Annotated in this window: 112 protein-coding genes, 4 tRNA genes and 2 pseudogenes (2 of these 118 cut by a window edge); 85 read left to right on the top strand and 33 right to left on the bottom strand. The window is 68.7% G+C overall.

Going from position 1 to position 108368, the window contains the following annotated elements:
• The 5 genes from tcuB to ACFPOE_RS02675 form a co-directional block, all read left to right on the top strand.
• A protein-coding gene (tcuB, locus tag ACFPOE_RS02695; RefSeq protein WP_376848448.1) for a tricarballylate utilization 4Fe-4S protein TcuB crosses the window boundary here: on the top strand, nt 1-1006 show its 3' portion. 206 nt of this gene lie to the left of the window's left edge; 1006 of the gene's 1212 nt are visible here — the last part of the coding sequence; the start codon falls outside the window, past its left edge; the stop codon is at nt 1004-1006.
• A gap of 53 nt (nt 1007-1059) precedes the next feature.
• Nucleotides 1060-1848, top strand: coding sequence for a class II aldolase/adducin family protein (locus ACFPOE_RS02690; RefSeq protein WP_376848447.1), 789 nt, complete (start codon nt 1060-1062; stop codon nt 1846-1848).
• Nucleotides 1849-1869: 21 nt separating this feature from the next.
• Complete coding sequence (locus ACFPOE_RS02685) at nt 1870-2859, top strand: Bug family tripartite tricarboxylate transporter substrate binding protein (RefSeq protein ID WP_376848446.1); 990 nt, start codon at nt 1870-1872, stop codon at nt 2857-2859.
• Nucleotides 2856-3848 carry a D-2-hydroxyacid dehydrogenase gene (locus ACFPOE_RS02680; RefSeq protein ID WP_376848793.1) on the top strand — a complete coding sequence of 331 codons (993 nt, stop codon included), beginning with the start codon at nt 2856-2858 and terminating at the stop codon, nt 3846-3848. The genes ACFPOE_RS02685 and ACFPOE_RS02680 overlap by 4 nt, the downstream gene beginning before the upstream one ends.
• 80 nt (nt 3849-3928) lie before the next feature.
• Nucleotides 3929-4924 carry a Bug family tripartite tricarboxylate transporter substrate binding protein gene (locus ACFPOE_RS02675; protein WP_376848445.1) on the top strand — a complete coding sequence of 332 codons (996 nt, stop codon included), beginning with the start codon at nt 3929-3931 and terminating at the stop codon, nt 4922-4924.
• 25 nt (nt 4925-4949) lie between these two features.
• Here the strand turns inward: ACFPOE_RS02675 and ACFPOE_RS02670 are convergent, their stop codons facing one another.
• Entirely contained in the window at nt 4950-5426 is a 477-nt protein-coding gene (locus ACFPOE_RS02670; RefSeq protein ID WP_376848444.1) for an NUDIX hydrolase, read from the bottom strand.
• A 66-nt stretch (nt 5427-5492) separates the two neighbouring features.
• Here ACFPOE_RS02670 and ACFPOE_RS02665 point away from each other — a divergent pair, with 66 nt between their 5' ends.
• From ACFPOE_RS02665 to ACFPOE_RS02650, 4 genes are read left to right on the top strand one after another with little or no spacing between them, the layout of a single operon-like run.
• On the top strand, nt 5493-6374 hold the full coding sequence (locus ACFPOE_RS02665) for a MotA/TolQ/ExbB proton channel family protein (RefSeq protein WP_376848443.1): 882 nt from the start codon (nt 5493-5495) through the stop codon (nt 6372-6374).
• Nucleotides 6374-6793 carry an ExbD/TolR family protein gene (locus tag ACFPOE_RS02660; protein ID WP_376848442.1) on the top strand — a complete coding sequence of 140 codons (420 nt, stop codon included), beginning with the start codon at nt 6374-6376 and terminating at the stop codon, nt 6791-6793. The genes ACFPOE_RS02665 and ACFPOE_RS02660 overlap by 1 nt, the downstream gene beginning before the upstream one ends.
• Before the next feature lie 3 nt (nt 6794-6796).
• Nucleotides 6797-7222 (top strand): ExbD/TolR family protein, encoded by a 426-nt coding sequence (locus tag ACFPOE_RS02655; RefSeq protein WP_376848441.1) that lies wholly within the window; start codon nt 6797-6799, stop codon nt 7220-7222.
• Nucleotides 7223-7229: 7 nt separating this feature from the next.
• The gene (locus ACFPOE_RS02650) at nt 7230-7790 is read left to right on the top strand and encodes a diguanylate cyclase (protein WP_376848440.1); all 561 of its coding nucleotides are present in this window, start codon (nt 7230-7232) and stop codon (nt 7788-7790) included.
• Between the two features lies 1 nt (nt 7791).
• Here ACFPOE_RS02650 and ACFPOE_RS02645 read toward each other — a convergent pair whose 3' ends face one another.
• The gene (locus ACFPOE_RS02645) at nt 7792-8514 is read right to left on the bottom strand and encodes a hypothetical protein (RefSeq protein WP_376848439.1); all 723 of its coding nucleotides are present in this window, start codon (nt 8512-8514) and stop codon (nt 7792-7794) included.
• Nucleotides 8515-8617: 103 nt separating this feature from the next.
• The gene (locus ACFPOE_RS02640) at nt 8618-9727 is read right to left on the bottom strand and encodes a metallophosphoesterase (protein WP_376848438.1); all 1110 of its coding nucleotides are present in this window, start codon (nt 9725-9727) and stop codon (nt 8618-8620) included.
• Between the two features lie 168 nt (nt 9728-9895).
• Here ACFPOE_RS02640 and ACFPOE_RS02635 point away from each other — a divergent pair, with 168 nt between their 5' ends.
• From ACFPOE_RS02635 to ACFPOE_RS02590, 10 genes are all read left to right on the top strand, one after another.
• The gene (locus ACFPOE_RS02635; protein WP_376848437.1) at nt 9896-11011 is read left to right on the top strand and encodes a Re/Si-specific NAD(P)(+) transhydrogenase subunit alpha; all 1116 of its coding nucleotides are present in this window, start codon (nt 9896-9898) and stop codon (nt 11009-11011) included.
• Between the two features lie 113 nt (nt 11012-11124).
• Nucleotides 11125-11451 carry an NAD(P) transhydrogenase subunit alpha part 2 gene (locus tag ACFPOE_RS02630; RefSeq protein ID WP_376848436.1) on the top strand — a complete coding sequence of 109 codons (327 nt, stop codon included), beginning with the start codon at nt 11125-11127 and terminating at the stop codon, nt 11449-11451.
• Nucleotides 11448-12875, top strand: a complete 1428-nt coding sequence (locus ACFPOE_RS02625; protein WP_376848435.1) for an NAD(P)(+) transhydrogenase (Re/Si-specific) subunit beta — start codon at nt 11448-11450, stop codon at nt 12873-12875. The genes ACFPOE_RS02630 and ACFPOE_RS02625 overlap by 4 nt, the downstream gene beginning before the upstream one ends.
• 54 nt (nt 12876-12929) lie before the next feature.
• The gene (locus ACFPOE_RS02620; protein ID WP_376848434.1) at nt 12930-14606 is read left to right on the top strand and encodes a long-chain-fatty-acid--CoA ligase; all 1677 of its coding nucleotides are present in this window, start codon (nt 12930-12932) and stop codon (nt 14604-14606) included.
• A gap of 95 nt (nt 14607-14701) precedes the next feature.
• Nucleotides 14702-15712 carry an ABC transporter permease subunit gene (locus ACFPOE_RS02615; protein ID WP_376848433.1) on the top strand — a complete coding sequence of 337 codons (1011 nt, stop codon included), beginning with the start codon at nt 14702-14704 and terminating at the stop codon, nt 15710-15712.
• A gap of 1 nt (nt 15713) precedes the next feature.
• Nucleotides 15714-16622 carry an ABC transporter permease subunit gene (locus tag ACFPOE_RS02610; RefSeq protein WP_376848432.1) on the top strand — a complete coding sequence of 303 codons (909 nt, stop codon included), beginning with the start codon at nt 15714-15716 and terminating at the stop codon, nt 16620-16622.
• A gap of 156 nt (nt 16623-16778) precedes the next feature.
• Complete coding sequence (locus ACFPOE_RS02605) at nt 16779-17798, top strand: ABC transporter ATP-binding protein (RefSeq protein ID WP_376848431.1); 1020 nt, start codon at nt 16779-16781, stop codon at nt 17796-17798.
• Nucleotides 17795-18811, top strand: coding sequence for a dipeptide ABC transporter ATP-binding protein (locus ACFPOE_RS02600; RefSeq protein WP_376848430.1), 1017 nt, complete (start codon nt 17795-17797; stop codon nt 18809-18811). Before ACFPOE_RS02605 ends, ACFPOE_RS02600 begins: the two co-directional genes overlap by 4 nt.
• A 30-nt stretch (nt 18812-18841) precedes the next feature.
• Nucleotides 18842-20443 (top strand): ABC transporter substrate-binding protein, encoded by a 1602-nt coding sequence (locus ACFPOE_RS02595; RefSeq protein WP_376848429.1) that lies wholly within the window; start codon nt 18842-18844, stop codon nt 20441-20443.
• Nucleotides 20444-20589: 146 nt separating this feature from the next.
• A complete protein-coding gene (locus ACFPOE_RS02590) occupies nt 20590-21306 on the top strand; it encodes a 5'-methylthioadenosine/adenosylhomocysteine nucleosidase (RefSeq protein WP_376848428.1) in 717 nt (238 codons plus the stop codon).
• Here the strand turns inward: ACFPOE_RS02590 and ACFPOE_RS02585 are convergent.
• The 3 genes from ACFPOE_RS02585 to ACFPOE_RS02575 form a co-directional block, all read right to left on the bottom strand.
• Nucleotides 21303-22295 carry a magnesium and cobalt transport protein CorA gene (locus ACFPOE_RS02585; RefSeq protein ID WP_376848427.1) on the bottom strand — a complete coding sequence of 331 codons (993 nt, stop codon included), beginning with the start codon at nt 22293-22295 and terminating at the stop codon, nt 21303-21305. The two genes, ACFPOE_RS02590 and ACFPOE_RS02585, sit on opposite strands and share 4 nt — an antisense overlap.
• Before the next feature lie 23 nt (nt 22296-22318).
• Nucleotides 22319-23530: a patatin-like phospholipase family protein gene (locus tag ACFPOE_RS02580; RefSeq protein WP_376848426.1), complete on the bottom strand. Its 1212-nt coding sequence runs from the start codon at nt 23528-23530 to the stop codon at nt 22319-22321.
• A gap of 64 nt (nt 23531-23594) precedes the next feature.
• Nucleotides 23595-24080 (bottom strand): DUF421 domain-containing protein, encoded by a 486-nt coding sequence (locus ACFPOE_RS02575; protein ID WP_376848425.1) that lies wholly within the window; start codon nt 24078-24080, stop codon nt 23595-23597.
• Nucleotides 24081-24282: 202 nt separating this feature from the next.
• Here ACFPOE_RS02575 and ACFPOE_RS02570 point away from each other — a divergent pair, with 202 nt between their 5' ends.
• From ACFPOE_RS02570 to hprK, 5 genes are all read left to right on the top strand, one after another.
• Nucleotides 24283-24477 carry a hypothetical protein gene (locus ACFPOE_RS02570; protein WP_376848424.1) on the top strand — a complete coding sequence of 65 codons (195 nt, stop codon included), beginning with the start codon at nt 24283-24285 and terminating at the stop codon, nt 24475-24477.
• Between the two features lie 21 nt (nt 24478-24498).
• On the top strand, nt 24499-24678 hold the full coding sequence (locus ACFPOE_RS02565; RefSeq protein WP_376848423.1) for a hypothetical protein: 180 nt from the start codon (nt 24499-24501) through the stop codon (nt 24676-24678).
• Between the two features lie 254 nt (nt 24679-24932).
• The gene (hpf, locus tag ACFPOE_RS02560; RefSeq protein ID WP_376848422.1) at nt 24933-25262 is read left to right on the top strand and encodes a ribosome hibernation-promoting factor, HPF/YfiA family; all 330 of its coding nucleotides are present in this window, start codon (nt 24933-24935) and stop codon (nt 25260-25262) included.
• A 136-nt stretch (nt 25263-25398) separates the two neighbouring features.
• Entirely contained in the window at nt 25399-25866 is a 468-nt protein-coding gene (locus tag ACFPOE_RS02555; protein ID WP_376848421.1) for a PTS sugar transporter subunit IIA, read from the top strand.
• 23 nt (nt 25867-25889) lie between these two features.
• Nucleotides 25890-26840, top strand: coding sequence for an HPr(Ser) kinase/phosphatase (gene hprK / locus ACFPOE_RS02550; RefSeq protein ID WP_376848420.1), 951 nt, complete (start codon nt 25890-25892; stop codon nt 26838-26840).
• A gap of 10 nt (nt 26841-26850) precedes the next feature.
• Here the strand turns inward: hprK and fur are convergent, their stop codons facing one another.
• The gene (gene fur / locus ACFPOE_RS02545) at nt 26851-27312 is read right to left on the bottom strand and encodes a ferric iron uptake transcriptional regulator (RefSeq protein WP_376848419.1); all 462 of its coding nucleotides are present in this window, start codon (nt 27310-27312) and stop codon (nt 26851-26853) included.
• Nucleotides 27313-27396: 84 nt separating this feature from the next.
• Here fur and ACFPOE_RS02540 point away from each other — a divergent pair, with 84 nt between their 5' ends.
• From ACFPOE_RS02540 to gshB, 14 genes are all read left to right on the top strand, one after another.
• Complete coding sequence (locus tag ACFPOE_RS02540) at nt 27397-27942, top strand: outer membrane protein assembly factor BamE (RefSeq protein ID WP_376848418.1); 546 nt, start codon at nt 27397-27399, stop codon at nt 27940-27942.
• Nucleotides 27943-27954: 12 nt separating this feature from the next.
• Nucleotides 27955-28836, top strand: a complete 882-nt coding sequence (gene dapB, locus ACFPOE_RS02535) for a 4-hydroxy-tetrahydrodipicolinate reductase (protein ID WP_376848417.1) — start codon at nt 27955-27957, stop codon at nt 28834-28836.
• Nucleotides 28833-29489 carry a MotA/TolQ/ExbB proton channel family protein gene (locus tag ACFPOE_RS02530; protein WP_376848416.1) on the top strand — a complete coding sequence of 219 codons (657 nt, stop codon included), beginning with the start codon at nt 28833-28835 and terminating at the stop codon, nt 29487-29489. Before dapB ends, ACFPOE_RS02530 begins: the two co-directional genes overlap by 4 nt.
• A gap of 4 nt (nt 29490-29493) precedes the next feature.
• Nucleotides 29494-29913 carry an ExbD/TolR family protein gene (locus tag ACFPOE_RS02525; protein ID WP_376848415.1) on the top strand — a complete coding sequence of 140 codons (420 nt, stop codon included), beginning with the start codon at nt 29494-29496 and terminating at the stop codon, nt 29911-29913.
• A gap of 40 nt (nt 29914-29953) precedes the next feature.
• Nucleotides 29954-32590, top strand: a complete 2637-nt coding sequence (leuS, locus tag ACFPOE_RS02520; protein WP_376848414.1) for a leucine--tRNA ligase — start codon at nt 29954-29956, stop codon at nt 32588-32590.
• A gap of 5 nt (nt 32591-32595) precedes the next feature.
• Nucleotides 32596-33081: an LPS-assembly lipoprotein LptE gene (locus ACFPOE_RS02515; protein ID WP_376848792.1), complete on the top strand. Its 486-nt coding sequence runs from the start codon at nt 32596-32598 to the stop codon at nt 33079-33081.
• An 11-nt stretch (nt 33082-33092) separates the two neighbouring features.
• The gene (locus tag ACFPOE_RS02510; protein WP_376848413.1) at nt 33093-33572 is read left to right on the top strand and encodes an Lrp/AsnC family transcriptional regulator; all 480 of its coding nucleotides are present in this window, start codon (nt 33093-33095) and stop codon (nt 33570-33572) included.
• Nucleotides 33573-33723: 151 nt separating this feature from the next.
• Nucleotides 33724-35004, top strand: a complete 1281-nt coding sequence (gene rocD / locus ACFPOE_RS02505) for an ornithine--oxo-acid transaminase (RefSeq protein WP_376848412.1) — start codon at nt 33724-33726, stop codon at nt 35002-35004.
• A gap of 105 nt (nt 35005-35109) precedes the next feature.
• Entirely contained in the window at nt 35110-36192 is a 1083-nt protein-coding gene (holA, locus tag ACFPOE_RS02500) for a DNA polymerase III subunit delta (RefSeq protein WP_376848411.1), read from the top strand.
• Complete coding sequence (locus ACFPOE_RS02495) at nt 36189-37481, top strand: glutamate-5-semialdehyde dehydrogenase (RefSeq protein ID WP_376848410.1); 1293 nt, start codon at nt 36189-36191, stop codon at nt 37479-37481. Before holA ends, ACFPOE_RS02495 begins: the two co-directional genes overlap by 4 nt.
• Nucleotides 37481-38497: a DUF6352 family protein gene (locus ACFPOE_RS02490; RefSeq protein ID WP_376848409.1), complete on the top strand. Its 1017-nt coding sequence runs from the start codon at nt 37481-37483 to the stop codon at nt 38495-38497. Before ACFPOE_RS02495 ends, ACFPOE_RS02490 begins: the two co-directional genes overlap by 1 nt.
• A gap of 87 nt (nt 38498-38584) precedes the next feature.
• The gene (gene gshA, locus ACFPOE_RS02485) at nt 38585-39886 is read left to right on the top strand and encodes a glutamate--cysteine ligase (RefSeq protein ID WP_376848408.1); all 1302 of its coding nucleotides are present in this window, start codon (nt 38585-38587) and stop codon (nt 39884-39886) included.
• 133 nt (nt 39887-40019) lie between these two features.
• On the top strand, nt 40020-41888 hold the full coding sequence (locus tag ACFPOE_RS02480) for a potassium transporter Kup (RefSeq protein WP_376848407.1): 1869 nt from the start codon (nt 40020-40022) through the stop codon (nt 41886-41888).
• Nucleotides 41889-42076: 188 nt separating this feature from the next.
• Nucleotides 42077-43030, top strand: a complete 954-nt coding sequence (gshB, locus tag ACFPOE_RS02475) for a glutathione synthase (RefSeq protein ID WP_376848791.1) — start codon at nt 42077-42079, stop codon at nt 43028-43030.
• A gap of 32 nt (nt 43031-43062) precedes the next feature.
• Here gshB and ACFPOE_RS02470 read toward each other — a convergent pair whose 3' ends face one another.
• The 6 genes from ACFPOE_RS02470 to ACFPOE_RS02445 all read right to left on the bottom strand — a co-directional run bounded on the left by ACFPOE_RS02470 (nt 43063) and on the right by ACFPOE_RS02445 (nt 50981).
• Complete coding sequence (locus ACFPOE_RS02470; RefSeq protein WP_376848406.1) at nt 43063-43827, bottom strand: class II glutamine amidotransferase; 765 nt, start codon at nt 43825-43827, stop codon at nt 43063-43065.
• Nucleotide 43828: 1 nt separating this feature from the next.
• Nucleotides 43829-45295 carry a DHA2 family efflux MFS transporter permease subunit gene (locus ACFPOE_RS02465; protein WP_376848405.1) on the bottom strand — a complete coding sequence of 489 codons (1467 nt, stop codon included), beginning with the start codon at nt 45293-45295 and terminating at the stop codon, nt 43829-43831.
• The gene (locus tag ACFPOE_RS02460) at nt 45292-45510 is read right to left on the bottom strand and encodes a cysteine-rich CWC family protein (RefSeq protein ID WP_376848404.1); all 219 of its coding nucleotides are present in this window, start codon (nt 45508-45510) and stop codon (nt 45292-45294) included. The genes ACFPOE_RS02465 and ACFPOE_RS02460 overlap by 4 nt, the downstream gene beginning before the upstream one ends.
• A gap of 43 nt (nt 45511-45553) precedes the next feature.
• Nucleotides 45554-47953, bottom strand: coding sequence for a DUF1631 family protein (locus tag ACFPOE_RS02455; protein ID WP_376848403.1), 2400 nt, complete (start codon nt 47951-47953; stop codon nt 45554-45556).
• An 86-nt stretch (nt 47954-48039) separates the two neighbouring features.
• Nucleotides 48040-50271 (bottom strand): malate synthase G, encoded by a 2232-nt coding sequence (locus ACFPOE_RS02450; protein WP_376848402.1) that lies wholly within the window; start codon nt 50269-50271, stop codon nt 48040-48042.
• Between the two features lie 32 nt (nt 50272-50303).
• Nucleotides 50304-50981 (bottom strand): haloacid dehalogenase type II, encoded by a 678-nt coding sequence (locus ACFPOE_RS02445; protein ID WP_376848401.1) that lies wholly within the window; start codon nt 50979-50981, stop codon nt 50304-50306.
• 70 nt (nt 50982-51051) lie between these two features.
• On the opposite strand from ACFPOE_RS02445, the gene hisC reads away from it, so the two are divergent.
• The 7 genes from hisC to ACFPOE_RS02410 are packed head-to-tail and all read left to right on the top strand — an operon-like array spanning nt 51052 to nt 57790.
• A complete protein-coding gene (gene hisC, locus ACFPOE_RS02440) occupies nt 51052-52131 on the top strand; it encodes a histidinol-phosphate transaminase (RefSeq protein WP_376848400.1) in 1080 nt (359 codons plus the stop codon).
• A 12-nt stretch (nt 52132-52143) separates the two neighbouring features.
• The gene (locus ACFPOE_RS02435; protein WP_376848399.1) at nt 52144-53202 is read left to right on the top strand and encodes an amino acid ABC transporter substrate-binding protein; all 1059 of its coding nucleotides are present in this window, start codon (nt 52144-52146) and stop codon (nt 53200-53202) included.
• A gap of 13 nt (nt 53203-53215) precedes the next feature.
• Nucleotides 53216-54208, top strand: coding sequence for an ABC transporter permease subunit (locus ACFPOE_RS02430; protein WP_376848398.1), 993 nt, complete (start codon nt 53216-53218; stop codon nt 54206-54208).
• 1 nt (nt 54209) lies between these two features.
• A complete protein-coding gene (locus ACFPOE_RS02425; protein WP_376848397.1) occupies nt 54210-55304 on the top strand; it encodes an amino acid ABC transporter permease in 1095 nt (364 codons plus the stop codon).
• A 17-nt stretch (nt 55305-55321) separates the two neighbouring features.
• The gene (locus ACFPOE_RS02420) at nt 55322-56092 is read left to right on the top strand and encodes an amino acid ABC transporter ATP-binding protein (RefSeq protein WP_376848396.1); all 771 of its coding nucleotides are present in this window, start codon (nt 55322-55324) and stop codon (nt 56090-56092) included.
• 25 nt (nt 56093-56117) lie between these two features.
• Entirely contained in the window at nt 56118-56600 is a 483-nt protein-coding gene (locus ACFPOE_RS02415) for a CreA family protein (RefSeq protein WP_376848395.1), read from the top strand.
• Nucleotides 56600-57790: a multidrug effflux MFS transporter gene (locus ACFPOE_RS02410; RefSeq protein WP_376848394.1), complete on the top strand. Its 1191-nt coding sequence runs from the start codon at nt 56600-56602 to the stop codon at nt 57788-57790. Before ACFPOE_RS02415 ends, ACFPOE_RS02410 begins: the two co-directional genes overlap by 1 nt.
• Here ACFPOE_RS02410 and ACFPOE_RS02405 read toward each other — a convergent pair.
• Nucleotides 57787-59316, bottom strand: a complete 1530-nt coding sequence (locus tag ACFPOE_RS02405; protein WP_376848393.1) for a DHA2 family efflux MFS transporter permease subunit — start codon at nt 59314-59316, stop codon at nt 57787-57789. The genes ACFPOE_RS02410 and ACFPOE_RS02405 overlap by 4 nt on opposite strands.
• On the bottom strand, nt 59313-59762 hold the full coding sequence (locus ACFPOE_RS02400; protein WP_376848392.1) for a MarR family winged helix-turn-helix transcriptional regulator: 450 nt from the start codon (nt 59760-59762) through the stop codon (nt 59313-59315). Before ACFPOE_RS02400 ends, ACFPOE_RS02405 begins: the two co-directional genes overlap by 4 nt.
• Before the next feature lie 65 nt (nt 59763-59827).
• Here ACFPOE_RS02400 and ACFPOE_RS02395 point away from each other — a divergent pair, with 65 nt between their 5' ends.
• The 3 genes from ACFPOE_RS02395 to ACFPOE_RS02385 all read left to right on the top strand — a co-directional run bounded on the left by ACFPOE_RS02395 (nt 59828) and on the right by ACFPOE_RS02385 (nt 63045).
• A complete protein-coding gene (locus tag ACFPOE_RS02395) occupies nt 59828-60829 on the top strand; it encodes a hydroxymethylglutaryl-CoA lyase (RefSeq protein WP_376848391.1) in 1002 nt (333 codons plus the stop codon).
• On the top strand, nt 60826-62043 hold the full coding sequence (locus tag ACFPOE_RS02390) for a CaiB/BaiF CoA transferase family protein (RefSeq protein WP_376848390.1): 1218 nt from the start codon (nt 60826-60828) through the stop codon (nt 62041-62043). Before ACFPOE_RS02395 ends, ACFPOE_RS02390 begins: the two co-directional genes overlap by 4 nt.
• A 75-nt stretch (nt 62044-62118) precedes the next feature.
• The gene (locus tag ACFPOE_RS02385) at nt 62119-63045 is read left to right on the top strand and encodes a LysR family transcriptional regulator (RefSeq protein ID WP_376848389.1); all 927 of its coding nucleotides are present in this window, start codon (nt 62119-62121) and stop codon (nt 63043-63045) included.
• A gap of 45 nt (nt 63046-63090) precedes the next feature.
• Here ACFPOE_RS02385 and ACFPOE_RS02380 read toward each other — a convergent pair whose 3' ends face one another.
• Nucleotides 63091-63441 (bottom strand): PsiF family protein, encoded by a 351-nt coding sequence (locus tag ACFPOE_RS02380; protein ID WP_376848388.1) that lies wholly within the window; start codon nt 63439-63441, stop codon nt 63091-63093.
• A 104-nt stretch (nt 63442-63545) separates the two neighbouring features.
• On the opposite strand from ACFPOE_RS02380, the gene argS reads away from it, so the two are divergent.
• From argS to ACFPOE_RS02325, 11 genes are all read left to right on the top strand, one after another.
• A complete protein-coding gene (gene argS / locus ACFPOE_RS02375; RefSeq protein ID WP_376848387.1) occupies nt 63546-65219 on the top strand; it encodes an arginine--tRNA ligase in 1674 nt (557 codons plus the stop codon).
• A complete protein-coding gene (locus ACFPOE_RS02370) occupies nt 65216-65929 on the top strand; it encodes an SPOR domain-containing protein (RefSeq protein WP_376848386.1) in 714 nt (237 codons plus the stop codon). The genes argS and ACFPOE_RS02370 overlap by 4 nt, the downstream gene beginning before the upstream one ends.
• Before the next feature lie 69 nt (nt 65930-65998).
• Entirely contained in the window at nt 65999-66652 is a 654-nt protein-coding gene (locus ACFPOE_RS02365) for a thiol:disulfide interchange protein DsbA/DsbL (RefSeq protein WP_376848385.1), read from the top strand.
• A 198-nt stretch (nt 66653-66850) separates the two neighbouring features.
• Nucleotides 66851-68176 (top strand): hypothetical protein, encoded by a 1326-nt coding sequence (locus ACFPOE_RS02360; RefSeq protein WP_376848384.1) that lies wholly within the window; start codon nt 66851-66853, stop codon nt 68174-68176.
• Between the two features lie 8 nt (nt 68177-68184).
• Nucleotides 68185-68589 carry a type 2 periplasmic-binding domain-containing protein gene (locus tag ACFPOE_RS02355; protein ID WP_376848383.1) on the top strand — a complete coding sequence of 135 codons (405 nt, stop codon included), beginning with the start codon at nt 68185-68187 and terminating at the stop codon, nt 68587-68589.
• Nucleotides 68590-68614: 25 nt separating this feature from the next.
• Complete coding sequence (locus tag ACFPOE_RS02350; RefSeq protein WP_376848382.1) at nt 68615-70102, top strand: methyl-accepting chemotaxis protein; 1488 nt, start codon at nt 68615-68617, stop codon at nt 70100-70102.
• A gap of 37 nt (nt 70103-70139) precedes the next feature.
• Entirely contained in the window at nt 70140-70820 is a 681-nt protein-coding gene (gene lptA, locus ACFPOE_RS02345) for a lipopolysaccharide transport periplasmic protein LptA (protein WP_376848381.1), read from the top strand.
• A 5-nt stretch (nt 70821-70825) separates the two neighbouring features.
• Complete coding sequence (gene lptB / locus ACFPOE_RS02340; RefSeq protein ID WP_376848790.1) at nt 70826-71608, top strand: LPS export ABC transporter ATP-binding protein; 783 nt, start codon at nt 70826-70828, stop codon at nt 71606-71608.
• Nucleotides 71609-71723: 115 nt separating this feature from the next.
• On the top strand, nt 71724-73292 hold the full coding sequence (locus ACFPOE_RS02335; RefSeq protein WP_376848380.1) for an RNA polymerase factor sigma-54: 1569 nt from the start codon (nt 71724-71726) through the stop codon (nt 73290-73292).
• 19 nt (nt 73293-73311) lie between these two features.
• Nucleotides 73312-74547 (top strand): THUMP domain-containing class I SAM-dependent RNA methyltransferase, encoded by a 1236-nt coding sequence (locus ACFPOE_RS02330; protein WP_376848379.1) that lies wholly within the window; start codon nt 73312-73314, stop codon nt 74545-74547.
• The gene (locus ACFPOE_RS02325; protein WP_376848378.1) at nt 74522-74935 is read left to right on the top strand and encodes a PIN domain-containing protein; all 414 of its coding nucleotides are present in this window, start codon (nt 74522-74524) and stop codon (nt 74933-74935) included. Before ACFPOE_RS02330 ends, ACFPOE_RS02325 begins: the two co-directional genes overlap by 26 nt.
• A 14-nt stretch (nt 74936-74949) precedes the next feature.
• Here the strand turns inward: ACFPOE_RS02325 and ACFPOE_RS02320 are convergent.
• The 5 genes and pseudogenes from ACFPOE_RS02320 to ACFPOE_RS02300 form a co-directional block, all read right to left on the bottom strand.
• Nucleotides 74950-76553: pseudogene (locus ACFPOE_RS02320) on the bottom strand (FMN-binding glutamate synthase family protein).
• A gap of 29 nt (nt 76554-76582) precedes the next feature.
• Complete coding sequence (locus tag ACFPOE_RS02315; RefSeq protein ID WP_376848377.1) at nt 76583-77476, bottom strand: alpha/beta hydrolase; 894 nt, start codon at nt 77474-77476, stop codon at nt 76583-76585.
• Nucleotides 77477-77579: 103 nt separating this feature from the next.
• Nucleotides 77580-78029: a CinA family protein gene (locus tag ACFPOE_RS02310; protein WP_376848789.1), complete on the bottom strand. Its 450-nt coding sequence runs from the start codon at nt 78027-78029 to the stop codon at nt 77580-77582.
• Nucleotides 78030-78073: 44 nt separating this feature from the next.
• On the bottom strand, nt 78074-78613 hold the full coding sequence (locus ACFPOE_RS02305; protein WP_376848376.1) for a phosphatidylglycerophosphatase A family protein: 540 nt from the start codon (nt 78611-78613) through the stop codon (nt 78074-78076).
• Nucleotides 78610-79539: a LysR family transcriptional regulator gene (locus ACFPOE_RS02300; RefSeq protein ID WP_376848375.1), complete on the bottom strand. Its 930-nt coding sequence runs from the start codon at nt 79537-79539 to the stop codon at nt 78610-78612. The genes ACFPOE_RS02305 and ACFPOE_RS02300 overlap by 4 nt, the downstream gene beginning before the upstream one ends.
• Nucleotides 79540-79660: 121 nt before the next feature.
• Between ACFPOE_RS02300 and ACFPOE_RS02295 the strand changes: the two genes are divergently transcribed.
• Together ACFPOE_RS02295 and ACFPOE_RS02290 are read left to right on the top strand one after the other, a co-directional pair.
• Nucleotides 79661-79852, top strand: coding sequence for a hypothetical protein (locus tag ACFPOE_RS02295; protein WP_376848374.1), 192 nt, complete (start codon nt 79661-79663; stop codon nt 79850-79852).
• Nucleotide 79853: 1 nt separating this feature from the next.
• Nucleotides 79854-80261 carry a tautomerase family protein gene (locus ACFPOE_RS02290; RefSeq protein WP_376848373.1) on the top strand — a complete coding sequence of 136 codons (408 nt, stop codon included), beginning with the start codon at nt 79854-79856 and terminating at the stop codon, nt 80259-80261.
• Between the two features lie 36 nt (nt 80262-80297).
• Here ACFPOE_RS02290 and ACFPOE_RS02285 read toward each other — a convergent pair whose 3' ends face one another.
• Complete coding sequence (locus ACFPOE_RS02285) at nt 80298-81965, bottom strand: FAD-dependent oxidoreductase (RefSeq protein WP_376848372.1); 1668 nt, start codon at nt 81963-81965, stop codon at nt 80298-80300.
• Between the two features lie 2 nt (nt 81966-81967).
• Entirely contained in the window at nt 81968-82948 is a 981-nt protein-coding gene (locus tag ACFPOE_RS02280) for a Bug family tripartite tricarboxylate transporter substrate binding protein (RefSeq protein WP_376848371.1), read from the bottom strand.
• 85 nt (nt 82949-83033) lie between these two features.
• Here ACFPOE_RS02280 and ACFPOE_RS02275 point away from each other — a divergent pair.
• A pseudogene (locus ACFPOE_RS02275) lies at nt 83034-83552 on the top strand (LysR family transcriptional regulator); the annotation flags it as partial.
• Between the two features lie 82 nt (nt 83553-83634).
• On the top strand, nt 83635-83940 hold the full coding sequence (locus ACFPOE_RS02270) for a LysR substrate-binding domain-containing protein (RefSeq protein ID WP_376848370.1): 306 nt from the start codon (nt 83635-83637) through the stop codon (nt 83938-83940).
• Between the two features lie 6 nt (nt 83941-83946).
• Here the strand turns inward: ACFPOE_RS02270 and ACFPOE_RS02265 are convergent, their stop codons facing one another.
• The 3 genes from ACFPOE_RS02265 to ACFPOE_RS02255 are packed head-to-tail and all read right to left on the bottom strand — an operon-like array spanning nt 83947 to nt 85685.
• Nucleotides 83947-84441, bottom strand: coding sequence for a thermonuclease family protein (locus tag ACFPOE_RS02265; protein ID WP_376848369.1), 495 nt, complete (start codon nt 84439-84441; stop codon nt 83947-83949).
• Between the two features lie 39 nt (nt 84442-84480).
• Nucleotides 84481-85431 carry a thiamine-phosphate kinase gene (gene thiL / locus ACFPOE_RS02260; protein WP_376848368.1) on the bottom strand — a complete coding sequence of 317 codons (951 nt, stop codon included), beginning with the start codon at nt 85429-85431 and terminating at the stop codon, nt 84481-84483.
• 41 nt (nt 85432-85472) lie between these two features.
• The gene (locus tag ACFPOE_RS02255; RefSeq protein ID WP_376848367.1) at nt 85473-85685 is read right to left on the bottom strand and encodes a hypothetical protein; all 213 of its coding nucleotides are present in this window, start codon (nt 85683-85685) and stop codon (nt 85473-85475) included.
• 256 nt (nt 85686-85941) lie between these two features.
• Here ACFPOE_RS02255 and ACFPOE_RS02250 point away from each other — a divergent pair, with 256 nt between their 5' ends.
• The gene (locus ACFPOE_RS02250; RefSeq protein ID WP_376848366.1) at nt 85942-86406 is read left to right on the top strand and encodes a MarR family winged helix-turn-helix transcriptional regulator; all 465 of its coding nucleotides are present in this window, start codon (nt 85942-85944) and stop codon (nt 86404-86406) included.
• 6 nt (nt 86407-86412) lie between these two features.
• Here the strand turns inward: ACFPOE_RS02250 and ACFPOE_RS02245 are convergent, their stop codons facing one another.
• The 4 genes from ACFPOE_RS02245 to apaG all read right to left on the bottom strand — a co-directional run bounded on the left by ACFPOE_RS02245 (nt 86413) and on the right by apaG (nt 91255).
• Nucleotides 86413-87582: a YbdK family carboxylate-amine ligase gene (locus ACFPOE_RS02245; protein WP_376848365.1), complete on the bottom strand. Its 1170-nt coding sequence runs from the start codon at nt 87580-87582 to the stop codon at nt 86413-86415.
• Nucleotides 87575-88828: a cation:proton antiporter domain-containing protein gene (locus tag ACFPOE_RS02240; protein ID WP_376848364.1), complete on the bottom strand. Its 1254-nt coding sequence runs from the start codon at nt 88826-88828 to the stop codon at nt 87575-87577. Before ACFPOE_RS02240 ends, ACFPOE_RS02245 begins: the two co-directional genes overlap by 8 nt.
• A gap of 65 nt (nt 88829-88893) precedes the next feature.
• Complete coding sequence (locus tag ACFPOE_RS02235) at nt 88894-90858, bottom strand: site-specific recombinase (protein ID WP_376848363.1); 1965 nt, start codon at nt 90856-90858, stop codon at nt 88894-88896.
• A gap of 16 nt (nt 90859-90874) precedes the next feature.
• Nucleotides 90875-91255: a Co2+/Mg2+ efflux protein ApaG gene (gene apaG / locus ACFPOE_RS02230; RefSeq protein ID WP_376848362.1), complete on the bottom strand. Its 381-nt coding sequence runs from the start codon at nt 91253-91255 to the stop codon at nt 90875-90877.
• Nucleotides 91256-91294: 39 nt separating this feature from the next.
• Here apaG and rpe point away from each other — a divergent pair, with 39 nt between their 5' ends.
• Complete coding sequence (rpe, locus tag ACFPOE_RS02225) at nt 91295-91993, top strand: ribulose-phosphate 3-epimerase (protein WP_376848361.1); 699 nt, start codon at nt 91295-91297, stop codon at nt 91991-91993.
• On the opposite strand, the gene ACFPOE_RS02220 is transcribed toward rpe, so the two are convergent.
• Nucleotides 91974-92270, bottom strand: coding sequence for a hypothetical protein (locus ACFPOE_RS02220; RefSeq protein ID WP_376848360.1), 297 nt, complete (start codon nt 92268-92270; stop codon nt 91974-91976). The genes rpe and ACFPOE_RS02220 overlap by 20 nt on opposite strands.
• Before the next feature lie 215 nt (nt 92271-92485).
• On the opposite strand from ACFPOE_RS02220, the gene ACFPOE_RS02215 reads away from it, so the two are divergent.
• The 3 genes from ACFPOE_RS02215 (at nt 92486) to gph (ending at nt 95719) form a co-directional block, all read left to right on the top strand.
• Nucleotides 92486-92764, top strand: coding sequence for a GlsB/YeaQ/YmgE family stress response membrane protein (locus ACFPOE_RS02215; RefSeq protein ID WP_376848359.1), 279 nt, complete (start codon nt 92486-92488; stop codon nt 92762-92764).
• An 89-nt stretch (nt 92765-92853) separates the two neighbouring features.
• Nucleotides 92854-95016, top strand: a complete 2163-nt coding sequence (gene katE / locus ACFPOE_RS02210) for a catalase HPII (protein ID WP_376848358.1) — start codon at nt 92854-92856, stop codon at nt 95014-95016.
• 31 nt (nt 95017-95047) lie between these two features.
• On the top strand, nt 95048-95719 hold the full coding sequence (gene gph / locus ACFPOE_RS02205; RefSeq protein ID WP_376848357.1) for a phosphoglycolate phosphatase: 672 nt from the start codon (nt 95048-95050) through the stop codon (nt 95717-95719).
• Nucleotides 95720-95758: 39 nt separating this feature from the next.
• Here the strand turns inward: gph and ACFPOE_RS02200 are convergent, their stop codons facing one another.
• A complete protein-coding gene (locus tag ACFPOE_RS02200; protein ID WP_376848356.1) occupies nt 95759-96349 on the bottom strand; it encodes a chalcone isomerase family protein in 591 nt (196 codons plus the stop codon).
• 293 nt (nt 96350-96642) lie between these two features.
• Between ACFPOE_RS02200 and trpE the strand changes: the two genes are divergently transcribed.
• The 8 genes from trpE (at nt 96643) to ACFPOE_RS02160 (ending at nt 103567) form a co-directional block, all read left to right on the top strand.
• On the top strand, nt 96643-98142 hold the full coding sequence (trpE, locus tag ACFPOE_RS02195) for an anthranilate synthase component I (protein WP_376848355.1): 1500 nt from the start codon (nt 96643-96645) through the stop codon (nt 98140-98142).
• A complete protein-coding gene (locus tag ACFPOE_RS02190) occupies nt 98139-98591 on the top strand; it encodes a GxxExxY protein (RefSeq protein ID WP_376848354.1) in 453 nt (150 codons plus the stop codon). Before trpE ends, ACFPOE_RS02190 begins: the two co-directional genes overlap by 4 nt.
• An 85-nt stretch (nt 98592-98676) precedes the next feature.
• Entirely contained in the window at nt 98677-99249 is a 573-nt protein-coding gene (locus ACFPOE_RS02185; RefSeq protein WP_376848353.1) for an aminodeoxychorismate/anthranilate synthase component II, read from the top strand.
• On the top strand, nt 99246-100340 hold the full coding sequence (locus ACFPOE_RS02180; protein ID WP_376848352.1) for a GntG family PLP-dependent aldolase: 1095 nt from the start codon (nt 99246-99248) through the stop codon (nt 100338-100340). Before ACFPOE_RS02185 ends, ACFPOE_RS02180 begins: the two co-directional genes overlap by 4 nt.
• Complete coding sequence (locus ACFPOE_RS02175; protein ID WP_376848788.1) at nt 100337-100996, top strand: LysE family translocator; 660 nt, start codon at nt 100337-100339, stop codon at nt 100994-100996. The genes ACFPOE_RS02180 and ACFPOE_RS02175 overlap by 4 nt, the downstream gene beginning before the upstream one ends.
• Nucleotides 100997-101014: 18 nt before the next feature.
• Nucleotides 101015-102046: an anthranilate phosphoribosyltransferase gene (gene trpD / locus ACFPOE_RS02170; protein WP_376848351.1), complete on the top strand. Its 1032-nt coding sequence runs from the start codon at nt 101015-101017 to the stop codon at nt 102044-102046.
• A 4-nt stretch (nt 102047-102050) separates the two neighbouring features.
• Nucleotides 102051-102854, top strand: a complete 804-nt coding sequence (gene trpC / locus ACFPOE_RS02165) for an indole-3-glycerol phosphate synthase TrpC (RefSeq protein ID WP_376848350.1) — start codon at nt 102051-102053, stop codon at nt 102852-102854.
• Nucleotides 102854-103567, top strand: coding sequence for a uracil-DNA glycosylase (locus ACFPOE_RS02160; RefSeq protein WP_376848349.1), 714 nt, complete (start codon nt 102854-102856; stop codon nt 103565-103567). Before trpC ends, ACFPOE_RS02160 begins: the two co-directional genes overlap by 1 nt.
• Before the next feature lie 3 nt (nt 103568-103570).
• On the opposite strand, the gene ACFPOE_RS02155 is transcribed toward ACFPOE_RS02160, so the two are convergent.
• Complete coding sequence (locus ACFPOE_RS02155; protein ID WP_376848348.1) at nt 103571-104692, bottom strand: patatin-like phospholipase family protein; 1122 nt, start codon at nt 104690-104692, stop codon at nt 103571-103573.
• 158 nt (nt 104693-104850) lie between these two features.
• Here ACFPOE_RS02155 and ACFPOE_RS02150 point away from each other — a divergent pair.
• The 9 genes from ACFPOE_RS02150 to rplA form a co-directional block, all read left to right on the top strand.
• Nucleotides 104851-104936 (top strand) — tRNA-Tyr (locus tag ACFPOE_RS02150).
• 86 nt (nt 104937-105022) lie between these two features.
• A tRNA-Gly gene (locus ACFPOE_RS02145) sits at nt 105023-105096 on the top strand.
• A 52-nt stretch (nt 105097-105148) separates the two neighbouring features.
• Nucleotides 105149-105223 (top strand) — tRNA-Thr (locus ACFPOE_RS02140).
• A 36-nt stretch (nt 105224-105259) separates the two neighbouring features.
• The gene (gene tuf / locus ACFPOE_RS02135; protein ID WP_376848347.1) at nt 105260-106450 is read left to right on the top strand and encodes an elongation factor Tu; all 1191 of its coding nucleotides are present in this window, start codon (nt 105260-105262) and stop codon (nt 106448-106450) included.
• Between the two features lie 51 nt (nt 106451-106501).
• Nucleotides 106502-106577, top strand: a tRNA-Trp gene (locus tag ACFPOE_RS02130).
• An 84-nt stretch (nt 106578-106661) separates the two neighbouring features.
• On the top strand, nt 106662-107045 hold the full coding sequence (gene secE / locus ACFPOE_RS02125; RefSeq protein ID WP_376848346.1) for a preprotein translocase subunit SecE: 384 nt from the start codon (nt 106662-106664) through the stop codon (nt 107043-107045).
• The gene (nusG, locus tag ACFPOE_RS02120) at nt 107045-107641 is read left to right on the top strand and encodes a transcription termination/antitermination protein NusG (protein WP_376848345.1); all 597 of its coding nucleotides are present in this window, start codon (nt 107045-107047) and stop codon (nt 107639-107641) included. Before secE ends, nusG begins: the two co-directional genes overlap by 1 nt.
• A gap of 156 nt (nt 107642-107797) precedes the next feature.
• Nucleotides 107798-108229, top strand: coding sequence for a 50S ribosomal protein L11 (rplK, locus tag ACFPOE_RS02115; protein ID WP_376848344.1), 432 nt, complete (start codon nt 107798-107800; stop codon nt 108227-108229).
• Nucleotides 108230-108368, top strand: the start of a protein-coding gene (gene rplA, locus ACFPOE_RS02110) for a 50S ribosomal protein L1 (RefSeq protein WP_376848343.1). The gene runs 557 nt beyond the window's last position; only the first 139 of its 696 coding nucleotides appear in the window; the start codon lies at nt 108230-108232; the stop codon falls past the right edge of the window.

Below are 108368 nucleotides of genomic sequence, written 5' to 3'. Positions count from 1 at the left end.
CAACTGCAGCGCCTGCCTCTATGCCTGCCAGTACGCGCCGCCGCACGAGTTCGCCGTCAACGTGCCGCAGGCCCTGGCCGTGGTGCGCGGGCAGACCTACTCGGACTACGCCTGGCCGCCGGCCCTGGGGGCGCTCTACAAGCGCAACGGACTGACGGTGGCGCTGGCCACGGCCGGCGCGCTGGCGCTGTTCCTGGTGATGATGCTGGCCTGGGCCAACGGCTCGCTGTTCCATGCGCCGCTGGCCGGCAACTTCTATGCGGTGTTCCCGCACAACACGCTGGTCGCGATGTTCGGAGTGGTGTTCGCGTTTGCGATCGTGGCGCTCTCGGTTGGCGTGGCGACGTTCTGGCGCGCCCAAAACCCCGTTCCGGCTGCGCCTGTCGAAGCCCGCGCGAGCCCTTCGACGGGCTCCGGGCGAACGGGGATGGGAGGTGCGGCAGCGGAGGCGACAAGCGACGCCCTCACCCTCAAATACCTGGACGGCGGCCACGGCCAGGGCTGCAACGAAACCGGCGACGCCTTCACGCTGGCGCGGCGCCGCTTCCACCACCTGACCTTCTACGGCTTCATGCTGTGCTTCGCCGCCACCTGCGTGGCGACGCTGTACCACTACCTGCTGGGCCTGCATGCGCCGTATCCATTCCTGAGCCTGCCGGTGCTGCTCGGCACCGCCGGCGGCATCGGCCTGCTGCTCGGGCCGGCCGGGCTGCTGTGGCTGAACCTACGCCGCAACCCGCAGGAGGTCGATGTGCAACAACGCCCGATGGACCGCGGCTTCATCGCCTTGCTGCTGCTGACCAGCCTCACCGGGCTGGCGCTGCTGGCCTGGCGCGACAGCGGGGCGATGGCGCTGCTGCTGGCCGTGCACCTGGGCTTCGTGATGGGGCTGTTCCTCACGCTGCCCTACGGAAAATTCGCCCACGGCTTCTACCGCAGCGCCGCCCTGCTCAAATACGCCATCGAGAAGCGGCAGCCGAACCGGCTGGCGCTGGGCGCGGACTGATGTCCTGGGGACAGATCTTCAGCGCTGTCCCCAACTGACTGGAAGGAAACGACATGAACGGTCCCGGCGTCCTGAACATCCCTTCCATGAAGGGCCGCTGCTCCGATGCGGAGTGGCAGGCCCGCATCGACCTGGCCGCGTGCTACCGGCTGGTCGACCACTACGGCATGGCCGACATGATGGCCAACCACATCTCCTCGCACGTGCCGGGCGAGCCCGGCGCCTTCCTGATCAACCCGTACGGGATGATGTACGAGGAGATCACGGCCTCCTGCCTGATCAAGGTGGACCTGGCGGGCAACATCCTGTCCAAGCCCGACTTCGGTGGGCTGAACTACGGCATCAACAAGGCCGGCTACGTGATCCACAGCGCCGTGCATGCGGCGCGGCCGGAGGTCGCCTGCGTGATCCACACCCACAGCTGGGCCTCGATGGCGGTCTCGGCGCTGGAGTGCGGGCTGCTGCCGATCACCCAGACGGCGATGCGCTTCCTGAAGATCGGCTACCACGACTACCAGGGCGTGGTGCTGAACACCGCGGAGCAGGAGTCGCTGCTCAAGGACCTGGGCGAGCGCGAGGCGGTGATCTTCCGCAACCACGGGGCCATGGTGGTCGGGCGCACCGTCGGCGAGGCCTTCAACTGGACCCACCGGCTGGAGCTGTCGTGCCGGGCGCAGATCGGCGCCATGTCGTGCAACACGCCGCTGCAAGGCGTGCCGCAGCACGTGCTGGAGGAAACCTGGAGCAACTACCAGCCCGGCACCCGCCGGCCGTATGGCGTGATGGAGTGGCCGGCGCTGCTGCGCAAGCTCGATCGCATGGACCCGAGCTACCGCGATTGACAACCGACAACAGGAGACAAGATGAAGTTGACTCACGAACTGGCGGCGACGCTGGCCGGGCTGCTGGTTGCGGGCGCGGCAGTCGCGCAGGGCGCTGCGCCAGGCGCGGCACCGGCGTCCGACTACCCGAACAAGCCGGTCCGCGTGCTGGTGGCCTTCACCGCCGGCGGCACCACCGACATCCTGGCCCGGGCGGTCGGCCAGAAGCTCACCGAGCGTTTCAAGCAGACCTTCATCATCGACAACAGGCCGGGCGGCGGCGGCAACATCGGCACCGAGCTGGCGGCGCGCGCGGCGCCCGACGGCTACACGCTGATCGTCAACTCGGTCGGCCCGATGGCGGTGAACCCGACGCTGTTCAAGAAGCTCAACATCAATCCGCTGACCGACCTGGTGCCGGTGGTGCAGATCGCCGACGTGCCCAATGTGCTGGTGGTCAACCCCGGCGTGCCGGTCAAGACCATGCAGGAGTTCATCGCCTATGCCAAGGCCAATCCGGGCAAGCTCAATTACGGCTCGACCGGCGTCGGCACCTCGTCCCACCTGTCCGGCTACATGCTGAGCAAACGGATCGGCGCCGAAACCACCCACGTCCCCTACAAGGGCGCCGATGCGCTCAACGACCTGCTGGCCGGCCGGGTGCAGTTCATGTTCGCCACCATCCCCTCGGTGATCCAGCACATCCAGGCCGGCAAGCTGCGCGCCATCGCGGTGAGCAGCGTCAAGCGCTCGCGCTCGATGCCCGAGGTGCCGACCGTCGCCGAGAGCGGCTTCCCAGGCTTCGAGGCCGGCTCCTGGTTCGGCTTCTTCGCGCCGCGGGGCACGCCCGAGGCCGTCATCGCGACGCTGAACAAGGCGGTGAACGACGCGCTGCCGGCGCTGGAGACGCAGATGGTGCGCGAAGGCGCCGACCCGGTGGGCGGAACGCCGGCCCAGTTCGGCCAGTTCGTGCACAAGGAGTACGAGAAGTGGAAGCTGATCGTGCGCGACTCGGGCGCCTCGGCGGAATGACGGCAGGCGGGCCGCTGCGCATCCTGCTGTCGGAGTGGGCGGCGCTGCGGCTGCGCGGGCCGATCGCGGCCAGCCTGGCCGGCCGCCCGTTGGAGCTGGTGATCGCGCAGCACGCGCTCCCCGGCACCGAACTGGACCTCGCCTTCATGACGCGCGACGTCACGGGCAAGTCGACCAAGCACGAGCTCGAGCCGGCGACGCAGCATTTCCACGACCTGCTGCGGCGGGCGCCCGGCCTGCGCTGGGTGCAAACCCATTCGGCGGGCGCCGACCGGCCGGTGTTTCTCGAGCTGCTGGAGCGCGGCGTCGCCGTGACGACGGCGTCGGGCGCCAATGCGGCGGTGGTCGCGCAGACCGCGGTGGCCGGTGTGCTGGCGCTGGCGCGCGGCTTTCCGCGGCTGCTGGCGGCGCAGCGCGAACGGCGCTGGATGCCGCCGGATGCGGGGGCGCCGCGCGACCTGGACGGCCAGACCGCCGTCATCGTCGGCTGGGGGCCGGTCGGGCAGAAGATCGCGGCCATGCTGGCAGCCGCCGGCCTGCGCTGCGTCGCCGCGCGCCGCAACGCGCTGCCGGCCGCCGAGGGCACTGAGACCGTCGGCTACGACGGCCTGGCGTCGGTGCTGCCGCGCGCCGACTGGCTGCTGCTGGCCTGTCCGCTGACGCCGCGCACGCGCGGGCTGGTCGATGCCGCCATGCTGGCGCTGCTGCCGGCCGGCGCCCACCTGGTGAACGTGGCCCGCGGCGAGGTGGCGGTGGAGGCCGACCTGGTGGCGGCCCTGCGCTCCGGCAGGCTGGCCGGCGCCTATCTGGACGTGTTCGAGCACGAGCCGCTGGGCCAGGAATCGCCGCTGTGGACGCTGGAGAACGTGATCGTCACGCCGCATTGCGCCGGCCACTCCGACGGCAACGAGCCGCGGGTGGATGCCATGTTCCTGGCCAACCTGGCGCGCTGGATGCGGGACGAGCCGCTGGCCAACCGCACCGCCTGATCCTGCGCACGCCCGGGTTTGCGCCGGTACCCCGACCGGCCGCGCTGCAATAAGCTCGGGGCCAACAGGAGATCCGCTGCATGAACGACCACAAACCCAATTCGACCCGGCGGCTGCTGCTCGCCGCCGTTTCCGCCGCCGCCGTGGGCCTGCCAGCGATGGCGCAGGCCCAGGCCCCATGGCCGACCAAGGCGATCCGCTTCCTGGTGCCGTTCGCGCCGGGCGGCACCTCGGAGATCGTCGCCCGCTCGGTGGCGGCGGAGCTGAGCAAGCAGCTGGGGCAGACCGTGTACGTGGAGAACAAGCCCGGCGGCGCCGGCACGGTGGCGATGCAGGAGGCGGCGCACGCCGCCCCCGACGGCTACACCATCATCCTGGGCCACGTGGGCACGCTGGCGGTCAATCCGTACATGCTGAAGAACCAGCCCTACGACGTGAACAAGGATTTCATTCCGGTCACGCTGCTGGCCAAGGTGCCCAACGTGTTCGTGATCCATCCCGACGTGCCGGCCAAGAACTTCAAGGAGTTCGTCGCCTACGTGAAGGCCAATCCCGGCAAGCTCAATTACGGCTCGGCCGGCAACGCCAGCGCCGGCCACCTGGCGATGGAGTACCTCAAGCTGGTGACCGGCATGTACATCACCCACATCCCGTACCGCGGCACCGGCCCGCAGCTGACCGACCTGCTGGCCGGCCGCACCCAGGCCTCGTCCGCCGGCCTGCCGGCGCTGGGCGCGTACATCCGCGCCGGCAAGCTGCGGGCGATCGCGGTCGGCACCCAGCATCGCATCCCAGCCATGCCCGACGTGCCGACGGTCGCCGAGATGGGCTACAAGAATTTCGAGACCTCGCAGTGGTACGGCATCCTGGCGCCGGCCGGCACGCCGCCGGAGATCGTCAAGCGGCTGCAGGAAGAATCGCTCAAGGCGCTCAGGTCCACCTCGGTGACCGAGCGCTTCGCCACCGACAACGCAGTGGGCGGCGGCGGCCCGTCCTCCGAATTCGCGGCCTTCATCGCCAGCGAGCAGAACATCTGGAAGGACATCGTCGTCAAGGCGCAGATCAAGGCGGATTGATGCCGGATCAGGTCCGGCATGACGGTCAGGAGCGGTACACGCTCGGGTCCGTATGCACCAGCGACAGCGGATAGCGCCGCCCCGCCAGGTAGTCCTCCATGCAGCGCAGCAGCAGCGGGCTGCGATGGCGATCGGCGCTGGCGCGGATTTCATGCTCCGTCAGCCATAGCGTGCGCACGATGCCGGTGTCCAGCGCCCGCTCCGGGTCCAGCGCGCCGAGCTCGCCGCAAAAGGCCAGCCGCATGTAGGTCACGTCCTCGCCGCCGGCGCGGTCGCGCCGCGACAGGTACACGCCCACCAGCGCGGTCGGCTTGAACAGGTGCGCCGTCTCCTCCAGCGTCTCGCGGGCGCAGCCCTCGGCCGGCGACTCGCCGGGGTCGAGGTGGCCCGCCGGGTTGTTCAGCCGCAGGCCGTCGGAGGTTTCTTCTTCGATCAGCAGGAAGCGGCCGCCGCGCTCGATCACGGCGGCGACGGTCACCCGGGGCTGGAAGCGTTGGCGCATGGCGCATTATTGCCATGGCCGAGCGCGCTGCGACACAATGCGTCCACCCCCGCCACCGATTCCCCAATGCACTTCCACTCCCGCCTGCTTCGCCGCGCCGCGTTCGCCGCCTGTGTATCCCTGACCTTGCTGGCCGCGCTGCCGGTGCTGGCCCAGGCGCCGGAGCCGGCCGCGGCAAGCTCAGCACCGACGCTGGCGGCGTCGCCCGTCTTGCGCACGCTGCCGGCGATCCAGCCGCCGGCCGTCGGCGACGCCAATCCCTACGGCCTGCAGGCGCTGTGGCAGCAGGGGGACTGGGTGGCGCGCACCACGCTCATCATCCTGGTGATCATGTCGCTGGCCAGCTGGTACGTCCTGATCAGCAAGCTGGTGGCGCAGTCGAAGATGGGCGGCCAGGGACGCCACGCCAACCAGAACTTCTGGGCCGCGGACACCGTGCGCCAGGGCGCCGACACGCTGCAGGCGGGCAGTCCGTACCGCTTCATCGCCGAATCCGCGCTGGAGGCCACCCACAAACACCACGGGCTGATCGGCCAGGTGGACCTCAACACCTGGGTGACGCAGAGCATCGAACGGGCGGTGGCCACGGTGCACAGCCGCACGCAGGAAGGGCTGGCCGTGCTGGCCACCGTGGGATCGACCGCGCCCTTCGTCGGGCTGTTCGGGACGGTCTGGGGCATCTACAACGCGCTGGTGAAGATCGGCGCATCCGGCCAGGCCTCGATCGACAAGGTCGCCGGGCCGGTGGGCGAGGCGCTGATCATGACGGCCATCGGCCTGGCCGTTGCCGTGCCGGCGGTGCTGGGCTACAACTGGCTGGTGCGCCGCAACAAGGTGGCGATGGACACGGTGCGCGCCTTCGGCTCGGACCTGCACACCGTGCTGCTGGCCGCCGGTGCCCGGCGCGAGGCCGGGGCCCAGGCCGTGGCGCGTCCCGCGGCGGCCTGATGGCGATCAGCTACAAGCCGGAGCCCGACGACGCGTTGATGTCGCAGATCAACACGACGCCGCTGGTGGACGTGATGCTGGTGCTGCTGATCATCTTCCTGATCACCATTCCGGTGGTCAACAGCTCGGTGGTGGTGAGCCTGCCGCGCCAGGAGGTGCAGGTGCGCGAGACCCGGCCGGAGAACGTGATCGTCTCGGTCGACGCCGAGGGCGCCATCTACTGGTTCGACACCCGGCTGGCCGGCGCCGACCAGCTGGCCCAGCGGCTGGCGCTGGTGGCGGCGCAGAAGCCCCAGCCCGAGGTGCACATCCGCGGCGACGCCCGCGCCGACTACGACTCGATCGGCCGCGTGGTGCTGGCCGCCCAGCAGATGGGCATCGAGCGCATCGGATTCATCACCGAGCCGCCGGCGCGCTAGGCCATGGGCATCCGCATCGACAGCGACGAGAGCGACGCCGAGGTGATGGTGGAGATGAACACCACACCGCTGATCGACGTCATGCTGGTGCTGCTGGTGATGCTGATCATCACCATTCCGATCCAGCTGCATTCGGTCAACCTGGAAATGCCGTCGGCCTCGGCGCCGCCGCCGCCGGTGGAGCCGAAGGTGGTCCGCATCGACGTGCTGCCCGGCGGCCAGCTGCTGTGGAACGGCGAGCCGCTGGCCGGCCGCGACGCGCTGGAGGCCAGGCTGGCGCAGGCCGCGGGCCAGGCCGATGCGCCCGAGATCCATCTGCGGCCGGACCGCAGCGCCAAGTACGACACGGTGGCCGCCGTGCTGGCATCCGCGCAGCGCCATGGCCTGGCCAAGGTCGGCCTGGTCGGGTCGGAACAGTTCCTGCCCTGAGGCGCGCATGGCCGACGCCGCCCGCAGTATCCTGATGGCCCTGGTGTTCCCGCTGTGGGTGGCGGCCGGCCTGGCCGACTGGGCCTGCCACCGGCGCACCGCCATCGAGCGCACCAGCGGCCTGAAGGAGAACCTGCTGCACCTGCTGATGATGGCGGAAGTGGGCGTGGGGATGGCGGCGGTGGCTCTGCTGGAGATCGACGCCGCCGTGCTGCTGATCGTGCTGGTGGTCTTCCTGGTGCACGAGCTCACCGTCTACTGGGACCTGCACTACACCGCGCCGCTGCGCCACATCGGGCCGTTCGAGCAGATGGTGCACAGCTTCCTGGAGCTGCTGCCGCTGCTGTCGCTGGCGCTGCTGGCCGCCGTCCAGTGGGACCAGGCCCGCGCGCTGTTCGGGCTGGGCCCGGCGTCGGCCGATTTCTCGCTGCGGCCCAAGGCCGAGCCGCTGCCGCCGGCCTTCCTGGCCTGGGGCCTGGCCGCCGCGGTGCTGCTCAACGCCGTGCCGCTGCTGGAGGAGACCTGGCGTTGCTGGCGCGCGCGCCGGGCGCCAGGCGGGACTGCCTGATCTAGCGCTCGTATTCCGCCGAGCCCTGCACCCAGATGAAGGACTGGATGTCGATCATGTCGCGGGCGCGGAAGCCCGGCTTGCGGTCCAGGTCGCGCTGCAGGATGGCGGCGAAGGTCTGCAGGTCGCGGTACACCGGCCACGACGGCGTGGCCTCGTAATCGAAGTCGTAGCCGTAGGCGCGGGCGGCCTTGCGCGTGACCATGGGCTTGAGGAACAGGTGGCTGTCGGGCCGGGCGATCTGGCCGAACACCGTCACCAGCGGCCAGGTCAGCACCCGCGACTTGCGCCGCGGCAGCGTGCCCAGCGCGGCGATCCAGGCTTCGAACTTGCGCTGCGGCGAGCCGCGGCCGTACAGGAAGGCATAGAGCGCAGTGGCGAACAGCCGGGTGTCCGCCGGCGCCTTCACCGCGTCGCGCAGCGCCATCTTCTCGAACGAGAACAGCAGGTTGCAGCGGGCTTCCACCCGCATGGCGATGTCGACGATGCGGCCGTACTCGCCGCGGGCGAGCAGCCGCCGGTAGGCCGGCGCGTTGAGCTCGGTGTTCCACTCGAGATTGGCGCGTTCCTTGACGCCCCGTTCGGCGACTTGATAGACCTCGTCGTCGAAGCCGTTGGGGTAGTAGAGCTGGAACTTGTGGCGGCAACGGGGCGCGCCAAGATAGTTGACGTTGCTGGCGCGGGCGCCTGTGACAAAGGGGGAAAGAGAAGCGAGACGAGCCATGTTGGTTTCCTTGAACAGGCAGTTTTTGGCCTCCGGCTAGCTCATCCATGTGGGACAACACCTTGCCTCCATGTAGGAGCCGTCCGATCCCGTCCGGCCGGTATTACTGCAGAGCCGGAACCAACCTCAGCCGTGTGATTTCGGACGGCGCGCCCAGCCGTTTGGGCGGTCCCCAGTAGCCGGTTCCCCGGCTCACGTACACCCAGAGCTTGCCCAGCCGGTGCAATCCGGCGGTGAACGGCTGCTGCAGGCGCACCATGAACACCCAGGGGAAGAACTGGCCGCCATGGGTATGGCCCGACAGCTGCAGGTCGAAGCCGGCCTGTTCGGCAGCCGCTGCGCTGCGCGGCTGGTGGGCCAGCAGGATCCGCACCGAAGCGGCGGCCGGCGCGCCGTGCATCGCGGCCACCGGGTCGCTCCTGTGCGACGGATCGAAATGGTGGGCGTTGAAGTCGGCCACGCCCGCCAGCACCATCGAGGCGCCGTCGCGCTGCAGCACCACGTGCTCGTTCTGCAGCACGTTGACGCCCAGCCGGCGCAGCTCCGCCATCCAGGGGACGGCGCCCGAGTAGTACTCGTGGTTGCCGGTGACGAAGAAGGTGCCGTGGCGCGACACCAGGCCGGCCAGCGGCGCCACGTGGCCGCGCAGGTCGGCGACGCTGCCGTCCACCAGGTCGCCCGTCACCGCCACCAGGTCGGCCTCCAGCCGGTTGACGGCGTCGACGATGCCCTGCAGGTAAGGCGCCTTGATGGTCGGGCCGACGTGGATGTCGCTGATCTGCGCGATGGTGAAGCCCGCCAGCGCCGCCGGCAGCCCGGCGATCGGCACGTCCACCGTGACGACGCCGGCCGTGCGGCGCGCGTTGAACGCGCCGACCAGGGTGGCACCGAGGGCCAGCAGCGGCACGGCGATGGCGCTGGGCTCGTCCCAGCGGGCCGGTGCGAGCAGCAGCACCAGGTCGCGCACGACGGTGGCCACCAGCAGCGACGAGAACCAGCCCATCGCCAGCATGCCGACCCAGGTGAGCCGGTCCGCGGCCGGCGGCCGCAGCAGCCGGCGCGCCACCAGGCCCAGCGGCGTGAGCGCTGCCGATGCCAGCAGCAGCAGGGCCAGCAGGGCGCCGGCCCAGGGGCCGGGCAGGGCCGCAATCAGGCGCAGGCCGATATACAGGTGCAGGAGCGCGGACAGGCCGAACAGCGAAAGAAGGGACATGGAGGGCCTGGGAGCTGGAGTCAGCCGCAGGTGGGGTCGCCGCGCCAGAATGCAACGCGCAGGCGGCGTTTCCCAGCGGGCGGGCCGCCTGAGCGCAGCTTCCTTTCATGTAAGCTATTGGTCAGCTAGAACCAACAAACAAAGCCAACCAGTCGAGGAGAGACGTCCATGCTGATAGGCGTACCCGCCGAAACCACGGCGGGCGAAACCCGTGTCGCCGTCACCCCCGAGACGGCCAAGAAGCTCAAGGCGCAAGGCCACACGCTGCGGATCGAGTCCGGCGCCGGCGTCAGGGCCAGCGCCACCGACGAGGCATACAGCGCCGTCGGCTGCGAGATCACCGACGCGGCCGGCGCATACGGCTGCGACCTGGTGCTCAAGGTGCGCGGCCCGGCGGAAGCGGAAGCCCGCCGCATGAAACCCGGCACCACGGTGGTGGGCATGCTCAATCCCTTCGATGCCGCCGGACTGCAGGTGCTGGCCGCCGCCAACCTCACCGGCTTCGCGCTGGAAGCGGCGCCGCGCACCACGCGGGCCCAGAGCATGGACGTGCTTTCGTCGCAGGCCAACATCGCCGGCTACAAGGCGATCGTCATCGCCGCCGACAAGTACCAGCGCTTCTTCCCGATGCTGATGACTGCGGCCGGCACGGTCAAGGCCGCGCGGGTCGTCATCCTGGGGGTGGGCGTCGCCGGCCTGCAGGCCATCGCCACCGCCAAGCGGCTGGGCGCGGTGATCGAGGCCTCCGACGTCCGGCCCTCGGTCAAGGAGCAGGTCGAATCGCTGGGCGCCAAGTTCATCGACGTGCCCTACGAGACCGCCGAGGAAAAGGAAGCGGCCGAGGGCGTGGGCGGCTATGCCCGTCCGATGCCGCAAAGCTGGCTGGACCGCCAGAAGGTGGAAGTGGCCAAGCGGGTGGCCGCCGCCGACATCGTCGTCACCACCGCCCTCATTCCCGGGCGCGCCGCACCGGTGCTGGTGACCGAGGAGATGGTCCGGGCGATGAAGCCCGGCTCCGTGATCGTCGACCTGGCCGCGCCGCAGGGCGGAAACTGCCCGCTGACGGTGCCGGGCCAGACCGTGGTCAAGCACGGCGTCACCCTGGTGGGCGAGACCAACCTGCCGGCGCTGGTCGCCGCCGATGCCTCGGCCCTGTACGCGCGCAACGTGCTGGACTTCCTGAAGCTGGTGCTGACCAAGGAAGGCACGCTCAACATCGACCTGGCCGACGACATCGTGGCGGCCTGCCTGATGACCCAGAACGGCGAAGTCAAACGCAAATGAAAACACCGTTCGGGCCGAGCCTGTCGAGGCCCTTCGACAAGCTCAGGGCGAACGGATCGATGATTCTTGCGGGACAGACCTTCAGCTCTGTCCCCAACTGATTAGAGGAACCTATGGAAGTCAGTCACACCGTCATCAACCTGATCATCTTCGTGCTGGCGATCTACGTCGGCTACCACGTGGTGTGGACCGTCACGCCGGCCCTGCACACGCCGCTGATGGCGGTGACCAACGCGATCTCGGCGATCGTGATCGTCGGCGCCATGCTGGCCGCGGCGCTGACCGAGACCACGCTGGGCCGCACCATGGGGGTGCTGGCGGTGGCGCTGGCCTCGGTCAACATCTTCGGCGGCTTCCTGGTGACGCGGCGGATGCTGGAGATGTTCAGGAAGAAGGAAAAGAAGGCGCCGGCCGTCGCTGAAAAGGGAAGCCAGCCATGAGCATCAACGTCGCCACGCTGCTGTACCTGCTCGCCTCGGTCTGCTTCATCCAGGCGCTCAAGGGCCTGTCGCACCCGACCACCTCCATCCGCGGCAACATGTTCGGCATGGTCGGCATGGCGATCGCCATGGGCACCACCGCCGCCCTGATCGTGGAGCACTCGGGCGGCAAGGCGCAGGGCATGGTCTGGGTGCTGCTCGGCCTGGTGGTGGGCGGCGCGTACGGCGCCTACCGCGCCCGCACGGTGGAGATGACCAAGATGCCGGAGCTGGTGGCCTTCTTCCACAGCATGATCGGCCTGGCTGCCGTGTTCATCGCGGTGGCGGCGGTGGCCGAGCCCTACGCGCTGCTGCAGGGCCTGGCCAAGGGCGACCCGATCCCCACCGGCAACCGGCTGGAGCTGTTCCTGGGCGCCGCCATCGGCGCCATCACCTTCAGCGGCTCGGTGATCGCCTTCGGCAAGCTCTCGGGCACCTACAAGTTCCGGCTGTTCAAGGGCGCGCCGGTGGTGTTCCCCGGCCAGCACAAGCTCAACCTGGTGCTGGGGCTGGTGACCATCGCGCTGGGCCTGGTGTTCACCTACAACGAGAGCTGGAGTGCCTTCTTCGCCATGCTGGCGCTGGCCTTCGTGATGGGCGTGCTGATCATCATCCCGATCGGCGGCGCCGACATGCCGGTGGTGGTTTCGATGCTCAACTCGTACTCGGGCTGGGCGGCGGCCGGCATCGGCTTCTCGCTGAACAACCCGATGCTGATCATCGCCGGCTCGCTGGTGGGCTCGTCCGGCGCGATCCTGAGCTACATCATGTGCAAGGCGATGAACCGCTCGTTCTTCAACGTGATCCTGGGCGGCTTCGGCGGCGAGGCCGGCGCGGCCCCGGCCGGCGCCGCGGTGCAGCGCCCGGTCAAGAGCGGCAGCGCCGACGACGCGGCCTTCCTGCTGTCCAACGCCGAGACGGTGATCATCGTGCCGGGCTACGGCCTGGCGGTGGCGCGGGCCCAGCATGCGGTCAAGGAGCTGGCGGCCAAGCTGACCGAGCATGGCGTCACCGTCAAGTACGCCATCCACCCGGTGGCCGGCCGGATGCCGGGCCACATGAACGTGCTGCTGGCCGAGGCCGAGGTGCCGTACGACCAGGTGTTCGAGATGGAGGACATCAACACCGAGTTCGCGCAGGCGGACGTGGCCATCGTGCTGGGCGCCAACGACGTGGTGAACCCGGCGGCGCTGGAGAAGGGGTCGGCCATCTACGGTATGCCGATCCTGGAGGCCTACAAGGCCAAGAGCGTGATCGTCAACAAGCGCTCCATGGCCGCCGGCTATGCGGGCCTGGACAACGAACTGTTCTACATGGACAAGACCATGATGGTGTTCGGCGACGCCAAGAAGGTGGTCGAGGACATCACCAAGGCCATCGAGTAGACGGCGTGCGCCCGCTGGCCGGGCGCTTCAGAGCAGACCGAGGAGAACAGAACGATGACGAGCCGTCCCTGGCTGAAGGCCTATTCCCCCGGCGTGCCGGCCGAGATCGACGCCTCGATCTACCCGTCGCTGGTCGCGCTGATGGAGGAAAGCTTCGGCAAGTACGCCGACCGCACGGCCTACAGCTTCATGGGCAAGGATCTGAGCTTCGGCCAGACCGACCGGCTCAGCCTGCAGCTGGCCGCCTACCTGCAGGGCCTGGGGCTGGCGCGCGGCGACCGGGTCGCCATCATGATGCCCAACGTGCCGCAGTACCCGGTGGCGGTGGCCGCCATCCTGCGGGCCGGCTACGTGGTGGTCAACGTCAATCCGCTGTACACGCCGCGCGAGCTGGAGCACCAGCTCAAGGACTCGGGCGCCAAGGCGATCGTCATCATCGAGAACTTCGCCCGCACGCTGGACCAGTGCATCGCGGCCACGCCGGTCAAGTACGTCGTGCTGTGCTCGATGGGCGACCTGCTGGGCGGCGTCAAGGGCGCGCTGGTGAACTACGTGGTGCGCAAGGTCAAGAAGCTGGTGCCGCCGTTCAGCCTGCCCGGCGCGGTGAAGTTCAGGCAGGCGCTGGCGCAGGGCTCGCGCGGCACCGTCAAGAAGCCCGAGATCAAGCCCGACGACGTCGCGGTGCTGCAGTACACCGGCGGCACCACCGGCGTTTCCAAGGGCGCGGTGCTCCTGCACCGCAACATCGTCGCCAATCTGCTGCAGTCGGAGGCCTGGAACGAGCCGGTGATGAAGCGCATCCCCGAGGGCCAGCAGCCCACCGGCGTCTGCGCGCTGCCGCTGTATCACATCTTCGCCTTCACGGTCGGCATGATGCTGTCGATGCGCATGGGCGCCAAGCTGATCCTGATCCCCAATCCGCGCGACCTGCCGGCGGTGCTCAAGGAATTGTCCAAGCACGTCTTCCACACGCTGCCGGCGGTCAACACGCTGTTCAACGGCCTGGCCAACCACCCCGATTTCGGTACCGTCGACTGGAGCAACCTGAAGGTGTCGCTGGGCGGCGGCATGGCGGTGCAGGGCGCGGTGGCCAAGCTGTGGCTGGAGAAGACCGGCTGCCCGATCGTCGAGGGCTACGGCCTGTCCGAGACCAGCCCTTCGGCCAGCTGCAATCCGACCACCAGCACCGAGTTCACCGGCACCATCGGGCTGCCGCTGCCGTCCACCGACATGAAGCTGGTGGATGACGACGGCCATGACTCGCCGCCCGGCCAGCCCGGCGAGATCGCCATCAAGGGCCCGCAGGTGATGGCCGGCTACTGGCAGCGGCCCGACGAGACGGCCAAGGTCATGACCGCCGACGGCTACTTCAAGACCGGCGACATCGGCACGATGGACGAGCGCGGCTACTTCAAGATCGTCGACCGCAAGAAGGACATGGTGCTGGTCAGCGGCTTCAACGTCTACCCCAACGAGATCGAGGACGTGGTCGCCACGCTCGACGGCGTGCTCGAATGCGCCGTGGTCGGCGTGGCCGACGACAAGACCGGCGAGGCGGTCAAGCTGGTGATCGTCAAGAAGGATCCGGCACTGACCGAGGAGAGGGTGCGCGAGTTCTGCCACGCCAACCTCACCGGCTACAAGCGGCCCAGGGTGATCGAGTTCCGCACCGACCTGCCCAAGACGCCGGTCGGCAAGATCCTGCGGCGCGAGCTCAGGGACAAGAAATAGGAGAGACGTCATTGCGGGCGCGACCCGCAATCCAGAGGTTTGCGTGCCAAAGTCTGGATCCCGGATCGAGTCCGGGATGACAATCCCACTTCAACATGCTGCGCTTCCTGCTCACCCGCCTGTCGCTGATCGTCCCGACCTTCATCGGGATGACGCTGCTGGCGTTCTTCCTGATCCGGCTGGTGCCGGGCGACCCGATCGAGACGCTGGCCGGCGAGCGCGGCATCGACGCGGCGCGGCACGCGCAGCTGCTCAAGGAATATGGCCTGGACAAGCCGGTGCTGGTGCAGTACGGCGTCTACATCGGTCGCGTGCTGCACGGCGACCTGGGCAAGTCCCTCATCACCCAGGAGCCGGTGCTGCGCGAGTTCCTCACGCTGTTCCCGGCCACCATCGAGCTGGCCCTGTGCGCCATCCTGTTCGCGCTGGCGATCGGCATCCCGGCCGGCATCGTCGCCGCGGTGCGCCGCAATTCGGTGTTCGACCACGGCGTGATGGCCACCTCGCTGACCGGCTACTCGATGCCGATCTTCTGGTGGGGGCTGCTGCTGATCCTGCTGTTCTCGGTGCAGCTCGGGCTGACGCCGGTGTCGGGCCGGATCTCGGTGCAGTACTACATCGAGCCGACCACCGGCTTCCTCCTGATCGACTCGCTGCTGACCGGCGACAAGGGCGCCTTCTGGTCGACCGCGCAGCACCTGATCCTGCCCACCATCGTGCTGGGCACCAACCCGCTGGCGGTGGTGGCGCGGATGACGCGCTCGGCGATGCTGGAGGTGCTGGGCGAGGACTACATCCGCACCGCCCGCGCCAAGGGGCTGCCGCCGCTGCGGGTGGTGGGCGTGCACGCGCTGCGCAACGCGCTGATCCCGGTGGTGACGGTGATCGGCCTGCAGGTGGGCGTGCTGTTCACCGGCGCCATCCTGACCGAGACGATCTTCTCCTGGCCCGGGGTCGGCAAGTGGCTGATCGAGGCCATCAACCGGCGCGACTATCCGGTGCTGCAGGGCGGCATGCTGCTGCTGGGCGTGATCGTCATGCTGGTCAACCTGCTGGTGGACGTCATGTACGGCGTCATCAACCCGCGCATCCGCCAGGCCCGCTGACATGACCGAAGCCATCCGTCCGCCCGCCGCCGTCGCCGCCATGGGCGAACCGCCCGGGCCGCTGCGCGAGTTCTGGTATTCGTTCTCCGCCAACCGCGGCGCGGTGGTCGGCCTGGGGCTGGTGGTGTTCCTGTTGCTGGTGGCGCTGTTCGCGCCGTGGATCGCGCCGCACGAGCCGTTCCTGACCAACAGCGCCGCCTTCCTGCGGCCGCCGGCCTGGCAGAGCGGCGGCTCGCTGCAGTTCTTCCTGGGCACGGACGCGATCGGCCGCGACATCCTGTCGCGCCTGATCTACGGCGCCCGGCTGTCGCTGTCGATCGGGCTGGGCGTGGTGCTGATCTCGGTGGCCACCGGCATCGTGCTGGGGCTGGTCGCCGGCTTCGCCCGCGGCGTGGTGGAGATCGCGATCATGCGGCTGATGGACATCATCCTGACGCTGCCCAGCCTGCTACTGGCCATCGTGATCGTCGCCATCCTCGGCCCGGGCCTGATGAACGCGATGCTGGCGGTGGCGATCGTGGTGCTGCCGCATTTCGTGCGCATCACCCGCGCATCGGTGATCGCCGAGGTCGGCAAGGATTACGTGACGGCCGCGCGCATCAGCGGCGCCAGCACGCTGCGGCTGATGTTCAGCGAGGTGCTGCCCAACTGCGCCGCGCCGCTGATCGTGCAGGCGACGCTGGGCGTTTCCACCGCCATCCTGGACGCCGCCGCGCTCGGCTTCCTGGGCCTGGGCGCACAGCCGCCGTCGCCCGAGTGGGGCACCATGCTGGCCGACGCCCGCGAGTTCGTGCTGCGCGCCTGGTGGGTCGTCACCTTTCCCGGCCTGGCCATCCTGATCGCCGTGCTCGCCTTCAACGTGATGGGCGACGGGCTGCGCGATGCGCTTGATCCGAAGCTGAAGAGATGAATACGGGGACAGGACGCAGAAAGCGCAGAAGCAACGCAGCAGTCGCGGAAGGAAACCAATCGATGTTGACGACAGCCTTCATTTCCATTGAACCCTCTGCGCTTTCTGCGTTGCTTCTGCGTCTTCTGCGTCCGGCAGTCCGAATCTGATTTGAATATGCCGCTGCTAGAAATCGAAGACCTCCACGTCGAGTTCCCGACCCAGGGCGGGGTGATGCACGCGGTGGAGGGCGTGAGCCTGACGCTGGACGAAGGGGAAGTGCTGGGCATCGTCGGCGAATCGGGCTCGGGCAAGAGCGTGACGATGATGGCGCTGATGGGGCTGATCCCCTTTCCCGGCCGCGTGCGCGCCAGGACGCTGCGCTTTGCCGGCCACGACCTGCTGGGCATCTCCGACCGGGAGCGGCGCCGGCTGGTGGGCAAGGACATGGCGATGATCTTCCAGGAGCCGACCACCAGCCTGAACCCCTGCTTCACCGTCGGCTGGCAGCTGGTGGAAGCGCTGCGCCTGCACTCGCCGCTGGACAAGGCCAGCGCCAAGAAGCGCGCAATCGAGCTGCTGGAGCAGGTCGGCATTCCGGCGGCCCATACGCGCATGAACGACTATCCGCACCAGATGTCGGGCGGCATGAACCAGCGGGTGATGATCGCGATGGCGATCTCGTGCAACCCGCGGCTGCTGATCGCCGACGAGCCGACCACCGCGCTGGACGTCACCATCCAGGCCCAGATCCTCGACCTGCTGCGCGCACTGCAGAAGGAGCGTGGCATGGCCCTGGTGCTGATCACGCACAACATGGGCGTGGTCAGCGAGATGGCGCGGCGCGTCGCCGTCATGTACGCCGGCCAGGTGATGGAGCAGCGGCCGGTGGCGCAGCTGTTCTCGGACCCGCAGCATCCCTACACCGAGGCGCTGCTGTCGGCGCTGCCCGAACGCGGGCCCAGCGGCCACCGGCTGGCGACCATCCCCGGCGTGGTGCCGGGCATCTTCGACCGTCCGGCCGGCTGCCTGTTCGCGCCGCGCTGCGCCTACGCCACGGCCCATTCGCTGGCCGTGCGGCCGGAGCTGAAGGACTGGAAGGACGGCCAGGTGCGCTGCCACTACCCGCTGGGCGACCCGACGCGGCAAGAGCGCATCGAGCAGGACACGCCGGTCAAGATCGAGGCGGTTTCATGACCGTCGTCGTCGAAGCCCAGAACCTGCGCCAGGTCTACAAGATCCGGCGCGGGATGTTCCGCGCGCCGGCCTTGCTGCAGGCGGTGGGCGGCGTCTCGTTCGCGATCGAGGCCGGCAAGACGCTGGCGGTGGTGGGCGAGTCGGGCTGCGGCAAGTCGACGCTGGCGCGCATGGTGGCCTTGATCGAAAAGCCCACCGACGGCACGCTGGTGCTGGACGGCGCCGACGCCGTGGCCACGCCGCACGCGGACCGGGGCCGGCTGCGGCAGGCGGTGCAGCTGGTGTTCCAGAACCCCTACGGGTCGCTCAACCCGCGCAAGAAGATCAGCGCGGTGCTGGAAGACCCGCTGAAGATCAACACCGACATGGGCAAGGCGGAGCGGGCCGAGCGCTCGCGCGCGATGCTGGCGCAGGTGGGTCTGCGGCCGGAGTACCGCAACCGCTATCCCCACATGTTCTCCGGCGGCCAGCGCCAGCGCATCGCCATCGCGCGCGCCCTGATGCTCAACCCCAAGCTGCTGGTGGCCGACGAGCCGGTGTCCGCGCTGGACGTCTCGATCCAGGCCCAGGTGCTCAACCTGCTGTCGGACCTGCAGGACGAATTCAAGCTGGCCTACCTGTTCATCTCGCACGACCTGGCGGTGGTGCGCCACATCGCCCACGAGGTGCTGGTGATGTACCTGGGGCACGTGATGGAGCAGGGCCCGAAGGACAAGCTGTTCGCGCGGCCGCTGCATCCGTACACCCAGGCGCTGCTGGCGTCCACGCCCGGCGTCGGGCCGCGCAACGTGCAACGCATCGTGCTGCGCGGCGAGCTGCCGTCGCCGCTGGCGCCGCCCAGCGGCTGCGTGTTTTCCAGCCGCTGTCCGTACGCCGTGGAGCAGTGCCGCGCCGAGCGGCCGCCGCCCCGTGTGGTGGACGAGCGGATCGTCGCGTGCCACTTCGCCGGGCAGTTCCTGGAATCGGGTTTTCCCGAGGTGCGCGGTACGGATAATGCTTCACTCTCGGCCTAGCCGACCCAACTTTCTTCGAAGGAACCATTCATGAAGCCAAGCAACTTCCGCAAGCACTTTGCGATCGCCGCGCTGGCGCTGGCCGCCGCTGCCGGCGCCGGGGCCAAGACGCTGGTGTTCTGCTCCGAAGGCAGCCCGGAAAACTTCTACCCCGCGGTCAACACCACCGGGACCTCGTTCGACGGCAACGAGCCGATCTACAACCGCATCGTCGAATTCGAGCGCGGCGGCACCAAGGTCGTGCCCGGCCTGGCCGAGCGCTGGGACATTTCGGCTGACGGCAAGACCTACACCTTCTACCTGCGCAAGGGCGTCAAGTGGCACAGCCACCGCGCCTTCAAGCCGACGCGCGACATGAACGCGGACGACATCGTGTTCGGCTTCGAGCGCCAGTGGAAGGAAGCCAACCCGTACTTCAAGGTCACCAGCAGCAACCACTCGTACTTCAACGACATGGGCATGCCCAAGCTGATCAAGGCGGTGGACAAGGTGGACGACTACACCGTGCGTATCACGCTGGAGCATCCGGAGGCGCCGTTCCTGGCCAACCTGGCGATGCCGTACGCGGCCATCCAGTCCAAGGAATACGCCGACGCCATGCTCAAGGCCGGCACGCCCGAGAAGATCGACCAGGAGCCGATCGGCACCGGCCCGTTCTACCTGGTGCAGTACCAGAAGGACGCCGTGATCCGCTACAAGGCCTTCCCGCAGTACTGGGGCGGCAAGGCCAAGATCGACGACCTGGTGTACTCGATCACGCCGGACGCGTCGGTGCGCTGGGCCAAGCTGCAGAAGGGCGAATGCCACGTCATGCCGTACCCCAATCCGGCCGACCTGGACGCGATCCGCAAGGACCCCAAGGTCACCCTGATGGAGCAGCCCGGCCTGAACGTCGGCTACCTGGCCTACAACGTCACCAAGAAGCCCTTCGACGACGTGCGCGTGCGCAAGGCCGTGAGCATGGCGATCAACAAGAAGGCGATCCTGGACGGCGTGTTCCTTGGCACCGGCATCGCCGCCAAGAACCCGCTGCCGCCGTCCATGTCCGCCTACAACAACGACATCAAGGACGACGTCTACGATCCGGAAGGCGCCAAGAAGCTGCTGGCCCAGGCCGGCCACCCGAACGGCTTCGAGACCGACCTGTGGGCCATGCCGGTGCAGCGCCCGTACAACCCGAACGCCAAGCGGATCGCCGAACTGATGCAGGCCGACCTGGCCAAGATCGGCGTCAAGGCGGAGATCAAGAGCTTCGAGTGGGGCGAGTACCGCAAGCGCATGCAGAACGGCGAGCACCAGATGGGCATGCTGGGCTGGACCGGCGACAACGGCGACCCGGACAACTTCCTGGCGGTGCTGCTCGGATGCGAGGCGGCCAAGACCAACGGCTCCAACGTGGCCAAGTTCTGCTACCAGCCCTTCGAGGACCTGATCCAGAAGGCCAAGAGCGAAACCAAGCCGGCCGAGCGCGACAAGCTCTACAAGCAGGCCCAGGTGATCTTCAAGCAGCAGGAGCCGTGGTTCACCATCGCCCACGCCGTGCAGCTCAAGCCGGTGCGCAAGGAAGTGGTCGACTTCAAGCTCAGCCCGTTCGGTCGCCACACCTTCTACGGCGTCGACATCAAGGAGTGATGCTGTCATCCCGGGCCTGACCCGGGATCCGGAGGCTTCGTCCGGAACCACCGTCGCTCAGGGAAGGCCAGTCCTTCCTTGTCGACGGTATTTTTTTGCGCGCAGAGGTCTGGGTCCCGGGTCGAACCCGGGACGACAATGTCGGCATGACCACCGCCATCGTCTCCGCCATGCACGAGGAACTGGCCGCGGTGCTCGCGCTGATGCCGGACGAGCGCATGCAGGTGGTGGGCGGGCGCGAGTTCTGGCTCGGGCACCTGCGCGGCCAGCCGGTGGTCGCGGTGCTGTCGCGGATCGGCAAGGTGGCGGCGGCGACCACGGCGACGGCGCTGATCGAACGCTTCGGGGTGCGCCGCATCGTCTTCACCGGCGTCGCCGGCGGGCTGGCGCCGGGCGTCGACGTCGGCCACGTCGTGGTGGCCGACAGCTTCCTGCAGCACGACCTGGACGCCTCCCCGATCTTCCCCAAATACCAGGTGCCGCTGTACGGCCTGGACCGGTTCGCTGCCGACCCCGCGCTGGGCGAGCAACTGGCGCAGGCGGCGCGTTCCGCGCTGCCGGGCGTGCGGCTGCATCGCGGGCTGGTGGTCAGCGGCGACCGCTTCGTTTCAACCACCGGCGAGAGCCGGGCCCTGCAGGCGGCGCTGCCGCAGGCGCTGGCGGTGGAGATGGAAGGCGCGGCCTTCGCCCAGGTCTGCCACGACTACGGCGTGCCCTTCGCGGCGGTCCGCACCATTTCCGACCGCGCCGACGACGCCGCCCACGGCGACTTCACGCGCTTCATCCGGGAGGTGGCCAGCCGGTATTCGGGGGCCATCGTCGAAGCCCTGCTGCGCCCGCAGCCGCCGCACGGGGCCCGTTAACGCAGCCAGCCGCGGCGGCCGAAATACCACATCGGCAGCGCGGCGCTGGCGATCATCAACACCACGACGTAGGGATAGCTCAGGATCGGGCCCAGCCACTCGAGCTCGGGGAACTTCATGTTCATGCCGTAGATGCTGGCCACCAGCGTGGGCGGCAGCAGGGCGACGCTGGCCACCGAGAAGATCTTGATCACCTTGTTCTGGTTGATGTTGATGAAACCGACGGTCGCATCCATCAGGAAGTTGATCTTGTCGAACAGGAAGGCGGTGTGCGAGTCCAGCGATTCGATGTCGCGCAGGATCTGCCGCGCCTCCTCGAACTGGTCGGCGCTGAGCATGCGGCTGCGCATCATGAAGCTGACGGCGCGCCGGGTGTCCATCACGTTGCGGCGGATCCGGCCGTTCATGTCCTCCTGGCGCGCGATCTGGCCCAGCACCTCGCTGGCCAGTTCGTCGGTGACGCGCCCGCCCAGCACCTTGGTGCTGGCCTTTTCCAGTTCGTCGTAGATGCCTTCGAGCGTGTCGGCCGAATACTCGGCGTCGGCGTCGAACAGCTTGAGCAGCACTTCCTTGGCGTCTTCCAGCAGCCCGGGGGCGCGCCGCGCCCGCAGCCGCAGCAGCCGGAACACCGGCACGTCCTCGTCGTGAATCGAGAACAGCACGCCCTTGCTCTTGAGCGCGTCGTTGACCAGGTTCAGGATGAAGGCGACCCGGACGGTGCGCGGCTCCTCGTCGTCGGCGATCAGGAAGTCGCTGCGGATGTGCAGTTCGCCGTTGTCTTCCTCGTAGAAGCGGGCCGACTCCTCGATGTCCTCGTCCATCGCGTCTTCCGGGATCGACAGGCCGTAGTACTGCTTGATCCAGCGCTTCTCTTCCAGGGTCGGCGACTCCAGGTCCACCCAGATCGGCTGGAACTGCGACAGCTCCTCCAGCGATTCGATTTCTTCCTGGAACAGCCGCCCGTTGGCGAGGGAAAAGATATTGAGCATGGGCGTCCGTTTTGCCCGCGCGATTATGCCGTGGCGGCGCCGAGGAAGGCCAGCAGTTCTTCCTTGCGGGCATAGGCGTCGCGCTCGCCCAGCGCCACCAGCTTCTGCACGAAGCCCGGCTCGAACAGCAGGTAGCTGGCGATCACCCCGCCGCCGCCCTTGAGGGCGCCCAGGCCGCCGAGCGCCCGCCGCACGGCGCCGGGCAACTCGTGGGCGTGGGCCTGGGCCAGCGCGTCCAGCGACTGCGAGGGCTGGATCGCCACCACTTCGACGCTGCGGTACGGCAGCACGCCGGCGATCTCGCGCGGCAGCTGCTTGAGGGTGCGGGTGACGCGCTGGGCCTGTTCGACGTCGGCCTGCAGCGTGTCGTGGAACACGCTGGCCAGGGCGTGGCCGGCGATGAAGCCCATGGTCGGTGCGCTGGCCACATGGCTGGCCGGCGTGCCGGCGATGCTGGAGCGCTCCGGCTGGCCGACGCCCAGCACCAGCACCTTGTGCGCGCCCAGGTGCAGGGCCGGCGACAGCGGCGAGACCTGGCGCATCGAGCCGTCACCGAAGAATTCGCGCCGGCCGTCCACCCACAGCGAGGTGGCCGGGAATAGGAAGGGGATGGCGCTGGAGGCCATCAGGTGCTCGATGGTCAGCGGCTGGAACTCGGAGCGCCGGCCCGGGCGGTTCCAGGGCTCGTGGCGCGGGTCGCCGGCGGTGTGGCAGAAGGTCCAGTGCACGCCGCTGGTGTAGCTGGAGGCGGTGACGGCGACGGCGTCGATCGCGCGCTTCATCAGCGCGTCGTCGATGCCCTGCAGCGAGATCGCCTTGTGCAGCGTGTCCACCAGCGGCATGGTGTCCAGGATGGCGCCGTGGCCGCGCACGTTGCGCCACAGGCTGGCGGCGGCGAGCAGCCGGCTGAAGCGCACCCAGGGGGTCACTTCCAGCGCATAGACGTCGCGCGAGCGCAGCTGCGACCAGAAGTCCGCCAGCTGGTCGAAGGCCGACAGGCCGGTGGCGGCCGTGCCGGCCAGGTACGCCGCATTGAGGGCGCCGGCGGAGGTGCCCACCAGCACCTCGAACGGAAAGTCGCGTCCCGCCCGGGGCTGCAGCCGCAGCATCGCGCCGATCGCCTTGAGCGCGCCGACCTGGTAGGCGGTGCGCGCGCCGCCGCCCATCAGCACCAGGGCGCGGACGGGGCGGGTGGGCACGACCAGCCCCGCGTTGATGACGGTGCTCAGGCTCATGGGTGCGGCCCATGGTAAGGGAACCAGCCGCGCTTGCAATGGTGGCCGCCCGCGGGCGGCGGCGTCATTTGCCGTTCTTCACGACGCTGATCTGGCCGTCGCTTTCCATGACGGCCAGCTTGACCTGGTCCACCTTCTCGATGCCCTGTTCGCGCAGGGCCGCCATCAACTCGTCCTGCGAGATCATTTCCTTGCGCATGTTGCGCAGGTGGACCTTGCCCTGGCTGATCAGGGTCAGCGGCCTGGCCGCGACCAGCCGCCGCACCCAGTCGAAGTGGAACGCCAGCCAGTCGATCAGCCAGTTCCAGCCGGCGATGGTCAGCACCAGCACGATGCCGTCGGTCACCGTCTCGTAGCCGCCGGCCATCGCGTTCTGCGACGCGTCGGCGATCAGCACCAGCAGCAGCACGTCGGCGATGGCGATCGAGCCGGCGTCGCGCCGCAGCACGAAGCGGAACAGCAGGAACAGGAACCAGTACATCAGCGAGCCGCGGGCGATCAGCTCCAGCGGGTTCATCGACAGGGACAGCAGGTCGGCAAAGTCGGGCATCGGTGGTTCTTTCTGGGGCTTCGGGTGGCGCAAATGCCTCGATTCTGGCCCGGCCGGCCCCCGGGGCGGCGTGGCGGACGGCCCCCGCTGCCGGACGTGTCCTACAGGCCTGGCCCAACCTGTCCGACAGACCAAGGCTGAGCCTCCCCATAGATTGACCTTGTCACGGCAGCAGACCGCCGTCCAACCAGGAGTGAAGCAAATGATCCAGCTGGCGAACGATCCGAACGCAAGCCGCATGGGCTCCCGTCCTGCCCAATCCGACGGCAAGGGCCGCAGCCTGGAGCACGCGCGCAGCCGCGGCGGCCACGCCTGGCCCTTCATCAGCCGCCACTCCGGCCGCACCGCACCGTCGGCAGCGTCCAGAAGCCCCAGCAGCAGCGACAGCGTGAGCTGAAGCGCCCAGGAGAAGATCCACATGAACCGCGAGCAGAAAACGTCCAACCGCTTTGCCGACGTCCCGCGCGACCGGCCGCATCGCGAAGGCTGCGAGCACGCCAACCTCGAGCGCCCCGGCGCGCAGGCCCATCCGCGGGCCCGGGGCTGGGATTTCCACCAGGCGGCGGCCGCAAAGGCATCGCTCTGGCGCCTGGCCTGAGCGGTCCTGACACAGACACGCCACGCAGTGGCGCGACGGCGGCCCGAAGGGCCGCCGTTTTCATTTGCGCCATCCGACAAAGGGTTTCATATTCGCCCCCCGTTTGACGCAAATGGATTGCGTTTTACAGGCGCAGCGCGCATAGTGGTTTTCATCCCCAGCACGCTGTCCCTACCCCCCACGCAGACACTTTTTCCGCCGCCGACCTGAGGCGGTTTTCCGTTCCCCAACCCGAGCAAAACAGGAGGCTCCTTATGAACCTGACGATCAGCGGTCACCATCTCGAAGTTACCCAGGCACTGCGCACTTACGTGACCACCAAGCTTGATCGGATTACCAGGCACTTTGACCAGGTCGTGGACATCAGGGTGATCCTGACCGTGGAAAAGCAGAAGGAAAAGGAGCGACGACAGCGTGCTGAATGCAACATCCACGTCAAGGGCAGCGACATGTTCGCCGAGAGCTCGCATGAGGACCTCTATGCCGCCGTGGATGAACTGGTCGACAAGCTCGACCGGCAGGTGGGCCGCCACAAGACGCGCGTGCAGGACCACCACCACGAAGGCGCCAAGCGCCTGATGTGAAAAAGCCGCGCATGCAACCACAGACAGCCGCCGCTCCGGGCGGCTTTTTTGTTTGCGGCGAGGCAGTGCCCCGGCGGGGCCAGAATGCGTTTTGTTGCAGTGCGTCCGCCGGGGTGCATAATTCCACTCCCAGACCATGAACCGTCTCGCGTCCATCCTGCCTCCCGCTCAAGTTCTCGTGAGCGTCGATGCCACCAGCAAAAAGCGTGCCTTTGAAGAAGCGGGACTGCTGTTTGAGAACCTGCACGGCCTGTCGCGCGCCCTGATCACCGAAAGCCTGTTCGCCCGCGAGCGCCTCGGTTCCACCGGGCTGGGCCACGGGGTGGCCATTCCGCATGGCCGGATCAAGGGCCTGAAGGCGCCGATGGCGGCGCTGTTCCAGCTGGCCAACCCGATCGGCTTCGATGCCCCCGACGAGCAGCCGGTCAACCTGCTGATCTTCCTGCTGGTGCCCGAAGCGGCGACCCAGAAGCACCTGGAGATCCTGTCGGAGATCGCCGAGCTTCTGAGCGATGCGCCGCTGCGCGAGAGGATCAAGTCCAGCACCGACGCGGCCGAACTGCACCGCATGATCGCCACCTGGCAATCGGCCCAGCCCGCCTAGGGCGGCCCAGCGACGCTCACGTTTTGAAACCTACAGTCGTCAGCGCCGACGTCCTGTTCGAAGACCACCGCGCCCAGCTCAAGTGGGAGTGGGTGGCGGGCCTGGGCGCCTCCGAGCGGCGCTTCGACGAAGTGGCGGTGCGCGCCGCCCGCTCGGGCGCCGACCTGGTGGGCTACCTCAATTACATCCACCCGTACCGGGTCCAGATCCTGGGGGCGCGCGAGATCGCCTACCTGACCAACGCGACGGCCGAGGATTGCGCCCGCCGCATCTCCCGCATCGTCACGCTGGAGCCGCCGGTGCTGGTGCTGACCGACGGCCAGGTCGCGCCCGACGCGCTGCTGTCGATGTGCGAGCGGGCCCAGATCCCGATGTTCGCGACCCACGAGCCGTCGGCCTTCGTGATCGACGTGCTGCGCGCCTTCCTGTCCAAGCACTTCGCCGAGCGCACCTCGATGCATGGCGTGTTCATGGACATCCTGGGGCTGGGCGTGATGATCACCGGCGAATCGGGCCTGGGCAAGAGCGAACTGGGGCTGGAACTGATCTCGCGCGGCAACGGCCTGGTGGCCGACGACGCGGTGGACCTCTATCGGATCAACCAGACCGCGATCGAAGGCCGCTGCCCCGAGCTGCTGCAGAACCTGCTGGAAGTGCGCGGCATCGGCCTGCTGGACATCCGCGGCATCTTCGGCGAGACCGCGGTGCGCCGCAAGATGCGGCTCAAGCTGATCGTGCACCTGGTGCGGCGCGAAACCATGGAGCGCGAGTACGAGCGCCTTCCCTACGAGCCGCTCACGCAGGACGTGCTGGGCGTGCCGGTGCGCAAGGTCGTGATCCAGGTGGTGGCCGGCCGCAACATCGCCGTGCTGGTGGAGGCGGCCGTGCGCAACACCATCCTGCAGCTGCGCGGCGTCGACACCTACCAGGAGTTCGTCGAGCGCCACCGCCGCGCGATGGAACAGGACAAATGAACGCAGGCGCCTACTCTGAATCCTGCTGCTGCCTGCGCTGAGTCGCCGGCGGCCGGTTCGGGCAGGGATTCTTGGTGCAGTGCGCGTACAGGCTGAGCGCGTGTTCGGCGATGTCGAAGCCCTTGGCCTTGGCCACCGCGTGCTGGCGCCGCTCGATCTCGGCGTCGTAGAACTCCTCCACCTTGCCGCAATCGAGGCAGACCAGGTGGTCGTGGTGGGTGCCCTCGTTGATCTCGTAGACCGCCTTGCCGCTCTCGAAGTGGCTGCGGCTGAGGATGCCGGCCTGCTCGAACTGCGTCAGCACCCGGTAGACCGTGGCCAGGCCGATGTCCGACCGCTCCTGCAGCAGCACCCGGAACACGTCTTCCGCCGTCATGTGGCGCTGGGTGCCGCGCTGGAACACTTCGAGGATCTTCAGCCGCGGCAGGGTCGCCTTCAGCCCGGTGCTCTTGAGTTCGTCGACATTGGTCATGGGTGTTTCCGGGAGCGGCGCAACGGCGTGCCGCCTGGGGCCAGCCGCTACAATGGGTCGATCATATCGCCACCGTCCGCCCCCATGTCCCGACCCAACGCTCCCGCCCTGCGCATCTTCCTGGTTGCCGCCTGCGCGGCATTGTCGGCCTGCAGCGCGATCGACGGAGCGACCATGCGGGTCGCGAAGTCGATCACGCCCTACCAGGTCGAGGTGGTGCAAGGCAACTTCGTCTCGCGCGAGCAGGTGGAGGCGCTGCGTCCCGGCATGACCCGCCAGCAGGTCAGGGAAGTGCTCGGCACGCCGCTGCTGGCCAGCGTGTTCCATGCCGATCGCTGGGATTACGTCTTCACCCTCAAGCGCAAGGGCGTCGATCCGCAGTCGCGCCACCTGACGGTGTTCTTCAAGGACAACGCGATGGACCGGTACGAGGGCGACCCCATGCCCAGCGAATCGGAATTCGTCGCCACCCTGGACAAGGCGAGCAGCAAGCGCAGCATGCCGGTGCTGGAGGCGACCGAGGCGCAGCTGTCCCGGTTCCAGGGGACGCCCGCGGCCGCTGCGACGCCGCCCCCGGTGGAGCTCCCGGCGCCGGTGAACTACCCGCCGCTCGAAGCCCCGGCGCGCTGACAGGGGCAGCGGATGGCCAAGGCTGCTAGTTCCACTGTTCCCGCTGGTTCTTCCGGCACGGCCGCCGCGGCGGCCGGCGAGCAACAACAACAGAAACATCGGGTCGCCGTCGCCGGCGCCTCGGGCCGCATGGGCCACATGCTGATCGAGGCAATCCGGGCCTCCGGCGATTGCAAGCTGACCGGCGCGCTCGATATCCCGGCCAGTCCGGCCATCGGCAACGATGCGGCGGCCTTCCTGGGCCACGCGAGCGGCGTGCCGGTGTCGGCCGACATCCGCGCCGGCCTGGCCCATTCCGGCGTCCTGATCGATTTCACCCGGCCGGAAGGCACGCTGGCGCACCTGCGGGTCTGCCGCGATCTGGGGGTCAGCGCCGTCATCGGCACCACCGGATTCACCGACCGGCAGAAGGCCGAGGTGGAAGCCAGCGCCCGCGACATCGCCATCGTGATGGCGCCCAACATGAGCGTCGGCGTGAACGTCACGCTCAAGCTGCTGCAGATGGCGGCCGGCGCGCTGGCCAGCGGCTACGACATCGAGGTGATCGAGACGCACCACCGCCACAAGGTGGACGCGCCCTCGGGCACTGCGCTGAAGATGGGCGAAGTGATCGCGCACGCGCTGGGGCGGGACCTCAAGCAGCACGCGGTGTTTTCGCGCGAGGGCATTACCGGCGAGCGCGATCCGTCCGCCATCGGCTTTTCCAGCATCCGCGGCGGCGACATCGTCGGCGACCACACCGTGCTGTTCGCCGGCACCGGCGAGCGCATCGAGATCACCCACAAGGCCGCCAGCCGGTCCACCTACGCCGAAGGCAGCCTGCGGGCGGTGCGCTTCCTGGCCGGGCGCAAGAGCGGCCTGTTCGACATGTTCGACGTGCTCGGGCTGCGATGAACGTCTATTCCCTGTTCAGCCAGGGCGACGGGCTCACGCGGGCGGTGGCGGCGATGCTGCTGGCCATGTCGGTGGGCAGCTGGGTGATCATCCTGTGGAAGGCCTGGGTGCTGCGGCGCGCCGGCCGCGACGTGCCGCGCAGCACCGCAGCCTTCTGGCAATCGGCCTCGATCGAGGAGGCGCAGGGCCGGGTCGGCGCCTTCGACCGGGAAGCGCTGGTGCTGCCGCTGATCGCCGCAACCCGGCTGGAAGGCTCGGGCTCGCTGGCGGCCGCCGGCGACCGCGCCCAGCAACTCACCCGCATGCTGCGCGATGCGCTGCACCGGGTGCTGGACAAGCTGCAATTCGGCCAGGTGCTGCTGGCCACCGTGGGGTCGACCGCGCCCTTCGTCGGCCTGCTCGGCACGGTCTGGGGGATCTACCACGCGCTGACCGGCATCGCGGCGTCCGGCCAGATCACCATCGACAAGGTGGCCGGTCCGGTCGGCGAGGCGCTGGTCATGACGGCCGGCGGGCTGGCCGTGGCGATTCCCGCGGTCCTCGGTTACAACGTGTTCGGCCGCCTGATCGGCCGCATCGAGGCCGATCTGGAGGGGTTTGCGCGCGATCTGCGCGAATTGCTGACCCATCCGGCCGACGCCCGGCGGGAGTAACCAGATGGCTTTCGGCCGCCTCGAACGCACGCCGGGGCCGCAGCCCATGAGCGACATCAACATGACGCCGCTGGTGGACGTGATGCTGGTGCTGGTGGTGATCTTCATCATCACCGCGCCGCTGCTGGCCAGCTCGATCAAGCTGGACCTGCCCGGCACCGACGCCGCCAAGCCCAACGACGCTCCGCTGTTCGTCAGCGTCGCCCTGGACGCCAAGGGCCAGCTGTTCCTGAACGAAAAGCCGGTCACGGCCGCCGAACTGGCGCAGCAACTGGCCGACAGCGGCCGGCGCAACCCGGAGACCGAAGTCCAATTGCGGGCCGACCAGACCGTGCCCTACGGCCGGATCGTGGAGGTGATGGGAGCGGCGCAGAAGGCCGGCCTGAACCGCATCGGCTTCGTCGCCGAACCGCGCACGCCCTAGCGCAAGGCGTCCGCGCAGCCTCGCCCCTACAATTTGGGGGATGCAGGACAAGTACAACCATCTCGACGTCGAACGGGCCGCCCAGGCCCACTGGACCGGCCGCGACGCTTACCGGGTGACCGAGGACGCCGGCAGGAAGAAATTCTATGCCTGCTCGATGCTGCCTTACCCCAGCGGCAAGCTGCACATGGGCCATGTGCGCAACTACACGATCAACGACATGCTCACGCGCTACCTGCGCATGAACGGCTACAACGTGCTGATGCCGATGGGATGGGACGCCTTCGGGCTGCCGGCCGAGAACGCGGCGCTGAAGAACAAGGTGCCGCCGGCCAAGTGGACCTACGACAACATCGCCTACATGAAGAAGCAGATGCAGGCGATGGGCCTGGCGATCGACTGGAGCCGCGAGATCGCCACCTGCGATCCCAGCTACTACAAGTGGAACCAGTGGCTGTTCCTGAAGATGCTGGACAAGGGCATCGCCTACCGCAAGACCCAGGTCGTCAACTGGGACCCGGTGGACCAGACGGTGCTGGCCAACGAGCAGGTGATCGACGGCAAGGGCTGGCGCACCGGCGCGCCGGTGGAAAAGCGCGAGATCCCGGGCTATTACCTGAAGATCACGGACTACGCCGAGGAACTGCTGGACCACGTGCACACCAAGCTGCCCGGCTGGCCGGAGCGGGTCAAGCTGATGCAGGAGAACTGGATCGGCAAGAGCGAGGGCGTGCGCTTCGCGTTCACCCACGACATCAAGGGCGAGGACGGCCAGCCGATCGGCGACGGCCGCATGTACGTCTTCACCACGCGCGCCGACACCATCATGGGCGTCACCTTCTGCGCGATCGCGCCGGAGCATCCGCTGGCCACCCACGCGGCGCGCCGCAACCCGGCGCTGGCCGCCTTCATCGAGGAGTGCCAGCAGGGCGGCACCACCGAGGCGGAACTGGCGCTGCGCGAAAAGGTCGGCATGGACACCGGCCTGAAGGTGACCCATCCGCTGTCGGGCCTGCCGATCGACTTGTGGGTGGGCAACTACGTGCTCATGAGCTATGGCGACGGCGCGGTGATGGGCGTGCCTGGCCACGACGAGCGCGACTTCGAATTCGCGATGAAGTACCGGCTGGACATCCTGCAGGTGATCCACGTCGACGGCGAGCACTACGACTACAAGCACTGGAACGCGTGGTACGCCGACAAGGAACGCGGCGTCACCATCAATTCCGACATCTTCAGCGGCTTCGACTACCAGCATGCGGTGAACGCCGTGGTGCACGCGCTGCAGCAGAAGGGCCTGGGCGAGAAGAAGACCACCTGGCGGCTGCGCGACTGGGGCGTCAGTCGCCAGCGCTACTGGGGCACGCCGATTCCGATCATCCATTGCGATGTCCACGGCGCGGTGCCGGTGCCGGAAAAGGACCTGCCGGTGGTGCTGCCGCTGGACTGCGTGCCGGACGGCTCGGGCAACCCGCTGAACAAGCGCGAGGATTTCCTGGCCTGCCAGTGCCCGGTCTGCGGCAAGCCGGCGCGGCGCGAGACCGACACCATGGACACCTTCGTCGATTCGGCGTGGTACTTCATGCGCTACTGCGATCCGAAGAACGACCAGGCGATGGTGGGCAAGGGTGCCGACTACTGGATGCCGATGGACCAGTACATCGGCGGCATCGAGCACGCCATCCTGCACCTGCTGTACGCGCGCTTCTGGACGAAGGTGATGCGCGACATGGGCCTGGTGAAGGTGGACGAGCCCTTCACCAAGCTGCTGACGCAGGGCATGGTGCTGAACGAGGCGTTCACCCGCACCGGCACCGAGGCCGGCAAGGAGTATTACTGGGCCCACGACCTGGACATCGTGCGCGACGAACACGCCAAGGTGATCTCGGCCACCTCGAAGCTGGACGGCCTGCCGGTCACCTACGAGGGCTGGACCACCATGTCCAAGTCCAAGAACAACGGCGTCGACCCGCAGGAGCTGATCGAGAAATACGGGGCGGACACCGCGCGCCTGTACACGATGTTCACGGCGCCGCCGGAGGCGACGCTGGAGTGGAACGACGCCGCGCTGGAAGGCTCGCACCGGTTCCTGCGCCGGGTCTGGAATTTCGGCCACAAGCTGCATGCCGCCGGCCACGGCGCGGCCGGCGCCGCGCCCGGCAAGGTGTTCGGCGTCGACAGCAAGGCGCTGCGGCTGGAGATCCACACGCTGCTCAAGCAGGTGGATTACGACTACCAGCGCATGCAATACAACACCGTGGTGTCGGGCGCGATGAAGCTGCTCAACGCGCTGGAGGACTGCAAGGCAACCACCGGCACCGGCGTGCCGGAGGCGCTGTCGGAAGGCTTCGGCATCCTGCTGCGCGTGCTGTACCCGGCCACGCCGCACATCGCGAATGCGCTCTGGCAATCGCTCGGCTTCGCCCAGGCGCAGGGCGAACTGCTGGACGCGCCCTGGCCCAAGGTCGATCCCGAAGCCTTGAAGCAGGACGAGATCGAACTGGTGCTGCAGGTCAACGGCAAGCTGCGCGGCTCGGTGCGCGTGCCGGCCGGGGCCAGCAAGCACGAGATCGAGAAGCTGGCGGTGGCCAGCGAGGCGTTCCAGCAGCATTCGGGCGGCGCCTCGGCCAAGAAGGTGATCGTGGTGCCGGGCCGGCTGGTCAACGTGGTGATCTGATGGGGCTGCACCGACGCACCCTCCTGGCCGCCGCCTCGTCGTTCGCGCTCGCTGCCTGCGGCTTCAAGCTGCGCGGCGCGCCCGACTTCGTCTTCAAGTCCATCGCCATCGGCACGGCCGAGACTTCCACGCTGGGCAACGAACTCAAGCGCAGCATCGCATCCGGCGGCGCCGTCGCCGTGGTGCCAGTGGACCGCGCCGAGGTGGTGCTGGACGTGACGCAGGACCAGCGCGAGAAGGTGGTGGTCGGCGTCAACGCGTCCGGCCAGGTGCGCGAGTTCCAGCTGCGCATCCGCTTCAAGTTCAGGCTGCGCACGCCGGCCGGCAAGGAGCTGATTCCCGAGACCGAACTGCTGCAGCAGCGCGACATCAGCTTCAACGAATCGGCGGTGCTGTCCAAGGAAGCGGAGGAGAACCTCCTGTACCGCGACATGCAGACCGACATCGTGCAGCAGCTGATGCGGCGGCTGGCGGCGGTCAAGACGCTCTAGGCGGCGCCGGCGTGGACCTCGACCGGGCCGACCTCAAGCTGCTGGAACTGCTGCAGCGCGACGGCCGCACCACGGTCCAGGCACTGTCCGAGGCGATCCACCTGTCGGCGCGGGCCACCCTGAACCGGGTGCGCAAGCTGGAATCGGAAGGGATGATCGAGGGCTACCGCGCCCTGGTCAGCCGCGCCGCGCTGGGCAGCCAGGTCTTCGTGTTCGCCGAGATCGCGCTCAAGGACCAGCGGCAAGCCTCGGTCCAGCGCTTCGAGAAACGCATGGCCACTGCGCCCGAGGTGGTGGCCTGCTACATCATCAGCGGCCGCTACGACTATCTCGTGCGGCTGGCCTGCCCCGACCTGAACCATTACCACGCGCTGATCACCGCCTGGCTGGACGATCCGGCGCTGGGGGTGGAGAAGATCGTCACCAACATCGAGCTGGCGACCATCAAGGAATTCGCCGGCTTTCCGCTGCCGCAGCCCGGCGGGCGCTGACCGGCGCGACGGCGGGAAGCCGTCCTACCGCGCTTCCGTTTCGGAAGCGCCCGGCGCCCATCCTGGCGCTTGCGGCCAGCGCCAGCCACCCCGATCGTCGGCCCCGGCAGCGCCGGCCGGCCTAGACTGGTTCTCATCGACGGGAGCCATCATGGACACCAACAGGACGCAGGATTTCATTGGGCTGGAGGCGCGCTTCGGCGCGCGCAACTACCAGCCGGTGCCGGTGGTGGTGGAGCGCGCGCTCGACTGCCTGGTGTGGGACGTGAACGGGCGCGAATACATCGACATGATGGGTGCGTATTCGGCAGTCAGCCACGGCCACCTGCACCCGCGCATCGTCGGCGCGGCCCGGCAGCAGCTGGAAAGGGTGGCGGTCACGTCGCGGGCCTATCACGGCACCACGCTCGGGCCGTTCCTGGCCAGGCTCTGCGCCATGGCGGGCTTCGAGCGGGCGCTGCCGATGAACACCGGCGCCGAAGCGGTGGAAACGGCGATCAAGTGCGCGCGCCGCTGGGGCCACCAGGTCAAGGGCATCCCCGACGGCCAGGCCGAGATCCTGGTGGCGCGGCAGAACTTCCACGGCCGCACCACCACCATCATCGGCTTCTCCAGCGAGCCGGATTACCGGGCCGGCTTCGGACCGTTCGCGCCGGGCTTCCGGCATTTCGACTTCGGCGACATGGCCAGCGTCAGGGCGGCCGCCAGCGCCAACACCTGCGCCGTGCTGATCGAGCCGATCCAGGGCGAGGCCGGCATCATCCTGCCGCCGCCCGGCTTCTTCGCCCAGCTGCGCCAGTGGTGCAGCGCCAACGACATCCTGCTGATCGACGACGAGGTGCAGGCCGGGCTGGGCCGCACCGGCAAGCTGTTCGCCTTCGAGCACGAGGGCATCCGGCCCGATGCGCTGATCCTGGGCAAGGCGCTGGGCGGCGGCCTGCTGCCGGTCAGCGCCTTCCTGGCCGACGCCAGGGTGATGGACGTCTTCAATCCCGGCAGCCACGGCTCCACCTTCGGCGGCAACGCGCTGGCGGCGGCGGTGGCGCTCGAGGCCCTGAACGTGATCGAGGACGAGAAGCTGGTCGCGCGCAGCGCGATGCTGGGCGACTACCTGATCGCGCGGCTGCGGGCAGTGCAGGCGCTGGCGCCGGGGCTGGTGCGCGACGTGCGCGGGCGCGGGCTGTGGGTGGGCCTGGACATCGACCCGGCGCGGGCGACCGCCCGCGAGCTGGTGCAGCGCATGGCGCAGCAAGGCGTGCTGTCCAAGGAGACGCACGAAACGGTGATCCGCTTCGCGCCGCCGCTGACCATCACCTGCGAGCTGATCGACCGCGCGGTGGAAGTCGTCGCCGCGGTCGTGGTGGCCAAGGCACGCGAGCTGGCCCAGGGCGCATTCGCGGCCACCGGTGCCGGGGAGCTGGCGCCGGCCTGACGGCTGTCGTCCCGGGCTTGACCCGGGGCCCAGGCGGGTTCCTGGATTCGTGGCGTCCGGATGCCGGCTCGACGCCGGGATGACCAGACTGGCTAAACTCGCCGGATGCAGCTCGCCGCATCCCAACTGGCCCCCCACCTGCAGAAGGGATTGCGCTCGCTCTACACCGTGCACGGCGACGAGCCGCTGCTGGTGCAGGAGGCGGCCGATGCGATCCGCGCCGTCGCCCGCACCCAGGGCTACACCGAGCGCACCGTCCATACGGTGGCCGGCGCCCATTTCGACTGGAGCGAGGTGCTGGCCGCGGGCGGCAGCCTGAGCCTGTTCGCCGACAAGCAGATCGTCGAGATCCGCATTCCCTCGGGCAAGCCGGGCAAGGAAGGCAGCCCCGCCCTGCAGCAGATGGCGCAGGCCGCGCAGGGCAACGATTCGACGCTGACCATCGTGCTGCTGCCGCGGCTGGACAAGATGACGCGCTCCGGGGCCTGGTTCGGCGCGCTGGACGCCAACGGCGTCACCATCCAGGTCGAGCCGGTGGAGCGCAACGCGCTGCCGCAATGGATCGCCCAGCGCCTGCAGCAGCAGGGTCAACGCGTGGCCAGCGGCGAGGAAGGCCAGCGCACGCTGCAGTTCTTCGCCGACCGGGTGGAGGGCAACCTGCTGGCGGCGCACCAGGAAATCCAGAAGCTGGCGCTGCTCTATCCCGAAGGCGAGCTGGGCTTCGAGCAGGTGGAAAGCGCGGTGCTCAACGTGGCGCGCTACGACGTCTTCAAGCTGTCGGAGGCGGTGCTGGCCGGCCAGGCGGCGCGGGTGCAGCGGATGCTGGACGGCCTGCAGGCCGAGGGCGAGGCCGAAGTGCTGGTGCACTACACGCTGGCCGAGGACATCCGCGCGCTCAAGCGGGTCAAGGATGCGATGGCCGCCGGCCGGCCGCTGCCGATGGCGCTGCGCGAGCAGCGGGTCTGGGGCCTGAAGGAGCGGCTGTTCGAGCGGGTGCTGCCGCGGCTGACGGCCACCACGCTGGACAACCTGCTGCACTCCGCGCACCTGGTGGACGGCATCGTCAAGGGCCTGAAGGCGCCGGACTGGCCGACCGACGGGTGGCAGGCGCTGCACCGGCTGGCGCTGACGCTGTGCCGGGAGTGCGCGCTGCAGCCGGCGGCCCCGCCCCGTAAAATGGGCGCATGAACGCGCTCAACGTTTCGGAATACGTGCAGACCCTCGGGGTGCAGGCGCGGATGGCGTCGGCGCGGATGGCCAAGGCCGATGCCGCCACCAAGAACAAGGCCCTGCGCCGGCTGGCCGAGCTGCTGCGCGCGAACGTCCAGGCGCTGCAAGCCGACAACGCGAAGGACCTGGAGCGCGCCACCGCCGCCGGCCTGGCCGCGCCGCTGGTCGACCGCCTCAAGCTCACGCCCAAGATCATCGAGACCGTGGCCCAGGGCTGCGAGCAGCTGGCCGCGATGCCGGAGCTGATCGGCGAGATCAGCGGCCTCAAGCAGCAGCCCAGCGGCATCCGCGTCGGCCAGATGCGGGTTCCGCTCGGCGTGTTCGGGATGATTTTCGAAAGCCGGCCCAACGTGACGATCGAGGCCGCCAGCCTGTCGATCAAGAGCGGCAACGCCTGCATCCTGCGCGGCGGCTCGGAGGCGATCGAATCGAACAAGGCGCTGGCCCGGCTGGTGCAGCGGGCGCTGGTGGACAGCGGCCTGCCGGCCGACGCGGTGCAGCTGGTGCAGACCACGGACCGCGAGGCGATCGGCCAGCTGATCGCCATGCCCGAGTATGTGGACGTGATCATCCCGCGCGGCGGCAAGGGCCTGATCGAGCGCATCAGCCGCGAGGCCAAGATGCCGGTGATCAAGCACCTGGACGGCAACTGCCATGTCTACGTGGACGATCCCTGCGACATCGCGATGGCGGTGAAGGTGGCGGACAACGCCAAGACCAACAAGTACAGCCCCTGCAACGCCAGCGAGGGCCTGCTGGTGGCGCGCGGCGTGGCCGCCGACTTCCTGCCGAAGATCGGCGCGATCTTCGCCGCCAAGGGCGTGGAGATGCGCTGCGATCCGGAGGCGAAGGCGATTCTGGCCCAATCCGTTCGGCCCGTCCAAGCCCTGCTGCAAGACGCCACCGAGCAGGACTGGTCCGAGGAATACCTGGCGCCCATCATCAGCATCAAGGTGGTGGATGGCGTCGACGAAGCCATCGCCCACATCAACCGCTATTCCAGCCACCACACCGACGCCATCCTGACGCGCGACCACATGCACGCGCAGCGCTTCCTGCGCGAGGTGGATTCGGCCAGCGTGATGGTCAATGCCAGCACCCGCTTCGCCGACGGCTTCGAGTACGGGCTGGGCGCGGAAATCGGCATCAGCACCGACAAGTTCCACGCCCGCGGGCCGGTGGGGCTGGAAGGGCTCACGTCGCTGAAGTGGGTTGTTCTGGGCGACGGCGAAATTCGCTCCTCCTGATGCACAACTACTGGCGCCAGTGCGGCTACGGCCTGCTGGACAAAACCGCCGACGGCCACCTGGTCGTCACCGACGCCTTCCTGCGCAGCCTGCTGGAGCGGCCCGAACTGGCGCCGGTGGCCGAATCCTGCGCCGGCGAGCTGGCGTTGCACCACGCCCTGCTGGACCACCCGCGGGCCGAGGTCACGCCGCAGCAGCTGGCGGCGGTCAGCGACGAGGACGCACGCGCCAACTACACCATCTGGCTGCGCTTTCGCCAGCGGCTGCTGGCCCAGCCCACGCTGGAAGGCAGCTACATGCAGCTGTTCCGCGGCGAAGGCGTGGACGTGCCGCCGCTGCTGGTGCAGCAGCTGACGCAGATCCTGCTGCGCCACATCCTGGGCGCCGAGGCCAGCGCGCTGCAGGTGCGCGCCGCCGAAATGCTGTTCCGCACCCAGAAGGTCTCGGTGCTGGAGGACGGCCAGGTGATGGCGGCGGACGACGAGACGGTGGAGCGCCATGCGGTCGCCGCCGGCTTCGGCACCATCGGCGAGATGCTCAAGCAGGGCGGCGCGCCGCTGCGCACGGCGGAACTGGACGTGCTGGGCGAGGCCAACGCCGACGCCTACTGGCAGCGCGACGAGAGCCACGACCTGGTGATCAGCCTCAACCACGGCCAGCCGGCGCTCGTGGCGCTGTGTTCGGTGCTGGCGCGCTGGGTGCGCCACTTCCTGGGCACGGGCGTGGCGATCGCCATCGAGCGCGAGATCGACGACGAGCAGTGGGTCTGGCACGTGGGGCTGGACGCCCAGGCCAGCGCCGTGCTCAACGACCTGTACCAGGGCAACGACGTGGCGCCGGAGCGGATGGAGCGGATGCTGTGCCTGTTCCGGCTGCAATTCGACGAGCCGTCGGTGATGCGGCCGGAGATCGCGGGGCGGCCGGTCTACCTGGCAATGGCGATGGACGCCGGCGGCCGCCTCAAGCTCAAGCCGCAGAACCTGCTGCTCAATCTGCCGCTGGCCCGCCTGTCCTGAGGGAAAAACGCGGGCTTGCAACCCGCGCCGGCGCCCCCAATTCCCTACAATTCCCCTGAGAATTCCAACAGCGAAGGCAAAGGCCGCATGGTTCCCCATCTCGTCACGGCCCTGACCGGTCCGATCAATGAACTCGAGCAGCGGGTGCTGGACTCGATGCCCGCCATCGAGCGCTGGTTCCGCCTGGAGTGGATGGAACACACGCCGCCGTTCTACAGCTCGGTGGACATCCGCAATGCCGGCTTCAAGCTGGCGCCGGTGGACACCAACCTCTATCCGGCCGGCTGGAACCACCTGACGCCGGAGATGCTGCCGCTGGCGGTGCAGTCGGCGATGGCCGCGATCGAGAAGATCTGCCCCGAGGCCAAGAACCTGCTGGTGATCTCCGAGAACAACACCAAGAGCACGTTCTACCTGAGCAACCTGGCCCAGCTGCAGCGGATCTTCCACCTGGCGGGTTTGAACGTGCGGATCGGCTCGATCGATCCCGACATCAAGGAGCCGACCACGCTGCAGGTGCCGGGCGGCGGCTCGGTGCTGCTGGAGCCGGTGGTGCGCACGCGCCGCCGCCTCGGCCTGAAGGACTTCGATCCCTGCACCATCCTGCTGAACAACGACCTGTCGGCCGGCGTTCCGGGCATCCTGGAAGACATCCACGAGCAATACCTGCTGCCGCCGCTGCACGCCAGCTGGTGGGTGCGGCGCAAGAGCAACCACTTCCACAGCTACGAAGAGGTGTCCAAGCGCTTCGGCAAGCTGCTGGGCATCGATCCCTGGCTGATCAACCCGATGTTCAACAAGTGCGGCGCGGTGGATTTCGACGCCACCGCCAGCGCCGGGCTGGACTGCCTGCGCACCAACGCCGACGCCCTGCTGACCAAGATCCGCCGCAAGTACAAGGAATACGGCATCAACGAGAAGCCGTTCGTGGTGGTGAAGGCCGACAACGGCACCTCCGGCATGGGCATCATGACCGTGCGCGACGTCAAGGACCTGGACGACCTGAGCGGAATCACCCGCGCCCGGATGGCCACCGGCAAGGGCGGCCGGCTCGTCGACGAGGTGATCATCCAGGAAGGCGTGCTGACCAACGAGCGGATCAACGAGGCGGTGGCCGAGCCGGTGGTCTACATGGTGGACCGCTACGTGGTCGGCGGCTTCTACCGCGTCCACGCCGACCGCGGCATCGACGAGAACCTGAACGCGCCGGGCGCCCACTTCGTGCCGCTGGCGTTTTCGGAGAGTATGCGCTTACCCCAGCCGGGCGAGAAGCCGGGCGCCAGCGCCCCCAACCGCTTCTACATGTACGGGGTGATCGGCCGGCTGGCCATGCTGGCCGCCAGCTACGAGCTCGAGGCCACCGACCCGGACGCCGAAACCTACGACTGAAGCGCGCGGCCGGGGGCCAGGGTTGTTGCACTGCAACATGGCCCCCGCAAGCCCTGCTGTCGAGCGCACAATAGCGGTCCCAAAGGTAACGCAACCCCGCCGGCCGCGCTGGCCGCCAAGACGGGGACCCTCAGTGCAAAGCTCCAAATCATCGCTCGCGGCGCTCACCATCGGCGCCATCGGTGTCGTCTACGGCGACATCGGCACCAGTGTCCTGTATGCCGTCAAGGAAGTCTTCGGCTCCGGCCACGTCCCGTTCACCATCCCCAACGTCTACGGCATCCTGTCGATCTTCTTCTGGACGCTGACGGTCATCGTCTCGATCAAATACGTGGTGCTGGTGCTGCGGGCCGACAACAACGGCGAGGGCGGGCTGATCGCGATGCTGGCGCTGGCTTCGCAGGCGGTGAAAGACAAGCCGCAGCTGCGTCAGGTTCTGCTGGCTGTCGGCATCTTCGGCACCTCGCTGTTCTACGGCGACGGCGTCATCACCCCGGCCATCTCGGTGCTGTCCGCGGTGGAGGGCCTGGAAGTGGTGTCGCCGGCGTTCAAGGACTGGGTGATCCCGCTGACGCTGGTGGTGCTGTTCATGCTGTTCGTGGTGCAGAAGCGCGGCACCGGCGGCATCGGCCGCTTCTTCGGCCCGATCACCCTGATGTGGTTCGCGGCGATCTCGGTGCTGGGCGTCTCGCACATCCTGCGCCACCCGGAAATCCTGTACGCGCTCAGCCCGCATTACGCGGTGATGTTCATGTACCACCAGCCGGGCATCACCTTCATCATCCTGGGCGCCGTGGTGCTGTGCGTCACGGGGGCCGAGGCGCTGTACGCCGACCTCGGCCACTTCGGCAAGAAGCCGATCCGGCTGGCCTGGTTCAGCGTGGTGATGCCGTCGCTGACGCTCAATTACTTCGGCCAGGGCGCGCTGCTGCTGGCCAACCCGGAGGCGGTGAAGAACCCGTTCTTCATGATGGCGCCGGACTGGGCGCTGCTGCCGCTGGTGGTGCTGGCCACTGCCGCCACGGTGATCGCCTCGCAGGCGCTGATCACCGGCGCCTTCAGCGTCACCAAGCAGGTGATCCAGCTGGGCTACCTGCCGCGGCTGAACATCCAGCACACCAGCGTGCGCGACACCGGCCAGATCTACATCCCGTTCGTCAACTGGGGCCTGTTCGTGGCGATCGTGCTGGCGGTGGTGATGTTCCGCTCCTCCAGCAACCTGGCGGCGGCGTACGGCATCGCGGTGTGCACCGACATGCTGATCACCACCATCCTGACCTTCTTCGTCATCCGCTACGCCTGGAAGTACCCGCTGTGGCTGTGCGTCGCCGCCACCGGCTGGTTCTTCGTGGTCGACGTCACCTTCTGGGCCTCCAACCTGCTCAAGCTGCTGCAGGGCGGCTGGTTCCCGCTGATGATCGGCGGCGGCATCTTCACGCTGATGATGACGTGGAAGCAGGGCCGGGTGCTGCTCAACGAAAAGCTCAAGGCCGACGCGATCGACCTGCCCAGCTTCCTGGAGGCGGTGTTCGTCACCCCGCCGACGCGCGTCGACGGCACCGCCGTGTTCCTGACCGCGGAGCCGGGCACGGTGCCCAACGCGATGCTGCACAACCTCAAGCACAACAAGGTGCTGCACGAGCACAACCTGTTCGTCACCGTGCGCAGCCACGAGGTGCCGTGGATCGGGATGTCCAAGCGGGCGGAGATCGAGTCGCTGGGCCACGACTGCTGGCAGGTGGTGCTGCACTACGGCTTCAAGAACGACCCCGACGTGCCCAAGGCGCTGGAGCAGATCCGCAACCGCGGCTGCGCGATCGAGCCGATGACCACCAGCTACTTCCTGTCGCGCGACACGGTGGTTCCCACCATCGGGACCGGCATGGCGACCTGGCGGGAAAAGCTGTTCGCGCAGATGCACCACAACGCCAGCGCCGCCGCCGACTTCCTGCAGCTGCCGAACAACTCGGTGGTGGAGCTCGGCTCGAAGATCGAGATCTAGCCGCACGCCAGTGAATCCCGTCGATCAAGAAGAAGCGGTGCCCCTGCTTCCTTGTTGACGGTATTCTGGATGGCACGCCAAGGTCCGGCCGCCGACTCGCAGCCCGCTGCCATCCCCGCGGTTTCCGCGCGCCGGCAATGTCACGGCTTTTGTGCAACAGTACAGGCGAACTTTCCATGCCCAATCCCATGAACCTGCTGTTCGTCACCGACTCCCTGGAGCTGTTCAAGATCCAGAAGGACACCACCTTCTCCATGATGCGCGAGGCGCAGCGGCGCGGCCACCGCATCTCGGCCTGCGGGCCAGAGCACCTGCTGTGGCATTCGGGCGACCTGGTGCGCGCGGCGGTGCGCGAGATCCGGCTCACCGGCGAGCCGGAGCGCTGGTTCATCGAGACCGGCACGCCGCTGAAGGCGCTGAACGAATTCGACGCGGTCATCATGCGCAAGGACCCGCCCTTCGACAGCGAATACTTCTACGCGACCCACCTGCTGGAACACGCCGAGCGCGAAGGCGCCAAGGTCTTCAACAAGCCGGCGGCGCTGCGCGACCATCCGGAAAAGCTGGCGATCCTGGAGTTCGCCCGGTTCACCACCCCGACGCTGGTGACGCGCTCCGAGGCAGCCGTGCGCGCCTTCCACGACCTGCACCACGACATCATCCTGAAGCCCCTGGACGGCATGGGCGGCATGGGCATCTTCCGGGTCAAGCGCGACGGCCTGAACCTGGGCTCGATCATCGAGACGCTCAACCACGACGGCGCCACCAGCCTGATGGTGCAGAAGTTCGTGCCCGAGATCACCGCCGGCGACAAGCGGGTGCTGGTGATCGGCGGCAAGGCCGTGCCCTTCAGCCTGGCGCGGATTCCGCAGGGCAGCGAGGTGCGCGGCAACCTGGCGGCCGGCGGCCTGGGCGTGGCGCAGCCGCTGAGCGCCCGCGACCGGGAAATCGCCGAATCGATCGGCCCGGTGCTGGCCCGGCGCGGCCTGCTGCTGGTGGGGCTGGACGTGATCGGCCAGTCGCTCACCGAGATCAACGTCACCAGCCCGACCTGCTTCCAGGAAATCACCGACCAGACCGGCTTCGACGTGCCGGCGATGTTCATCGACGAGCTGGAAGCGGCGGTCGGCGTGCCGGCCTGACCGACCGATCGAGCGGCCGGCGCTGCGCGCCGTCAGCCGGCGAGCGAGCCGTCCACGAACACCTTGAGCTCGCCCGGCTCCAGCTTGACCCAGGCTTCGTTGGTGGTGAGCGGGGCGGTGACGATCACGGCCACCCGGTCCTGCGGCGTGGTGGTGCGGGCGAAATCGATGCTGACGTCCTCGTCGGCCAGCTGCGCATGCGCGAACGGGTGCCTGCGCTCCACGTAGTACAGGTTGGTGGAGCAGTGGGTCCACAGCGCCTCGCCGTTGGACAGCATGAAGTTGAACGGCCCGTGGCCGGCGATGCGCGGCGCCAGTTCGCGCAGCGTCAGCGTCAGCTCCTGCACGCTGGGCACGCCGGCGTGCGACTTGGCCAGCTCCTGCATCAGCCAGCAGAACGCGCGCTCGCTGTCGGTCGAGCCGACCGGGCGGAAACCGGCGTGCAGGCGCGGGTGGAAATCCTTGAGGTCGCCGTTGTGGGCGAACACCCAGTAGCGGCCCCACAGCTCGCGCACGAAGGGATGGCAGTTCTGCAGCGCCACTTCGCCCTGGGTCGCCTTGCGGATGTGGGCGACGACGTTCTTGCTCTGGATCGGGTAGCGCCGGATCAGTTCCGCCACCGGCGACTCGCAGGCCGGCTGGTGGTCGACGAAGTGGCGCAGTCCCTTGCCCTCGAAGAAGGCGATGCCCCAGCCGTCGGCGTGGTGGTCGGTGCGGCCGCCGCGCTGGGCGAAGCCCGTGAAACTGAAGGTCACGTCGGTCGGCACGTTGCAGTTCATTCCGAGCAGCTGGCACATGTCAATTCCTGGCGAGGTGCCCCGATTGTGGCCCGTCCCGCAGCTGCCAGGCGGCCACCAGGGCGGCGCCGCACAGCGCGGCCAGCATCAGGAACGCCTCGTGGAAAGCGGCCACCCGCGCCGGGCTGGTGGCCGCGCTGGCCAGCGAGTCGCCATGGGCCGCGATCCGCCATTCCAGCACGATGCCGCACAGGCTGACGCCGCAGGCGCCGCCGAGCATGCGCAGGAAATTGATGGCGCTGGCGCCGTAGGTGATCAGCTCCTTGTGCAGCGAGCGCATCGATCCCAGGTTCAGCGAGGGCAGGATGAAGCCCAGGCCGATGCGTCCCAGCACCGCCCACGCCACCAGCAGCAGGATCGCCTGGCCCGACTGCACCGTCATCATCAGCGCGAACGACGCCGCCAGCAGCGCCAGCCCGGCGCTCACCAGCCGGTAGGTCGGCTGCCGGTCCGCCAGCCGACCGACCAGCGGGATGGTGATGGCCAGCACGATCCCGGCCGGCAGCAGGATGGTGCCCACGTAGGAAGGAGAGAGCCCGAGCGCGACCTGCATGTACAGCGGCAGCAGGTAGGTCGAGCCGAACAGCGCCGTGCCGTAGATGAACGCGACGATGCTGCCCATGGCAAAGCTGCGGAAGCCGAACAGCCTGAGGTTCATCAGCGGCTCGCGGCCGGTGGCCAGCAGGCGCCATTGCCAGGCGATGAAGGCGGCCAGCGCCAGCGCGGCCCCGGCCAGCAGCAGCCAGGAGGCGGAGCCGCCGCCGCGCAGTTCCACCAGCCCGTTGAGCAGCAGCAGGGTGCCGGTGCTTCCCAGCGCCAGACCGCGCCAGTCCAGCGCGGTGCTGCGTTCGGCGGCGGCGCCGCCGGGTGCCGTGTCCGGCACGAACCGGTACGCCAGCGCCAGCGAGACCAGGCAGAACGGCACCACCATGAAGAAGATCGAGCGCCAGCCGAACAGGTCCACCAGCACGCCGCCGATGCTCGGGCCGATGGCCGGCGCCAGCACCGCGCCCATCCCGAAGATGCCGCTGGCGCGGCCCTGTTCCTGCTGGCCGAAGCCGCGCAGGATCACGATCGCCGGAATCGGCTGCACGATGCCGGCGGCCAGGCCTTCGGCCACCCGTGCCGCCAGCACCAGGCTGTAGTTGTCGGCCAGGCCGCCGCCGATGCCGCCGGCCATCAGCAGCAGCATCGTGCCCGCATAGACCTTGCGGTAGCCGAAGCGGGCCAGCAGCCACGGGGTGGTCAGCATCGAGGCCGTCATCGCCACCATGAAGCCGGAGCTGACCCACTGCGCGCGGCCCTGGTCGATCGCGAAGTGGTGGCTGATGCCGGGGATCGCGACGTTGACGACGGTCGACGACATGATCGAGGCCATCGAGCCCACCATCAGCGAGATCAGCAGCAGCCAGCGGTAGCGCGGGCCGTAGCGCTCGCGCAGCGCCGCCAGGCTGGCGTCCCGGCTCACCGGGACAGGCCGGACTGTGCGCAGCGGGCGCAGATGCAGCTCAGGCCCTGGAGTTCGGGCGGGATCTTGGCCAGCAGCTCGCGGCTGAAATCGACATGGGTGCACCAGCAGGCCTGCTGCTCCAGCCCGGTGGCCTTCTGGATCTCCATGGCGCATAGGTTGGGCTGGCCGCAGATCGGGCAGCGCGATGGGTCGACGAGTGGAAGCGGTGTCACCCTGCGAGTTTAAGTCGCAGCGCCGAACCGGCGGCCGCCGGGCTCAGGCCGCCTGCGCCTCGCGCTCGCGGCGCGGCGCCAGCGCCTCGATCGCGTGCGAGACCGCGCTGCCCATCTCCACCGGGCGCAGCAGCCGCTCGCGCAGCAGCCGTTCGCAGGTGCGCCGGGTCATCGAATGCGGCTGGCCGCCATGGCTGACGAACATGAACAGCGTGCCCTTGGTGCTGGCCCAGACCAGCTGCGCCCGCAGCCAGCGGCGCCGCGCCGACAGGTCGACCCAGCAGCCTTCGCTGAAGGCCGCGATGGTCGCATCGATGTCGGCGGGCGCGGCCGGCGCACCGAAGCCGCCATCCGCCGGCCTGAGCTCCCCGACGTCCGACGGCACCGTGTCCTGGAAGCCGGCTGCATCGAGCTCATGGCGCCCCATCCAGGGGCCCTGCTGCGGCGTCGCCGGGACAGCCGCCTGCGGCTCGGGCTCGTCCACGTGCGGCTCCGGTTCCAGCGGCGCGAAGTCGCTGTCCACGCGGCGCTTGCGGGCCCGCAGGCGCAGCACCGGCCGGTGCAGCTTTTCCAGCGCGATGAAGAAAGGGTCGGATTCCTGCGGCGCCTGGCCGAGGGCGGCCAGGCCGGTGCGCAGCCGCTCCAGCAGGCCGGGCAGCATCTCGATCAGCCGGGCCGGCTCGCGCAGCGTCATCTCGCGCTTGACGCTCCACAGCAGGTCGGTGACCACCGTGCCGTGGCCGCCCGGATCGATCCGCCGCGCCGGATCGGACAGCCGCGCGTGCGCCATCACCAGCGACCACGGGCCGTAGAGGAAGTCCTGCACCAGCGCCGGCGCATCCAGGATGTCGATGCGCTGGCCCAGCTCCCACGCGATCTGGTCGGCCTCGGCCTGCCGTTGTTCGGCGAACTTGACGGCATTGAGCACGGCGCTGCGCTGCGCCGCCTCCCGCTCGTCCTGCGCCGCCCACGACGCTTCCAGCGTCGCCAGCGCGGACTCGAAGGGCTTGGCGTCCTGCACTTCGTCGGCGGGCACCGCGTTCAGGCCGTTGAAGCAGGCCGCCACCGAATCGCAGAAGTCGCCGAACTGGGAGCCGAATTCATCGTTGAACTTCAGGCTGCGCTCGGCCACCCGTTCCACCAGCCGGCGGCCGGCATGCCGTTCGTCGCTGAAGAAGCGCGGATCGACCATCGCCAGCCGCAGCAGCGACGGCTCCAGCGCCACGATGGACTCGCGCACCGGCGCCAGCAGCCGCGGGTCCTGCGCCACCTGGTTGACCAGCTTGCGTACCACTTCCAGCCCCAACACCTGGGCGACGTCGCGGGCCTGCTGCTTCAGGTGGGCCCGCACCAGCTCGCGCCGGCGCGAGGCGGCGTATTCCCCCCACACGTCCTTGTCCAGGCTGGTCTCGGTGCTGACCGCGCGCAGCGGCCGGTCGACCACCGGCGTCTGCGCATACTGGCGCGCCGAGACCGGATCGGACGCCGCCGGCCGGTCGTCGGGCGCCGACTCGAGCTGCTCGACGTCGCGGGTGGCGCGGTCGTAATAGGCCGGCGCCAGCGCGGCGTCGCCCTGCGGCGAGCCGCCCTGCAGGAATTCGTGGATCAGCTGCTGGCTGATCGAGTGCGGCTGCAGTTCGGCCCAGCCCGAGCCGCCGGGCCGCATCGAGCCGCCGCCGCTGCCGCCCACCGGCGCGAAGGCGGGCGCGCGGCCGCCGGCCCGCGCCGGGCCGGAGGAAGGGGCCTGGGCCTGGGCCGGCGCCGGTGCGGCCGGCGCCAGCGGCGCATGCCCGCTGGCCGGCCCGTCGCGCAGCGGAACGACGCGGTAGCTGGCCGCATGCACGTCGGCCTGCTTCAGCTGCGTCGCCAGCAGCCGGTACAACTGGTCCAGCTCGCGGCTCATGGCGGGCGCCATGTGGCGGATCCACAGCGCCGGCCATGCGGGCTGCTGCGCCGCGTCCGCCATGGTGGCCCGCAGCACGCGCGCAAACACGGCGGGCCGCAGGGGGTTGGCTTCCGCGCGCACCGCCGGCAATCCGAGCAGGGAACTCATCAGGCCGTCGAGTTCGGCCAGCGGTTGCGCCACGTCGGTCTGCAGCTGCTCGGACAGCCGGGAGGCGGCGATCTCCTGGTCCACCTGGTCGTCGCCGACCAGGGTCAGCGTGTCGATCCGCAGCGGCGCCGGCGCGGAGGCCGGCGCCTGGGCCGGCGCCTCGAAGGCGCTGCGCAGGGCACGCGGATAGTGGTCGACCCAGGCGGCCTTGTGCTTGAGGAGCTCACGGCAGGCATCCGACAGCTCGTGGCGCTGGGCGGCGGTCAAGCCCTGCTGTTCCGCAGCCACTAGGCCCGCCACCGCTTCGTCCACGCAGGAGGAGATCAGGCGGGACGAGGCCTGGACGGCCTGGGCCAGGCATTGGCTGATGATGGCGGACTGGACTGGCATGGATGAGTCCGGGCCAGTGTAAGCAGGCTAACTCTCCCCGCCTAGCCTGTAGTCACAAACGCTTACTAGCGCCGGGCCGCATCCGGTCAAAGTTCGCGCTTTTCCTTCACTTTCAGCCGCCAGGCGTGCAACAGCGGCTCCGTATAGCCGCTCGGCTGCTCCCGGCCCTTGAACACCAGGTCCTGCGCCGCCTGGTAGGCCGCGGAGCTGTCGAAGTGGCCCGCCATCGGCTGGTAGAACGGGTCGCCCGCGTTCTGCTGGTCGACCACGGCGGCCATCCGCTCGAAGGTCGCCTTGACCTGCGCTTCGGTGACGACGCCGTGCAGCAGCCAGTTGGCGATGTGCTGGCTGGAGATGCGCAGCGTCGCCCGGTCTTCCATCAGGCCGACGTTGTGGATGTCCGGCACCTTGGAGCAGCCCACGCCCTGGTCGATCCAGCGCACCACGTAGCCCAGGATGCCCTGCACGTTGTTGTCCAGCTCCTGCTGGCGCTCGGCCTCGCTCCATTTGGCTTCCGCCACCACGGGAACGGTCAGCAGGCCGGCCAGCAGCTCGTCGCGCTCGGCATCGGCGTCGATCTTCTCCATCTCCTGCTGGATCGCGGCGACGTCGACCTGGTGATAGTGCAGCGCGTGCAGCGTGGCGGCGGTGGGCGAGGGCACCCAGGCGGTGTTGGCGCCGGCCCTGGGATGGGCGATCTTCTGCTCCAGCATCGCCGCCATCAGGTCGGGCATGGCCCACATGCCCTTGCCGATCTGGGCCCGGCCGCGCAGCCCGCAGGACAGTCCGACCAGCACGTTGCTCTTTTCATAGGCCTGGATCCAGGCGCTGGACTTCATGTCGCCCTTGCGCATCATCGGGCCGGCGTGCATCGCGGTGTGCATCTCGTCGCCGGTGCGGTCCAGGAAGCCGGTGTTGATGAAGGCCACGCGCGAGGCGGCAGCCGCGATGCAGGCCTTGAGGTTGACGCTGGTGCGGCGTTCCTCGTCCATGATCCCCAGCTTGACGGTGTCCGCCGGCAGCCCCAGCAGCTGCTCGACGCGGCCGAACAGCTCGCTGGCGAAGGCGGTCTCGGCCGGGCCGTGCATCTTGGGCTTGACGATGTAGATCGAACCGGTGCGCGAGTTGCGGATGCCCTTGGTATCGCGCTTGAGGTCGTGCATCGCGATCGCGGTGGTGACCACCGCGTCCAGGATGCCTTCGGGAATCTCGCGCACCTGGCCCTTGGCGTCGGTCCACAGGATGGCCGGGTTGGTCATCAGGTGGCCGACGTTGCGCAGGAACATGAGCGAGCGCCCGTGCAGCTTCATGGGCTGGCCCACGGCGGCTGGACCGCCGTAGCCGATCCCCGCCGTGTATTCGCGGTCCGGGTTCAGCCCGCGGGTGAAGCGCTTGCCGCCCTTTTCCACCTCCTCGGTCAGCGTGCCCTGAAGGATGCCCAGCCAGTTGCGGTAGGCCAGCACCTTGTCCTGGGCGTCCACCACGGCCACCGAATCCTCCAGGTCCATGATGGTGGACAGCGCCGCTTCCACCACCACGTCGCTGATGCCCGCCGGGTCGTCCTTGCCGATGGTGGTGCCGCGGTCGATCCGGATGTCCAGGTGGATGCCGTGGTTGCGCAGCAGGATGGAGGACGGCGCCTGCGGCGCGCCCTGGTAGCCGACGAACTTGGCCGGCTCCTGCAGCCCGGTGCTGCTGCCGTCCTTCATGGCGACGGCCAGCTTGCCGCCATCCACCTTGAAGCCGGTGGCGTCCGCATAGGAGCCCTTGGCCAGCGGCGCGGCCTGGTCCAGCACCTTGCGCGCATAGGCGATCACCCTGGCGCCGCGCACCGGGTTGTAGCCCTTGCCCTTGTCGGCGCCGTCGGTCTCGGCGATCGCGTCCGTGCCGTACAGGGCGTCGTACAGCGAACCCCAGCGCGCGTTGGCGGCGTTGAGGGCGTAGCGGGCGTTGAGCACCGGCACCACCAGCTGCGGGCCGGCCTGCAGCGCCAGTTCCGCGTCCACGTTGGCCGTGGTCGCCTTGGCGCCGGCCGGCGCCGCCACCAGGTAGCCGATCTTCTCGAGGAAGGCGCGGTAGGCCTGCAGGTCGCGGATCGGGCCCGGGTTGGCCTTGTGCCAGGTGTCCAGTTCGGCCTGCAGGCGATCGCGTTCGGCCAGCAGCGCCAGGTTCTTCGGCGCCAGCTGCGAGACGATGGCGCCGAAGCCCTTCCAGAACGACGCGCTGTCGACGCCGGTGCCGGGCAGCACTTCGTCCTCGATGAAGCGTTGCAGTTCGGTGGCCACTTGCAGGCCTTGGACGGTGGTGCGGGCGGTCATGGCGGATCTCCTTGGAGCGGATGCGGTTGGATTCAGAAAAACGAGAGGACGTCGCGCAGGCTGGCGCCGGTGCGTTCCGGCTGCGTGCCCAGTTCCTCGAACGGCAGCCGGTAGCGGTTGACCCACAGCGTGCGGTAGCCAAACCAGGTGGCGGCCAGCGCGTCCCAGCTGTTGCTGCTGACGAAGGCAACCTGGCGCGCCGCCAGGCCGGTGGCCTGCAGCCCGAGCCCGTAGGCCGCCGGATGGGTCTTGTATTTGCGCACCGCATCGACGCTGATCACGTGATCGAGCAGCCCTTCCAGGCCCGCGCTGCGCACCGCCACGCCCAGCATCGACGGGTCGCCGTTGGACAGGATGCCGGTGACCACGCCCCTGGCCTTGAGCGCGGTGAGCACCTCGCGGTTCTCTGGAAAGGCCGAGAGATGGCGGTACTGGTTCATCAGCCGCTCTTCGCTCTCGGGCGTCAGCTCCAGCGCCAGCCGCTTGCACGCGTAGCGCAGTCCGGCCCGGGTGAGGGCCCAGAACGGCTGGTAATGCTCGCCGTCGCCGCTGGTGGTGACCAGCCGCGTGTATTCGATCTGCTTGTCGCGCCACAGAACCCCCAGCGCCTGGCCCTGGCCCGGGAACAGTTGTTCCGCCAGCAGGCCGACGCTGTAGACGTCGAACAGCGTGCCGTAGGCATCGAACAGAACGGCCTTGGGTTGCTCCATGGTCGATACTTTATTTGATCCCTGGCCGGCGATTAACAGCGAAAAATCGCATTTATCTTTGACCTGGGTGATGGCAATCGACACCGGGTCGCTCCCGATGCCCCGAACGCAGGCCGCCGATATATTTAAGTACTTAAATGATTTTCCGACCGCCTCGATGATCCTGCTGGCCTCCAACGAAAACCCGCGCGGCATGCCCGAATCGGCCCGGCGCGCCGCCGCCGAGGCCCTGGGTGCGGCCGGCAACTATCCCGACGCCAACGGAACCGCGCTGAAGCAGGCGCTGGCGGCGGCACTGAAGGTGCCGGCCGACTGGCTGGTGCTGGGCAGCGGGTCCAGCGAGCTCCTGACGCTGGCGGCGCAGACCGTGGTGGAGCCCGGCCAGGCAGTGGTGTGGTCGCAGTACGGCTTCCTGGTCTACGGCCAGGCCGCCGCGCTGGTGCGCGGCAAGCCGGTGGTGGTGCCGGCGCGCGCGCACGGCCACGACCTGCCGGCCATGCTGCGCGCCATCGACGCCGGCACCCGGCTGGTGTTCGTCGCCAATCCGAACAATCCCACCGGATCCTTCATCGAGGCGCCGGCGCTGCTGGACTTCCTGGAGCGCGTGCCGCCTGCGGTGACAGTGCTGCTGGACGAGGCCTACACCGAGTACCTCACGCCGGCGCAGCGCTACGACAGCATGGAGTGGGTCGGGCGCTTCCCAAACCTGATCGTGGCGCGCACCTTTTCCAAGGCCTACGGGCTGGCCGGATTGCGGGTCGGCTATGGCGTGGCGCAGGCCGCGCTGGCGGCCCGGCTCAATGCGAGGCGGCCGCGCTTCAACGTGACGACGCCGGCGCTGGCGGCGGCCCGGGCCGCGCTCGCCGACGACGAATTCGTCCAGCAGACCCGCGAACTCAATCGCACCGGCCGCGGCGAGCTGGCGGCCGGCCTGGAGGCGCTCGGCCTGCAGTGCCTGCCCTCGGCCGGCAATTTCGTGATGGTCGAAGTGGCCGGGGCGGCGGCATTGCACGCCGCGCTGCTGCAGGCCGGCATCGCCGTCGCCACGCTGGACAACTACGGGCTGCCACAGTGGCTGCGCATCACCGTCGGCCTGCCGGAACACAACCGCCTGCTGCTGGCCACGATCGCCGCCCACACCCGACACTGAAGGAGACAAAGCATGACCCGCAACCAACCCGAGACCAGCATGACCATCCACTCCCGCGCCCACCCTGCCATCAAGACCCTGCTGGCCCTGGCCGCCGCCGCGGCGCTGGCCGCGCCGGCCCGCGCCGACGTGCTGGACGACGTCAAGGCCCATGGCGTGCTCAAGTGCGGCGTCACGCTGGCAGCGCCCGGCTTCTCGGCCGAGGATAACGCCGGCAAGCGCGACGGCTTCGACGTCGACCTATGCCGCGCGATCGCCGCCGCCACCCTGGGCGACGCCAGCAAGATCCAGCTGGTGCCGATGGACCTGAAGACCGCCTTCGCCGGCCTGCCCACCGGCGCGGTGGACGTGCTGACGCACCGCTTCACCTGGACCCAGAGCCGCGACGTCGGCGGCCTGAAGTTTCCCAAGGTGATGTTCTACGACGGCCAAGGCTTCGCCGTCACCAAGAAGACGCGGGCCAACAAGGTCGCCGACCTGAACAACGCCACCATCTGCACCGCGCAGGGCAGCACCTCGGAGCTGATCGTCGCGGACTATTTCCGCGCCCACAAGATGAAGTACAAGATCGTCACCTTCGCCTCGCAGGAGCAGGCCTGGGACGCCTTCGTCGCCAAGCGCTGCGACGCCGCCATCAACGACCGCTCCGCCCTCGCCGCGCGGCTGACCAAGCTGTCGAACAAGGACGACTTCAAGGTGCTGGCCGAAACGCTGTCCAACGAACCGATCGGCCCGATCGTGGCGCAGGGCCAGCCGCGCTGGGAAGCGGTGGTGCGCTTCACGCTCAACGCGCTGGTGGCCGCCGAGGAACTGGGCGTGAACCAGGCCAACGTCGAGGCGCAGCGCAGTTCGCAAAGCCCGGACGTGCAGCGGCTGCTGGGCGTGACCGGCGATTTCGGCAGCAAGCTGGGCCTGGCCAACGACTACGCCTACAACGCGATCAAGGCGGTGGGCAACTACGGCGACGTCTGGGACCGCAACGTCGGCCCGAAGACGCCGCTGCGGCTGGAGCGCGGACGCAACGCGCTGGTCGCCAACGGCGGACTGATGATGGCGATCCCAGTCCGCTGAACCGCCGGTGCGCATGAAGCTGTCCCGCGCCGTCCTGCTGGAACGGCTGCCGGGCTACGCCGGCCAGGCGCTGCTGCTGGCCGCCGTGGCCTGGCTGGCCTGGCGCGGCGCCGCCAACTTCATCGCCAACGCGCGCTCGCTGGGCATCTCCATCGGCTTCGGCTTCCTGCGCGGCGAGGCGGGCTTCGAGATCGCGCAGGCGCTGATTCCATTCGGTCCGGCCTCGTCCTATCGGGACGCGGTGATCGTCGCCACGCTCAACACGCTGCTGGTGGTGGCGCTGGCCGCGGTGTTCAGCACGCTGATCGGGCTGTGCGTGGCCTTCGGCCGGCTGGCCCGCCATCCGCTGGTGCGCGGCGCCAGCACCGCGTACGTCGAGGTGTTCCGCAACATCCCGCTGCTGCTGCAGGTGTTCTTCTGGTATTTCTCGGCGATGGCGCTGCTGCCCGGCGTGGCCGACAGCCTGCAGTTCGGTGGCGTGCTGCTGAACAACCGCGGGCTGTTCTTCCCCAGGCTGCTGCACGGCGCCGCCGGCTGGACGCTGGACCTGCCGCGGGCGGAGGGCTTCAACGTCGCCGGCGGCGTCGTGCTGCTGCCGGAGCTGATGGCGCTGACGCTGGGCCTGGCGATCTACAACGGCACCTTCCTGGCCGAGATCTTCCGCGCCGGCATCCTGTCGGTGCCGCGCGGCCAGTCGGAAGCGGCCGCCACCGTGGGCCTGAGCGGGGCGCGGGCCGCGCTGCTGGTGGTGCTGCCGCAGGCCCTGCGGGTGGCGCTGCCGCCGGCCGCCGGCCAGTACCAGACCTTGGCGAAAGCGTCGTCGCTGGCGGCGGCGATCGGCTATCCGGACATCATGCAGATCGTCGGCGGCACGGTCCTGAGCCAGACCAGCCAGGCGCTGGAGGCGATGGCGCTGGTGGTGCTGCTGTACGCGGCGATCAACCTGGCGATCGCGCTGGCGGTGAACCTCGCCAACGGCCGGCTGTTGCGGCGGCAGGCCCGCTGACATGGAAACATTCGTCCGTCCGGCCCTGATCGACCCGCGCGCGCCGCCGGTGGATAGCGCTTCCGTGCCGGCGCGCTGGCGCCGGGCCTGGCTGGCCGGGCCGGCCACCAGCGTGTTCTCGCTGCTGCTGCTGGCGGCGGGGTTGGTCGCCGGCTGGCACCTGGTCCAGTGGGGCATCGTCGACGCCCACTGGCGCGGCAGCAGCAGCCAGGCCTGCCCCGACAGCGGCGCGTGCTGGGCCTTCGTGATCGCGCGCTGGAAGCCTTGGCTGGTGGGCGACTATCCGCTGGACCAGCTGTGGCGGGCGTGGGCCTGCTTTGCCGCCTTCGCGCTGTTCTGGACCTGGGTGGTGCGGCGCGCGCACGGCGCCAGCATGCAGCGCGTGCTGCTGGGATTCATCGCGCTGCCGCTCGCCTTCTTCCTGCTGCTGGCCGGCGGCGGGCCGCTGCCGGCCGTCGCGCCGACGCGCTGGGGCGGCTTGCTGCTGACGCTGGTGGCGACGCTCGCGACCTTCGCCACCGCGCTGCCGCTGGGGCTGGTGCTGGCGCTGGGGCGCCGCTCGCGGCTGCCGGTGGTGCGGTGGCTGAGTGCGGCCTTCGTCGAGAGCATGCGCTCGGTGCCCCTGCTGGCGCTGCTGTTCATCGCGGCGACGCTGCTGCCCATGTTCCTGCCCCGCGGCGCGAACATCGACCTGTTCACCCGCGCGCTGGCGGCCTTCGCCCTGTTCAATGCGGCGATGGCGGCCGAGGTCTTTCGCGGCGGGCTGCAGGCCATCGGCCGCGGCCAGCTGGAGGCGGCGACCACCGTCGGCCTGAGCGACTTCGCCGCCCTGCGCCTGATCGTGTTGCCGCAGGCGGTCACCGCGGTGGTGCCGGCGCTGGTCAACATCATGATCGCCGTCATCAAGGAAACCACGCTGCTGTCGGTGATCGGCGTCAACGACCTGCTGGGCGCGGTGGAGAACGGCGCCAAGTCGCCCGACTGGGTCGGCGACTCCAACATCCTCACCTCCGGCCACGTGTTCCTCGCGCTGGTCTATCTCGCTGTCTGCTACAGCCTGTCGCGTTTCAGCCGCCGGCTGGAGGCCAGGCGCTGAATGCCCGTCCCTCGCCCATGACCCAAGCTTCCCCGCCGCCTGCCGCCCCCGTGGTGCAGATGCACGGCATCAACAAGTGGTACGGCCGCTACCACGCGCTGCGCGACATCGAGCTGCAGGTGCAGCCCGGCGAACGCATCGTCATCTGCGGGCCGTCCGGCTCCGGCAAATCGACGCTGGTGCGGACGGTCAACCTGCTGGAGCCGTTCCAGCAGGGCCGGCTGGACGTCTGCGGCGTCGAGGTGGGCGCCGACGAGATCACCCGCGCCGCCCGGCTGGCAGTGAACCGGCGGGTCGGCATGGTGTTCCAGCAGTTCAACCTGTTTCCGCACATGACGGTGCTGCAGAACCTGACGGTGGGCCCGGTGTGGGGCGGCGGCGTGAGCCGGCGCGAGGCCCACGAGCGCGCGATGCACTACCTGGAGCGGGTCGGCCTGCTGGACCAGGCCGACAAGCACCCGGCGCAACTCTCCGGCGGGCAGCAGCAGCGGGTGGCGATCGCGCGCACGCTGTGCACCCGGCCGCAGGTGGTGCTGTTCGACGAGCCGACGGCATCGCTGGATCCCGAGATGGTCAACGAGGTGCTGCAGACGATGGAGAGCCTGGCCGGCGAAGGCATGACCATGCTGATCGTCACCCACGAGATGGGCTTCGCGCGGCGGGTCGCGGACCGGGTGATCTTCATGGACCAGGGCCAGGTGATCGAGACCGCGCCGCCGCAGGCGTTTTTCGACGCTCCCCAGAGCCCGCGCCTGCAGGCCTTCCTGGGGCAGGTGCTGTCGCACTGACACGGACAGGAGGTAAAGTGGGCGGGTGAAAAACCACCTGCTCCTGACCCTTTCCGTCGCCCTGCTGCTGGCGGCATGCGGCCGCTCCGGCGCCGAACAGATCGGCGAAGTCGACACCGTCTTCAAGCTGATCGGGCCCGACCACAAGATCGTGGTCGACGCCTACGACGACCCCAAGGTCGGCGGCGTCACCTGCTACGTGTCGCGCGCCAAGACCGGCGGCATCAAGGGCGCGCTCGGGCTGGCCGAAGACCGGGCCGAGGCCTCGATCGCCTGCCGCCAGACCGGGCCGGTCGCCTTCAACGCCGGCAAGCTGGACAAGCAGGAGGAGATGTTCAACGAGCGCATCTCGCTGGTGTTCAAGAAGCTGCGCGTGATCCGCATGGTGGACACCAAGCGCAATGCGCTGGTCTACCTGACCTACTCGGACCGGGTGATCGAGGGCTACCCGCAGAACAGCGTCACCGCCGTGCCCCTGCCGCCCGGCACCCAGGTGCCGCTGAAGTAATGGGCGCGGGCTTCCTGCGCACGGCCCTGGTGCTGGGGCTGCTGTCGGCGATCGGGCCGTTCGCGATCGACATGTACCTGCCGGCACTGCCCTCGATCGGACAGAGCCTGGGCGCGTCCGTCCATGCGGTGCAGGCCAGCCTGATGGCGTTCTTCGTCTCGCTGGGCGTCGGCCAGATCGTCTACGGACCGGTCACCGACATGGTGGGGCGCAAGCCGCCGCTGTATTTCGGGCTGCTGCTGTTCGCCGCCGGCAGCGTCGGCTGCGCGCTCGCGCCCAACATCGAGACCCTGGTGGTGCTGCGCTTCGTGCAGGGCCTGGGCGCCTGCGCCGGCATGGTGGTGCCGCGCGCGGTGGTGCGCGACCTGCACACCGGCACCGACGCGGCGCGGCTGATGGCGCTGCTGATGCTGGTGTTCAGCGTCTCGCCGATCCTGGCGCCGCTGGCCGGCAGCCTGCTGATCGAGGTGGCCGGCTGGCGCAGCGTGTTCTGGGCGGTCACCGTGCTGGCCGGCCTGGGCCTGGTGCTGCTGGCGACCAGCTTGCAGGAGACGCGGCCGCCGCAACAGCGGGTGGGCAGCAGCTTTCGCAGCGCGATCACGGCGTACGGCACGCTGCTGCGCGACCGCCACTTCATGGGGCTGGTCTTCATCGGCGCCTTCGGCATGGCCAGCTTCTTCGCCTACCTGGCCAATTCCTCCTTCGTGCTGATCGACCACTACGGCCTGACGCCGCGCCAGTACAGCATCGCCTTTGCCGTCAACGCGGCGTCGTTCATCGGCGTGTCGCAGTTCACCGGCCGGCTGGCGCGGCGCTTCGGGCTGGCGGCGATCGTCAAGTTCGCCGTCAGCGGCTACGCCATCCTGATGGCACTGCTGCTGGCATTGAACCTGGCGGGCAACGACCGGCTCGCCGTGCTGCTCGGGCTGCTGTTCGCCGGCTACGGCTTCCTGGGCCTGGTGGTGCCGAGCACCGCGGTGCTGGCGCTGGACGACCACGGCGAGATCGCGGGCACCGCGTCGGCGCTGATGGGAACGCTGCAGTTCGTCACCGGCGTGCTGGTGATGGCGCTGGTCGGCGCCTTTGTCGATGGCACCGCCCGGCCGATGGTGGCGGGCATTGCCGGCTGCGCCGCCGCGGCGTTCGTGCTGGCGCACCTCACGCTGCGGCGCCGCCAGACCGCGCGCTAGTGCGGCACTTCGGCGGTGGAGGAGGTCGCCACCGGACCGCGCCGCGGCGTGCGGATCAACAGCAGCAGCGGGATCGCCAGCAGGGTCACGCCCATCATGATGCTGAAGTCGTTGACGTAGCCGATCAGCGCGCCCTGGCGTGACACTTCCGCATTGAGCACCGCCAGCCCGCCGGCGGTGGACGGGTCCAGCCCCGGCGGCAGATAGAGCAGGCCCTGGTTGCCCGGCGCCACCGTGGCCGCGAGCTGCGCGTGGGCCCTGGCCTCGCCCTGCGTGAGCAGCGCCTGCACGATCGAGATGCCGACGCTGCCGCCGATGTTGCGCACCAGGCTGAACACCGGCGTGCCCTGGTTGCGCAGCCGCGGCGCCAGGGTGGCGAAACTGGCGGCCGACAGCGGCACGAAGGTGAAACCGATGCCCAGGCCCTGGATGAACCCGGACAGCAGGATCAGCGAGCTGTCCATCTGCAGCGTGATCTGCGTCATCTGCCACAGGGAGAAGGCCGTCAGCGCGAAGCCGGTCGCCATGATGGCGCGGATGTCGATCCGCGTCACCAGCCGGCCGACCACGATCATCGCGATCATGGTGCCGATGCCGCGCGGCGCCGTGATCTCGCCGGTGTAGATCACGGGGTAGCCCATCAGCCCCTGCAGGAACATCGGCAGCAGCGCCATCGTGCCGTACAGGATGGTGCCGACGATGAAGGCGAACAGCAGGCCGGTGACGAAGTTGCGGTCCTTGAGCAGGTCGCGGTCGAAGAACGAGGTGCCCAGCGCGGTCCAGGTGTGGACGGCGAAAAAGGCGAATGCAACGACGGCGCCGGCCGCCTCCAGCCGGATCTCCCACGAGTCGAACCAGTCCAGCTGCTGGCCGCGGTCCAGGAACAACTGCAGCAGGCCGATCGCGATGCTCAGCGTGGCGAAGCCGAAGACGTCCAGCTTCTCGCCCTGCGGCTTGCTCTCCGGCAGGTAGCGGATGATGCCCCACAGCGCAAACAGGCCGACCGGCAGGTTGATGAAGAACACCCAGCGCCAGTTCAGGTTCTCGGTCAGCCAGCCGCCCAGCATCGGGCCCAGGATCGGGCCGACCATGATGCCGGCGCCCCAGATCGCCATCGCCTGGCCGACCTTCTCGCGCGGGTTGATGTCCAGCAGCACGGCCTGCGACAGCGGCACCAGCGCGGCGCCGAAGATCCCCTGCAGCAGGCGCGCGGCGACGATGGTGCCCAGCGAGCCCGCCAGCCCGCACAGGGCCGAAGCGACGGTGAAGCCGATCACCGACACGATGAACACCTTGCGCCGGCCCCAGTGGCCGCACAGCCAGCCGGTCAGCGGCAGCGCGATCGCCGAGGCCACGATGTAGGAGGTGAGCACCCAGGTGATCTGGTCCTGCGAGGCCTGCAGGCTGCCCTGCATGTGCGGCAGCGCCACGTTGGCGATGGTGGTGTCCAGCGCCTGCATGATGGTCGCCAGCATGATCGAGACGGTGATCATGCCGCGGTGGGGAAAGGAGGCGGTGGTGCTCATGCCTGTTCGTTCAGCAGCGAGTCGCGCACCTTCGCCAGCAGGGAGAGCAGCTGCGTTCTTTCGGCCGCGCTCAGCCCGGACAGCGCCCGCGCGTTGAGCGAGTCGCCGATCTCCATGGCCCTGGCCAGCGCCTTGGCGGCGCGCGGCTCCAGCTGCAGCAGGTTGACGCGGCGGTCGGTGGCATGGGGCTCGCGCCGGATCCAGCCGGCCGAGGCCATGCGGTCGCACAGGCTGCCCACGGCCATCGCGCTCAGGCCCAGCCGCTGAGCCAGTTCGGCCTGGGAGACGGCGGCGTCGTCGCCGTTGGCGGCCAGCACGCCCAGCAGCCGGCATTGCGGCTGCGACAGGCCGAGCTGGTCGCGGGCGGCGCGGTCGAAGCGCTGCCCGTACAGCCGGGCGACATCGCTGACCAGGAAGCCGAAGCGGCGGCGGAAATCCCATTTCATAAGCCTGCAGATTATAAACAGGCTTATGAATTGGCGCAGGGGCGCTGCGTGATAAAACACAGGCGATGACAACTTCGACCCCCTCGGTCCTGATCAGCGAGGTCGGCCCGCGCGACGGCCTGCAGTCGGTCAGCCGCACCATGGCCACCGGCGACAAGAAGCGCTGGATCAGCGCGCTGCACGCCGCCGGCCTGCGCGAGATCGAGGTCGCCTCCTTCGTCCCGGCCAGCCTGCTGCCCCAGATGGCCGATGCCGCCGAGATCGTGCAGTACGCTCTGACGCTGCCGGGCCTGACCGTGATGGCGCTGGTGCCCAACCTGCGCGGCGCGCAGTCGGCCATCGCGGCCGGCGTGCACAAGCTGACCATCCCGGTGTCCGCCAGCGCCGCCCACTCGCTGGCCAACGTGCGCAAGAGCCGCGAGCAGATGCTGGCGGAGGTGCGCAACATCGTCGCGCTGCGCAACGAAATTGCCCCGCATGTCCACATCGAGGCCAACATGTCCACCGCCTTCGGCTGCACCATCCAGGGCGAGGTGGCGGAAGACGACGTGGTCCGGCTCGCTGCCGAGTGCGTCGCCGCCGGCGTCGACGAATCGGGGCTGTCCGACACCACCGGCATGGCCAACCCGGCGCAGGTGCGGCGCCTGTTCGACAAGGTCCGCGCCGCCATCGGCGACAGGACCGGCGCGGCCCACATGCACAACACCCGGGGCCTGGGCCTGGCCAACTGCCTGGCGGCCTACGACGTCGGCGTGCGCACCTTCGACTCCTCGCTGGGCGGGCTGGGCGGCTGTCCCTATGCGCCGGGTGCTTCCGGCAACGTGGTGACGGAAGACCTGGTCTTCATGTTCGAGGCCATGGGCGTATCCACCGGCGTGGACCTGGAGAAGCTGATCGCCGCCCGCGCGCCGCTCAAGGCCGGCCTGCCGGGGGAGCCGGTGTACGGCATGACGCCGGAAGCAGGATTGCCCAAGGGCTGGAACCATTCCGTTCGGGCTGAGCCCTTCGACAAGCTCAGGACAGGCCCCGTCGAAGCCCTTCGACAAGCTCAGGGGGAGCGGTCGTGAGCGAATCGTCCCTTCCTTACGCCGGCATCCGCGTCGTCGAGTTCACCCACATGGTGATGGGTCCGACCTGCGGCATGGTGCTGGCCGACCTCGGCGCCGAGGTGATCAAGATCGAGCCGGTGGCCGGCGACAACACGCGGCGCCTGCTCGGCTCCGGCGCCGGCTTCTTCGCCATGTTCAACCGCAACAAGAAGAGCATCGCGCTGGACCTGCAGACGGCCGAAGGCAAGGAGGCGGCGTTGCGGCTGATCGCCACCGCCGACATCGTCAGCGAGAACTTCAAGCCGGCCACCATGAAGAAGCTGGGCCTGGACTACGAATCGCTGCGCAAGCTGGACCCGCGCCTCATCTACGTCAGCCACAAGGGCTTCCTGCCCGGGCCCTACGACCACCGCACCGCGCTCGATGAGGTCGTGCAGATGATGGGCGGGCTGGCCTACATGACCGGCCGCGCCGGCGATCCGCTGCGCGCCGGCACCAGCGTCAACGACATCATGGGCGGCATGTTCGGCGCCATCGGCGCGATGGCGGCGCTGGCCCAGCGCGAGAAGACCGGCAAGGGCCAGGAAGTGCAGAGCGCGCTGTTCGAGAACAACGTGTTCCTGGTGGCGCAGCACATGATGCAGTTCGCCGTCACCGGCAAGCCGGCCGACCCGATGCCCAGCCGGATCTCGGCCTGGGCGATCTACGACGTCTTCACGGTGAAGGACGGCGAGCAGATCTTCCTGGCGGTGGTCAGCGACACGCAATGGGCGATCTTCTGCAAGGCCTTCGGCCTGGCGGAGCTGCAGGGCGATCCGCGGCTGGTCACCAACAACGACCGGGTGCGGGCCCGGGACTGGCTGATTCCGCTGCTGCGGTCGCAGCTCGCCGGCCACAGCGCGGCAGAACTGGGCGCAGCGTTCGAAGACAACGGCCTGCCGTTCGCGCCGATCACGCGGCCGCAGGACCTGTTCGACGATCCGCACCTGAACGGCACCGGCGGCCTGGCGCCATTGACCCTGCCGGACGGCCGCGCCACCCGGGTGCCGCTGCTGCCGCTGACGCTGGGCGGCGAGCGGCCCGGCGTGCGGCTCGACCCGCCGCGGCTGGGGGAACACACCGGGCAGCTGCTGCGCGAGGTCGGCTACAGCGAGGCGGAGATTGCCGCACTGCTGTCGCGTCATGTCATCGCGGACCCGGCCGCCGAGGCGGCGCCGGACAAATCGCAATAGCAGAGTCAAGCGTTTTATCGGCTAAATCGGAGCCGCGGTCCCCGGATTTGCAACCTGGCTGCACATAATGCCTGCATGGACAAACTCAAGCAGCTGGAATCCTTCGTCTCGGTGTCCACCCGCGGCAGCCTGACGGCGGCGGCCAAGGCCGAAGGCGTGGCGCCGGCGATCATGGGGCGGCGGCTGGACGCGCTGGAGGAGCGGCTGGGCGTCAAGCTGCTGGTGCGCACCACCCGCCGCATCAGCCTGACCCACGAGGGCAGCGCCTTCCTGGAAGATTGCCAGCGCCTGCTGGCCGACGTCGCCAATGCGGAAGCCAGTGTCAGCGCCGGTGGCGTCAAGGCGAGCGGCCACCTGCGGATCACCGCGCCGGCCGGCTTCGGCCGCCGCCACGTCGCGCCGCTGGTGCCGCGGTTTCGCGAGTTGCACGGCGACGTCACCATCTCCCTGAACCTGACCGACCGGGTGGTGGACCTGGCCGGCGAAGGCTTCGACTGCGCGGTGCGGGTCGGCGACCTGCCCGATTCCTCGCTGGTCAGCGTGCGGCTGGCCGACAACCGGCGGCTGTGCGTGGCGACGCCGGCCTACCTGGAGCGGCACGGCACGCCGCGCCATCCGGCCGAACTGGGCCGCCACGCCTGCCTCACGCTTTCCAGCGACGCCTCGCAGACCCGGGGCTGGGCCTTTCGCGTGCCCAAGGGCGCGGACCACGAGCTGATCCACTTCAAGCCGGCCGGTCCGCTGGACTGCACCGACGGCCAGGTGCTGCACGACTGGTGTCTGGCCGGCCTGGGTGTCGCCTGGCGCAGCACCTGGGAAGTGGAAGGCGAGATTGCCGCCGGCCGCCTGGTGCAGGTGCTGGCCGATTTCGCGGCGCCGGCGAACGGCATCTACGCGGTGTTTCCGCAGCGCAAGCACCTGCCGCTGCGGGTGCGGCTGTGGATCGATTTCCTCAAGCACAGTTACGGCCGCCCCGATTTCTGGAGCGCGCCGCCGCAATGAAGAAAGCCCCGCGGCGCGGGGCTTTCGGTCGGGGCCGCGGGCTGTTTAGCCCGACAGGCACTCGCTCATGAACTTCTTGCGCTCGGCGCCCTTGAGGGTCTTGGCCTTCGGGTCGGCGTTGCAGGTCTTCATCTTGGTCTGCTGCGCGGTCGCCGCCGGCTTGGCTTCGGCCGACGCGCCCTCGGCGGACAGGCATTCCTTCATGAACTTCTTGCGCTCGTCGCCCTTGAGCGCCTTGGCCTTGGGGTCGGCGTTGCAGCTTTTCATCTTGTTCTGCTGCGCGGTGGGCGCCTTCTTGGCGTCGCCGGCCATGGGCGCGCCGGTGTGGCTGGCGGCGAAGGCGCCGCCGGCGGTCAGGGCCAGGCCCAGGGCGATGGTCGAAAGAAGCTTGTTCATGGAATCTCCTCGATTCGTTCAAATCCGGATTGGATTCCCGTCTACAACGCCGCAGGCCGGCCTTACGCCGACCGGTTCGCGGGGCGCCCCGTAAAATCTGGGGAATGCTCCACGTCAAACAAGAATTGCTCGCCAGCCTCGCTGCGAGCCTGGATAAGCTGTCGCCAGGGGCGGGGGAGAAAGCCGCGTTCGAGTCGCCCAAGGCGGCCGCGCACGGGGACCTGGCTTCCACGGCCGCCATGCAGCTGGCCAAGCCGCTCAAGCAGAACCCGCGGCAGGTGGCGGAGAGCCTGAAGGCCGACCTGATGGCCGGGCCTGCCTTCCAGCAATGGGTGGAAGCGATCGACATCGCCGGCCCCGGCTTCATCAACATCCGGCTCAAGCCGCAGGCCAAGCAGGCCGTGGTGCGCGAGGTGCTGGCCGCCGGCGAGGCCTTCGGCAGCCGGCCGCGCAACGGCCAGCACGTGCTGGTGGAATTCGTCTCGGCCAATCCCACCGGCCCGCTGCACGTGGGCCATGGCCGCCAGGCGGCGCTGGGCGACGCGATCTGCAACCTGTACGCCACCCAGGGCTGGGACGTGTGGCGCGAGTTCTATTACAACGACGCCGGCGTGCAGATCGCCACCCTGGCCACCTCCACCCAGCTGCGCGCCAAGGGCATCAAGCCGGGCGATCCGCGCTGGCCGGAGCAGGCCTACAACGGCGACTACATCCAGGACATCGCCGACGACTTCCTGGCCAAGAAGACCGTCAAGTCGGACGACCGCGAATACACCGCCTCCGGCGACGTCGAGGACCTGGAGTCGATCCGCCTGTTCGCCGTCGCCTACCTGCGCCACGAGCAGGACCTGGACCTGCAGGCCTTCTCGGTGCGCTTCGACAGCTACTTCCTCGAGTCCAGCCTCTATACCAGCGGCAAGGTGGAGGACGCGGTCAGGCGCCTGCAGCAGTCCGGCAAGACCTACGAGCAGGACGGTGCCCTGTGGCTGAAGTCGACCGACTACGGCGACGACAAGGACCGCGTGATGCGCAAGGGCGACGGCAGCTACACCTACTTCGTGCCGGACGTCGCGTACCACATCGACAAGTGGCAGCGCGGCTTCGTCAAGGTGGTCAACATCCAGGGCACCGACCACCACGGCACCATCGCCCGCGTGCGCGCCGGGCTGCAGGCGGCCGACGTCGGCATCCCGCAGGGCTATCCCGATTACGTGCTGCACACGATGGTGCGCGTGATGCGCGGCGGCCAGGAGGTGAAGCTCTCCAAGCGCGCCGGCAGCTATGTCACGCTGCGCGACCTGATCGAGTGGACCAGCAAGGACGCCGTGCGCTTCTTCCTGGCCTCGCGCAAGGCGGACACCGAATACTCGTTCGACGTCGACCTGGCGGTGGCGAAGAACAACGACAACCCGGTGTATTACGTGCAGTACGCCCATGCCCGCATCTGCTCGGTGCTGGCCAACTGGGGGGGCGACGTCGCATCGCTCAAGGAGGCGGACCTGTCGCCGCTGCAAAGCCCGCCGGCGCTGAACCTGATGCTGCTGCTGGCGAAATATCCGGACATGCTGGCCGACGCGGCCCGCGACCTGGCGCCGCACGACGTCACCTTCTACCTGCGCGAACTGGCTGCCGCGTACCACAGCTACTATGATGCCGAGCGCATCCTGGTGGACGACGAAGCCGTGAAGAAGGCCCGCCTGGCGCTGGTCGCCGCGACGGCCCGGGTGTTGCACAATGGGCTGCAGGTTCTCGGTGTGAACGCACCGCAAAAAATGTGAAACAGACGACGTACAAACATCAGGGCGGCTCGGTCATTCTGGGCATCATCATCGGCGTGGTGCTGGGCCTGGGCATTGCGCTGGCAGTGGCGGTCTACGTGACCAAGGTGCCGATTCCCTTCCTGAACAAGGGCGGCGGCCGGACGGCCGAACAGGACGCCGCCGAATCGCGCAAGAACCGCGACTGGGACCCGAACGCGCCGCTGTACGGCAAGAACCCGGCCAAGCCGCTGCCGCCGGCGCCCGGCATCATCGCGCCGGCGCCGCCGGTGGCCGCCACGCCGTCGCCCGGGACCTTCAGCGTCGGCCCGGCCGCACCCGTCGCGGACCCGAGCCTGAAGCCGCCGGCAGTGGTGGCCAACATGCCGCCAGCGGCCAGCGGCCAGCCCAGACCGGCCGCCCGGCCGCCGGCCGTGGCCGCCGACCCGCTGGGCGAGCTGGCGGCTGCCAGGTCGTCGAACCCAGGCGCCGATCCGTTCCTCTATTTCGTGCAGGCCGGAGCCTTTCGCACGCCGGAGGACGCGGAAGCGCAGCGCGCCAAGCTGTCCCTCATGGGGGTGGAGGCCAAGGTCACGGAGCGCGAGCAGTCCGGCCGCCAGGTGTTCCGGGTGCGGGTCGGGCCCTTCGACAAGAAGGACGACGCCGACCGCAACAAGGAAAAGCTGGAAGCCGGCGGCGTGGAAACGGCGCTGGTGCGGGTCCAGCGGTAGCGCGGGACAGCCGGGCGGCGGAACCTTGGTCCGCGGCGGCGCTCACAATGTTTCAAGGAGTGAACTGACATGAATCGACGCGAGTTTTCCGTTGCCGCCGCCTGCACCCTGGCGTTTGCTTCACTGGGCGCCCCGGGTTCGCTGCTGGCGCAGGTGCGCAAGCCGGACGACGGCGCCGACTACATCTCGCTGGACAAGCGGGTTCCGGTGGATGCGCCGCCCGGCAAGATCGAGGTGATCGAGTTCTTCTGGTACAGCTGCCCGCACTGCAACGCCTTCGAGCCCAAGCTGGTGAACTGGATCAAGAAGCTGCCGCCGGACGTGTCGCTGCGCCGCGTCCCGGTGGCCTTCCGCGACGACTTCGTGCCGCAGCAGCGCCTGTTCTACACGCTCGAAGCGATGGGCAAGCTGGACGAACTGCACGGCAAGGTGTTCAACACGATTCACGCCGAGCACCAGATGATCGACAAGGAAGCGTCGATCGTGGCCTGGGCCGAGAAGAACGGCCTGGACCGGGCCAAGTTCGTCGAGTTGTACAACTCCTTCTCGGTGCAGACCAAGGCCCGCCGCGCCACGCAGCTGCAGGATGCCTACAAGGTGCAGGGCGTCCCGGCCATCGGCATCGCCGGCCGCTATTACACCGACGGCACCATGGCCGGCAACATGGACCGCGCCCTGCAGATCACGGATTACCTGGTCGCAGAGGTCCGCAAGTCCAAGTAGCCTGCGTGCCGCGGCAGCGGCCGCGCTCAGGCTCAGCTCGGCCGTTGCATGAATGCAGCTCGGCCGTTGCTCAAGGGCGACGGCCAGGGTGGTTGAAAGATGACTTCCATCACGAAGCATCTTGTCACCGCTAGTATCATTTAGATACATCCAGCTTAATGATCTCAGGCCCTCCACCACGTGGGCCCGGAGATCCGAATGTCACCGTCCAAGCGGGCTTCGCGCCTGACGCTGCAACTCCTGACCCTGGCAGTTGCGCTGCCGCTGGCCACGCCGGCGTCGGCGGCCGATGAGCTCCAGCGGATCGAACAACTCGAAAGGAAGCTGGCACAAAGCCTGGCCCTGATCGAGCAGCTGTCGGCCCGGCTGAACCAGGTCGAGAAGGCGGCACCGTCCGCAGCGGCCGCCGATCCGGCCAGCGTGACGGCGGCGCAGTCCGAGCGGATCGACCGGCTGGAGCAGACGCTGGTCAAGGTGTCCGAGAGCTCGGCCAAGTCGCGCGACCTCGGCGTGCCGCTGCACGGCTTCGCCGACGTCGGCTATGTCCGGTCCTCGCAGGCGCTCGACGGACGCCGCAGCGGCTTCGCCCTCGGCAACTTCGACCTGTACATCACGCCGGAGATCGGCGACCGGGTGAAGTCGATCGTCGAACTGGTGTTCGAATACGGCCCCGACAGCGCCAACGTCGCCACCGACCTGGAGCGGCTGCAGTTCGGCTACACCTTCAGCGATGCGGCCACCGTGTGGGCGGGACGCTTCCACACGCCCTACGGTTACTGGAACACCGCTTTCCACCACGGCCAGCAGATCCAGACCGCCGCGACCCGGCCCCGCTTCATCGAGTTCGAGGACCGTGGCGGCATCCTGCCGGCCCACGCCGTCGGCCTGCTGGTCTCCGGCGGCGTCAAGGCGGGCGCCGGCCGCGTCGGCTACGACGGCTACCTGGCCAACGGCAACCGGGTGGTCGACGGGGTGCTCGACTTCAACGCGTTCAGGGACGACAACGGCAACAAGATGGTGGGCGGCAACCTGCGCTATTCCTTCGGCGGCAGGCTCGACGGCCTGACGCTGGGCCTGCACGGGTTCACCCAGCAGGTGGCGCAGTACGACGGCCAGAACGCGGTGGTGAACAACACCAAGGTCAACATGACCGGGGCTTACGCGGTGTACGAGCACGCCGACTGGGAAGTCATCGCGGAGTACTACCGGTTCCGCAACCGGGACCTCAGCGGCGGCAGCGGCACCCACGCCAGCTGGGCGGGCTTCGGCCAGCTGGGCTACACGCTGGCCGGGAAGTGGACGCCCTATGCGCGGCTGGAGAAAGCGGCGCTGGACCAGGCCGACAACTATTTCGCCAGCCAGGACAGCGGCCGCTCCTATTCCCGCAGCACGCTGGGCCTGCGCTACGACCTGAACCCGAGCACCGCGATCAAGATGGAGCTGAACCAGACGCGGCAGCAGCAACGGGATGCGTCCACGCTGAGGGCGAACGAAACGCGCCTGCAGCTGGCGGTCCGTTTCTAGGAGGCGCCATGAACCACAAGCGCATTGCCCTCCTCGCCTGGCTGGTGCTGGCCGGCACCACCGCGCTGCCGGCGCTGGCCGCCGACCTCTACGTCATCGCCAACCCGTCGCTGGCGCTGACGGCCGACGACATCCGCGACATCTACATCGGCGACAAGCAGATCGCCGACGGCGTCAAGCTGGTGCCGCTGGACAACTCGGCCCAGCAAAAGGACTTCCTGGAAAAGGTGCTCAAGCTCGATGGCGCCAAGTACAACGGCATCTGGATCAAGAAGGGCTTCCGCGACGGCCTGAACGCGCCCGCGGTCAAGTCCAGCGACGCGGAAGTCATCGCCACGGTGAAGTCCACGCCCGGCGCGGTCGGCTACGTGTCCAGCGCTCCCAAAGACCTGAAGGTCATCGTCAAATACTGAGCGCGCATCCACCGTCAGACCAACCATGTGGCTCAACGCATTTGCCCGCCTGCAGATCAAGCACCGGATGTACGTGCAGTTCATCCTGGCCGTCACGCCGCTGGTGCTGCTGCTGCTGTTCCAGCTGACGTCGGTCAGCGACCTGCCGCAACGGGTGAACGCCGCGCTGGGCCGCTACCGCACCGCCAACCAGGCGATCTCCAGTTACCGTGAGTTCCTCAACGGCGTGACGGATGCGGTGGATACCGGCAAGGTCGGGGCGCCGGCGCTGGCGGCGCTGCAGCAGGCCCACGCCGGGGCGCAGCAGATCCAGCGCACCGCGCCGACGCCGACGCTGCAGGCGGCGGTCGAAGGCATGGACCGCATCGGCGCCGCGCTGGCCGCCAACAATTCGCTGGCGGCGCTGCTGTCGATCAAGGGCGACATCAACAACGTCGACGTCGCGCTCAAGCGGCTGGCCGACGAGGGGGAGCAGCAGCTGTCCAAGCTGGTGGCCGACGACGACCAGGCCACGCGCACCCGCAACAAGATCCTGGCCGGGATCGCCGGCCTGACGCTGCTGCTGCTTGGATTCATGGTGCGCCAGATCGTCAACCGGATCATCGTCCCGATCGCATGGGCGGTGCGCACGGCCAAGCGCGTCGCGTCCGGCGACCTGTCGCCCATCGTGGCGCCCAGCCAGCGCTCCGACGGCATCGGCGAGCTGCAGGGCGCGCTGCGCGAGATGAACGATTCGCTGATCGCCATCGTGACCCGCGTGCGCGAGAGCTCGGAGCTGATCTCGGTGGCGTCCAGCAAGCTGTCCACCGGCAACCAGGAGCTCTCCACCCGCACCATCGAGCAGGCCGGCTCGCTGGAGCAGACCGCCGCCTCGATGGACGAACTGACCGCCGCCGTGCAGCGCAATTCGGGCAATGCCCAGCGCGCCAACGTGCTGGTGAAATCGGCCTCCGACGTCGCGGTCAAGGGCGGCGAGGTGGTGGCCCAGGTGATCGACAAGATGAACTCGATCAGCGCCTCGTCCAGCAACATCGTGGACATCATCGGCATCATCAACGGCATCGCCTTCCAGACCAACATCCTGGCGCTGAACGCCGCCGTCGAGGCGGCGCGGGCCGGCGAATCCGGGCGCGGCTTCGCCGTGGTCGCGGCCGAAGTGCGCAGCCTGGCGCAGCGCAGCGCGGCGGCGGCCCAGGAGATCAAGGTGCTGATCGGCAATTCGGTCGACCAGATCGGCGCCGGCAGTGCCCTGGTGGCCCTGGCCGGGCAGACCATGGAGCAGATCGTGCTGAGCGTGCGCGACATCACCGACATCGTGGGCGAGATCGCTGCCACCAGCGACCAGCAGAACAGCGGGATCGAGCAGGTCAACCACGCGGTGTCCACGCTCAACGCCGTGACGCACAAGAATGCGGTCCTGGTCGAAGAGGCCAGCTTCACGGCCGACGCGATGAGCGAGCAGGCCTCGCGCCTGGTCGACGTCGTGGGAACGTTCCGCTTCGGCGCCGGCTGAGGGCCCCCGCGGCGCCCGGCATCCGGAGATGGCCTCCATGGCGGCCGGACGGGCTCCGCCCGGTACAATGCCAGCAAGATTCGTGCCCTCTATGAACCAACTTCTTGCCCCCCTGCTGGCCGGTGTGCTCGGCACCCTGGTCGCCTCCGCCCCCGCCCTGGCGGAAAAGGCCGACCAGAACAAGCCGATGAACGTCGAAGCGGACTCCCTGCGCTATGACGACGTCAACCAGACCAGCGTCTTCAACGGCAACGTGGTGATCACCAAGGGCACCATCCTGATCCGCGGCGGCAAGGTGGACGTGCGGCAGGACCCCGAGGGCTACCAGTACGGCGTGGTGAGCGCGGCGCCCGGCAAGCTGGCCTATTACAAGCAGAAGCGCGACGGCGTGGACGAATTCATCGAGGGCGAGGCCGATACGATCGAATACGACGGCAAGGCCGACCGCGTCAAGTTCATCAAGCGCGCCGAACTGCGGCGCCTGCGCGGCGCGGCCGTGGCCGACGAAATGACCGGCAGCCTGATCACCTACGACAACGGCCGCGACGTCTTCACGGTGGACGGCGGGCCGGGCAGCCCCAGCGCCGCCCCAGGCCTGCCGGGCGGCCGGATCCGCGCGGTGCTCTCGCCGCGGCCTTCGGCCTCGGCGCCGGCGCCCACGCCGGCACCGCCGGTGCAGTTGCGCCAGAGCATGACGATCGGCGGGGAAAAGAAGTGACCGACATGGCCGTGGCACCGGAGCTGGCCAGCATGGCTTCGGCCAGCGCCAGCCGGCTGGAGGCGCGCCACCTGCAGAAATCCTACGGCAGCCGCCACGTCGTCAAGGACGTGTCGCTGGCGGTGGAAAAGGGCGAGGTGGTCGGCCTGCTCGGGCCCAACGGCGCGGGCAAGACCACCTCCTTCTACATGATCGTCGGCCTGGTGCGCGCCGATGCCGGCGAGATCTCGATCGACGGCAACTCGGTGGAACACATGCCGATCCACCGCCGCTCGCGCCTGGGCCTGTCCTACCTGCCGCAGGAAGCGTCGATCTTCCGCAAGCTCAACGTCCAGGAAAACGTGCGCGCCGTGCTGGAGCTGCAGCGCGACCCGCAGGGCAAGCCGCTGGCCCGCGCCGAGGTGGAGCGGCGCCTGACCTTGCTGCTGCAGGAGCTGCGGGTGGACCACCTGCGCGATTCGCCGGCGCTGGCGCTGTCCGGCGGCGAGCGGCGCCGGGTCGAGATCGCCCGCGCGCTGGCCACGCAGCCGCGCTTCATCCTGCTGGACGAGCCCTTTGCCGGCATCGACCCGATCGCCGTCATCGAGATCCAGCGCATCATCGGCTACCTCAAGTCGCGCGGCATCGGCGTGCTGATCACCGACCACAACGTGCGCGAGACCCTGGGCATCTGCGACCACGCCTACATCATCAGCGACGGCACGGTGCTGGCGCAGGGCACGCCCTCGGAGATCGTCAACAACGCCGATGTCCGGCGGGTGTACCTCGGCGAACATTTCCGGATGTAGTGATGGCCCCCACGCTTGTCACTTCGCGTACTGCGCTGCCCCCCGGGGGGGCCCTCGCGCCTTGGGGCAGCCCGGCGGCGCCCACGCCTTAGGTTTGCTGAATGGCTGTTTCCCCATGAAGCAGGGTCTTTCGCTTCGCGTTTCACAGCACCTGGCGCTCACGCCGCAGCTGCAGCAATCGATCCGCCTGCTGCAGCTGTCGACCCTCGAACTGTCGCAGGAAGTCGAGCAGATGCTGGACGACAACCCCTTCCTCGAATTGACGCTGGAGGAGGCGCCGCGCGAGGAGTTCGGGCTCGACAAGGCGGACGCGCCGGCGCGCGACGACGACATCGACACCGAGGGCGCGGCCGAGTTCAGTCCGTCCAGCCCGGCGCCGGACAGCGCGTCGGCCACCAGCGAGAGCGAACCCGCCGCCACCAGCGAATCGGACACGCCCGACTGGGATGGCGACGGCAGCAACGAGGTGGTGCCCGACGACGGCGAATGGGGCGGCGAGGCGCCGGCCAGCCGCAACAACCTCAGCGGCGACGACCAGATGGACGCGACCGACCTGGCCCGCGGCCAGGAGTCGCTGCAAAGCCACCTGCACCGGCAGGCGCTGTCGCTGCGGCTGTCACCCGAAGACAGCGCCGCCCTGCGCTTCCTGATCGAATCGCTCAACGACGACGGCTACCTGGAGGACAGCTTCGAGGAGCTGGCCCGCGGCCTGGCCGGCGACGACCTCGAGCAGGTGGAAGAACTGGTGCATCGCTTCACCGTGGCAATGAACTTGCTGCAGCATCTGGAGCCGGTGGGCGTGGGTGCGCGCAACCTGTCGGAATGCCTGTCGCTGCAATTGAAGGCACTGGCCGGCGCCGGCGCCGGCCCCGACGATCCCTGCCACGCGGCGCTGGCGATCTGCCGGCAGCCGATCGACCTGCTGGCCCGGCGCGACGTCAAGCGGCTGGCGCAGCTGTGCGGCGAGAGCGAGGCGCGGATCAAGGCCGCGATCGGCCTGATCACGCGCCTGGAGCCCAAGCCCGGCCGCCGGTTCGTCGACGTCGAGCGCAACATCGTCGTGCCCGACGTGCTGGTCACGCGGATCGCCCGCAACGGCCAGCCCAAGTTTCGGGTCATGCTCAACCCCGAGGTGATGCCGCGGCTGCGGGTGCACGACATCTATGCCGGGGCGCTGAAGTCGCACAAGGGCGAGGGCCACCAGGCGCTGCAGCAGCGGCTGCAGGAGGCGCGCTGGTTCATCAAGAACATCCAGCAGCGCTTCGACACCATCCTGCGGGTCTCCAATGCGATCGTCGAGCGGCAAAAGAGCTTCTTCGTGCACGGCGAGCTGGCGATGCGGCCGCTGGTGCTGCGCGAGATCGCCGACGAACTCGGGCTGCACGAATCGACCATCAGCCGCGTCACCACCGCCAAGTACATGGCCACGCCCTACGGCACCTTCGAGCTGAAGTATTTCTTCGGCTCGGCGCTGGGCACCGAAACCGGCGGCAATGCGTCGAGCACCGCGGTGCGGGCGCTGATCAGGCAGTTCGTCGCCTCGGAAAACCTCAAGAAGCCGCTGTCCGACAGCCAGATCTCCGACATGCTCAAGGAGCAGGGGATCGAGTGCGCCCGCCGCACGGTCGCAAAATACCGCGAGGCCCTGCGGATCGCCCCCGCGAACCTGCGCAAGGCGCTCTAGCCATGCCGAGAAAGCTCCCGTGAACCAGCTGCAACTGTTCCTGCCCTGCGCCGCCGGCGTCGAGGGTTTCCTGGCCGACGAGGTGCACCGCATCACCGGCCTCAAGGGCGACGATCTGCTGGTCGGGCGCGGCGGCGTCGAGCTGCGTGCCTCCTGGCGCGAGGCGCTGCAGCTGAACCTGCACAGCCGGCTGGCCCAGCGTGTGCTGGTGCAGCTGTCGCACACCATGTACCGCAGCGAGAACGACCTGTATGCGGCGGCCGGTGCGGTGGCCTGGGAGATCTGGTTCACCACCAAGCAGACCTTCAAGATCGAGGTGACCTCGCAGCACAGCCCGCTCAAGAGCCTGAACTTCGCGGCGCTGAAGATCAAGGACGCGGTGGCCGACCGCTTCCGCAACAAGGGCGGCGAGCGGCCCAGCGTGGACACCACCTGGCCTGACGTGCGCATCTACGCGCACCTGACCACCGACAGCGCCACGCTGTACATCGACACCTCGGGCGAGCCGCTGTTCAAGCGCGGCTGGCGCGAGGACAAGGGCGAGGCGCCGCTGAAGGAAACGCTGGCGGCGGCGATGATCGCGGCCAGCGGCTGGAAGGCGGACACCCCGCTGTACGACCCGTGCTGCGGCAGCGGCACCATCGCCATCGAGGCGGCGCAGATCGCCTGCAACATCGCCGCCGGGAGCTTTCGCCGCTTCGGCTTCGAGAAGCTGCTGCCGCACCAGCCGCACGTGTGGGCCGGGCTCAAGCAGCAGGCGGAGGCCGCGCGGGTGGTGGCCAACCCCGGCATCTTCGGCAGCGACGTCGCCCACCGGATGGTGGACTTCGCGCAGCGCAACGCCGAGCGCGCCGGCGTCGGCGAGATCGTGCAGTTCCGCGGCGGCGACGCGCTGCAGCGCATGCCGCCGACCGAGACGCCGGGCGTGATGCTGCTCAACCCGCCGTACGGCGAGCGGATCGCGGTGGCCGGCGTGGCCGGCGAGCCCAGCGAGGACGTGGCCCGCTTCGGCGCCCGGGAGACTGCGCAGACCGAGGACGGCGGCGAGTTCTTCGCCCAGCTGGCGGCGCACTGGAAGAAGAACTACATCGGCTGGACCGCCTGGGTGCTGACGCCCGACCTCAAGCTGCCGTCGAAGATGCGGCTGAAGGAAAGCCGGCGGGTGCCGATGTGGAACGGCCCGATCGAGTGCCGGCTGTTCAAGTTCGACATGGTCAAGGGATCGGCGCGTGCCAAGCCAGCCACTGGTGCTTGACACCAACATCGTGCTGGACCTGTTCGTCTTTGCCGACGAAGCGGCCGGGCCGGTGCGCATTGCGCTGGAAGGCGGCGGCTTGCGCTGGCTGGCGACGCAGCCGATGCGCGACGAACTGGAGCGGGTGCTGGCCTACGCGCAGATCGTGCCGAAGCTGGCCTATTACGAGCTGGCCGCCGGCGACGTGCTGGCCGCGTTCGACCGCCACAGCGAGCGCGTCGACGTCGCCGCCAAGGCGCCGGTGACCTGCACCGACCCCGACGACCAGAAGTTCGTCGACCTCGCCGTCGCCCACGGCGCCACGCTCCTGAGCAAGGACCGGGCGGTGCTGGCGCTGAAGAAGCGGCTGGAGCGCCTGTCGGTCCACGCCGGGCCGACGCTGCCTTAGCGCCGTCGGTTGTCTTACGCCAGCCCGAAGCGGTCGGCGCTGGCCATCGGCCAATAGAGCTTGAACACGTTGTGCTGCTGCTCCAGGTTGCCCGAGAGCAGCGAGCCCGGTTCCACCCGCATGATCAGGTTGGCCAGCAGCCGCACCTCGGTGTCCGTGATGCGTCGCACGATGTGGTGGGCCGTGATGTCCTGCGGGTGCGTCAGGCCGGCCGCCTGCACCAGGTCCTTCAGCGCGACCAGCGTGCTGCGGTGGAAGCTGAACACCCGCTGGGCCTTGTCCGGCACCACCAGCGCGCGCTCGCGGATCGGGTCCTGCGTTGTGACGCCGGTCGGGCAGTTGCCGGTGTGGCAGGTCTGGGCCTGGATGCAGCCCAGCGCCATCATGAAGCCGCGCGCCGCATTGCACCAGTCGCCGCCCAGCGCCATCATGCGAACGATGTCGAAGGCGGTGATCACCTTGCCGGCGCAGCCGATCCGGATGCGATCGCGCAGGCCGGTGCCCACCAGCGTGTTGTGCACCAGCAGCAGGCCCTCCTGCAGCGGCGTGCCCACGTGGTCGCTGAATTCCACCGGCGCCGCGCCGGTGCCGCCCTCGGCGCCGTCGACCACGATGAAGTCGGGCGTGATGCCGGTCTCCAGCATCGCCTTCACCAGCGCGAACCACTCCCACGGATGGCCGATGCACAGCTTGAAGCCGACCGGCTTGTCGCCCGAGAGCTGCCGCAGCGTGACGATGAAGCGCATCATCTCCACCGGCGTGCCAAACGCGCTGTGCGCCGACGGCGACACCAGTCCACCCAGGGCGGCACGCCGCGGGCGCTGGCGATCTCGGGCGTCACCTTGGGCGCCGGCAGGATGCCGCCGTGCCCGGGCTTGGCGCCCTGGCTCAGCTTGATCTCGATCATCTTCACCTGCGGATCGCGCGCGTTGGCGGCGAAGCGCTCCGGGCAGAATCGGCCGTCGTCGTCGCGGCAGCCGAAGTAGCCCGAGCCGATCTCCCAGATCAGGTCGCCGCCGTGCACCCGGTGGTAAGAGGAGATCGAGCCCTCGCCGGTGTCGTGGGCGAAGTGCCCCAGCTTCGCGCCCTCGTTGAGCGCCATGACGGCATTGGCGGACAGCGAGCCGAAGCTCATCGCCGAGATGTTGAAGATGCTCGCCTCGTAGGGCTGCGCCCGCTCCGGCCCGATGGTGATGCGGAAGTCCGACGACGCCAGGTGGGTGGGCGCCACCGAATGGTTCATCCACTCGTAGCCGCGCTGGCCCACGTCCAGCTGCGTGCCGAACGGCCGGTTGTCCGGCTGGCCCTTGGCGCGCTGGTACACCAGCGAGCGCTGGGCCCGCGAGAACGGCGCCGCCTCCATGTCGCCTTCGATGAAGTATTGCCGGATCTCGGGCCGCACGTATTCGAACAGGAAGCGCAGGTGCCCGATCACCGGGTAGTTGCGCAGGATGGCGTGGCGACTTTGCTGCAGGTCGTGCGCACCCACTGCCGCCAGCACGGCGAACAGCAGCAAGGCTGCGATGCCGTCGCCATCGTGCAGCCGCCAGGCCACCGAAGCCAGCAGGCCCAGCACGCACAGCGCCAGCGTGGCGTAGCGTTCGCAGGTGCTCAGCACCTTGGCGAAGGTGCGCTTGCCCGGCGCGGTCAAGCGAAGAATCCGCGCAGAGCCTGCGCAGTCTGCTGGTGCAGTTCTTCCGGGATCAAATGGCCGGCGGCGACGGCGCGGGCATCGACCTTGCCGCTGCATTGCGCCTGCCACAGCGCCTGCGGATCGAACAGCCGCTGCACCACGCCGCGCTCGCCGCACAGCACCAGCAGGTCGCAGGCGATCTGCTGGCCGCGCGCGCGGCTCTCGCGGTCGTGCTCCAGGTCGATGCCGGCGCTGGCCCGGTAATCCTCGCAGGCGGCATGGATCGATTCGGCGCGGCAGAAGCAGCGCTCGTACTCGGCCAGCGCCTGCGGCTCGATGAAGTCCAGCCCGCCGGTGCCGAGGCTGCCCAGCACCACGTGCAGCCAGGCGCGCGCGTTGGGGCCGATCATCATCTCCGGCAGCGGCGCCGGCTGGATCAGCAGGAACCAGTGGAAGTACGAGCGCGCGAACGCCAGGTCGGTGCCTTCGTACATGTCCAGCGTCGGCGCGATGTCCAGCACGCACAGCTTGCGCACCCGTTGCGCGTGGTCCAGCGCCAGCCGGTGGGCGACCCGGCCGCCGCGGTCGTGCCCGCACAGGAAGAAGCGCTCGTGCCCGAGCATCGTCATCAGTGCCGCCATGTCGGCGGCCATCTCGCGCTTGCTGTAATTGGCGTGGTCCGCGACCGACTGCGGCTTCTGCGAATCGCCGTAGCCGCGCAGGTCGGGCAGCACGAGGAGGAAATCGCGCTGCAGCTCCTGCGCGACCCGGTGCCAGATGGCATGGGTCTGCGGGAAGCCGTGCAGCAGCAGCAGCGGCGGCTTGCCCCGCGTGCCGCCGACGCGCGCGAAGATCTCGGTGCCGTTGACGGCGAAGATGTCCTCGTCGAAGCCCTGGAACCAGCTCATGGCCTGCCTTTCGCCAGGTCCGTGCGCAGCCCGCGCCGCGCGGACGCGCCCTGGAAGTTGTGGATGCTTTGCCGGTCGAAGTGCATGGCGCTCCTCATGGCGATCAAGTTGTAGTGGCCAGCAGCGCGAGCAGCCGGTTCAGCGCGTGGCGCACCGTGGCTGCGCGCACCGCCGCGCGGTCGCCCGGGAACAGCTGCATTTCGCTGCTCAGCAGGCCGGCCACCTGGAAGCCGAACCAGACCGTGCCCACCGGCTTGTCGGGGCTGCCGCCACTGGGGCCGGCCACCCCGGTGACGGCGACGCCGACCTGCGCGTGCGAATGGCGGATCGCGCCGAAGGCCATGGCGCGGGCCACCACCTCGCTCACGGCGCCATGCGCCGCGATCAGCGCCGGGTCGACGCCTAGCGATTCGCTCTTGGCCTCGTTGGAGTAGGTGACGAAGCCGCGCTCGAACCAGTTGCTGGAGCCGGCCAGGTCCGTGCAGGCGGCCGCGATCATGCCGCCGGTGCAGCTCTCCGCGGTGGCCAGCATCCAGCCCCTGGACTGCAGCATCTCGGCCAGGCGCAGCACGGCCTGCGGCGACGGCAAATCCGCGCTCACCACCAGGCCTTCCAGGCTGCGATCGCCAGCAGCGCGCACAGGGCAGCGACCAGGTCGTCGAACAGGATGCCGAAGCCGCCCTTCCAGCCGAAGCCGTGGAACAGGTTGTCGGCCCAGCCGACCGGCCCGGGCTTGAGTGCATCGAACAGGCGGAACAGCCCGAAGGCCGCCAGCTGCATCCAGAAACCGGCCGGCAGCAGCAGCCACAGGACGATCCAGAAGGCGACCACTTCGTCCCACACGATGTTGCCCGGGTCCAGCACGCGCATATGGTCCGCGGTCACGGTGCAGGCCCACCAGCCGACCGGCAGCGACACCGCGATCAGCAGCCCCAGCTCCCAGGGCGTGAGCCATTGCGCCAGCACCAGCCAGGCCAGCCAGGCCCAGAGCGTGCCCGCGGTGCCGGGCGCGACCGGCGACAGGCCCGAGCCGAAGCCCAGGGCGATCAGGTGGGCGGGATGCGCAAACAGGAAGCGCAGCGTGGGCCGCAGCGTCGGCGAGAGGAGGGGGGGATGGGGATCGGGCACGGACCTCATTTTGTTCCCGTGCGCGCCGCCGCGGCGCTGTCGGCCCGGGCGAACCATTCGCTCCACCACTCCAGGCAGGCGCCGATCTTGGGCAGCCGGTGGCGGCTGGCCAGCGTCACGGCGTACACCGGCACGGCCTGCGGATCGACGAATTCCTCCAGCACCCGCAGCAGCCGCTGCTCGCGCACCAGCGGCTCGCCGGCCAGGGTGGCCATCCGGCCGATGCCCAGGCCCTGCAGCACCATGCCGGCCATCACGTTGGTGTCGTTGGCCTGCCAGTGCGCCTGCGCGGTGAAGACCAGCGGCTTGCCCTTGGCCAGGAAGGCCCATTGCTTGAGCGAGGGCACGGCGCTGTTGCACACCAGCCGGTGGTGGCGCAGGTCGTCCGGATGGGCGGGCAGTCCATGCGCCTTCGCATAGGACGGCGACGCGTAGAGCGCGCGGCCCAGGGTGCCGATGCGGCGCGCCACCACCGTGTCCGGCAGGTTGATGCCGGTGCGGATCGAGATGTCGATGCCGTCGCGGGCCATGTCGGCCAGCCGGTCCGACACCTCCAGTTCCACCTTGATGCCCGGGTGCCGCGCCGCCAGCCCGGGCAGGCTGGGCAGGAGCTGGAACTGCGCGATCACCGAACTCACGGCCACCCGCACGCGGCCGCCGGCCTGGCCGGCGCGGCTGGCGAACTCGCCTTCCAGTTCGTCCAGCGTGCCGGTCAGCCGGCGGCAGTAATCCAGGAAGGTGTCGCCTTCGGCCGAGAGCGACAGGCCGTGCGTGCTGCGGTGGATCAGCCGCACGCCGCAGGCCTTCTCGATGCGGGCCAGCGTGCGCGAGACCTGGCTCACCGGCACGTCGCGTTCGCGCGCCACCGCCGACAGCGTGCCCAGTTCCGCCACGCGGGCGAACAGGTGCATGGCGTCGAAGTCGAGGTCCCTCATGCGCCCAATGGTAGCGAACGGCCGCCGGTGTTGCAGCCCATGCAACACCGAATTGCGGCGCCCGCCGTTTCCGCACCGCTCCCGGCTGCCTAGAGTGAACCCATTCACCAAGGAGCCCGCCATGAACCAGACACCCCGCAGCTGCCTCACTCCCGCCGACCGCGATGCCGCGGCCTTCGAAGCCAGTCGCCTGCGCGCACTGGCGCTGCGCCGGCAGGCGATCGACGCCTTCTTCTGCGCCATCGGCCGGGGGCTGCGCAATGCCGCGGAGCCGCTGGCCCGCAAGATGTTCCACACCCACAAGGAGGCCTGACATGCCCACGCTCAAGATCAAGATCGCCCCGCTGCAGAACCCCGAACGCCATGCGTCGCTGGCGCGGGCGCTGACCCAGATCACCGCGCGCACGCTCGGCAAGCGGCCCGAGGTCACGGCGGTGGTGATCGAGGACCTGCCCGATGCCCAGTGGTTCATCGGCGGGCGCCGGACCGAGCAGCCGACGGCGCTGCTGGAGATCGACATCACCCATGGCACCAACACGCCGCCGCAGAAGGAGGCCTTCATCGAGGCCGCGTTCGCCGAACTGCAGCGCCAGCTGGCCGGCGGCGGCGCCCTGGCGCAGGCCAGCTACGTGATCGTGCGCGAGCTGCCGGCCACCGACTGGGGCTACGACGGCGTCACGCAGTGGGAGCGCAAGCGCACGGGACCGCTGGTGGCGGCGTGATGGGCAGTGTTGGCAGGGTGGCGCCTGCGTCCCAGGTCAAGCCTGGGACGACAGAGGGATGGCGCCGCGCAGCAATTCCACCAGACCCGCCGGATCGGCCGGCACCGCATCCCCGCGCCACGCCACATGCTGGTCGGAGCGGCACAGCACCAGCTTGTGGCGGTAGGCCGCAGGAAGCTTGCCGGCATGGACGTCGAGCACGGTGATCGGCAGCCCCTTTGTTGCGGCCGCTGCCAGCAGGGGATCCGCGTCCGCCGCCGGATCGAAGCGCAGCAGCGTGTACGCCGGCCCGAAGGCGTCGTACAGCGAACGGCCGTCGGCCAGCCAGAAATGCGGCGCCCGGCAACCGGGGACGGTCGATTCGGTGAAGCCGCCCATGCTGTAGGGCGGCGGCTGCTCCTCGCCCTGGCTGGCCAGGATCGGCGAGCCGCTGTAGTAATAGCCGAAGTTCAGGCCGGCGCAGCAGAACTGCTGCACGTTCAGCTGGTACGCTTCCCGTCCCATGTCGGCACGGATCGCCTCGCCCTCGGCGCCGGCCTGCTCGATGTTGGCCGGCACGGCGCGGCGGGCCTTGATCATCTTGGCCGCATGCTCCATCGCGAACTGCGACACCTGCTCGGTGATCGGCTGGCGCTCGGCCTCGTAGGCGTCCAGGATCGCTGCGTCGCCCCAGCCGTTGATGCGTGCCGCCAGCAGCCAGGACAGGTTGATCGCGTCCGCGATGCCGGCGTTCATGCCGTAGCCGGCGTACGGCACCCAGAGGTGCGCCGCATCGCCTGCGAGAAACACGTTGCGGTCGCGGAAGCGGTTGGCCACCAGCCGCCGGCCGACCCAGTCTTCCTTGCTGATCACTTCATAGTGGAAGTCCGGGCCGACGCCGATGATCTGGCGGATCGCCCAGTCGCGGTCGACCGAGTCGAATTCCGGCTCGTCCGGGTTCAGGTGGTTGTGCACCAGCCAGGTCTGGCCGTCGTCGATGGTGAACATGGTGCCGCAGCGCCGCGGATTGACGGAGTAATAACACCAGGCCGGCTTGCCGGGAATCAGCGCCGCCAGCTGCGGCGCCCGGATGTAGGTGGACTGCACGCGCTGGATCACGGCCGTGCCTTCGAGCCTGGCGCCGATCTGCTTGCGCACGGTGGAACTGCCGCCGTCGCAGCCGGCCAGGTAGCGTGCGCGGATGACCCGCTCCTGGCCCGTGTCCAGGTCCAGCGCGCTCGCCTGCACGCCGGCGCCGTCCTGCGTGAACGCCGTCACCTGGGTGCGATTGAGCAGCGTCACGCCGGGCAAGGCCGCGGTGTGCTCCAGCAGGATCGGTTCCAGGAAGATCTGGTTGATGCGGTGCGGCGGCTCCGGCGTCGGCCACCAGGCATCCGGGCCCTCGGTCTCGGTGTAGCGGTCGCGCCGGCAGGGGATCGGGATCCGGGTCAGCTCCTGGCCGGTGACCGCGGTGCGGAACACCACGTCGTTCGGATGGCTGGGCGGCAGCCCGGCGTCGCGCACCTTCTGCGCCACGCCGAGCCGGCGGAACTGCTCCATCGTGCGCGCAGCCACATGGTTGCACTTGACGTTGGGCGGCTCGGCATAGCGGCGGATCTCGGCGATCGCCACCGTCACGCCGCGCGACTGCAGGTCCATCGCCAGCGTCAGGCCGACCGGCCCGGCCCCGACGATGAGAACGTCGGCTTGGATCTCCTGCGTCATTTTCAGTCCAGCTTGATGTTGGCTTGCCGGATCACCTTGGCCCACTTGCGCGTCTCCGAGCGGATGTAGCCGTCGAAGCTGTCCGCGCTCCCGGGCGCCGGCTCCACTCCGAGGTTGCGCATGCTGGCCTGGATCTGGGGGTCGTTCAGCGCCGCGGTGATCTCCGCGTTGAGCCGCGCGACGATCGGCGCCGGTGTGCCGGCCGGCGCGACCACGCCGAACCAGCCGGTGGAGTCGTAGCCGGGCAGGCCCGCTTCGGCCGCCGTGGGAACGTCCGGCAGGGTCGGCAGCCGCTGCGCGCTGGTGACCGCGAAAGCGATCAGCTTGCCGGCCTTGATCTGCTGCAGCGCCGCCGGCAGGTCCACCACCGCCAGCGGCAGCTGCCCGGCCAGCACGTCCAGCGCCGCCGGGCCCGAGCCCTTGTACGGCACTTCCACCAGCTTGATGTCGGCCATCTGCCCCAGCAGCGCCGCCGACAGGTGCATCGCGGTGCCGTTGCCGCCGTGGCCGATCGCCAGCTTGGCCGGATCGGCCTTGGCCTGGGCGATCAGGTCCTTGAGGGTGCGGGCCTTCAGCGAGGGATGGCCGACCAGCACGAACGGGATCGCCGCCAGCATGCTCACGGGCTTGAGGTCCTTGAGCGGGTCGAAGGGCATCTGCGCGTACAGGCTGGCGTTGGCCGACAGCGCGCCGGCGGCGCCCACCCCCAGCGTGTAGCCGTCGGGCGGCGCCTTGGCCACGATCGCCAGGCCGATGTTGCCGCCGGCGCCGGGCCGGTTGTCCACCACCACCTGCTGCCCCAGCTTCTCGCTCAGGCGCGGGACGATCATCCGCACCACCGCGTCGGTGCTGCCGCCCGGCGGGAAGGTGACGACGATCCGGATCGGCTTGCTGGGGAAGTCGGCCGGGGCGGGGGCCTGGGCCTGCGCCGACAGCACGCCGGCGGCCAGCAGCGCCGCAGCGCCGCGCAAGAACATGTTCATTCGCTTGTCTCCTGTTTGAGCCATTGGAGACGCTTTCGATTCATTCGTAAATCGATAAATTGCGAAGCACTTATGATTTCACGGAATGAATCGACCGCCGGCCTTCACCCCCACGCTGCGCCAGCTGCGCGCCTTCCACGCGGTCTACCAGCTGCGCAAGCTGAGTGCGGCCGCCGAACAGCTGTCGGTGACGCAGTCGGCCGTGAGCGTGCTGATCCGCCAGCTGGAGCAGGGCCTGGGCGCCCGCCTGTTCGACCGCACCACCCGCTCGCTGCGTCCGACCCAGGCCGCCAACGAAGCGGTGGTGGTGGCCGAGCGCATCCTGCGCGACGTGGAGGCGCTGGGCGCCGGCGTGCGCGACCTGACGGCGCTCAAGCGCGGGCGCGTCTGCCTGGCGGTGACGCCGACGCTGGCGCAGATCCTGCTGCCGCGGGTGATCCGGCGCTTCTCGCAGCTGCATCCGGACATCAGCGTGGTGATCGACGATTGCGCGCCCGACCAGTTCGTCTCGCGCGTGGCCGGCGACCACGTCGACTTCGGCATCGGCACGCCGGAGCAGGCGGCGGCCGACGTCGATTCCGTCACCCTGGTGCGCGACCACCTCGCGCTGGTGTGCGGCCGCGAGCATCCGCTGGCCGGCAGCAAGCCGCTGCGCTGGGCAGCTGGCCGGCCACGGCGTCATCACCGTGCGCCCGGGCTACGGCATCCGGCCGCTGGTGGACGCGACGGCGGCGCGCGCCGGCGTGGTGCTGGAGATCGTCAACGAGGTGTCGTTCCTCTCCACCGCCCTGTGGATGACCGCCAGCGGGCTGGGGGCGTCGATCATGCCGGCCGCGTACGCCAGCGCGGCGGACGACAAGTCGCTGGTGGTGCGGGCGCTGACCGCGCCCCGGGTCTCGCGCGACATCTCGGTGGTCACCCGGCGCGGGCGCTCGCTGTCGCCGGCCTGCGGCCGCTTCCTCGACGAGATGCGCAAGGAGTTGCGCGGCTAGGCCGCGTCAGCCCGCGCGGCAGGAGCCGTGGCGGCGCCGGAAGCTGCGCGGCTCGATCGCCGCATCCGCCCACAGGCCGCGCCGCGCCCGCCGGGCCTGTTCTTCCTCCAGCGCATAGGGGCCTGAGCGGCCGCGGTAGCGCGCCGACCAGGCATAGCCGCCGGCCACCAGCCAGGCGCCGACGTCCTGGCCGTCCAGGCTGACGCTGCCGACGCTGCGGTGATAGACGTCGCGCGCCCGGATGGAGACGCGCACGGCGCGGTGCAGGACGCGGCCTGCCAGTGCATCGCGCGCCTGCGGGCCGAAGGCCTGGCAGATCTCCGGCGCGTCCAGGCCCCGGATGCGCACCTGCACCGGCGCGCCGTGCAGCGGCCGCACCCACAGCGTGTCGCCGTCGGTGACATGGTTGACGATGCCGCTCAGGGCCCTGGCGCCCGCTGGCGCTGCCGTCGACAACGCCAGCAGCAGCATCAAGGACATGGCGCGCAGCAGGATCCTCATGGCCTGTGCAACGGCTTTCGCGCGCCGCGCGATGACAGCTCAGGCGAAATGATCGAAGGACGTGAAGCGCCGCATCAGGACCGCGCCGCTGCGGTCCACCAGCTGCAGGCCGGGCTCGGCGTGGATGGTGCCGATGCGCGTGATCGGCGTCGCGCTGGCGGCCGCCGCCGCCTGCACCGCCTTGCTGGCAGACGGCGGGGCGGTGAACAGCAGTTCGTAGTCGTCGCCGCCGGACAGCACCAGGTCCAGCGCCGTGTCGACGGGGATCCCGGGTGACGCCAGCAGGCCGAACGCCGACACGCTGTCGACGCGGGCGCCGACGCCGGACTGGCTCAGCACGTGCCCCAGGTCGCCGGCCAGGCCGTCGCTGATGTCGATCGCGGCCGATGCGATGCCGCGCAGGGCCATGCCCAGCGCCAGCCGCGGCGTCGGCTGCTCCAGCCGCGCCCGTGCCGCCTCGAACACCGCCGCCGGCACCGACAGCCTGCCGCGAAACACCTCCAGCGCCAGCCGGGCATCGCCGACGCTCCCGCTCACATAGATGTCGTCGCCGGCACGGGCGCCCGAGCGCAGCAGCGCGCCCCCGGCGGGCACTTCGCCGAACACGGTGATGCAGATGTTGAGCGGCCCTTGCGTCGTGTCGCCGCCCACCAGTTCGCAGCCATGGCTGTCGGCCAGTGCCAGCAGGCCGCGGGAGAAGCGTTCCAGCCAGGCTTCGTTGGCCGCCGGCAGCGCCAGCGCCAGTGAAAACGCCAGCGGGCTGGCGCCGCAGGCCGCCAGGTCGCTCAGGTTCACCGCCAGCGCCTTGTGGCCCAGCCGCAGCGGGTCCACCGTGGACAGGAAGTGCCGGCCCTCCACCAGCATGTCGGTGGAGACGGCCAGCTGCATGCCGGGCGCCGGTTGCAGCAGCGCGCAATCGTCTCCCACCCCCAGCGGACTGCGCCTGGCGGGGCGCTTGAAGAAGCGCTCGATCAGCTCGAATTCACCCATGGCCCGAGCATACCGGGGGCGGCGGGCCGGGCGCGGTGCCCCTACAGGCTGCCCATCAGCCTGGTGGCGGGCCGGCAGCCGCGCTGCGTGGTCTGGGCGTTGGGCGATCGGCAGTCGTTGGCCACCACCGCTCCCGCCGGCCCGGGCGCCACGACGGCGGCGGACTGCGGCCCGCCGCTCTTGTCGCAGCCTGCCAGCAGGCCGCTCAGCGTCAACGCAAACAGAACTGGCGTAAGCTCGAAGATGCAAGGCATGGCGCTTCTCCTGGAAGCCGGACAGGGTGCGCGTTCCCGCGCAACGCCACTGTTGTCCTTTGCGGGCGGCGCCGCATCACCCATCTGGGGGACGGTGCGGTTCGGGCCGCCACCAACGCCGGCCGGCGCCGCCGGACAGGCGTCCGCACAAGAGGGTCTGCCGGCACTCGAGCCGCATGCCGCCGCTTAGATCACGGCATGATATGTCTATCATGGGCAACCACAGCCTGCTTGCCGACCCAGCCACGGAGCTCCGATGACCCAGCAACCCACCAGGCGCAGCGGCGCGACGCCGGCCAAGGAAACGCTCGAGGCCCTGTCCAGCTTCCGCTACCACCTGCGCATGTTCATGCGCTTCAGCGAGGATGCGGCGGCGGCGGAGGGCATCACCTCGCTGCAATACCAGCTGCTGCTGCACGTGTGCGGGTTCCCGGGGCGGGAATGGGCGACCGTCGGCGAACTTGCCGAGCGCCTGCAGTCCCGCCACCACGGGACCGTCGCCCTGGTGTCGCGTTGCGAGGAAGCCGGCCTGGTGGAGCGCCGGCGCGACCCGACCGACCGCCGCCAGGTGCAGGTGCACCTGCTGCCCACCGGCCGGCGCCACTTGAAGCGGCTGGCGGCGCTCCACCGCGGCGAGCTGGGGGCGCTGTACCGGGCGATCGGCCAGCTCAAGGACGAAGCGGAGTGGCTGGAGCGCGAGCAGGAGCGCAGCGCCGGCTGAGCGCGCTCAGCCGCGGCCGCCGCGAAAGCGCTCCGCCGCCTGCCGGCTGACTTCGGCCAGCAGCCGTTCCTTGGCCTGGCGCTCGCGCAGCCACCTGGCGTCGTTGGCGCCCATGTCGGCCGACAGCCGCAGCAGGTCGATGCCGGGCGCGGCGCCCACGGCCAGCGAATGCGCGTCGATCTGCTTCATCGTCATCACGATGTGGTCGCGCAGCGCCATGTGCTCGCCGCTCACCGGATCCACGTACACCGCGTCCAGGCCGAAGCGGCAGGCCTGGAAGCGGTTGTACGTGTAGACCATGTAGTCGTCTTCCAGCGGCATGAAGGGCTGCTCGTGCAGCAGCCAGGAGGCCAGCGCCTGCACGTAGCCGGCCAGGGCGGCGGCCCGCTCCACCGTCAGCGGCGTGTCGAACACGCGGATCTCGATCGTTCCGTACTCGGGCTTGGGCCGGATGTCCCAGTAGAAGTCCTTCATGCTCTTGACCACGCCGGTGCGCGTCGTCTTGGCGAACCATGCGCCGAACTCGTCCCAGCTCAGGGTGTAGGGCGCGCGCCCGGACATGGGAAAGGCGAACACCGAATTGAGCCGCGCCGAATCGAACTGCGTGTCCTGCCCCTGCACGAAGGGCGAGGACGCCGACAGCGCGATGAAATGCGGGATGTAGCGCGACATGCGGTGCAGCATCAGCAGCGCGCTGTCGGCATCGGGGCAGCCGATGTGCACATGCTGGCCGAAGATGGTGAACTGCTTGGACAGGTAGCCGTACAGCTGCGACAGTTCGTGGAAGCGCGGCCGGTCGTAGATGCGCTGTTCGTGCCACTGCTGGAACGGGTGGGTGCCGCCGCCGGCGATCGCGATGTTCAGCTTGTCGGCGCAGCGCACCAGCGCATCGCGGATCTGCGACAGCTCGCCCAGCACCTGGGCCGACGAGTTGCAGACGCCGGTGGAGACCTCGATCATGCTGGATGTCATCTCCGGCACCACGGCGCCGGGCAGCGGGATCTTCGCCATCAGCCGCAGCATCTCGGCGGAATAGGGCGCGAGGTCGTAATCGTTGGTGTTGATCAACTGCAGCTCGAGCTCCACGCCCAGCGAGAGCGCGGCCGAATGCTGGAACGGCTCGAGCACGGCCTGCCGCGCGTCAGCCGCTGCGCCGTGCGCGGGCGCGCTAGCCACGCAGCTCTCCGGGCGTCGTCAGGCTGGCGTCGGCACCCCAGGAGCGCGAACTCTCGCCGGTGCGGTGGACGGCGAGCGTGGCCAGGATCGCGCCCAGCACTTCCATCAGCAGGATGGCCGGCAGCGCGATCCGCGCGATCAGCGGCAGTGTCGGCGTGCTGGCGGCGAACTGCGAGACCAGCAGCAGCGCCACCGAGGACATCGGCGACATCGCGACGCCGGTGTACGTCGCCTGGCGCCAGGTCAGTCCGCTGCCCCAGTTGGCCGCGCACACGCCGGCCACCATGGCCAGGAAGCGGGTCAGCACCAGCCCGGCGACCAGCTTGGCGGTGGGCACGTTCCATTGGGCGTTGGCGGCCACCACCGACACCAGCACGAACATCAGCATGGTCAGCAGCGAGCCGGCGGTGCCGAGCTGGCGCGGCCAGGCCCAGGGCCGGGGGTTGAGCTGCTTGAGCAGCATGCCGCCCAGCAGCGCGGCCAGTGGCGCCGAGCCGCCGAAGTGGGACGCCAGCGCGGTGCCGGCCGCCAGCAGCGCCAGGAACAGCATCGAGGTGTTTTCGCTGGTGGGGCTCATCACCCGCAGCGCGATGCGCAGCGTCAGCGCCAGGATGGCGCCCACCACCACCGACAGGCCCAGCACCACCAGGATCGGATAGGCCATGTCAGACCAGCTGTTGTGCGGCCGGTCCATCACGCCGGCGCGCGCCGTGCACAGGGTCAGCGCGTACAGCGTGCTGAGCGTCGACAGCACCATCGCCCGCTCGGTGACCGGGCCGGAGGCGCCGGTGTCGATCACGATCCGGCCCAGCACCGCCGGCGACGCGGCCATCGCCACCAGCGCCAGCGACTGCGCGATCTCCAGACGCACGCCGAGGTAGCGCAGCACGTAGTAGACGGATAGCAGCGTCAGCGCCGACAGCAGCAGGCTCTGCATCAGCACCATCGGGTTGTGGCGGAACCAGCGCAGCGGGATCCGGCCGCCCGCTTCGAACAGCACCACCGCCACGCCCAGCTCCAGCAGGAACAGGCCGATGCCTTGCAGCGGCCAGGCCGCGCCGGTGAAGCCGCCCAGCCCGGCGAGCGCGCCCACCGCGGAATAACCGACCACCTTGGGCATGCCGGTGAAACGATGCACCAGGTGACCCGCGATGGCCGCCACTGCCAGCAGGATCGACCATTGGACGGTCGGCAGGCCCGCCGAGGGCCTGAGCCATTCCGCCCAGATGGCCGTGATTTCATTCATGTGCGTCGTGTCCCCGGCGCACTGTAACGCGCAGCCTCAGCCGCAGCTGTAGGACAGTGCGCCTGTCACAGCGGCAGCAGGAAACTGGCCGGACGCTGCCGCAGCCGGGCGAGGATCGCGTGCCGGATCCGCAGCCGGTCGGCTCGCACGACGCTGTGCGCGCGCAGTGCCAGCCTGAAGGCGAAGTAAAAGCTCACGCCCAGGTTCAGCATGGCGATGAAAGGGATTGCCGCGATGCACCACCACAGCTCCGGCATCCCCAGCACCTGCGGGCCATATGCCGCCGCGGCGGCGGCGAGCTGGCCGCTGGACAAGGTGACATGGCGCGCCTGCAGCCCGATGCCGATGAATCCGAGCACCGGCGGCACCAGCCCCAGCATCATGCCCAGCGAAATGTTGGAGGCGAAGCCCGAGATGTTGTTGCGCATGAAGCCGGCCCAGCGGCCGGCCCGCGCGCTTCCGAGCGCCGCGGTGATGCGCGGGTTGTAGCGCATCGCCGAGTCCAGCCGGTGCAGCACGAACCAGTTCTCCGTCCAGCCGGCGATCAGGCTGGAGGCGAACAGCAGCACGCCGGTGAATGCCGCGAACAGCAGCGTGAGCGGGTTGAGCAGGTGGAGCGTCTCGAACACATGGTGGGCGTCCTCGCGGCTGATCATCGGCGCGCCGCTGGCCAGCCCGATGGCGGCGCTGAGCAGCACCACGCAGGGAACGACCATGCCGACGTTGCCGATCACCGCCGCCACTTGCGAGCGCATCAGGTTGGCGACCTCGTCGACGAATTCCTCCACCGCGCCGGGCTGGTCCAGGTTCTTCAGCCGCGCCGCCATCGCCGGCGCGGTCATCGCCGGCTGCTTGGTCGCCAGCGTCCAGTGCATCAACTGGATGAACACGAAGCTGGCGGCGTACATCATGCCGGCCCAGAAGCCGCCCCAGAACGCCGCCAGGCCGAGGCTGGCCAGCGCGAACTTCAGGAAGGTGGTGGCCGCGGTGGCGGCGCCGCCGCCGGCCGCCTTCCACAGCATCTGCCGGTACTCGGCCGGCGTGCGGGTGATGTAGTGCTCGCCGGCCTCCGCGCTGCGCTCGGTGACCTTGGCCGCCAGCAGCGAGGAGTTGGCGGCCAGCAGCGCCCGCAGGCTTCTTCGCTCGTGGCCCATCGCCGCCAGCCTGGACACCAGCCGCGCGCTGCTGGCTTGCGGCGTGGGCGAGGTCAGGCAGTCCATCAGCTCGCGGATGCGCAGCACGCGCTCGCGCAGCTGCCGCAGCAGGAACACCAGGCCCACCGAGATGCCGTGCTCGTTCAGGTGCGGATAGACGCTGGCGGCGGCATGCCGGCAGGCCTCCAGCCGCTCGCGCAGGCGGGCCGCGGCCGCCTCCACCACCGCCGGTTCGCGCGGCGTGGCGGCAAAGGCGGCGCGGAAGGCCTCGACGTCGGCCGGCAGCTCGTGGAACGGCTGCAACTCGCGCGAGGGGGCGCTCATGCGCTGGCGCAGTTCGGCGGCGAAGCCGGCGGCGCGCACCTGGCTGGCGCAATAGTTGATCGCTTCCAGCAGCTCGTGCTGCCACAGCGTGAGGCTGGTCACCGCCGACGACGTGGTGAGGAGGTCGGCGAGCCGCTCCAGGCTGTCGGCGTCGAGCGCGGCGATCCACAGGGCGTCGTCGGCGCGCGGCATGGCCAGCGAGAACAGCTCCGCCGAATCGGTGGTCTCCGGCGTGGCCGGCAGCAGCTTCTGGCGCAGCCGCTCGTTGAATTCGCTGATGAAGGCCATGCGCGGCGCGAAGCCGAAGTCCGCCAGCAGGGCGGTGGCGTCCACGGTTTCGGCCAGCACCTGCCACCAGTCGCGGACCCGCTGCTGCAGCTGCGGCTGTGCCTCCAGCGCGTCGAGAAACAGCCGCACCCGGCTGGCGGCCGCCGCGGCCGGCGAGCCGCGCGGGCCGCGCACCCATTGCAGCAGGCCGATCAGCCAGAGGTGCCGCTGCGCCAGGGGCGCCTGCGCATCCAGCGTGGCCAGCACCTGGTTGAGGTCTGTCATCCGCAAGGGGAGGGTGCTAGTGCAGCACGCGTTGCGCGCCGTCGTCCAGCATGAAGGGCGGCACCGGCACGTCGAAGCGCTCGCCGTCCTCGGCGACGAAGAAGTAGCTGCCTTCCATGCTGCCGCTGGCGGTGCGCAGGCGGCAGCCGCTGGTGTACTGGAAGGCTTCCCCCGGCTTGAGCAGCGGCTGCTGGCCGACCACGCCCAGGCCCTTGACTTCCTCCACCTCGCCGGCGGAGTTGCCGATCACCCAGTGGCGCGAAATCAGCTGCGCCGGCACCTCGCCGGTGTTGGTGATGGTGATGGTGTAAGCGAAACTGTAGATGCCCTGCGAGGGGGCCGACTGCTCGGGCAGGAACCGGGGCTCGACCTCGACGCGAAACTGGTACTTGGCCATGCGCGGATGTTACCTGTTCGCGATTTGCGAAAATGCGCCATGAGCAAAACCTACCGCATCGCCCCCTCGATCCTCTCGGCCGACTTCGCCCGGCTCGGCGAGGAGGTCAAGAGCGTGATCGCCGCCGGCGCCGACTGGATCCATTTCGACGTGATGGACAACCATTACGTGCCCAATCTCACCTTCGGTCCGATGATCTGCTCGGCCCTCAAGCCGCACGCGAAGACCGCCACCGGCGTCGCGGTTCCGGTCGACGTGCACCTGATGGTGCAGCCGGTGGACGCGCTGGCCCAGGCCTTCGCCGAAGCGGGCGCGGACTACATCAGCTTCCACCCCGAGGCGTCGGGCCATGTCCACCGCAGCGTGCAGGCGATCAAGGCCAAAGGCTGCAAGGCCGGCCTGGTGTTCAATCCGGCGACGCCGCTGGACGTGCTGGACTGGATGATCGAGGAGATCGACCTGGTGCTGATCATGAGCGTCAACCCCGGCTTCGGCGGCCAGAGCTTCATCGATTCGGCGCTGCGCAAGATCGAGCAGGCGCGCAAGCGCATCGACGCCTGCGGCAAGGACATCCGGCTGGAGGTCGACGGCGGCATCAAGACCGACAACATCGCACGGGTGGCGGCCGCCGGCGCCGACACCTTCGTGGCCGGCAGCGCGATCTTCGGCAAGCCCGATTACAGGGGCGTCATCGACGCCATGCGCAAGGAACTGGCGGCTACGGCACGACCTTCTTGACCGGGTCCTGCGCGCCCTGGCGCACCTTGTCGTAGGCCTGGTCCAGCACCGGCCCGCGGTCGGTGTCGACCAGCCCCCGTTCCACGTCTGCGCCCGCCTGCCGGCCGACGCGTCCCGATGACGGCTCCTGCGCCGCCTGGCTGTCGGCCGATTCGTCGCGCTCGTTGGGCGTGCGCGGCACGCGCTGCTGCTGCTCGCCCTGGGCCGGGACCGTGTTGCCCTTGGTCGCGTTCGCGCTGGCGTCGGGACGCTTGCGGCTGGTCAGTCGGTTGTGCATGGTCTGGCCCGGGTGCTGGTTGAAGAGCCAACTGTCGGGGCTGCAAGGCCGCGCCGCGGTAGGGCCGCGGCTGAGGAAGCTGTGGGAAACGTCCTACCGGTGCTGGGGGATGCGGCCGACAACGCGCGGGGCCGCACGGCTACGGTGTCTGGCTCAGGCGGTCCCTAAGCTCCAGAGCACACATGCCGACCACGCAAAGCGCAAGGAGAACCCCCATGGAGTTGCTCGCAGGAATCCTCATCGGTGCCCTCATGGGCTCGGCCGCGGCCGCCATGATGCGGGTCCAGTCGTCGCGCGGCGTCTACCTGCACGCCATGCTGGGTGTCGTCGGCGCCGCCATCGGGGGCGTGGCCCTCAGCCTGCTGTTCCCCGGCTCGTGGAGCGAGATCCAGGACGACTTCCTGGTGTGGTGCGTCACCGGCGCTGCCGGCGTGCTGGCCCTGGCCACGGTGGCCAACGTCCTCGAGCTCGCCCTCGACCTCGAAACCAGCTGAACCCCTTTTCAAGCTCGCGGCTTGCGCGCCGGCGCGCTTGCGCCTGCCCATTCGTTTTACCGCACAGTCAAGTTACCCAGGAGTGATAGATGGCCCAGCCCCGACAGGACACCCAGCGCAAAGCCAAGGCGGGAGACAGCGCAGCCGCCAAGGTCAAGCAGCTGGAGTCGTTCAGCCAGGGTCCGGAGAACCAGCTGACCACCAACCAGGGCGTTCCGATCCCGGACAACCACAACTCGCTCAAGGCGGGGGTGCGCGGGCCGACGCTGCTGGAAGATTTCATCCTGCGCGAGAAGATCACGCACTTCGACCACGAGCGCATCCCCGAGCGCGTGGTGCACGCGCGCGGCACCGGCGCCCACGGCTATTTCGAGCTGTACAAGTCGCTGTCGGAATACACCCGCGCCGACTTCCTGCAGGAGGTGGGTGCCCGCACGCCGGTGTTCGTGCGCTTTTCCACCGTCGCCGGTTCCCGCGGCTCGTCCGACACGGTGCGCGACGTGCGCGGTTTTGCCGTCAAGTTCTACACGCGTGAGGGCAACTACGACCTGGTGGGCAACAACATCCCGGTGTTCTTCGTGCAGGACGCGATGAAGTTCCCGGACCTGGTGCACGCCGTCAAGCCGGAGCCGCACCACGAGATGCCGCAGGCCGCCAGCGCCCACGACAGCTTCTGGGACTTCGTCTCGCTGATGCCGGAAACGACGCACATGCTGATGTGGGTGATGTCGGACCGCGCCATCCCGCGCAGCTTGCGGATGATGGAGGGCTTCGGCGTCCACACCTTCCGCCTGGTCAACGCCCGCGGCGTCGCCCATTTCGTCAAGTTCCACTGGAAGCCCAAGCTGGGCAAGCACGCGCTGGTCTGGGACGAGGCACAGAAGATCGCCGGCAAGGATGCCGACTTCCACCGCCGCGACCTGTGGGAGGCGATCGACCAGGGCAACTTCCCCGAGTGGGAGCTGGGCCTGCAGCTGATCGAGGAAAGCAAGGCGCAGGCGCTGGGCTTCGACCTGCTGGACCCGACCAAGCTGATTCCGGAAGACATGGTGCCGGTGCAGCTGGTGGGCAAGATGGTCCTGAACCGCAACGTCGACAACTTCTTCGCCGAGACCGAACAGGTGGCCTTCCATCCGGGCCACGTGGTGCCGGGCATCGACTTCAGCAACGACCCGCTGCTGCAGGGCCGGTTGTTCTCGTACACGGACACGCAGCTGTCGCGCCTGGGCGGCCCGAACTTCCACGAGCTGCCGATCAACCGGGGCGTGTGCCCATTCCACAATTTCCAGCGTGACGGCATGCACCGCCAGACGATCAACAAGGGCCAGGTGAACTACGAGCCGAACACGCTCGCCACCGGGTCCGAGCAGCGCGTCGACGGCGGCACCGGCGGCTTCCAGAGCTATCCGGAAGAGATCGAGTCGCCCAAGGTCCGGCGCCGCAGCGCCAGCTTCGACGACCACTTCTCGCAGGCCACGCTGTTCTGGAACAGCCAGAGCCCGGCCGAGAAGGAGCACATCATCGCGGCCTTCCAGTTCGAGCTGTCGAAGGTGGCGGTGCCCGCGATCCGCCAGCGCGTGGTCGACAACCTGGCGCACGTCGACGGCAAGCTGGCGCGCAAGGTGGCGGAGCCGCTGGGCATCGGCGCGCCCGACGCCAAGGCCGCGGCCGGCCGCGCCGGCTTTCGCGAGGCGCGTACCAAGCTGCCGATCGAGTCGTCGGCCGCGCTGAGCATGGAAACCGCCGGCGGCCCGATCCAGACCCGCAAGGTGGCGATCCTGGTGGCCGACGGCGTCGAGACCGGGGCGATGAAGATCGTGCAGCAGGCGCTGCTCGACGCCGGGGCCATCTGCAAGGTGGTCGGGCCGCACCTGGGCTTCGTGTCCACCTCCTCGGGCCAGCAGCTGGCGGTGGACTTCACCTACGTCAACATGCCGTCGGTGATGTTCGACGCGGTGCTGGTGCCCAGCGGCGCCGCCAGCGCCAGGGCGCTGGCGGCCAACGGCGACGCCGTGCACTTCGTGCTGGAGGCGTTCAAGCACTTCAAGACCATCTGCGTGATCGGCGAGGGCGTGGAGCTGCTGCGTAGCCTGGGCATCAACGCGGCCGGTTCCGAGTCCGTGGTGGCGGCCGGCGTGCTGGTGGGCAAGAGCGAGCCGACCGCGCGCGTGCAGCTGGCGCAGGATTTCGTCGCCGCGATCGGCAAGCACAGGCACTGGGGCCGCGCCAACGTGGACGCAGTGCCGGCCTGAGCGCTTGCCGGCGCTGATGCACACTGCGGCGATGAACGCGACGCTCGAAATTCCGCGGCTGAGCGCCGCCATCCTCGATCTGGACGGCACCATGATCGACACACTGGGCGATTTCGTCGTGGCGCTGAACCGGATGCTGGACGACCTGCGGCTGCCCGGCATCGAGCGGCCGGACATCGAGCGGATGATCGGCAAGGGCTCCGAGCACCTGGTGCTGTCGGTGCTGGCGCACGTCGGCGGATCGCCGGAACAGTTCCCCTCGGCGTGGGACGCCTACCAGCGCCATTACCTGGCGGTCAACGGCCAGCATGCGGCGGTCTATCCCGGCGTGGTCGAGGGCTTGCGCCTGCTCCAGTCGCGCGGCCTGAAGCTGGCGTGCCTGACCAACAAGCCGACCAATTTCGCGTTGCCGCTGCTGGCGGCCAAGGGCCTGGACGGCTTCTTCGAGGTGGTGTTCGGCGGCGACGCCTTCGAGCGCAAGAAGCCCAGCCCGCTGCCGCTGCTCAAGACCTGCGAGGCGCTGCCCTCGCTGCCGGCCGAGACGCTGATGATCGGCGACTCCAGCAACGACGCCGCTGCCGCCCGCGCCGCCGCCTGCCCGGTGGTGCTGGTGACCTACGGCTACAACCACGGCGAGCCGGTCCGCTCGGTGGACGCGGACGGCTTCGTCGATTCGCTGGCGGAGCTGGCTGCCCGGCTCTGATCGGTTGGGGACAGGGCTGGAGCTCTGTCCCGCAAGATCTCACGCAGGCTTGCCCAGCAGCGCGTCCTTCAGTTTCCAGTCGGCCGGCTGGGGGCCGAGCCAGATCCGCAGCAGCGCGTTGTAGAACTCCGGTTCCTTGAACGGCTCGCCCTGCGGCACGCCGCGCAGCGTGAGCACGGTGCCGGTGCCCGGGATCCAGTCGATGGCGAAGTTCTCGCCGGAGTTGAGCTTCTTGTTCTCGGAGAAGATCTGGCTCATGCGCAGGACGCCGGGGATCAGCTTGGAGAAGGACGCCTTGTCCATGTTGTCCTCGATGCCGCGCGAGAACAGCTTGCCCAGCTCCGACGAATCGATGTCGCGCAGCATCGTGATGGTGATGCGCTTGGCGCCCGGCGCGGCCAGCACTTCTTCCGTGGTGCCCGCCTTGCGCGTGAGATACAGGCCGGCCACGTAGACCTTGAACACGGCCTTGTAGCGGGTGCCGGCGCCGTTGAGATGCGTCTTGCTGCCGCGGATGTCGGCGGTGTCGTCGAAACGGATCCCCGAGACGGTGACCTGCGCCATGGCTCCGGACACGGCCAGCAGCGTGAAGGCCGCCAGCAGCCAGGCCTTTGGGTTCCTGAAAATCATGATTTCTCCAATTGTTTCGAAATGTAGCAAGAGGAATTCTTCACCCGGTGGAGCGAAGCGGCTACAGGGTTTTCGCGGGGTTCTCGTCCTGTTTGCTACACTGGCCCGAATGTTCATTCACCGAACCCACATCACAGGTTTGAGCGACCGGGGAGCCTGGCCCTGGCGTCGGTCCCGGTTCGTGCGTTCCTGACCGGCGCGGGCAGTCCGTGCCCCGCGCCTTGCTTGCAGCAAGGCATCCTTGTGAATGAAACGCGGCAGCCCCCTGCCGTGGAGCTAGTGGAGGCTCACCCTTGATCACCGAACTCGAATTCAAAAGCCTTGCCTTGCAGGGCTACAACCGCATTCCGTTGATGGTGGAAGCGTTCGCGGACCTCGAAACCCCGCTGTCGCTGTACCTGAAACTGGCGCACGCCCGCGACGGCGGCAAGTACAGCTTCCTGCTGGAGTCGGTGGTCGGCGGCGAGCGCTTCGGCCGCTACAGCTTCATCGGGCTGCCGGCCCGCACGCTGCTGCGCGCCAGCGGCTTCGGCGCCGACGCCGTGACCGAGGTCGTGAAGGATGGCGTGGTGGTCGAAAGCGCCCGCGGCAACCCGCTCGATTTCGTCGCCGCCTACCAGCAGCGTTTCAAGGTGGCGCTGCGTCCGGGGCTGCCGCGCTTTTGCGGCGGACTGGCAGGCTACTTCGGCTACGACACCGTGCGGCACATCGAGAAGAAGCTGGAGAAGAGCTGTCCGCCCGACACCCTGGGCTGCCCGGACATCCTGCTGCTGCAGTGCGAGGAACTGGCCGTCATCGACAACCTCTCGGGCAAGCTCTACCTGATGGTGTATGCCGACCCGGCGCAGCCCGAGGCCTATGCCAACGGCAAGAAGCGGCTGCGCGAACTGCGCGAGATGCTCAAGTACTCGGTGAGCGCGCCGGTGGTGAAGCAGACGCAGACCTTCCCGGCCGAGCGCGATTTCGCCAAGGCCGACTACATCAAGGCGGTTGAAGAGGCCAAGGAGATGATCGCGGCCGGCGATTTCATGCAGGTGCAGGTGGGCCAGCGGATCAAGAAGCGCTACACCGAGTCGCCGCTGTCGCTGTACCGCGCGCTGCGTTCGCTCAACCCCAGCCCCTACATGTATTACTACCACTTCGGCGACTTCCACGTGGTGGGCGCGTCGCCCGAAATCCTGGTGCGGCAGGAGCAGACGCCCGAGGGCCAGAAGATCACGATCCGGCCGCTGGCCGGCACCCGGCCGCGCGGCGCCACGCCGGAAATCGACAAGGCCGTGGAGCAGGAGTTGATCAACGACCCGAAGGAGCGTGCCGAGCACGTCATGCTGATCGACCTGGCGCGCAACGACATCGGCCGCATCGCCAAGACCGGCAGCGTGAAGGTGACCGAGGCCTTCGCGGTGGAACGCTACAGCCACGTGATGCACATCGTGAGCAACGTCGAAGGCATCCTGAACGACGGCATGACCAGCATCGACGTGCTGAAGGCCACCTTCCCGGCCGGCACGCTCAGCGGCGCTCCCAAGGTGCACGCGATGGAGGTGATCGACAGGCTGGAGCCGACCAAGCGCGGCATCTACGGCGGCGCCTGCGGCTACCTCAGTTACGCCGGCGACATGGACGTCGCCATCGCGATCCGCACCGGCATCATCAAGGATCAGACGCTGTACGTCCAGGCCGCCGCAGGGGTCGTCGCCGACTCCGTGCCCGAGCTCGAGTGGAAGGAAACCGAGGCCAAGGCCCGGGCCCTGCTGCGGGCGTCGGAGCTGGTGGAAGAGGGGCTGGAATGAACACCGCTGAAAACGGACAGCCGGACGCAGAAGGCGCAGAAGCAACGCAGAATTCGCAGAAGGACAACCTGAAGTTCGAGAACGACCTGTCGCATGCCGTGATCGGCGCGGCCGTGGAGGTGCAGCGGGTGCTGGGAGTGGGTTTGCTCGCGAGCGCCTATTCGGCTGCGCTGGCGATCGAGCTGGGCGAGCGGGAAATCGGATTCGAGCGGGAGGTGTCCGTGCCGGCGATGTACCGGGGTCGGCCCCTGGGGGTCGCCTACCGCGCAGACTTCATCGTCGAACGCGCGCTGATCGTGGAGGTCAAGGCCATCGATGCGATCACCGAAATCCACCGGGCCCAGTTGCTGTCGTACCTGCGGCTGGCCAACCTGCGGCTGGGATTGCTCATCAACTTTTACGCTTTTCCGGTGGTCAAGAGCGTCCACCGCATGGTCAACAAGCCATGAACATTCATTCGTGTTCTTGCTGCGTGTTCCGCGTTTCTTCTGCGTTTTCTGCGTCCGGCCGTCCGCTTTCAGGGAGCAATCAAGAATGAAACTCCTCATGATCGACAACTACGACAGCTTCACCTACAACCTGGTGCAGTACTTCGGCGAACTGGGTGCGCAGGTGGAAGTGTTCCGCAACGACGAGATCACCGTGGCCGGCATCGCCGCGCGCAAGCCGGACCGGCTGGTGGTCTCACCGGGGCCCTGTTCCCCGGCCGAAGCGGGCATCTCGGTGGAAGCGATCCGGCACTTCGCCGGCAAGCTGCCGATCCTGGGCGTGTGCCTGGGCCACCAGAGCATCGGGGCCGCGTTCGGCGGCAAGATCGTGCGCGCGCAGCAGCTGATGCACGGCAAGACCAGCGTGATCACCACCACCGGCGAGGGCGTGTTCGCCGGATTGCCGCAGCAGTTCACCGTCAACCGCTACCACTCGCTGGCGATCGAAAAGTCCTCCTGCCCGGCCGATCTCGCCACCACGGCCTGGACCGAGGACGGCGAAATCATGGGCGTGCGGCACAAGGAACTGGCGGTCGAGGGCGTTCAGTTCCACCCCGAATCCGTCCTCAGCGAGCACGGCCACGCGCTGCTGAAAAACTTCCTGGAGCGAGCAGCATGAACAGCAACACCCCCGTCGTCGACCTGCGCAGCGACACCGTCACCCGTCCCACCGCCGCCATGCGCGAGGCCATGGCTGCCGCTCCGCTGGGCGACGACGTGTTCGGCGACGACCCGAGCGTCAACGCGCTGCAGGACAAGATCGCCGCGCTGCTCGGATTCGAGGCCGCGCTGTTCGTGCCCACCGGCACCCAGAGCAACCTGTGCGGCGTGCTTTCCCATTGCCAGCGCGGCGACGAGTACATCGTCGGCCAGATGGCGCACTGCTACCGCTGGGAAGGCGGCGGCGCGGCCGTGTTCGGCAGCGTCCAGCCGCAGCCGATCGCACACCAGCCGGACGGCACGCTGGCGCTTGCCGACATCGAGGAGGCGATCAAGCCGGACGACCCGCACTTCGCGCGGAGCCGCCTGCTGGCCCTGGAAAACACGCTGGGCGGCAAGCTGCTGCCGATGGCCTATGTGGAACAGGCGACGGCGCTGGCCAAGAGCAAGGGGCTGGCGCGCCATCTCGACGGGGCGCGCTTGTTCAATGCCGCCGTGGCCCAGGCGGCCGGGGCTGGGGTAGTCGAAGCCCAGGCGAGCACTTCGCCAGGCTCAGTGCGGGCGGTGTTTGCGCAGGCGAGGCGGATTGCACAGTGCTTCGACAGCGTCTCGGTCTGTTTCAGCAAGGGGCTGGGCGCGCCGGTGGGCTCCGCGCTGTGCGGCTCGCGCGACTACATCGCCAGGGCGCGGCGGATCCGCAAGATGGCCGGCGGCGCGATGCGCCAGGCCGGCATGCTGGCTGCCGCGGCATCCTATGCGCTGGATCACCACGTCGAGCGGATGGCGCAGGACCATGCGCTGGCCAGGCGACTGGCCGAGGGCCTGGCCGGCATCGATGGCGTCCTGGTGGAGGCGCCGCACACCAACATGGTCTTCGTCGACCTCGCCGGGCCGGCGCGGGCGAAGTCGCAGGGGCTGATCCAGAACCTGGCGGCCCAGGGCGTGCTGGCCACCGGGCTGTACCGCCTGCGCTTCGCCACCCATCTCGATGTGGACGAGGCGGGGATCGACCGGGCCATCGCGGCGGTCCGCCGGCACTTCCTGGGCTGAGCGCCGTGGCAACCGACCAGCTCCTGCTCTTCATCGCGGCCGGCCTGCTGCTGAACCTCACGCCCGGTCCCGACGTGCTCTACATCGTCACCCATGCGCTCAAGTCCGGAGCCCGGGCCGGGGTCGTCGCGGCGTTCGGCATCACGGCCGGCTGCTTCGTGCACATCTTCGCGGCCGCCGTCGGCGTCAGCGCGCTGCTGGCCGCATCGGCGACCGCATTCACGGTGCTCAAGTGGATCGGCGCCGCCTACCTGGTGTGGGTGGGCCTCAGGATGCTGCGTTCGAGCGCGCCGCCGGCCATGGACGCCGGCACGCATCACGTGCAGGCAACCGCGGCGGCCGACCTCCAGGCCATTTTCCTGCGCGGCTTCGCCACCAACGCGCTCAATCCCAAGGTGGCGCTGTTCTTCCTGGCCTTCCTGCCGCAGTTCATCGGGCCGGCCATCGAGCACAAGTCGCTGGCCTTCCTGCTGCTGGGCCTGCTGTTCAATTTCAACGGCCTGTGGGTCAACATCGGCTGGGCGCTGGCCGCCGCCTGGTTGTCGTCCCGCGTCGGCGCGGTCCGCAAGGGCATGCACTGGCTGGAGCGCGCGGCCGGCGCCATGTTCCTGGGCTTCGGACTGAAGCTCGCTTTGTCCGACAATCCTTCACGCTAGATCTCCATGGAGAACACCATGCCCATCACCCCCCAGGAAGCGCTGCAGCGCACCATCGAGCACCGCGAGATCTTTCACGACGAGATGCTGCGGATCGTCCGGCTGATCATGAGCGGCGAGCTGTCGCCGGTGATGATGGCGGCGCTGATCACCGGCCTGCGCGTCAAGAAGGAAACCATCGGCGAGATCACGGCGGCCGCCCAGGTCATGCGCGAGTTCTCCACCAAGGTCCATGTCGCCGACAAGACACACCTGGTGGACATCGTCGGCACCGGCGGCGACGGCTCGCACACCTTCAACATCTCCACCTGCTCGATGTTCATCGCCGCCGCGGCCGGCGCCAAGGTCAGCAAGCACGGCGGGCGCAGCGTCTCGAGCAAGAGCGGCAGCGCCGACGTGCTGGAAAGCCTGGGCCTGAACATCAACCTGGCGCCCGAGGCGATCGCCAGGTGCATCGCCGAGGTCGGCATCGGCTTCATGTTCGCGCCCAACCACCATCCGGCGATGAAGAACGTCGCGCCGATCCGCAAGGAACTGGGCGTGCGCACCATCTTCAACATCCTCGGGCCGCTGACCAATCCTGCCGACGCGCCCAACATCCTGATGGGCGTGTTCCATCCGGACCTGGTCGGCATCCAGGTGCGGGCGCTGCAGCGGCTGGGCGCCAACCACGCCGTGGTGGTCTACGGCCGCGACGGCATGGACGAAGTCAGCCTCGGCGCCGCGACCATGGTGGGGGAACTGAAGAACGGCGAGATCAAGGAGTACGAGATCCATCCGGAGGACTTCGGCATGGCGATGGCCAGCAACCGCGCGCTCAAGGTGGAGACGCCGGAGCAGTCCAGGGCGATGCTGCTGGCCGTCCTGGACAACCAGCCCGGTGCGCCGCGCGACATCGCCATCCTCAACGCCGGCGTGGCGCTGTATGCCGCCAACGTGGCGCCGACCATGAAGGAGGGCATCGCCCTGGCGCGCACGGCGGTGGAATCGGGTGCGGCCAAGGCCAGGCTGGAGCAGCTGGTGGCGCTGTCGAACTCGCTGGGAGCCTGAGCCGATGAGCGACATCCTGGACAAGATCGTCGCGGTCAAGCGCGAAGAGATCGCCTTTGCCGCCAAGCGCAAGCCGCTGGCGGCCATGCGCGCCGACGCGCAAACGCGCGTGCTGACGCGCGACTTCATCGGCGCCATGCGCCGCAAGATCGCCGCCGGCCAGAGCGCGGTGATCGCCGAGATCAAGAAGGCCAGCCCCAGCAAGGGCGTGCTGCGCGAGGAGTTCATTCCCGCCGACATCGCGCAGGCCTATGCCGAGGGCGACGGCAAGACCAGCGCCGCCTGCCTGTCGGTGCTGACCGACCGCGAGTTCTTCCAGGGCGAACCCGATTTCCTCAAGCAGGCGCGGGCCTCCTGCGAGTTGCCGGTGCTGCGCAAGGACTTCATGGTCGATCCTTACCAGGTCTACGAATCGCGCGTGATGGGGGCCGACTGCATCCTGCTGATCGCCGCCTGCCTGGACGACGCCAGGATGGCCGAGCTGGAAGCGATTGCCCGCAGCCTGGACATGGCGGTGCTGGTGGAGGTGCACGACGGCGCCGAACTGCAGCGCGCGCTCAGGCTCAAGACGCCGCTGATCGGCATCAACAACCGCAACCTGCGCAGCTTCGAGGTGTCGCTGGACACCACGCTGTCATTGCGGCAGGAGGTGCCGGCCGACCGACTGCTGGTGACCGAGTCGGGCATCCGCATGCCGGCCGACGTCAAGACCATGCGCGACGCCGGCGTGAACGCGTTCCTGGTCGGCGAGGCGTTCATGCGCGCCGACGACCCGGGGCTGGCGCTGGCTGAGTTGTTCGGCCATTGATGGACGATCGGCTGGAGCGCTGGGAGCCCGAGCAGTGGCCGGTCGCTCCCGACTGGAAGCTGGTGGTGGACGCCTTCCTGGCCAGTCCCGCCGGCGCGCAGCTCGGCGAATTCATCCGCGGCCGGCTCGCCGCCGGCGCCACCATCTTTCCGCCGCGGCCGCTGCGGGCGCTGGAACTGACGCCGCTGCACAAGGTGCGGGCCGTGATCCTGGGTCAGGACCCGTACCACGGCGCCGGCCAGGCCGAGGGGCTGGCCTTCTCGGTGGCCAGGGGCGTGCGGCTGCCGCCCTCGCTGCGCAACATCTTCAAGGAGCGGCTGGCGACGCTGCAGGAGCCCGTGCCCGAGCATGGCTCGCTGGTGGAATGGGCCCGGCGCGGTGTGCTGCTGCTCAACACCAGCCTCACGGTGGAGGAGGGGCAGGCCGGCAGCCATGCGAAGAAGGGCTGGGAAACGCTGACCGACGCCTTGCTGGAGCAGGTGGCGAAGACGGCGTCGCCCTGCGTCTACCTGCTGTGGGGGGCGCACGCGCAGGCCAAGGCCGGCCTGATCGAGCGGACGGCGCTGGCCCATGGCTGCGATGCGCTGATCCTGCAGGCCAACCATCCGTCGCCGCTCTCGGCCCTGCGCCCGCCAGCCCCGTTCCTGGGTTGCGGCCATTTCCTCACCGCCCGCCAGTGGCTGGCGGTGCGCGGCCATCCCGACGTTCTCTAGGCCTTAGCGCGGCGTGCGCCGGAACAAGCGGGCCAGCCACGCCGGCAAGGACAGGCGGCGCGGCCCGGACGCCGTTTCCGTGACCTGGCCTTGCGCACCGTCGAGGTAGTCGCGCCGGATGTCCACCGTTCCATGCCGTCCGATCGCCTCGAAGTGGTGGGCCAGCCAGTCGTGCGTGCGTTGCTGGCCGAGCTCGAACAGGTTGCGGATCAGCGCGGCGTCGGTCGAGCTCTTGGTGGAGGCCGGATAGACCTTCATCTCCTCGCCGCCGTCGATCCGGTGCAGCAGCACCTGCCTGGCGCGTGACGGGTCCAGCGCGCCCTCGCTCAGCAGCCGGTTGATCAGGTCGATGGCGCGCATCTGCGGCAGCAGGCTGGCGTTGAAGGTCAGCTCGTTGACGCGGTCCAGGATCTGGTCGGGCTTGTGTGGCGTGTGCTCCTGGCGCAGCGGGTTGATCTGCACCAGCATCACGTCCGCGCAGGCGCAGTGGGTGATCAGCGGCGTCAGCGGCGGATTCACCGAGTAGCCGCCGTCCCAGTAGTCCTCGTCGTCGATCGTCACCGCCCTGAACAGCATCGGCAGGCAGGCCGACGCCGTGACGGCCTGGGCATCGAGCCGGGCGCCGCTGAAGATCACCGCCCGGCCGGTGCGCACGTGGGTGGCGCAGACGAACACCTTCAGCTGCGGGGCGCGGGCGATCGCGGCGAAATCGATCTCCTGCTCCAGCAGATTGCGCAGCGGGTTGATGTCGAGCGGGTTGGACTGGTACGGCGAGAACAGCCCGCGCATCGCATTGGCCCAGATGTTGGTGGGCGCCAACTCGGGCGGAAGGCCGCCCCACAGCATGCTGGCGAAGCGCTGCTGGAGCGAGCCGGCAGCGCCCCAGGCGGAGATCTGGTTCCAGATCCGGGCCAGCGAATCGCGGGCGCCGCGGCGGGGATCGGTGCCATTGGCCAGTCCGGTCGCATAGCCGCTGGCCAGTGCCACCGCATTGACGGCGCCGGCGCTGGTGCCGCTGAGGCCTTCGAAGCCGATCCTGGGATCGGCCAGCAGGGCGTCGAGCACCCCCCAGGTGAAGGCGCCGTGGGAGCCGCCGCCCTGAAGAGCCAGATTGAGTGTTCGCATGGGCCGACCGTACGCAACATTCGTGCACTGCGCGTGTCAAACGCGGACCGTTGCGCGGCCGACGCCTCCAGGTTCGTCGCGCGTGGGCCGAGGCAGGGTCTTTGGCCGCATGCCGGCTGGATGGGCTGCCAAAAGCGTGGTATATTTCGAGGTTCGCCGGAGGGGTGCCCGAGTGGCTAAAGGGGGCAGACTGTAAATCTGTTGGCTTACGCCTACGCTGGTTCGAATCCAGCCTCCTCCACCAAGCCTTTTTTGAGGGTTGGCGATTGATAGAAGTGATTTGTGTAGCGCTGTGGAAAGCCTGCGAGGGTTGAAGAATCGCCCCCGTTTGCGGGAGTAGTTCAATGGTAGAACCCTAGCCTTCCAAGCTAATGACGCGGGTTCGATTCCCGTCTCCCGCTCCACGAACCGCTTCGTCGGTCATGGCGAGTGTTTGCAAGGCGAACATGGAATTTCGCCCTTTTGGCTCAGTGGTAGAGCACCCCCTTGGTAAGGGGGAGGTCGCGGGTCCGATTCCCGCAAAGGGCACCAGTTTTTGTTGATCAGTTTCTTTTTCGGAGTCGAAAAATGGCAAAAGGAAAATTCGAGCGGACCAAGCCGCACGTCAACGTGGGCACCATCGGCCACGTGGACCACGGCAAGACGACGCTGACGGCGGCGATCACCTCGGTGCTGGCGGCCAAGTTCGGCGGCGAAGCCAAGGCCTATGACCAGATCGACGCGGCTCCGGAAGAAAAAGCGCGCGGCATCACGATCAACACCGCCCACGTGGAGTACGAGACCAAGAACCGTCACTACGCGCACGTGGACTGCCCCGGCCACGCCGACTACGTCAAGAACATGATCACCGGCGCCGCCCAGATGGACGGCGCGATCCTGGTGTGCTCGGCCGCCGACGGCCCGATGCCCCAGACCCGCGAGCACATCCTGCTGGCGCGCCAGGTGGGCGTGCCTTACATCATCGTGTTCCTGAACAAGTGCGACATGGTCGACGACGCCGAGCTGCTCGAGCTGGTCGAGATGGAACTGCGCGAGCTGCTGGACAAATACGACTTCCCGGGTGATAGCACCCCGATCATCCACGGCTCGGCCAAGCTGGCGCTGGAAGGCGACAAGGGTCCCCTGGGCGAAGAAGCCATCATGAAGCTGGCCGACGCGATGGACAGCTACATTCCCCAGCCCGAGCGAGCCATCGACGGCGCGTTCCTGATGCCGGTGGAAGACGTGTTCTCCATCTCCGGCCGCGGCACCGTGGTGACGGGCCGGGTCGAGCGCGGCATCGTCAAGGTCGGCGAGGAAATCGAGATCGTGGGCATCAAGCCGACCATCAAGACCACCTGCACCGGCGTGGAAATGTTTCGCAAGCTGCTGGACCAGGGCCAGGCCGGCGACAACGTCGGGGTGCTGCTGCGCGGCACCAAGCGCGAAGAAGTCGAGCGCGGCCAGGTGCTGTGCAAGCCCGGTTCGATCAAGCCGCACACGCACTTCACCGCCGAAGTCTATGTGCTGAGCAAGGACGAGGGCGGTCGCCACACGCCGTTCTTCAACAACTACCGGCCCCAGTTCTACTTCCGCACCACGGACGTGACCGGCGCCATCGAGTTGCCCAAGGACAAGGAAATGGTCATGCCCGGCGACAACGTGTCGATCACCGTCAAGCTGATCAACCCGATCGCCATGCAGGAAGGCCTGCGCTTTGCCATCCGCGAAGGCGGCAAGACCGTCGGCTCCGGTGTTGTTGCCAAGATCTTGGAGTGATTTGTCTTGGGGACGGATCTCTAGCTCTGTCTCCAGCCGATTAGAAACCGAAGGGGTATAGCTCAATTGGCAGAGCGTCGGTCTCCAAAACCGAAGGTTGTAGGTTCGATTCCTACTGCCCCTGCCACCTGAGTGGCAACAACCCGAACCCGCCGGAAGGCGGGTTTAGTGCCTTCAAAAGCACGTGATTTGAAGCAGGAAAACGCCAACCATGGCCACGACTCAAGTTGAAACCGTCAGCACCAGCGCCGACAAGGCGAAGCTGGCAGCGGCATTGCTGCTGGTCATTGGTGCGCTTGCCGCCTTCTACCTGCTGGGCAAGCAGGGCCAGATCGTGCAATGGGGCGCCCTGATCGCCTGCCTGGTGGTGGCGGTGGTGGTGTTCATGGTGTCCGAGCCCGGCAAGCAGTTCGTCGCCTTCGGCCGGGATTCCTGGCGCGAAGTCAAGAAGGTGGTCTGGCCGAGCCGCAAGGAGGCCATCCAGATGACCGCCTACGTGTTCGGCTTCGTGGTGATCATGGCCCTGTTCCTTTGGCTGACCGACAAGACCCTGGAATGGCTGTTCTACGACGCGATCCTGGGCTGGAAGAAGTAATGAGCGAAATCGAAACCTCCACCGACGACTCGAAGCCCGCGGCGCCGGCCAAGCCGGTGAACCCGGACCTGCGCTGGTACGTCGTCCACGCCTATTCGGGCATGGAAAAGGCCGTCGAGCGCAACATCCGCGAGCGCATCCTGCGCGCCGGCATGCAGGACATGTTCGGCGAGATCCTGGTGCCGACCGAAGAGGTCGTCGAGATCAAGAACGGCCAGAAGAAGACGTCCGAGCGGCGCTTCTATCCGGGCTACGTCCTGGTCCAGATGATCATGAACGACGACACCTGGCACCTGGTCAAGCACACCAACAAGGTCACCGGTTTCGTCGGCGGCGCCAAGAACCGCCCGGCGCCGATCTCCGAAGAAGAGGTCGGCAAGATCCTGGGCCAGATGGAAGAGGGCACCGAGAAGCCCCGCCACAAGGTGGAGTTCGTGGTCGGTGAATACGTGCGCGTCAAGGACGGCCCGTTCACCGACTTCAACGGCACCGTCGAAGAAGTGAACTACGAAAAGAACAAGGTCCGCGTGTCGGTGACGATCTTCGGCCGCGCCACCCCGGTCGAACTGGAGTTCTCTCAAGTCGAAAAGACCTGAGACCTTGGGGGGCAGACCGCGCAAGGCGTGCTCTGTCCTCAACGGATTGAGAAGTCCTCCTGCCTATACGGCTCGGCAGGGGGCGTAGACAAAGAGCTGAAACCCCGGGGAGCCCAGGCCTTGAGCCCAGGCGTTATCACCCGCAAGGAGTAAACCATGGCGAAAAAAATCGTCGGTTTTATCAAGCTGCAAGTGCCAGCGGGTAAGGCCAATCCGTCGCCGCCGATCGGCCCGGCGCTGGGCCAGCGTGGCCTGAACATCATGGAGTTCTGCAAGGCGTTCAACGCCCAGACCCAGGGCGTCGAGCCCGGCCTGCCGCTGCCGGTGGTGATCACCGCCTTCGCGGACAAGAGCTTCACCTTCATCATCAAGACCCCGCCCGCGACGGTCCTGATCAAGAAGGCGATCAAGCTGGACAAGGGTTCGGCCACGCCGCACAACAACAAGGTCGGCAAGATCACCCGGGCCCAGCTCGAGGAAATCGCCAAGACCAAGCTCAAGGACATGAACGCCGCCAGCATCGACGCTGCGGTGCGCACCCTGGCTGGCTCTGCCCGTTCCATGGGCGTGAATGTGGAGGGCGTGTAAATGACCAAGCTCACGAAGAAACAGAAGGCCCTGCAAGGCAAGGTCGACAGCCTGAAGCTGTATCCGCTGCCCGAAGCGCTCGGCATCGTCAAGGAAGCCGCCACTGCCAAGTTCGACGAATCGATCGACGTGGCCGTGC

Origin of the sequence: Caenimonas terrae, assembly GCF_042655405.1 — a bacterium.
In the GTDB taxonomy this organism is placed as follows: Bacteria; Pseudomonadota; Gammaproteobacteria; order Burkholderiales; family Burkholderiaceae_C; genus Ramlibacter; species Ramlibacter terrae_A.
This window is presented reverse-complemented; position numbering and strand designations above follow the sequence as displayed.

What these genes read in the sequence shown, in the direction of transcription:
- ACFPOE_RS02690 (WP_376848447.1), top strand. Translation starts at nt 1,060, where the DNA reads ATGAACGGTCCCGGCGTCCTGAACATCCCTTCCATGAAGGGCCGCTGC.
- ACFPOE_RS02685 (WP_376848446.1), top strand. Translation starts at nt 1,870, where the DNA reads ATGAAGTTGACTCACGAACTGGCGGCGACGCTGGCCGGGCTGCTGGTT.
- ACFPOE_RS02680 (WP_376848793.1), top strand. Translation starts at nt 2,856, where the DNA reads ATGACGGCAGGCGGGCCGCTGCGCATCCTGCTGTCGGAGTGGGCGGCG.
- ACFPOE_RS02675 (WP_376848445.1), top strand. Translation starts at nt 3,929, where the DNA reads ATGAACGACCACAAACCCAATTCGACCCGGCGGCTGCTGCTCGCCGCC.
- ACFPOE_RS02670 (WP_376848444.1), bottom strand. Translation starts at nt 5,426, where the DNA reads ATGCGCCAACGCTTCCAGCCCCGGGTGACCGTCGCCGCCGTGATCGAG.
- ACFPOE_RS02665 (WP_376848443.1), top strand. Translation starts at nt 5,493, where the DNA reads ATGCACTTCCACTCCCGCCTGCTTCGCCGCGCCGCGTTCGCCGCCTGT.
- ACFPOE_RS02660 (WP_376848442.1), top strand. Translation starts at nt 6,374, where the DNA reads ATGGCGATCAGCTACAAGCCGGAGCCCGACGACGCGTTGATGTCGCAG.
- ACFPOE_RS02655 (WP_376848441.1), top strand. Translation starts at nt 6,797, where the DNA reads ATGGGCATCCGCATCGACAGCGACGAGAGCGACGCCGAGGTGATGGTG.
- ACFPOE_RS02650 (WP_376848440.1), top strand. Translation starts at nt 7,230, where the DNA reads ATGGCCGACGCCGCCCGCAGTATCCTGATGGCCCTGGTGTTCCCGCTG.
- ACFPOE_RS02645 (WP_376848439.1), bottom strand. Translation starts at nt 8,514, where the DNA reads ATGGCTCGTCTCGCTTCTCTTTCCCCCTTTGTCACAGGCGCCCGCGCC.
- ACFPOE_RS02640 (WP_376848438.1), bottom strand. Translation starts at nt 9,727, where the DNA reads ATGTCCCTTCTTTCGCTGTTCGGCCTGTCCGCGCTCCTGCACCTGTAT.
- ACFPOE_RS02635 (WP_376848437.1), top strand. Translation starts at nt 9,896, where the DNA reads ATGCTGATAGGCGTACCCGCCGAAACCACGGCGGGCGAAACCCGTGTC.
- ACFPOE_RS02630 (WP_376848436.1), top strand. Translation starts at nt 11,125, where the DNA reads ATGGAAGTCAGTCACACCGTCATCAACCTGATCATCTTCGTGCTGGCG.
- ACFPOE_RS02625 (WP_376848435.1), top strand. Translation starts at nt 11,448, where the DNA reads ATGAGCATCAACGTCGCCACGCTGCTGTACCTGCTCGCCTCGGTCTGC.
- ACFPOE_RS02620 (WP_376848434.1), top strand. Translation starts at nt 12,930, where the DNA reads ATGACGAGCCGTCCCTGGCTGAAGGCCTATTCCCCCGGCGTGCCGGCC.
- ACFPOE_RS02615 (WP_376848433.1), top strand. Translation starts at nt 14,702, where the DNA reads ATGCTGCGCTTCCTGCTCACCCGCCTGTCGCTGATCGTCCCGACCTTC.
- ACFPOE_RS02610 (WP_376848432.1), top strand. Translation starts at nt 15,714, where the DNA reads ATGACCGAAGCCATCCGTCCGCCCGCCGCCGTCGCCGCCATGGGCGAA.
- ACFPOE_RS02605 (WP_376848431.1), top strand. Translation starts at nt 16,779, where the DNA reads ATGCCGCTGCTAGAAATCGAAGACCTCCACGTCGAGTTCCCGACCCAG.
- ACFPOE_RS02600 (WP_376848430.1), top strand. Translation starts at nt 17,795, where the DNA reads ATGACCGTCGTCGTCGAAGCCCAGAACCTGCGCCAGGTCTACAAGATC.
- ACFPOE_RS02595 (WP_376848429.1), top strand. Translation starts at nt 18,842, where the DNA reads ATGAAGCCAAGCAACTTCCGCAAGCACTTTGCGATCGCCGCGCTGGCG.
- ACFPOE_RS02590 (WP_376848428.1), top strand. Translation starts at nt 20,590, where the DNA reads ATGACCACCGCCATCGTCTCCGCCATGCACGAGGAACTGGCCGCGGTG.
- ACFPOE_RS02585 (WP_376848427.1), bottom strand. Translation starts at nt 22,295, where the DNA reads ATGCTCAATATCTTTTCCCTCGCCAACGGGCGGCTGTTCCAGGAAGAA.
- ACFPOE_RS02580 (WP_376848426.1), bottom strand. Translation starts at nt 23,530, where the DNA reads ATGAGCCTGAGCACCGTCATCAACGCGGGGCTGGTCGTGCCCACCCGC.
- ACFPOE_RS02575 (WP_376848425.1), bottom strand. Translation starts at nt 24,080, where the DNA reads ATGCCCGACTTTGCCGACCTGCTGTCCCTGTCGATGAACCCGCTGGAG.
- ACFPOE_RS02570 (WP_376848424.1), top strand. Translation starts at nt 24,283, where the DNA reads ATGATCCAGCTGGCGAACGATCCGAACGCAAGCCGCATGGGCTCCCGT.
- ACFPOE_RS02565 (WP_376848423.1), top strand. Translation starts at nt 24,499, where the DNA reads ATGAACCGCGAGCAGAAAACGTCCAACCGCTTTGCCGACGTCCCGCGC.
- hpf (WP_376848422.1), top strand. Translation starts at nt 24,933, where the DNA reads ATGAACCTGACGATCAGCGGTCACCATCTCGAAGTTACCCAGGCACTG.
- ACFPOE_RS02555 (WP_376848421.1), top strand. Translation starts at nt 25,399, where the DNA reads ATGAACCGTCTCGCGTCCATCCTGCCTCCCGCTCAAGTTCTCGTGAGC.
- fur (WP_376848419.1), bottom strand. Translation starts at nt 27,312, where the DNA reads ATGACCAATGTCGACGAACTCAAGAGCACCGGGCTGAAGGCGACCCTG.
- ACFPOE_RS02540 (WP_376848418.1), top strand. Translation starts at nt 27,397, where the DNA reads ATGTCCCGACCCAACGCTCCCGCCCTGCGCATCTTCCTGGTTGCCGCC.
- dapB (WP_376848417.1), top strand. Translation starts at nt 27,955, where the DNA reads ATGGCCAAGGCTGCTAGTTCCACTGTTCCCGCTGGTTCTTCCGGCACG.
- ACFPOE_RS02530 (WP_376848416.1), top strand. Translation starts at nt 28,833, where the DNA reads ATGAACGTCTATTCCCTGTTCAGCCAGGGCGACGGGCTCACGCGGGCG.
- ACFPOE_RS02525 (WP_376848415.1), top strand. Translation starts at nt 29,494, where the DNA reads ATGGCTTTCGGCCGCCTCGAACGCACGCCGGGGCCGCAGCCCATGAGC.
- leuS (WP_376848414.1), top strand. Translation starts at nt 29,954, where the DNA reads ATGCAGGACAAGTACAACCATCTCGACGTCGAACGGGCCGCCCAGGCC.
- rocD (WP_376848412.1), top strand. Translation starts at nt 33,724, where the DNA reads ATGGACACCAACAGGACGCAGGATTTCATTGGGCTGGAGGCGCGCTTC.
- holA (WP_376848411.1), top strand. Translation starts at nt 35,110, where the DNA reads ATGCAGCTCGCCGCATCCCAACTGGCCCCCCACCTGCAGAAGGGATTG.
- ACFPOE_RS02495 (WP_376848410.1), top strand. Translation starts at nt 36,189, where the DNA reads ATGAACGCGCTCAACGTTTCGGAATACGTGCAGACCCTCGGGGTGCAG.
- ACFPOE_RS02490 (WP_376848409.1), top strand. Translation starts at nt 37,481, where the DNA reads ATGCACAACTACTGGCGCCAGTGCGGCTACGGCCTGCTGGACAAAACC.
- gshA (WP_376848408.1), top strand. Translation starts at nt 38,585, where the DNA reads ATGGTTCCCCATCTCGTCACGGCCCTGACCGGTCCGATCAATGAACTC.
- gshB (WP_376848791.1), top strand. Translation starts at nt 42,077, where the DNA reads ATGAACCTGCTGTTCGTCACCGACTCCCTGGAGCTGTTCAAGATCCAG.
- ACFPOE_RS02470 (WP_376848406.1), bottom strand. Translation starts at nt 43,827, where the DNA reads ATGTGCCAGCTGCTCGGAATGAACTGCAACGTGCCGACCGACGTGACC.
- ACFPOE_RS02455 (WP_376848403.1), bottom strand. Translation starts at nt 47,953, where the DNA reads ATGCCAGTCCAGTCCGCCATCATCAGCCAATGCCTGGCCCAGGCCGTC.
- ACFPOE_RS02450 (WP_376848402.1), bottom strand. Translation starts at nt 50,271, where the DNA reads ATGACCGCCCGCACCACCGTCCAAGGCCTGCAAGTGGCCACCGAACTG.
- ACFPOE_RS02445 (WP_376848401.1), bottom strand. Translation starts at nt 50,981, where the DNA reads ATGGAGCAACCCAAGGCCGTTCTGTTCGATGCCTACGGCACGCTGTTC.
- hisC (WP_376848400.1), top strand. Translation starts at nt 51,052, where the DNA reads ATGGCAATCGACACCGGGTCGCTCCCGATGCCCCGAACGCAGGCCGCC.
- ACFPOE_RS02435 (WP_376848399.1), top strand. Translation starts at nt 52,144, where the DNA reads ATGACCCGCAACCAACCCGAGACCAGCATGACCATCCACTCCCGCGCC.
- ACFPOE_RS02430 (WP_376848398.1), top strand. Translation starts at nt 53,216, where the DNA reads ATGAAGCTGTCCCGCGCCGTCCTGCTGGAACGGCTGCCGGGCTACGCC.
- ACFPOE_RS02425 (WP_376848397.1), top strand. Translation starts at nt 54,210, where the DNA reads ATGGAAACATTCGTCCGTCCGGCCCTGATCGACCCGCGCGCGCCGCCG.
- ACFPOE_RS02420 (WP_376848396.1), top strand. Translation starts at nt 55,322, where the DNA reads ATGACCCAAGCTTCCCCGCCGCCTGCCGCCCCCGTGGTGCAGATGCAC.
- ACFPOE_RS02410 (WP_376848394.1), top strand. Translation starts at nt 56,600, where the DNA reads ATGGGCGCGGGCTTCCTGCGCACGGCCCTGGTGCTGGGGCTGCTGTCG.
- ACFPOE_RS02405 (WP_376848393.1), bottom strand. Translation starts at nt 59,316, where the DNA reads ATGAGCACCACCGCCTCCTTTCCCCACCGCGGCATGATCACCGTCTCG.
- ACFPOE_RS02400 (WP_376848392.1), bottom strand. Translation starts at nt 59,762, where the DNA reads ATGAAATGGGATTTCCGCCGCCGCTTCGGCTTCCTGGTCAGCGATGTC.
- ACFPOE_RS02395 (WP_376848391.1), top strand. Translation starts at nt 59,828, where the DNA reads ATGACAACTTCGACCCCCTCGGTCCTGATCAGCGAGGTCGGCCCGCGC.
- ACFPOE_RS02385 (WP_376848389.1), top strand. Translation starts at nt 62,119, where the DNA reads ATGGACAAACTCAAGCAGCTGGAATCCTTCGTCTCGGTGTCCACCCGC.
- ACFPOE_RS02380 (WP_376848388.1), bottom strand. Translation starts at nt 63,441, where the DNA reads ATGAACAAGCTTCTTTCGACCATCGCCCTGGGCCTGGCCCTGACCGCC.
- argS (WP_376848387.1), top strand. Translation starts at nt 63,546, where the DNA reads ATGCTCCACGTCAAACAAGAATTGCTCGCCAGCCTCGCTGCGAGCCTG.
- ACFPOE_RS02365 (WP_376848385.1), top strand. Translation starts at nt 65,999, where the DNA reads ATGAATCGACGCGAGTTTTCCGTTGCCGCCGCCTGCACCCTGGCGTTT.
- ACFPOE_RS02360 (WP_376848384.1), top strand. Translation starts at nt 66,851, where the DNA reads ATGTCACCGTCCAAGCGGGCTTCGCGCCTGACGCTGCAACTCCTGACC.
- ACFPOE_RS02355 (WP_376848383.1), top strand. Translation starts at nt 68,185, where the DNA reads ATGAACCACAAGCGCATTGCCCTCCTCGCCTGGCTGGTGCTGGCCGGC.
- ACFPOE_RS02350 (WP_376848382.1), top strand. Translation starts at nt 68,615, where the DNA reads ATGTGGCTCAACGCATTTGCCCGCCTGCAGATCAAGCACCGGATGTAC.
- lptA (WP_376848381.1), top strand. Translation starts at nt 70,140, where the DNA reads ATGGCGGCCGGACGGGCTCCGCCCGGTACAATGCCAGCAAGATTCGTG.
- lptB (WP_376848790.1), top strand. Translation starts at nt 70,826, where the DNA reads ATGGCCGTGGCACCGGAGCTGGCCAGCATGGCTTCGGCCAGCGCCAGC.
- ACFPOE_RS02335 (WP_376848380.1), top strand. Translation starts at nt 71,724, where the DNA reads ATGAAGCAGGGTCTTTCGCTTCGCGTTTCACAGCACCTGGCGCTCACG.
- ACFPOE_RS02315 (WP_376848377.1), bottom strand. Translation starts at nt 77,476, where the DNA reads ATGAGCTGGTTCCAGGGCTTCGACGAGGACATCTTCGCCGTCAACGGC.
- ACFPOE_RS02310 (WP_376848789.1), bottom strand. Translation starts at nt 78,029, where the DNA reads ATGCTGCAGTCCAGGGGCTGGATGCTGGCCACCGCGGAGAGCTGCACC.
- ACFPOE_RS02305 (WP_376848376.1), bottom strand. Translation starts at nt 78,613, where the DNA reads ATGAGGTCCGTGCCCGATCCCCATCCCCCCCTCCTCTCGCCGACGCTG.
- ACFPOE_RS02300 (WP_376848375.1), bottom strand. Translation starts at nt 79,539, where the DNA reads ATGAGGGACCTCGACTTCGACGCCATGCACCTGTTCGCCCGCGTGGCG.
- ACFPOE_RS02295 (WP_376848374.1), top strand. Translation starts at nt 79,661, where the DNA reads ATGAACCAGACACCCCGCAGCTGCCTCACTCCCGCCGACCGCGATGCC.
- ACFPOE_RS02290 (WP_376848373.1), top strand. Translation starts at nt 79,854, where the DNA reads ATGCCCACGCTCAAGATCAAGATCGCCCCGCTGCAGAACCCCGAACGC.
- ACFPOE_RS02285 (WP_376848372.1), bottom strand. Translation starts at nt 81,965, where the DNA reads ATGACGCAGGAGATCCAAGCCGACGTTCTCATCGTCGGGGCCGGGCCG.
- ACFPOE_RS02280 (WP_376848371.1), bottom strand. Translation starts at nt 82,948, where the DNA reads ATGAACATGTTCTTGCGCGGCGCTGCGGCGCTGCTGGCCGCCGGCGTG.
- ACFPOE_RS02265 (WP_376848369.1), bottom strand. Translation starts at nt 84,441, where the DNA reads ATGAGGATCCTGCTGCGCGCCATGTCCTTGATGCTGCTGCTGGCGTTG.
- thiL (WP_376848368.1), bottom strand. Translation starts at nt 85,431, where the DNA reads ATGGGTGAATTCGAGCTGATCGAGCGCTTCTTCAAGCGCCCCGCCAGG.
- ACFPOE_RS02255 (WP_376848367.1), bottom strand. Translation starts at nt 85,685, where the DNA reads ATGCCTTGCATCTTCGAGCTTACGCCAGTTCTGTTTGCGTTGACGCTG.
- ACFPOE_RS02250 (WP_376848366.1), top strand. Translation starts at nt 85,942, where the DNA reads ATGACCCAGCAACCCACCAGGCGCAGCGGCGCGACGCCGGCCAAGGAA.
- ACFPOE_RS02240 (WP_376848364.1), bottom strand. Translation starts at nt 88,828, where the DNA reads ATGAATGAAATCACGGCCATCTGGGCGGAATGGCTCAGGCCCTCGGCG.
- ACFPOE_RS02235 (WP_376848363.1), bottom strand. Translation starts at nt 90,858, where the DNA reads ATGACAGACCTCAACCAGGTGCTGGCCACGCTGGATGCGCAGGCGCCC.
- apaG (WP_376848362.1), bottom strand. Translation starts at nt 91,255, where the DNA reads ATGGCCAAGTACCAGTTTCGCGTCGAGGTCGAGCCCCGGTTCCTGCCC.
- rpe (WP_376848361.1), top strand. Translation starts at nt 91,295, where the DNA reads ATGAGCAAAACCTACCGCATCGCCCCCTCGATCCTCTCGGCCGACTTC.
- ACFPOE_RS02220 (WP_376848360.1), bottom strand. Translation starts at nt 92,270, where the DNA reads ATGCACAACCGACTGACCAGCCGCAAGCGTCCCGACGCCAGCGCGAAC.
- ACFPOE_RS02215 (WP_376848359.1), top strand. Translation starts at nt 92,486, where the DNA reads ATGGAGTTGCTCGCAGGAATCCTCATCGGTGCCCTCATGGGCTCGGCC.
- katE (WP_376848358.1), top strand. Translation starts at nt 92,854, where the DNA reads ATGGCCCAGCCCCGACAGGACACCCAGCGCAAAGCCAAGGCGGGAGAC.
- gph (WP_376848357.1), top strand. Translation starts at nt 95,048, where the DNA reads ATGAACGCGACGCTCGAAATTCCGCGGCTGAGCGCCGCCATCCTCGAT.
- ACFPOE_RS02200 (WP_376848356.1), bottom strand. Translation starts at nt 96,349, where the DNA reads ATGATTTTCAGGAACCCAAAGGCCTGGCTGCTGGCGGCCTTCACGCTG.
- ACFPOE_RS02190 (WP_376848354.1), top strand. Translation starts at nt 98,139, where the DNA reads ATGAACACCGCTGAAAACGGACAGCCGGACGCAGAAGGCGCAGAAGCA.
- ACFPOE_RS02185 (WP_376848353.1), top strand. Translation starts at nt 98,677, where the DNA reads ATGAAACTCCTCATGATCGACAACTACGACAGCTTCACCTACAACCTG.
- ACFPOE_RS02180 (WP_376848352.1), top strand. Translation starts at nt 99,246, where the DNA reads ATGAACAGCAACACCCCCGTCGTCGACCTGCGCAGCGACACCGTCACC.
- trpD (WP_376848351.1), top strand. Translation starts at nt 101,015, where the DNA reads ATGCCCATCACCCCCCAGGAAGCGCTGCAGCGCACCATCGAGCACCGC.
- trpC (WP_376848350.1), top strand. Translation starts at nt 102,051, where the DNA reads ATGAGCGACATCCTGGACAAGATCGTCGCGGTCAAGCGCGAAGAGATC.
- ACFPOE_RS02160 (WP_376848349.1), top strand. Translation starts at nt 102,854, where the DNA reads ATGGACGATCGGCTGGAGCGCTGGGAGCCCGAGCAGTGGCCGGTCGCT.
- ACFPOE_RS02155 (WP_376848348.1), bottom strand. Translation starts at nt 104,692, where the DNA reads ATGCGAACACTCAATCTGGCTCTTCAGGGCGGCGGCTCCCACGGCGCC.
- tuf (WP_376848347.1), top strand. Translation starts at nt 105,260, where the DNA reads ATGGCAAAAGGAAAATTCGAGCGGACCAAGCCGCACGTCAACGTGGGC.
- secE (WP_376848346.1), top strand. Translation starts at nt 106,662, where the DNA reads ATGGCCACGACTCAAGTTGAAACCGTCAGCACCAGCGCCGACAAGGCG.
- nusG (WP_376848345.1), top strand. Translation starts at nt 107,045, where the DNA reads ATGAGCGAAATCGAAACCTCCACCGACGACTCGAAGCCCGCGGCGCCG.
- rplK (WP_376848344.1), top strand. Translation starts at nt 107,798, where the DNA reads ATGGCGAAAAAAATCGTCGGTTTTATCAAGCTGCAAGTGCCAGCGGGT.